Raw genomic sequence first — 112,260 nt, forward strand, 5'->3', positions numbered from 1 at the left:
ACATCTTCCACGGTCAGGTAGGTGGTCTGCAGCAACGCCTGCGCCTGGGCGATGCGCAGGCGGTGCAGGTAGTCCTGGGGGCTTTCGCCATGCACCTGGGCAAACCAGCGCAGCAAGGTGCGCGGACTGGTGGCAGCGGCGCGGGCCGTGGCCTGCAGGCTGTAGGGTTCGTTGCGGTGGGCCTGCAGCCAGCGCCGCGCCAGCTCCAGGGCGCCCGCGGCCAGCGGATGGCCGGTGGGGGTTTCCATGGCGGCGGTGGCCGTCAGCTGCCGCTCCCGGTCGAACAGCAGCGCGTGCATTGCCGCCTGCGCCAGTTCGGCGGCGGGCGTGTGGCCGAGCAGGTCCAGCACGGCTGGGAGGGTGTCCTGCAGGGATGCCGTGGTCCACAGGGCGCCATCGCGTTGCCAGGCCTGCTCCCGCTGCCACACCACTTCGGCAGGAGGCGCCCCATCGGCGGCACCTGGCCCGCTCTCGCTGGACTGCAGCACGATGGACGGCGCGAACACCCACGGCAGCGCCGCCTTGCGCCCCGCCAGCAACCCACAGTGGGCCAGCAGGCTGGAGCCGTTGAACAGCGCCAGGGCCCTGCCGCCCCCGCGCAGGTGGCTGTGCAGCATGGCGCCGAAGTGCTGGCTGTAGCGGCTGCTGACCTCGCGCAACTGGGGCCCCGTGGGCACCAGCCAGCCGGGGATGACGACCACGTGCAGAGGGCCTTGCGAGCCATCGCCCCCTGCTGGCACGGGGGGCGGGGTGGCATCGCCCTCATGCGGCATCGGCAGCCAGAACCAGCGCAGCGCGGGCTGCGCGCCACCGGGCCGCATGGCGGCCAGCATGTTCATGGCACGCAGGGCGTCCACCACCGCGGTGGCCGTGCTGGCAATGCTGTCGCGCCCCCAGAGGATGCCCACATTCACGCAGGACGAAAGGACGGTGGTGCGGGTGGGCATGGTGGCGATATTGCCACCATTCGTGGCCAGATCACCACCCCGTTGAGGTGTTACCGGGCAGTAGCATGGTTGCGCGACCACAGCACCCCGCCGGCGATGCGAACCGCCCGCGGGTCCAACACCCAGGAGACCTGAACCCATGCGACAGACCCCAGCCACCGCCGGCCAGACGACGGCATTGACCACCCTCGCCGCTGCCTGCGCCGCCCTTTTTCTGGCGGGTTGCGCCATCCAGCCCGGCGCGGCGGGCAGCGACCGCGGCGTGACCATCGAGCGCACCACCTACGGCATTCCGCACATCACCGCGCAGGACCCCGAATCGCTGGCCTACGGCGTGGCCTATGCCTATGCGCAGGACAACGTCTGCATGACGGCCGACCAGCTCGTGACCGCGCGCGGCCAGCGCAGCAGCACCTTCGGCGGCCAGGCCATCGGCCTGCTGGGGCGCCGCTACATTCCCAACGAACAGATCGACCTGTTCATGGCCGCCCACATGGACGACGCCGCGCTGGAGCGCCACTGGGCGGCCACGAGCCAGCAGGTGCAGGCCATGGCGCGCGGCTACGTGGCGGGCTACAACCGCTACCTGGCCGACAACGCCGCCGCGCTGCCCGATGCCTGCCGCGGCAAGCCCTGGGTGCAGCCCATGACGCTGGCGCAGTACCGCCGCATGGCCGAAGTGGTGGCCGTGCAGGCCGGCATCGCCGCGCTGGCCGACGGCATGCTGGGCGCCCAGCCGCCCGCCGCCAAGGCCGCGCAGGCCCCCGCCCCTGGCGTGGAGCTGGCCGACGCCGCCCAGGCCCTGCGCGAGGTGGGCCTGCTCGACTCGCCCCTGGGCTCCAACGCCTGGGCTTTTGGCAAGGACGTGACGGCCAACGGCAGCGGCATGCTGCTGGGCAATCCGCACTTTCCGTGGAGCGGCCCCAACCGCTTCTATGAAATGCACCTCACCATCCCCGGCCAGATGGATGTGATGGGCGTGGGCATCGGCACCTACCCCATGGTCTCCATCGGCTTCAACAAAGATGTCGCCTGGTCGCACACGGTGTCCACCGGCAAGCGCTTCACCTTCTACGAAGTGACGCTGGCCGAGGGCGATCCCACGACCTACCTGGTGGACGGCAAGCCGGAGAAGATGACGGCCCACAAGGTCAGCGCCCAGGTTCCCGGCCCGGACGGCAAGCTCCAGGCGCGCGAGCACACCGTGTGGTCCACCCGCTGGGGCCCGCTGGTGGTGGTGCCCCGCGCCGGCCTGACCTGGAACGCCAGGACCGCCTACGCGCTGCGCGACGCCAACACCGGCAACACCCGCATGATGGACGCGGCCCTGGCCTTTGCGCGCGCCCGCTCGGTGCAGGACCTGCACAAGGCGCACGCCAACCTGGGCCTGCCCTGGGTGAACACCCTGGCGGCCGACCGCAGCGGACAGGCCATGTACGCCGACGTGAGCGTGGTGCCGGACATGGACGCCGCGCAGCTCGCGCGCTGCGCCCCCAGCCAGCCCGCCGCCGCGCTGCGGGCCGCCGCAGGCCTGGTGGTGCTGAACGGATCGCGCGCCGACTGCGACTGGCGCCGCGACAGCGCATCGCCCGTCCCGGGCCTGATCCCCATCGGCCGCATGCCCGTGGCCTTCCGCACGGACTGGGTGCACAACAGCAACGACAGCTTTGTCTACACCCACCCGGGGCAGAAGTTCGACGGCATCTCGCCCATGGTGGGCGACGCCAGCCTCACGCGGCCCCGCACGCGCGCCGGCCTCGCGGAAATCCCCGAGATGCTCGGCCGCGGCAAGGTCACGCTGCAGGCCATCCAGGACCAGCTGTTCCAGAACCGCAACTTCATGGCCCAGGTGGTGGTGCCCGACCTGCTGGCCGCCTGCGACAAGGCGCCCTCGGCAGAGTCGCGCGGCGGCTGCGCCGCCCTGAAGGGCTGGGACCGCCGCAACAACCTGGACGCGCGCGGCGCCCATGTGTTCCGCGAGTTCTGGCGCACCGCGCGCAACATCCCCGGCGTGCACCGCGTGCCGTTCGATCCGGCACAACCCGTGGCCACGCCCGCCGGCCTGAAGATGGACGACGCCGCCACCGCCACCAAGGTGTGGGAAGCCCTGGACGGCGCCGTGAAGACCGTCCGCGCGAGCGGCTTTGCGCTGGACGCGACCCTGGGCAGCGTGCAGCGCCCGGACATCACCGAGGAGCCCATCGCGCTGCATGGCGGCGAGGAGTTCGAAGGCGTGCTCAACAACCTGGGCCGCCAGGAACCCGCGCCGCTCAATGCGCGTGGCCTGCGCATCGACTACGGCACCAGCTACGTGCAGACGGTGACCTTCGACGCCAAAGGCCCGGTGGCCCAGGCCATCCTGACCTACGGCCAGTCCACCAACCCGGCATCGCCACACGCCAACGACCAGATGTGCCTGTTCTCGGCCAAGCAGTGGCACACCCTGCCCTTCCACCGCGAGGACGTGGTGAAGGCGCGCATCGGCGAGCCGCTGCGGCTGGTGAGGCACTGAGCCTGTTCGAGGTTTTCTAGAAGTCGCGCAAGCGCCTGGCCACAATGGGATGCTAGGCGCTGCGCGCCGCCCGGATAGCCCGCAAGGAGCCCGCCGACAGCCCGGCTACGGGCAAGCGACGGAACGCCGCAACGCCGCAACGCCGCCCGGCAAGGCGCTTGCCCGAAGGCTGGAATGTCATCGGGCGATTGCACGCCAATGCGATCCCTGAAAAGACCTGGAACGGGTTCCGAGAGCCGCCGGGCTCCGAAAATGCCATTACAGTCATTGCCGGAGCCCACTGCCGGGCCTGCGCACTCTTGATTGAAAGGAATTGCATGCTGTCCATCCTCGGAACCATCATCGTCGGCTTCATCGTCGGGCTGATCGCGCGCGCCGTGAAACCCGGCGACGACAAGCTGGGCTTGATCATGACCACCGTGCTGGGCGTTGCCGGGTCGCTGGCGGCAAGCTATGTGGGCAGCGCCATGGGCTGGTACGCACCCGGCGCGCCCGCCGGATGGATCGCGTCGGTGGCCGGTGCCATCGTGCTGCTGGTGATCTACGGGCTGGTCAAGAAGAAGGCCTAGCCACCGCGCCCGCTGGCCCGCCGGCTTGAAGAAAATTGGCCTCCAGCGCCCATGGATAAAGCGCAAGCAGCTATCTAAACAGTAGCAAATTGCAGCTGCAGCGCCACATGCTGCAGCAGCATGATCGTCTTTCCGTCCTGGATGGCGCCCCCGGCGATGCCCGCCAGGGCCTCGGCCAGCGGCATCTCGATGACCTCGATGTCCTCGCCCTCGTTCACCAGGCCGCCTCCGGCCCGCACGCGGTCCTGCGGCTCGTACTCGGCAATGAAGAAGTGCAGCTTCTCGGTGACCGAACCCGGGCTCATGTACGCCTCGAACACCTTGCGCGGCTGGCGCACGCGGTAGCCGGTTTCCTCCTGCGCCTCGCGGCGGATGCAGGTCTCGGGGTCGTCCCCGTCAAGCAGCCCGGCGCAGGCCTCGACCAGCAATCCGTCCGCGCACCCATTGAGGAAGGCCGGCAGCCGGAACTGGCGCGTGAGCACCACCGTGCCCCTGCGCGGATCGAACAGCAGCAGCGCCGCGCCGTTGCCCCGGTCGTAGGCTTCGCGGCTCAGCGTCTGCCACTGGCCGTCGCGCCGGCGCAGCGAAAAACTGACCTTGCGCAGCACGTACCAGTTGTCGGACAGCAGTTGCACGTCCAGCAGCTTCACGTGCTCCGCGCGGGCATTGAGCTCGGCGATGGGCACGGCGGGCACCGGGCGGCTCATGCGGCATGCCCCCGGGCGCCAGCCTGGCGCCGGGGCAGCTCATCGACGTGGTGGAACACGGGCAGCCCGCGTGCCCGGGCCCGCGCCACGTCCATGTCCGCGCCACGCGACGCGCCGGGCAGGCGCAGCACGGCATCGCAGCGCGCCAGCAGCCGCTCTGCCACCGGGTACTGGTAGGCATGGAAGACGGCATCGCCCGGCTCGCGCCCGCCCGCCGCATGGATGATGGGCAATGCCAGCCACTCGCCCAGCAGGGGCAGATGGCCGCGCTCGTAGATCGGCAGCGCGGCCGCCTCCAGGCGGGCCCGGTTGGCGGCGATGCGGTCCGCGTCGCCGTCGGTGCCAGAGAGGTACGGGCCGGCGATCAGCACCAGCAGCGGAAAGTCAGTGTCGGAAGGGGCGGGCATGGTTTTGCAATATTCAATACGTGCAATATCATGCACAAACATGCAAATTCACGCAACCCACCCATGCTGACCACACAACGCAAGCAACTCCTGCTCGACCGCCTTCGGCGGGACGGACAGATCGTGGCCAAGGCCTTCAGCGAAGAGCTGGGCATTTCGGAAGACACCGTGCGGCGCGACCTGCGCGAACTGGCCGCCGAGGGCCTGCTGCAGCGCGTGCATGGCGGCGCCCTGCCCGCCTCGGCCGCCTTGGGCAGCCTGCGGGCCCGTGAGCAGCTGGCCCCTGAAGACAAACGCGCCCTGGGCCGTGCCGGGGCGGCCCTGGTGCGGCCCGGCCAGGTGGTGATCCTCGACGGTGGCACCACCTCGCTGCAGGTGGTGTTGCACCTGCCGCTGCACCTGCGCGCCACCGTGGTCACGCACAGCCCGGCCGTGGCCGTGGCATTGGCCGGCCACCTGCAGATCGAGGTGCTGGTGCTGGGCGGCCGGCTGTTCCGCCATTCGATGGTGAACGTGGGCGCCAGCGTGGTCGAGGCCGCCGCGCAGCTGCGTGCAGACCTGTACCTGATGGGCGTGACCGGCGTGCATGCCGAAGCGGGCCTGACCACGGGCGATTTCGAGGAGGCCGCCGTGAAACGCGCCCTGCACCAGCGCGCGGCCGAGACGGTGGTGCTGGCATCCGCCGACAAGCTGGGCGCGGCATCGCCCTTCACGATTGCGCCCCTCGGCGAACTGGCGGCCCTGGTGGTGCCCGCGTCCACGCCCGCGGCACTGCGCAAGAAGCTGCAGGCGGGCGGCGTCACGGTGACCACTGCAGCCGCCGCCTGATCTGATCAGCCCAAGGGCCCCGCGCCCAGGCGCAGGTGCGCCACCAGCGCCTGGGCAAAACCCGACAGCACCGCCCCCTTGCGCACACAGATCTGCAGGTCGCGCTGAACCCAGGGCTCGTCCATCTCGACCACCACCGGCGGCTCGCTCAGCCCCGCCACCTGCAAGGCCGCGCCGCGCGGCACCAGCCCGATGCCCACGCCCGCCCCGACCATGCGGCACACCGCCTCGAAGCTGCGCACCTGGATGCGCACGTCCAGGTGCCGGCCCAGTTCGGCGGCGGCATTCATCGTGAAGGTGTGGATGGCCGAGCCCGCGTGCAGCATGACAAACGCGTGGTCGAGCACCTCGGCGAACCCCACCTTCGCCCGCCCGGCCAGCACATGGCCCGCCGGCACGATGAGCACCAGGCGGTCCTGCCGGTACGGGGCCAGCTCCACCCCCGCGCCCGAGCCGCTGTCGGCCAGCACGCCCACCTCGATCTCGCCGCTGGCCACCGCCACCACGATGTCCGCGCTGGTGCGCTCCTCCAGGCTCACGCTCAGCTGCGGATGCCGCTTCAGGAAACCCGCCAGGTCGTCGGGCAGGAAGGTGTGCGTGGCATGCGTGTTGGCCCACAGGCTCACGTGGCCGCGGATGCCGGTGGCAAACGGCGAGAGGTTGGCATGCATCTGCTCGATGCTGGCCAGCACCTGGCGGGCATTGCGCAGCAGCGCCTCGCCCGCACGGGTGAGCACGAGGCCCCGGGTCTGGCGCTCGAAGAGGGCGGTGTTCAGCGCCTCCTCCAGGCGCCGCAGCCGGTGGCTGGCCGACGAAGGCGCCAGACAGGCGCGCGCGGCGCCGCGCGTGAGGTTGCGCTCTTCGGCAATGGCGACAAAAAGGCGCAGATCGATCAGGTCATAGGTCAATGGAGGCCCCTTGGCATTCGTCCACAACGAACGAACGGTTGCGGCAATAACAATTGTGCCCGCCGCGCCCGGCAGGCACCATCGGGCGCATCGATCTTTCTGGGCCCGCCTTTGAGCCTGCATGGCGTTCGCATTTTTTACATGCCCTGACCGCTTGCAGCGCGCCCTTTCCCCCCCCGCGCCCCCACCCTCTGCCCGCATCCCATGCCCTGGAAACACTGGTCTGCCGAACGCCTCGGCCTCATCCTCGCCATCCTGGCCGCGCTGGGCTTCTCCTTCAAAGCCATCTTCGTGAAGCTGGCCTATGCCGTGCCCCAGGCCGTCCCTGTGGATTCCGTCACCCTGCTGTGCCTGCGCATGGCGTTTTCCGTGCCCGTGTTCGCCTGGGTGGGCTGGCGCGCCAGCCGCAACCTGGCCCCGCTCACCCGGCGCGACTGGCTGCTGGTGATCGCGCTGGGCCTGCTGGGCTACTACGGCGCGAGCATCCTCGACTTCATCGGCCTGCAGTACATCACCGCCAGCCTGGAGCGGCTGATCCTGTTCACCTACCCCACGCTCACCATCCTGATCGGCGTGCTGTTCATGGGCAAGCGGGCATCGCGCCGCGAGATGGGGGCGCTGCTGCTGTCCTACGCGGGCATCGGCCTGGCCTTCGCCCACGACTTGCACATTGCGGGCGACACGCACGCCGTGCTCATCGGCGCGGGCTTCGTGTTCGGCTCGGCCGTCTCGTATGCGTTCTACCAGGCGGGCAGCGAACCCGCCATCCGGCGCCTGGGCGCGGCACGCTTCACTGCGCTGGCGATGCTGGTCTCCACGGTCGCCACGCTGGCGCATTTCATCGTGTCCCAGCCCGCGGGCTCCCTGGTGCAGCCGGCCCCGGTCTACCTGCACGCGCTGGGCATGGCCATTTTCTCGACCGTGCTGCCGGTATTCATGACCTCGGCGGCCATCCGCCGCATCGGCGCAGCCCAAACCGCGCTGGTGGGCACGCTGGGCCCCATCCTCACGATCTTCTTCGGTTGCTGGCTGCTGGACGAGCCCTTGTCGTGGCCACAGATGGCCGGCGCGGGGCTGGTGCTGGCGGGGGTGTTGTTGATCGGCCAGCGGGGCGCCCGGATGGTGCCGCTGCCACCTCAGGGCATCTCTTCACACCCGACTGCACAGCCGAGCGCCAAGTCGGTCTGAATCCATGCAGCGGTGGGCAGGTTCGGGCTACGGAATCAGCGCAGGCCCGGCCGTGTCAGCTTCTTGGGCAACCCCACCCGCGAAATCCCCAGATGCCGCGCCGCCTCGCTGCACGCCGCACGCGAGGCCATCTACGGCGTCGTCTTTGTCGGCCTGGCCTGGTTTGAATGGCGCGGCGCCTTTGCCGCCGTGCTGGCGGCCCTACTGCTGATCGAAGTGGGCATCACCCTGGCCGACTTTCTGGAAGAAGACCGCACCCGCCGCCTGCCGCCGTTCGAGCGCGTGCTGCACACCGTGCTGACCATCAGTTACGGCCTCTTCCTGGGCCTGATCGGCCCCGTGCTGTGGGCGTGGGTGCAGCAACCCACCGCCATGGTGCTGGCCCCGCACGGCTGGGTGTCGTGGCTGTTCACGGCCTACGCCGTCGGCGTGTGGGCCTGGAGCGTGCGCAACGTGCTGGCCGCCATCAAGCTCTACCGCACGGCACCGCCTGCACAGCCCAGCACCACCCTGCATGCCCGTGGCCTCCAACCCCAGCCAGCCACCCTGGTCACCGGCGCCACCGGATTCGTGGGCAGCGCATTGGTGGCCGACCTGGTGCGCGACGGCCAGCGGGTGATCGTGTTGACCCGCGACGCTCTGCAGGCCCGCGCCAGCTTTGGCCCCAGCGTGTGGGTGGTGGACACGCTGGACGCGATCCCGTCTGAAACGACCATCGACGCAGTGGTCAACCTGGCAGGCGCCCGCGTGCTGGGCATGCCGTGGACCCAGGCGCGCAGACGCCAACTGCTGGCCAGCCGCGTGGACACCACCGTGGCAGTCGTAAGCCTGATGCGGCGCCTGCACAAGGCCCCGCGCGTGCTGGTCAGCGCATCGGCCGTGGGCTTCTACGGCGCATCGCCCAACGCGTCGATGGAGCCCCTGGACGAAACCGCCCCGCCCCGCCCCGGCGAGTTCCAGTCCGACCTGTGCGCGGCCATCGAACACGAGGCGCGCCGGGCCGAAGCCCTGGGCGTGCGGGTGGTGCGCATGCGGTTTGGGGTGGTGCTGGGGCACGGGGGTGGCGCGTACCCGATGCAAGCGCTGGCCGCGCGCCTGGGCCTGGGTGCTGTGCTGGGGCATGGTCGCCAGCCTGCGCCGTGGGTTCATCTGGCTGACGCGGTGGGTTTGGTAAGGTTTGCGATGGTGAACCCAAAGCTGCAAGGCCCCGTCAATGCCGTGGCGCCTGAGGCGGTGACGCAGTCCACGGTTGCAAATGCTCTGGCCGCGTCGTTTGGGCGTCGTGTTTGGCTGGGCATGCCCACCCTGCCATTGCGTACCCTGATGGGGGAAATGGCTACGTTGTTACTGGATGGGCAGAACGTGGTGCCGAGCGCTGCGCTGACCCATGGCTACAGGTTTGTGCATGCGCAGTTGAGTGGGGCGCTGGCGGGTCTTGCGCAGGCGGCATAGGTTGATGCGGCAGGCTTACCCCGCACGGAACACTAGTAAAACTAGGCTCCAACACTTACTGGGAAATCGCTTTTAGCTATTATTTGTGTAGCAATTGCTTTGAATAAATGCGTCCTCGCTCGGCTGCGGCTTTAGCCCTGAAAACATCGACACCGCCACATCTTTCTAACAAAAGGGGGCGGTCACATTGGACCAATCCGTGTTGCGACGTGAGGCGTTGCGCTCCACATCTGCCCACACACCGTCAGCGCTACGCTGCCCCATTCGGCAAAGATGCTAACGCTGTCAGCGTTACACACGACGCTAAAGTAGCGCTTGTTGGGCAAGTGGTTGATGGTGAGACCCAAGTAAGGTTGACAAACGTGTGACCTCTAACTTACTACGGCGCCACACAGCCGTGGCGGCGCAACAACTACACCTGTTGAGTTCAGTGTTGCCATCCCAGATCGCTTACGTGCCAATGTGCAACCATCCGCTATGAACAAGTTACCAGCTCAAGCAGCTTCGTCACTCGAACGAATCTCGATGAGCTAGACTTCCACAGTTATGATCGCTGGCTATTCTAAAAAAAGAAAAGCCAGTTTTTAGCCAAATAATACTGACACATAGTATTCTCCAATACGGCGAAATAAAGGTCGAAATGATCCGCACAATTTCTGTAAAAAACTATAAATCCATTGAAGATTTAAATATTAGTCTTGGGCGACTTAATATTTTTATAGGTGAAAATGGCGCTGGAAAAAGCAACTTATTAGAATCCATTGCGCTTGCTGGGGCGGCTGCAGCCGATAAAGTTGACTCTGAATTTCTGGTATCACGAGGAATTAGAGCGACAGACACGCATCTCATGCGCTCAGCTTTTAACGAAATACAAGTAGACAAAAAGATTACAGTGAATGTGTCCATCCATGACGATTGGTCAATTCAATATTCATTAGAAAATGACGGGGAGCCATATTCAAAATGGACCTCAGTATACAACTATCTCATGAAGTCCGGCGACTCCGATTTTAGAAAAAGTTATGATGAGCTGAAGATCATGAGAAGTCTTTTCATCAGAGCTTTTTCACAACAGAAAAACGATGACAAAAAAACGTCTTCCGAAAGCATACAAAAGCGCGTAGAAAATATACTTAGCATCTTTCTAGAAGATAATTCTGATCATGCAAAAAAATCTAGTAAAGACAGAAAAAAAACAGAGCAAGTAAATCATTTAAAAAGAGCCTACGCAGAAGAAATTCAACGCACCTCAATTATAAATGAAAAACTTTCCAATTTTCTTATTTTCTCCCCAGAAAACAGTGCCTTACGCGACTTCTCGAAAGAGGGCCAAGTGCAGCCTCTTGGCATCTCAGGAGAAGGCTTATTCAAACTATTAAAAATAGAACAAAAAAATACTGAGTTCCAGAAAGAGCTAGAGAGTTTTTTGAATTATTTTGGTTGGTTTGAAAGCTTGCACATTCCCGAAGATGCATCCAACATAAGTCACATTAAAGCAATAGACAAATACATAAAATGCAATGATCATAAAATTGATTTAAGAAGCGCTAACGAAGGATTTTTATTTCTTGCTTTTTATTTTGCACTCTTCAGATCAGATCTGACCCCTGGATTTTTTGCGATAGATAATGTTGATGCATCTCTAAATCCAAAATTGTGCAAACATATTATAAAAAAAATAAATTCACTTGCGGAAGCTCACAATAAGCAAGTCATTCTAACAACGCACAATCCGGCGATTCTCGATGGGCTCGACCTAAAGGACCCTGAACAACGACTCTTTGTGATTGCACGCAACGACGAGGGAAGGACTATCGCTAGGCCTATTTCAAAGCCAGAGTCCCCAGTACCAGGAAGAACTCCGCGCCTTTCGACTATGTTTATGGATGGAGCACTTGGCGGGCTGCCTAAGGCATTCTAAAATTATGCAAAATATTGGAATTGCAATTATTGCAGAAGGAATAACTGATCAAGTAGTCGTAGAAAAAATCCTGAGAGTACACTACAAAGATGATCTATCTCCTGATGAACTATATATTCAATACATACAGCCCCATCGAGATGCAACAGACAATGAAAAGCAAGCGGATGAATCGCACGGAGGTTGGAAAAATGTTCTTGAATGCTTGCAGCAATACGATATTATTGCCGATGCATTAAGCACAAATAAGAAACTTGTGATTCAGATTGATGGTGATATCTGTTTTGATGACAGCATTTCAATTGACCCCTCCGATGATTGCGATGCAGTTTGCAATAAAATAATTGCCTTATTAAAAAGTCAAATCTCTACAGATCTCCTCAGTCATATAGAGGACAGATTATTATTCGCCATACCGCTGCATAGTACAGAATGCTGGCTTATACCGCTATACAGTGAAGATATGCGGTACTGCGCCAAAAAAAATAATTGCGAAAACCATCTCATCACCGTAACCGAGGGTAAAAAAATTGACTGCAGAAAAAATCATGCAAACTACACTCGCCTCGTTCAACCAATGAAGAAATCAAAAAACCTTGATTTAATAGGGGAAAAATCAAGAAGTTTTCAGAAATTTCGCGATTCTTTGCCAAAATTCACCGAAGACCTTGTGGCGTCAGTTAATGGCAATATTTAGTACCTGCAAACGAAATTTTGAAAGCAGCGTGCTCCAAATAAGGTTCCGGTGTAGAACGCAGAAGCCGTCTACACTAAAGTGAAAACTGGCTTTTAAAAAGAGCTTACTTCGCCACAGATTTAAGCCGTCATCGAAGCAGCCGTTTGATCGGTTGGTCTGAGCAGAACGTGTAAGTGCAAGAAGAATCATGCGCTTTCGGCCATGTGGCCCCGTGCGGGATATCTCGAACGCATTCCCATCCTAGGGCAAATTCTCCCGAAATATCACCTGACTCCGCGTCGTTTCCACCCCATTCGTCGGCTCTCGCCCATCCCGCACATTGGCAAAAATCCGCACACAGTTCATCACCGCACCTTGCGGGTTCTGCGTGATCACCGCGTCCATCGTCCCGTCGATGAGCAGCGCCCGCGTATCCGGCGTGAGGCCGTGGCCGATGAACACGATCTTGCGATCCGCCCCGGCCTCTTTCAGCGCTCGGCCGATGCCTTCTGCCCCGCCGCCAATGTTGTAGATGCCTGCCAAATCATCGTGCTGCTCCAGCAGCGCGCGGGCCTGGCGGTAGTTGCGTTCGGCGTCGTCCTGGCCTTCGCGCACGCCCACCACCTGCACCAGGGGGAACTGCTCTTCAAACAGGTGCAAAAAGCCCGCCTCGCGCTCCTCGTGGGCGCGGTAGCGCAGTGATCCCACAATCATCGCCACATGCGCCTTGCGGCTGTGGGCCAGTGGGCCCATGAAGCGGGCGATCAGGTAGGCGGCGGTGCGGCCTGCGGCGCGGTTGTCCAGGCCCACGTAGGCCACGCGGCGCGAGTTGGATAAATCCGAGATCAGCGTGACGGTGGGCACGCCCTGCTCTGCCAGCTGGGCCACGGCCTCGCGCACCACGGGGTGCTCCAGCGCCATGAAGGCGATGCCGTCGCAGCGCTTGCCGTAGTGCAGCAGCGCTTTGGCCAGCGCGTCGGGGTTGAAGCTTTCGATGTACGCCGCTTGGCAGCGCACGTTGAACGGTGCCCAGTGGTCTTGCGCGTAGCCGATCACGTCGCCCAGCATCTGCAGAAACCGGTTGCTGCCCTCGGGGATCAGCACCATCAGGCGCAGGGGCTGCGGCTGCAGCGCTGCGTGCAGCTCCGCCTGCGGCAGATAGCCCAGGGTGGCAGCGGCCTGCAGCACCCGCTGCGCGGTGGCGTTGCGCACGCCCGATCGCTGGTTCAGCACGCGGTCGACCGTGGCGGTGGAGACGCCGGACAGCTGGGCGATGTCGGGGATGCGCGGGCTGCGGGGACTGCTGGGGTTGGGCGGGTTTTGGGCCATGTAAATTCAATCAAAAACCATCATTCAGCTTGCTGGTATTTGATGGATTCTGCGGATACTATCACTCGGCGTTCGATGCTGAAAGGCATCAGAACACATCAGTACAAACCCTAGGTTGTGACGGTCGCCCACACCCGCGAAACCGATCACTCAGGAGACAAAGACATGCCTGGTATTTCCGCTCACGCTCGCCTGCGCCCACAGGGCAAGCCGCCAGTTTTTGGCCGCCGCGCCAGCACTCGCTGATTGACGCGCACCGCTGCCCACTCATGACGTACGAGTTCGACTTTGCCAGCGTGCTGGCCAACTGGCCCCAGTTTCTGGAAGGGGCGTGGATGACCATCCTGCTGTCCTTCCCGGCCACCGTGATTGGTTTTGTGGGTGGCACGCTGCTGGCCATTGGCCGGCGCAGCGACCGGCGCTGGCTGGTGAGGGCCTGTGGCGCGTATGTAGAAGTGCTGCGCAACACGCCGCTGCTGGTGCAGGTGTTTCTGGTGTTCTTTGGCCTGGCCAGCCTGGGCTTCAAGGTGTCGGCGTTTGCTGCGGCGCTGCTGACGCTGGTGATCAACGTGGCGGCCTACACCTGCGAAATCATGCGGGCGGGCATGGATTCGATCCACAAGGGCCAGATCGAGGCGGCCGAGTGCCTGGGCCTGACGCGCCGGCAGGTGTACTGGCACGTGGTGCTGCGCCCGGCGATGGAGAAGGTGTACCCCGCGCTCACCAGCCAGTTCGTGCTGCTGATGCTGGCGTCGTCCATCACCTCGCAGATCTCGGTGGAGGAACTCACCGCCGTGGCGGCACGGGTGCAGTCCGAGACCTTCCGCCCGTTCGAGGCTTACATCCTGGTGGCGGTGGCGTACCTGGCGCTGTCGCTGTTGATGCGGCTGGGGCTGTGGGTGTTCGGGCAGATCGTGTTCACGCGCCAACGCAAATTGGGGAACGCCAAATGATCGACGGTGGCCTCAACTCCTATCACCTGCAGTACCTGATGTGGGGCGCGCTGTGGACCATCGGCCTGTCGCTGATTGCCTTTGTGGGCGGCGGCCTGGCCGGGGGCGTGATTGCGCTGTGCCGCGTCAGCCCGATCAAGGCGGTGCGCTGGGCGACGATTGCGTGGATTCAGATCATCCAGGGCACGCCGCTGCTGGTGGTGCTGTTCCTGTGCTACTTCGGCCTGAGCATTGCGGGGCTGGAGCTGCCTGCCATCGTGGCGGCCAGCATTGCGATGATTGTTTACGTCAGCGCGTATCTGGGCGAGATCTGGCGCGGGTGCATCGAGTCGGTGCCGCGCACGCAGTGGGAGGCGGCCGAGTGCCTGGCCCTGTCGCGCACCCAGCGCATGCGGCTGGTGGTGCTGCCGCAGGCGGTGCGCATTGCCACGCCGCCCACGGTGGGCTTCATGGTGCAGATCGTCAAGAACACCTCGCTGGCGTCCATCGTGGGGTTTATCGAGCTGGTGCGTGCCGGGCAGCTCATCAACAACTCCATCTTTCAGCCCTTCACCGTGTACCTGCTGATCGCCGTCGTCTACTTTGCGATGTGCTACCCGCTGTCGGTGTGGAGCCGCAAGCTGGAGCAGCGCCAGCAGTTTGGAAACCGTGGCCCAGCCACAGTGCCTGTGACCACCGCATGAAACGAGAAGACACCATGAACCTCGCCCAAGACGCTGCCGCGCAACCCTTCCAGCCAGCGGCCTCGCCTGCGCAGCCCGTCGTTGAACTGAAGGACGTGCACAAGAGCTTTGGCAGCAACCAGGTGCTCAAGGGCGTGTCGTTTGCCATTCCCCGGGGCCAGGTGGTGGCCATCATCGGCAAGAGCGGCTCGGGCAAGAGCACGGCGCTGCGCTGCATTGACCGGCTGGAGATCATCGACAGCGGCACCATCAACGTCTGCGGCCACGCGGTCCACGACCCGGCCATCGACCTGCGCCAGTTGCGCCAGGACGTGGGCATCGTGTTCCAGAGCTACAACCTCTTCCCGCACCTGACGGTGGAGCAGAACATCACCCTGGCGCCCAAGGCCGTGAAGAGCCTGCCCACGGCCAAAGCGCGCGAGATTGCCGCCCGCACGCTGCAGCAGGTGGGCCTGGCGGACAAGGCGCAGGCCTACCCCGAGCAGCTCTCGGGCGGACAGCAGCAGCGCGTGGCCATTGCCCGGTCGCTCGCGATGGAGCCGCAGGTGATGCTGTTTGACGAGGTGACCTCTGCGCTGGACCCGCAACTGACCGGCGAGGTGCTGCGCGTGATCGAAGCCCTGGCCCAGGGCGGCATGACCATGGTGCTGGTCACGCACGAGATGGAGTTCGCCGCCCGGGTGGCCGACACCATCATCTACATGCACGAGGGCAAGGTCTGGGAGACGGGCCCGGGCGCGATGCTCAAGAACCCGCAGACCGCCGAGCTGCGCGATTTCCTTTCTCACGGGCTCTGAGTTTCCAGGCCTGCCCTTTTCGATTCCCTATTCAAAAACCACCAGGAGACAACACCATGACCGCTTCCCTCATCCTCCGCCGCTCCCTGCTGGCCATCAGCGCCGCCGCCCTGTGCGTGCCCGCCATGGCCGAGCTGGCCGACATCAAGTCCGCCGGCAAGCTGCGCGTGGGCATCGACTTTGGCGCGCCGTTCTACGGCTACGTGGACGAAAAGATGAAGCCCGTGGGCTCGGACGTGGAAGCGGCCGAGCTGCTGGCCAAGGACCTGGGCCTGGCGCTGGAGATCGTGAACACCACCAACTCGTCGCGCATCCCCAACCTGTTGTCGAACAAGGTGGACCTGATCATCTCGTCGCTGTCGATCACGCCCGAGCGCCAGAAGGCCGTGGACTTCTCCATCCCCTACGGCGCCATCCAGGCCGCGGTGGGCGCGCCCAAGAGCCTCAAGCTCACCAGCATCGAAGACCTGGCGGGCAAGACCGTGGCCGTAACCCGTGGCGGCCCGCAAGACAAGATCCTGACCGAACGCGCACCGCAGGCCAAAGTGGTGCGGTTTGACGACGAGTCCGCCTCCATCACTGCCGCCGCCACCGGCCAGGCCGACATCGTGGCCATCACGCCGCCGATCATCGCGGCCATCGCCAAGAAGAACCCGTCGCGCGACTTCGAGACCAAGTTCATCCTGCAGTCGTACCAGCTGGGTGTGGCCATGCGCAAGGGCCAGCCCGAGCTGATGGCCGCCGTGAACGGCTGGATCAAGACCAACCTGGCCAACGGCAAGCTCAACGACATCCATGTGAAGTACGCGGGTGTGCCGATCCCCAAAGAAATCGTCGACGGCGCCAAGTAAGTAAATAAAGCAAGCCTGCAACCTGGGCGGCGCCTGATGGGCCCCGCCCGGCTGCGCCCTGCCCTGACGCATCACCAACAAAGGAAATTTTTATGAGCCGTCATTTCGGCGCCATCCGCCAACTTGGCTATGTGGTCCACGACATCGAAGCCGCCATGGACTACTGGAGCAAGACCCTGGGCGTGGGCCCTTGGTTCTACAACACCAAGGTCCCGATCAAGAACTACGTGTACAAGGGCGAGCGCTACGAGCCGCACAACTCGGTGGCGCTGGCCAACTCGGGCTACGTGCAGGTCGAGCTGATCCAGACGCGCAACGACGTGCCATCGATGTACCGCGACTTTCTGCAGGCCGGACGCACCGGGCTGCAGCACGTGGCCTACTGGACGAGCGACTACGACGCCGACCTGGCGCGCCTGACGGCCCAGGGCTTCAAGACGGTGATGAGCGGCGAGGTGGGCGAAAAAGGCCGCTTTGTCTACTTCGACACCGAATACCACCCCGGCACGGTGATCGAGCTGTCGGAAGTGGCGGGCCCCAAGGGCCGCATGTTCGACCTGATCCGTTCGGAGTCGGAGACCTGGGACGGCACGACGGACCCGGTGCGGCCGTTTCCGGATCTCTCCAAGATCTAAAGAAGGCCTGAATTTCAAGCCAAATTGGCACCTAGCGCTTGACACATAAGCGCTAGCAGCTATCAAAACAGTAGTTCACCCACCATGTCCCCAGACCGCTTTGAAGCCACCTACCTGATCGAAACCCCGCTGGACCCGGCCCACGTGGCCGAAGTGCTGGCAGGCGAACAGTCGTGCGGCACCTTCACCCGGGTCGAGGGCGAGACCGACGCACTGCGCGAACGTGCGCGCGCCACGGTCGAGTCGGTGGAGCTGCTGGACGTGGCGCCCGCACCCTCGCTGCCCAACGGGTGGATGCAGCGGCGCGGCATGTTCGACACGCCGCAGACCTGGCAGCGGGCCCGACTGCGCGTGAGCTTTCCGTGCGACAACATCGGCCCCAACCTGCCCACGCTGGCCGCCACGGTGTCGGGCAACCTGTACGACCTGGGCGAAGTCACCGGCCTGCGCCTGGAGTCGATGAAACTGCCCAGCGCCTACCGCGCCCAGTTCGACATGCCCCGCCACGGCATCGCCGGCACCCGTGCGCTGACCGGCGTGCAGGGCCGCCCGCTCATCGGCACCATCATCAAACCCAACGTGGGCTTGTCGGCCGAAGAAACCGGCGACCTGGCCGGCCGCCTGTGCGCTGCGGGGGTGGACTTCATCAAGGACGACGAGGTCTGCGCCAACCCGGTGCACGCGCCGCTGGCCGACCGCGTCAAGGCCGTGATGCGCCGTGTGCGCGCCCACCAGGACAAGACCGGCAAGCTGGTGATGGTGGCCTTCAACATCACCGACGAGACCGACGCCATGCGCCGCCACGCCGACCTGATTGCGGCCGAAGGGGGCAGCTGTGTGATGGTCAGCCTGAACTGGTGCGGCTACTCGGCCGTGCAAACCCTGCGGCGCCACACCCCGCTGGCGCTGCACGGCCACCGCAACGGCTACGGCGCCCTGTCGCGCCACCCGCTGCTGGGCTTTTCGTTCAACGCCTGGCAGACGCTGTGGCGCCTGGCCGGTGTGGACCACATGCATGTGCATGGCCTGCAGGGCAAGTTTTCGCAGACCGACGAAGAAGTGATCGAGTCGGCCCACGACACGCTGGCCCCGCTGTGTGATGGGCTGGACGACCGCGTGTTGCCCGCCTTCTCCAACGGCCAGTGGGCCGGCACCGTGCCCGCCACGTGGGACAGCATCCAGTCCAACGACCTGCTGTTCATGTCCGGCGGCGGCATCCTGGCGCACCCGGACGGCCCCGCCGCTGGCGTGGCCAGCCTGCAGCAGGCGTGGGACGCGGTGCAAAAGGGCGAGACCCTGGCACAGCGCGCCACCCAGGCATCCGAGCTGCGCCGCGCGATCGAATTCTTCGGCAAGAAATAAACGATGACGACGACGGCCCCTCTGTACGGCTGGTACGGCGACGACTTCACAGGCGCCACCGACACGCTGGCCGTGCTGGCCCAGGCCGGGCTGCGGTCGATGCTGTTCATGGGCGTGCCCAGCGCCGAGGCCCTGGCCGCCGCCGGGCCGCTGGATGCGGTGGGCATTGCTGGTGCCGCGCGCGCCATGCCTCCAGAGGCCATGCGGGCCGAGATGTCGGCTGTAGGCCGCTTCTTCGACAAGCTGGCGCCGCCGGTGCTGCACTACAAGGTGTGCTCCACCTTCGACAGCGCCCCGCATGTCGGCAACATCGCTTGCGGCATTCAGACCCTGCACCCGTTCGTGAACAACCGCTGGGTGCCCATCGTGGGCGGGCAGCCCAGCCTGGGGCGCTATTGCGCGTTCAGCAACCTGTTCGCTGCGGCGGGCACGGGCGGCGCCGTGCACCGCATCGACCGGCATCCCACCATGCGACAGCACCCGGTCACACCCATGGGTGAGGCCGATCTCCGGCTCCATCTGGCGCGCCAGGGGCTCGATGGCATCACCGCCCTGCACTACCCGCTGTACGACGCCACCAACGACACCGACACCACCACCACTGGCGCCCTGGACGCCGCCCTGCAGGCCTTGCTGGCGCATGGCGCAGCGTCCCACGCCATGGCGCCGACCTTGCTGGACCTGACCACGCCCGGCCAGCTGGCCACCGTGGGCCGCCTGCTGTGGCAGCAGTCCCAACACGCCCGGTTGCTGGCCGTGGGCTCCAGCGCCGTGGCCCAGGCGCTGGTCGCCCACTGGGGCAAGCCGGCGTCCACGGCCGCTGCGCCGCTGGCGCCCGCCGACGGGCCGGTGTTGGCCTGGGCGGGCAGCTTGTCCCCCCTGACCGCCGCGCAGGTGCAGGCCGCCACCGCATACCACCGCATCGCAGTGGACGCCCAACGGCTGTGCAGCGACACGGCCTACGCCCAGGGTCTGCGAGACGCCATCTGCGCGGGGCTGCAGAACGGAGAGAACGTGCTGGCCTTCACCGGTCCCACGGACGGCGCGCCGCTGGCCGCTGCGGCCTCTTCCACCGATGTCGCCCAGGCCAGCGCCCATCTGATCGCCCGCGTGGTGCAAGCCCGCGCAGAACGCGGCGCGCCACTGCGCCGCATCGGCATCGCTGGCGGTGACACGTCAAGCCACGCAGTCCAGGCGCTGCAACTGTGGGGGCTGTCGTACAAAACCGCGGTATGCCCCGGGGTCACGCTGAGCAGCGCACACAGTGCAGACCCGTCGCGCCACGGGCTCGAGTTGATGCTCAAGGGCGGGCAGATGGGCGGAACGGATCTGTTCGAAAGGCTGCTAGGCACCGCCTGACGGAGACATCCAGGCGACAAAAAGCCCGCGCAAGGCGGGCTCCTTATGAAAAGGCATTGCGGCAGGCGCGCCTGCCGCAATTTCTTCACACGCGCGGAACCGGAGTGCCTGAGTTCACGCACAGCGCCAGGTTCAGCGCCTTGATGGCCGTCTTGTAGTCCTCGCGCTCGATCACGAACTGCATGTTCACCTGCCGCAGGGTCTGGGACACGCAGTTCACGTTGACCCGCGCATCGGCCAGCGCCTGCGCGGCCTTGGCCAGCACGCCAGGGATGCCGATGTTGGAGCCGATGGTGCACACGATCGCGCTGGGCTTGATCGTCACGATCTGGTAGTCCTCCTGCAGCTCCGCCACCAGTTCGGGGGTGACCTGGTTGTCCCACACCAGGTGTGCGATGGAGTTGGCGTTGGTCGCCTTCAGGATGTAGCTCACATCGTGCTTGCAGAACACGTTCATCAGGCCCGCATCAAAGCCCACCGTGCCCACCATGCTGGGGTCGTGGATCTCGATCAGCGTGACCTTGTCGGTGCCGGTCACGATCTCCACGCGCGCGCGCTCGCCCACGAAGTCCTTGGTGATCAGCGTGCCGGGGTGGTCGGGCTCGAACGTGTTCTTCAGGCGGATGGGGATGCCGGCCAGCTCCATGGGCTTGGCGGCCTTGGGGTGGATGGCTTCCATGCCCACGTCGGCCAGTTGGTCGGCCACGTCGTAGTTGGTGGCGCCCACCACGATGGCGTTTTCCAGGCCCACGAGGTTGGGGTCGGCGGACGACAGGTGAAATTCCTTGTGGATCACGGCCTCGGCGGGGCGCACTTCCACGGCGATCTTGCTGAACGTGACCTCGGAATAGCCGCGGTCAAACTCGCGCATGATGCCTTCGGTGCCCTTGGTGTAGCCGGTGGCCACCACCACCTTGTCGCTCAGATCCAGTCCCTTGAAGCTCTGCGCGATGCGCTCGTCAATGGTCCAGGCTTCGTTGTCGTCAAAACCGGCCAGGTCCATCAGGATGGCGTTGACGCCACTGGCCTTGAGGATCTCGACCGAGTTGAACGCGCTGTGCGACTCGCCAATGGAGGCCAGCACCTCGCGCGCGGCCAGCAGCACATCCTTGCGGCTCAAGTAGCCGCTGGCGAGCACGTGCTGCATGGCGTTCAGGTACTCACGCGCCTGGCCAATACGCTGGTCGATGAAGGCATCGGCCACATCCAGCGGCAGGCCCAGGTCGGCGTAGCCCGCGTTCAGCTTTTTCAGGCTGGCGGCCAGCTGGGTCAGGGCGTCCTGGTAGCCCTTGCCCTCTGCAAACAGGGCATAGATGCCGCGCTCGCCCGTCTTCTTGTGCTCCAGCAACTGGTTCGTCACGCCCGAGTAGGCGGACACCACATAGATCCGGCCATAGATGCGCTTGGGATCGTGCAGCATGATGTGGCGCAGCACATCGCCAAAGGCGGTCATGGAAGTGCCGCCGATTTTCTCGACAGAGATCTTGGAGGAGTTGACGTCTGACATGGACAAGCTCAGAGGAGCAAAAAGGATTGGGAGGCCGGGCGGATGTCCTGCCCCATGGGTAGCGGCAGAAAACTCTCTATTTTCCACGACTTTTGTCGGAACTCCTGCGCGGGGCAAGCACAGCTGCAGCCGGGGGATGCATTGGCAGGACACTGCCCGCCGAGTATGGGTGGCATGCGCAACCTGGCCGTCGCCTGCTCGGCGGCTCGCTTACCGTTGTTGGGCGGCCAGCTTTCATGCGTCCATGGCAAAGGCGTTCGCGTGGCCATGGCGGCAGTTCACGCCGTGGGCACGCGTCCTGCGCCAAACAGTGTTCGCAGGTCGTCAGCTTGAATCGCGCGGTGCGTTGCGTTCAGGAAGTACGGGGTCATGTTGTGGTGAGCGCAGCGCTGGACCAGCAGCTCAAAACGCTGTTCCATGTTGGCTTCCCCGGCCCAGTGGGCCAGCACGAGGTTAGCCTGGTACGGTTTGACGGCGATCGCCTGGCGCGGCTCGCCCAGGTCATAAACCAGAAAGTCCGCCAATGTCCGGCATTGGTCCAAGACAGGCAACACCTCGGCTATCAGCCAGTCCGCAGTCGCTGCCAGGAAATGATCCAACTGGCTTGGGTTCGAAATTTCCACCGGGTTGATGTCATAGGCGCCGGACCGCAACGGGCTGACGAACTGCTGCACCACCCCCGCATGGATGATGTGCAAATCAATCATGTGCTGCGGTTCGCACAGCGGCGCCAGCTCTGCGGGCAGCACCGGACGAAGCCCTGCTGATGTGCGAGCCTCGTACAACGCGCCGTCCGAGCGGCTCTTCCATCCGAGCGAGATTCGCTGCAATCCCAGGGGCGAATCCCGGAGCCAGTGGACTTGCATCGTGACCGACGACGACCTCGCGATCTCCAGCCTGAACCCGTGCGTGTGCAATTGCGGATGGACCAGCGCTCGCACGCGGCCTTCGATATCGGGCAGCTTTGCAGGCGCTGGCGCCGGGTTGCTCCAGGCCAAATGCTCTCGCCCTTGAGGCGACAGCCGCCAAGGGCCGGGCACAAAACATTCACCGGTGCTGTCGTCGTAGACGCTAAGTCCCAGTTCCACCGCTGCATCCACGAGCCGGGGATAGAACAGCGTCAGATCATGGATGTCCACGGCCAAGACCGCATCGTCCGGCAGCGCGGTGGGTGTGCCCAGGTCCCACGCATCGCCGTATTCGGGAAACGCGGCTTTCATGCGCTGGGCCAGCTCGACGAACTTTGGATTCAGCGCGGCCCGCTGGTCGGCGAGGCGCTTGAACGCGGCCTGCGCCTCGGCCCAGTTCGTCGGAGTGGGCTGGTCCCAGATATGGATGGCGTAACTCATGATGAACTATTTTCCATGCGCTTTGCGCCGTGCCACATGCACATTGCAAACCTGCTGTGGCAACTTCCCAAAACCAATACACGCCCGGTAAAGCGGGCAAAGTTCATGCATTTCAAAATCGGCTCCCTGATTGCTGGCGCGAGCCGCCCATGGCCCAAACCTGCTGACTACAACTGGACTGTGCGTGCACAGTTCAAGGCAGTCTGCCATGCCAACCATACGGAATCGAATTGCACGATGCTCGCCAGGTTTCCATCTAACATCCCCAGGTCCTAAAAGCCCTCAAAAATATCTGAGTCGCCAATAAGAAGGCCGCACAGCTCATAGAGCTTGTGCGGCCAACTATCAAGTCAGGAGTGATTCGAGGAGCTTGTCAAATCACTTCTTCTGCGGCGGCACATCCGTGCACGAGCCGTGTGCAATCTCCGCCGCCATGCCGATGCTCTCGCCCAGCGTGGGGTGCGGGTGGATGGTCTTGCCGATGTCCACGGCGTCGGCGCCCATCTCGATGGCCAGCGCAATCTCGCCGATCATGTCGCCAGCGTGCGTGCCGACCATTCCGCCGCCGAGGATCTTGCCGTGGCCGTGGGCCTCGGGCGAGTCGTCGAACAGCAGCTTGGTGACGCCTTCGTCGCGGCCGTTGGCGATGGCGCGGCCGGAGGCCGTCCAGGGGAACAGGCCCTTCTTGACCTTGATACCTTGCGCCTTGGCCTGGTCTTCCGTCAGGCCCACCCATGCCACCTCGGGGTCGGTGTAGGCCACGCTGGGGATCACGCGGGCGTTGAAGGCGGCGGATGCCAGCTCCTTGTTGCCCTGCAGTTCACCCGCGATGACCTCGGCCGCCACGTGTGCCTCATGCACCGCCTTGTGCGCCAGCATGGGCTGGCCCACGATGTCGCCAATGGCGAAGATGTGCGGCACGTTGGTGCGCATCTGGATGTCGACGTTGATGAAGCCACGGTCCGTGACGGCCACGCCCGCCTTCTCGGCGGCGATCTTCTTGCCGTTGGGCGTGCGGCCCACGGCCTGCAGCACCAGGTCGTACACCTGCGGCGCGGGGGCCGTACCGCCCTCTTCCGCTGCGGCAAACGTCACCTCGATGCCTTCGGGTGTGGCCTTGGCGCCCACCGTCTTGGTCTTGAGCATGATGTTGTCAAAACGCTTGGCATTCATCTTCTGCCAGATCTTGACGAGGTCGCGGTCGGCGCCCTGCATCAGGCCGTCCATCATTTCGACCACATCGAGGCGCGCGCCCAGCGTGCTGTACACGGTGCCCATTTCCAGGCCGATGATGCCGCCGCCCAGGATGAGCATGCGCTTCGGAACACCCTGGAGCGCCAGGGCTCCGGTGGAGTCGACAACGCGTGGATCGTCGGGCATGAAGGGCAGGCGCACGGCCTGGCTGCCGGCGGCGATGATGGCGTTCTTGAAGGCGATGACCTTCTTGGTGCCCGTCTTTTCTTGCGCGGTGCCGGTGGTTTCTTCCACTTCGAGGTGGTTGGCACCGACGAAGCTGCCGTAGCCGCGCACGGTGGTGACCTTGCGCATCTTGGCCATGGCGGCCAGGCCGCCGGTCAGCTTGCCGATGACTTTTTCCTTGTGGCCGCGCAGCTTGTCGATGTCGAGCGAGGGCTCGCCGAAGCTCACGCCCAGGTCAGCCATGTGGCTGACTTCGTCCATGACGGCCGCCACGTGCAGCAGCGCCTTGGAAGGGATGCAGCCCACGTTCAGGCACACGCCACCCAGGGTGGCGTAGCGCTCGACGATGATGACCTTGAGGCCCAGGTCGGCCGCGCGGAAGGCGGCACTGTAGCCGCCAGGGCCACCGCCGAGCACGAGCACGTCGCAGTCCAGGTCGGCCGTGCCAGCAAAGCTGGATGCTACTGGATTGATAGCTGCTTGCGCTTGTGGTGCGGGCGCTGGAGCCGATTTTGGTGCAGATGCTGCAGCCACGGGTGTCGCAGGTGCCGGTGCCGGTGCGGCTGCCGGGGCCGCCGCGCCAGCACCCTCCACCTCCAGCGTCAGCACCACCGAGCCTTCGGCGATCTTGTCGCCGAGCTTCACGCGCAGTTCCTTGACCACGCCAGCATGGCTGGAAGGGATCTCCATGGAGGCCTTGTCGGACTCCACGGTGATCAGGCTCTGCTCGGCCTTGATGGTGTCGCCGGGTTTGACGAGCACTTCGATGATGGCCACTTCGGCGAAGTCGCCGATGTCGGGCACCTTGATGTCGATGATTGCCATGGTGTGTCTTGCCCTTTCGTTACATCACGATGCGGCGGAAGTCCGCCAGCAGCGAGGCAAAGTACACGTTGAAGCGCGCAGCGCTGGCGCCGTCGATCACGCGGTGGTCCCAGCTCAGGCTCAAAGGCAGCATGAGGCGCGGCGCGAACTGCTTGCCGTCCCATTTGGGCTCCAGGCTGCTCTTGCACACGCCCATGATGGCGACTTCAGGCGCGTTGATGATGGGCGTGAAGTAGCGCCCGCCAATGCCGCCCAGCGAGCTGATGGAGAAGCAGCCGCCGGTCATGTCGGCCGGGCCGAGCTTGCCGTCGCGGGCCTTCTTGGCCAGGTCGCCCATCTCTTGCGAGATCTGCACGATGCCCTTCTTGTCGGCGTCGCGGATGACGGGCACGACGAGGCCGTTGGGCGTGTCGGCCGCGAAGCCGATGTGGAAGTAGTTCTTGAGCACCAGCTGGTCGCCGTCGAGCGAGCTGTTGAACTCGGGGAACTTCTTGAGCGCGGCCACGGCGGCCTTGATCATGAAGGCGAGCATGGTGACCTTGACGCCGCTCTTCTCGTTTTCCTTGTTGAACTGCACGCGGAAGGCTTCGAGGTCGGTGATGTCCGCGTCGTCGTGGTTGGTGACGTGCGGGATGACGACCCAGTTGCGGTGCAGGTTGGCACCGCTGATCTTCTTGATGCGCGAGAGGTCCTTGCGCTCCACGGGGCCGAACTTGGTGAAGTCCACCTTGGGCCAGGGCAACAGGTCCAGGCCCACGCCGGAACCGCCCGCCGCTGCAGGCGCCTTGGCAGCCTGCGCCTTGGTCTGGGCGGCACCCGCCATCACCTGCTTGGTGAAGGACTGCACATCGTCCTGCGTGATGCGGCCCTTGGGGCCGGTGCCCTTGACCTCGTCGATGGGCACGCCCAGCTCGCGGGCGAACTTGCGCACGGAAGGGCTGGCGTGGGGCAGGCCCACGGTGGGCGTGCCGGGCTGGTGGGCGGGCACGGAGGCCGTGGCGGCGACCGGTGCAGCGGCTGCAGCAACCGGTGCGGGGGCGGCAACAGGCGCAGCAGCGGGAGCCGCCGCCGGCGCTGCGGGTGCTGCAGCTGCAGCAGGCGCACTGCCCGCCACGCCTTCCAGCAGGGCCACGAGGTCGCCGATGTTGACGGTGTCGCCGATCTTGACCTTGAGCTCCTTGAGCACGCCGGCGGCGGGCGAAGGGATCTCCATGGAGGCCTTGTCGGATTCGACGGTGAACAGCGACTGCTCGACCTTGATGGTGTCACCCACCTTGACCAGCAGTTCAATGACGGCCACGTCCTTGAAGTCGCCGATGTCGGGCACGCGCACTTCCACCGGGCCCGCAGCCGCAGGGGCTGCGGCGGGCGCAGCCGGCGCAGGCGCGGCTGCGGCCACGGGGGCTGCAGCCGGGGCGGCAGCGGGTGCAGGTGCCGCCGCCGGGGCTGCGGCCGCAGCGCCCGCGTCGGCGGCTTCCACCACGGCGATCACGGAGCCCTGCTTGACCTTGTCGCCCAGGGCGATCTTGAGTTCCTTGACCACGCCTGCGTGACTGGATGGAATCTCCATGGAGGCCTTGTCGGACTCCACGGTGATGAGCGACTGCTCGGCCTTGACCGTGTCGCCCACCTTGACCAGCAGTTCGATCACGCCCACTTCGTCGAAATCCCCGATGTCCGGGACTTGAATGTCTACCAATGCCATTGTTGTCTCCGTTCGGTTTATGCGTAGAGCGGGTTGACCTTGTCGGCCTGGATGTTGTACTTGGCAATCGCCTCGGCCACCTTGGTGGCGGGCAGCACGCCGTCTTCGCTCAGTGCCTTGAGTGCAGCGACCACGATGTAGTGGCGGTTGATCTCGAAGTGCTCGCGCAGCTTGCTGCGGAAGTCACTGCGGCCAAAGCCGTCGGTGCCCAGCACCTTGTAGGTGCGGCCCTTGGGGATGAAGGGGCGGATCTGCTCGGCATAGGCCTTCATGTAGTCGGTGGACGCGACCACGGGGCCTTGCGATGCGGACAGTTGCTGCGTGACGAACGGCACCTTGGGCGCTTCGGTCGGGTGCAGCAGGCTCCAGCGCTCGGCGTTCTGGCCGTCGCGGGTCAGTTCGTTGAAGCTCGGGCAGCTCCACACCGAGGCGGCCACGCCCCAGTCCTTTTCGAGCAGCTCCTGTGCAAAGAACGATTCGCGCAGGATGGTGCCGCTGCCCAGCAGTTGCACCGTGGGCGCATCCTTGGGCAGTGCGGGCGCCTGCTTGCACAGGTACATGCCCTTGATGATCTGCTCCTCGGTGCCGGGCTGCAGGCCGGGCATGGGGTAGTTTTCGTTCAGCAGCGTCAGGTAGTAGAAGACGTTCTCCTGGCGCTCGACCATGCGCTTCATGCCGTCGTGCATGATCACCGCGACTTCGTGCGCGAAGGTCGGGTCGTAGCTCACGCAGTTGGGGATGGTGTTGGCCAGGATGTGGCTGTGGCCGTCTTCGTGCTGCAGGCCTTCGCCGTTGAGCGTGGTGCGGCCCGAGGTGCCGCCCAAGAGGAAGCCACGCGCCTGCATGTCGCCCGCCGCCCAGGCCAGGTCGCCGATGCGCTGGAAGCCGAACATGGAGTAGTACACGTAGAACGGGATCATGATCCGGTTGTTCGTGCTGTAGCTGGTGGCCGCCGCGATCCAGCTGCTCATGCCGCCGGCTTCGTTGATGCCTTCCTGCAGGATCTGGCCGGCCTTGTCTTCCTTGTAGTACATGACCTGGTCCTTGTCGACCGGGGTGTACTGCTGGCCTGCGGGGTTGTAGATGCCGATCTGGCGGAACAGGCCTTCCATGCCGAAGGTGCGGGCCTCGTCCACCAGGATGGGCACCACGCGCGGGCCCAGGGCCTGGTCGCGCAGCAGCTGGGTGAGGAAGCGCACGTAAGCCTGCGTGGTGGAGATTTCGCGGCCTTCGGGCGTGGCTTCCAGGATGGCCTTGAAGGTGTCCAGCGCGGGCACGGTGAAGCTCTCGTCGGCTTTCACGCGGCGGTGCGGCAGGTACCCGCCCAGGGCCTTGCGGCGCTCGTGCAGGTACTTCATTTCCGGGGTGTCGTCGGCCGGCTTGTAGAAAGGCAGCTCGGCGAGCTGGCTGTCCGGGACGGGGATGTTGAAGCGGTCGCGGAAGGCCTTGATGTCTTCGTCGCTGAGCTTCTTCGTCTGGTGGACGGTGTTCTTGCCCTCGCCGATCTTGCCCATGCCAAAACCCTTCACGGTCTTGACCAGCAGGACGGAGGGCTGGCCGCCGTGGTTCTGCGCGGCATGGAATGCGGCATAGACCTTTTGCGAATCATGGCCGCCGCGCTGCAGGTTCCATATCTCGTCGTCGGTCATGTGCTCGACCATCTTCAGGGTGCGCGGGTCGCGGCCGAAGAAGTTCTTGCGCACGTAGGCACCGTCGTTGGCCTTCATGGCCTGGTAGTCGCCATCGTTGGTTTCCATCATGAGCTTGCGCAGCGCGCCGTCCTTGTCGGCGGCCAGCAGCGCATCCCAGCCCTTGCCCCAGATCAGCTTGATGACGTTCCAGCCAGCACCACGGAACTCGCCTTCGAGCTCCTGGATGATCTTGCCGTTGCCACGCACGGGGCCGTCCAGGCGCTGCAGGTTGCAGTTGATGACGAACACCAGGTTGTCGAGCTTCTCGCGCGCGGCCAGGCCGATGGCGCCCAGGGATTCGACCTCGTCCATTTCGCCGTCGCCGCAGAACACCCAGACCTTGCGGTTCTCGGTGTTGGCGATGCCACGGGCGTGCAGGTACTTGAGGAAACGCGCCTGGTAGATGGCCATCAGCGGGCCCAGGCCCATGGACACGGTGGGGAACTGCCAGAACTCGGGCATGAGCTTGGGGTGCGGGTAGCTCGACAGGCCCTTGCCGTCCACTTCCTGGCGGAAATTGAGCAGCTGGTCCTCGGAGAGGCGGCCTTCGAGGTAGGCGCGGGCATAGATGCCGGGGGATACGTGGCCCTGAATGTAGAGCAGGTCACCGCCGTGGTTCTCGCTCTCGGCGTGCCAGAAATGGTTGAAGCCGGCGCCGAACATGCTGGCCAGCGAGGCAAAGGAGCCGATGTGGCCGCCCAGGTCGCCGCCTTCGGGCGGATGGTGGCGGTTGGCCTTGACGACCATGGCCATGGCGTTCCAGCGCATGTAGGCGCGCAGGCGCTGTTCGATTTCGAGGTTGCCGGGGCTGCGTGCCTCCTGGCCGGGCTCGATGGTGTTCACGTAGCCGGTGTTGGCCGAGAACGGCAGGTCCACGCTGTTCTGGCGGGCATGTTCCAGCAATTGCTCCAGCAGGTAGTGGGCGCGCTCGGCCCCCTCCTTGTCGATGACGGCGGACAGCGCATCCATCCACTCACGGGTTTCCTGCTGGTCGGTGTCGGTGGCGGGCGCGGCGCCGTTTCCGGCCTGGGGGTCGGGCTGAGCTGACATGCTTTGTCTCCTGTAGGTGTGGCAGCAATTTAGTACGTTGGCTCTAGTTTCGCATATTTTTTGATAATTTCAAATGGTGCTTATGCATTTCACATTACAAGAAAATGCTGCAAACGCACATTGACCCGCCGTCCCGACACCGGGCATCGCCTCCCCTACACTTGGAACATGGACTCCCTGCCCCCCACGTCTTCCCCCACCGCCATGGTCGTGGCCGCGCCCGCCCGCTGGTGGCGCAAGTGGTGGCGCGGGTTGTCGCCCACACGGCAGGACCGGTTCGCGGCCCTGGCGCCGCTGGCCGCCGTGCTGATGTTTCTCGCGGCCATCGTGGCCGCGTTCTGGTATTTGCGCGCCGAGGAGGCCGAGCGCGAGCAGGAAGCCCTGCGGCGCGATGTGGAATATGCGCAACAGCGCGTGCGGCTGCGGCTGCTGGAGCGGCAGGAACAGCTCATGCGCATTGCACGCGACCTGTCCAACCAGGAGCTGGAGCGCACGGAATTCGTGAGCCGCGCCGAAACCCTGATCAGCCAGTACCCCGAGCTGCAGGCCATCACCTGGATCGACGAGCGCCGCCGCATCCGCGCCAGCCACGCGGCCCCCACGCTGGCGAGCAGCGAACTGCGCATCGCGGGCGAAGTGCTCAAGCCGGGCGACACCGCCGACACCTTCGGGCTGGCGCGCGACCTGCAGCAGCCGGTGTACGCCCAGCCGGCCGCCACCTCGGGCGACTCGACGCCGCTGCTGCAGCTGCAGGTGCCCTTGAACAACCAGGGCAAGTTCAGCGGCGTGGTGCTGGGCGAATACTCCATCGACAGCCTGCTGCGCTATGGCACGCCCACCGAAGTGCTGGCGCGCTATGCCGTCACGCTGCTGGACGGCAAGAACCAGGTTCTGGCGGGCACCCCCCTGGGCCCGCGCAACACCGCCACCCAGCTCCTGCCCTGGACGCCCCGCGCCAATGAATACGAGGTGCCCGTGTCGCCCGTGGGCAACGGGCTGGTGCTCAAGGCCCAGGCCTACCGCACCTCGCTGGGCGTGGTCGGCAGCGGGCTTTTCTGGCTGGTGGGCACGCTCTCCGCCATGACGGCATGGATGCTGATCGCCACCTGGCGCCACACCCGCCGCCGCATGCAGGCACAGCAGGCCCTGGTGGCCGAGACGAATTTCCGCCGCGCGATGGAGAACTCCATCCTCACCGGCATGCGTGCGCTGGACATGGAAGGCCGCATCACCTATGTGAACGCCGCCTTCTGCCAGATGACCGGCTGGAGCGAGGCGGAACTCGTGGGCCTGAAGGCGCCCTTCCCTTACTGGCCCGACTCCGACCACGAAGCCCTGCACGCCAAGCTGCGCGACGAGCTGTCCGGCAAGACCATCGTGGGCGGCTTTCAGGTGCGGGTGCGGCGCAAGAGCGGCACCTTGTTCGATGCCCGCCTGTATGTCTCGCCCCTGATCGATGCGCACGGCCAGCAAACGGGCTGGATGACGTCGATGACCGACATCACCGAGCCCAACCGCATCCGCGAGCAGCTCTCGGCATCGCACGAACGCTTCACCATCGTGCTCGAATCGCTGGACGCGTCGGTGTCGGTGGCCCCGCTGGGCAGCGAAGAGCTGCTGTTCGCCAACAAGCTCTACCGCCAATGGTTCGGCTCGCAGACCGGCGGGCACCTGCAGCTGGTCGCCCAGGCCGGCGTGGTGCCCGTGGCGGGCACCGACCACCGGGGCATGGACGACGAGGACGGCCTCATGGGCCTGCCGACCGACCCGCTGACCAGCGCCCGCACCGAGAACGCCGAGATTTACCTGCCCGACCTGGGCAAGTGGCTGGAAGTGCGCTCGCGCTACCTCAACTGGGTGGACGGGCGCCTGGCCCAGATGGTGATCGCCACCGACATCACCCCCCGCCGCCAGGCCGAGGAGCAGGCGGCGCGCCAGGCCGAGCGCGCGCAGTCGGTGAGCCGCCTCATCACCATGGGCGAAATGGCCTCCAGCGTGGCGCACGAGCTCAACCAGCCGCTCACGGCCATCAACAACTACTGCAGCGGCATGGTCTCGCGCATCCAGAGCGGCCAGCTCACCGAGGAGGCGCTCCTCACGGCGCTGCAGAAGACGGCCCACCAGGCGCAGCGCGCGGGCCAGATCATCCAGCGCATCCGCGCCTTCGTGAAGAAGAGCGAGCCCAACCGTACCCTGGCCGACGTGCACTCGATGGTCAACGAAGCCGTGGAGCTGGCCGACATCGAGCTGCGCCGCCACAACGTGCGCCTCACGCATTACGTAGCCGCCCGCCTGCCGCCCGTGATGGCCGACACCATCCTGATCGAACAGGTGCTGGTCAACCTCATGAAGAACGGCGCCGAGGCCATCCAGCACGCCAGCCGCCCCCCGTCCGGGCGCAGCGTGGAGCTGCGCGTCGTGCCCAAGCACATCGAGGACCGCGAGGTGGTGGAGTTCTCCGTGCAGGACACCGGCAAGGGCCTGGCGCCCGAGGTGCTCGAACGGCTGTTCGAAGCCTTCTTCTCCACCAAGGAAGAAGGCATGGGCATGGGCCTCAATCTGTGCCGCAGCATCGTCGAGTCGCACCAGGGCCGGATGCAGGCGGAGAACCTCTACAATGGATCGGAGGTCACAGGCTGCAGGTTCTCCTTCTGGCTGCCGCTTGCCAAGCCTGCTGATGCCACTACAAATTCTGTAGCACACGTACGAAACCCAAGGACAATTGCATGAGCTTGATTCCGAAAAAAGGCACTGTTTACGTTGTAGACGACGACGAAGCAGTTCGCGATTCCCTGCAGTGGCTGCTGGAAGGCAAGGACTACCGGGTGCGTTGCTTTGATTCGGCCGAAACGTTTCTGTCGCGCTACGACCCGCGCGAGGTGGCCTGCCTGATCGTGGACATCCGCATGGGCGGCATGACGGGCCTGGAGCTGCAGGACCGCCTCATCGAGCGCAAGTCGCCCCTGCCCATCGTGTTCATCACCGGCCACGGCGACGTGCCGATGGCGGTGAACACCATGAAGAAGGGCGCGCTCGACTTCATCCAGAAGCCCTTTGACGAGGAAGAACTGGTCGGATTGGTTGAGCGCATGCTGGACCACGCCCGCGAGGCCTTCGCGGGCTACCAGCAGGCCGCCAGCCGCGATGCCCTGCTGTCCAAGCTCACCAGCCGCGAAGCGCAGGTTCTGGAGCGCATCGTCGCCGGCCGCCTGAACAAGCAGATCGCGGACGACCTGGGCATCAGCATCAAGACGGTGGAGGCGCACCGCGCCAACATCATGGAAAAGCTCAACGCCAACACCGTGGCCGACCTGCTCAAGATCGCGCTGGGCCAGAACGCGCCCAAGGCGTAATACTATTTTTTTGATAGCTGCTCGCGCTTTCCAATAAAGCGCCAGAGCCCGATTTGACGGATATTTTTTGACATGACCGCCCAACTCATCGACGGCAACGCCCTTTCCCGCCAACTGCGCGCCGACGTGGCGCAACGCGCCGCCGCCCTGAAGGCCCGGGGCACCACGCCCGGGCTGGCGGTGGTCCTGGTGGGCGACAACCCCGCCAGCCAGGTGTACGTGCGCAACAAGGTCAAGGCCTGCGAAGACGGCGGCCTGCATTCCGTCCTTGAAAAATACGAGGCCGACATGACCGAGGCCGCCCTGCTGGCCCGCGTGGAAGCCCTCAACAACGACCCCGCCATCCACGGCATCCTGGTGCAACTGCCCCTGCCCCGGCACATTGACGCGCAGAAGGTGATCGAGGCCATCTCGTCCGCCAAGGACGTGGACGGCTTCCACATCGCCAGCGCCGGGGCCCTGATGACCGGCATGCCCGGCTTCTGGCCCTGCACGCCCTACGGCTGCATGAAGATGCTGGAGAGCATCGGCTACGACCTCAAGGGCAAACACGCCGTGGTCATCGGTCGCAGCAACATCGTGGGCAAGCCGATGGCGCTGATGCTGCTGGGCCAGAACGCCACCGTCACCATCTGCCACAGCGCCACGCAGGACCTCAAGGCGCAAACCCTGCAGGCCGACGTGATCGTGGCGGCGGTCGGCAAACGCAATGTGCTGACCGCCGACATGGTCAAGCCCGGCGCCGTGGTGATCGACGTGGGCATGAACCGCAACGACGAAGGCAAGCTCTGCGGCGACGTGGACTTCGACGGCGTCAAGGAAGTGGCCGGCTGGATCACCCCCGTGCCTGGCGGGGTCGGCCCCATGACCATTACCATGCTGCTGGTGAATACCATCGAAGCCGCCGAGCGCACCGCAGCGCACTGACCTGGGTCAGTGCCGTCGATGCCGGCCGCTTTGCAACTTGAACCCGCGCCATCTGGCGCCATCTGATTTCGCATGAGCAACGCCCTCCTCGACTTCTCGGACCTTCCCCATTTCGACCGCATCGCACCGCAGGACGTGGCCCCCGCCGTCGACGTCCTGCTGGAGCGCGCCAACGCGGCGCTGGAAACAGTCACCGCACCGGACTTTCCGGCGCGCTGGGACGCGATCGCCAAGGTACTGGACGTGGCGACCGAGCAGCTGGGAACCGCTTGGGGCAGCGTCAGCCACCTCAACAGCGTGGCCGACACGCCGGAACTGCGCGCGGCCTACAACGCCGCCCTGCCACGGGTGACGGAGTTCTGGACCCGCCTGGGTGCCGATGAACGCCTGTATGCCAAGTACAAGGCCATCGACCCTGCCACCCTGACGGGCGAGCAGCGGCAGGCCCACCGCAATGCCGTGCGCAATTTCGTGCTCAGCGGCGCGGAGCTGACGGGTTCCGCCAAGGAGCGCTTCGCGCAGATCCAGGAACGCCAGGCCGAGCTGAGCCAGAAGTTCAGCGAGAACGCCCTTGATGCCACGGATGCATACGCCTACTACGCGAGCGCCGAGGAACTCGACGGCATTCCCGCCGATGTGCAGCAGGCCGCGCGGGCGGCGGCGCAGGCCGACGGCAAGGACGGCTACAAGCTCACGCTCAAGATGCCCTGCTACCTGCCGGTGATGCAATTCGCCACCCGCAGCGATCTGCGCGAGAAGCTCTACCGCGCCTACGTCACCCGCGCTTCCGACCAGGCCGAGGGCGATGCGCGCAAATTCGACAACACGGCACTGATCAGCGAGATCCTGGCACTGCGCCGCGAAGAAGCCCAATTGCTGGGCTATGCGAACTTTGGCGAAGTCTCCGTCGTGCCCAAGATGGCCCAGTCGCCGGACCAGGTGATCGGGTTCCTGCGCGACCTGGCGCGCCGCGCCCGCCCTTATGCCGAGAAGGACGTCGCCGACCTGCGTGCGTTCGCGGCCGAGAAGCTGTCGTTGACCGACCCGCAGGCCTGGGACTGGCCCTACGTCTCCGAGAAGCTCAAGGAGGCGCGCTATGCCTTCAGCGAGCAGGAAGTCAAGAAGTACTTCACGGCGCCCAAAGTGCTGGCGGGCCTGTTCAAGATCATCGAAACCTTGTTCGAGGTGTCCATCCGCCGCGACAGCGCGCCGGTGTGGAACCCCGCCGTGGAGTTTTACCGCATCGAGCGCGGCAATACGCTGGTGGGCCAGTTCTATCTGGACCAGCCCGCCCGCACGGGCAAGCGCGGCGGCGCCTGGATGGACGACGTGCGCACCCGCTGGCTGCGCCCCGACACCGGCGTGCTGCAGACCCCCGTGGCGCACCTGGTGTGCAACTTCGCCAGCGGCGTGGACGGCAAGCCGCCGCTGCTCACGCACGACGACGTGATCACCCTTTTCCATGAGTTCGGCCACGGCCTGCACCACATGCTGACCCAGGTGAACGAGCGCGACGTCTCGGGCATCGGCGGCGTGGAATGGGATGCGGTCGAGCTGCCCAGCCAGTTCATGGAGAACTTCTGCTGGGAGTGGGACGTGCTCAAGCACATGACGGCCCACGTGGACACGGGCGAACCCCTGCCCCGCGCGCTGTTCGACAAGATGATCGCCGCCAAGAACTTCCAGAGCGGCATGCAGACGCTGCGCCAGATCGAGTTCTCGCTGTTCGACATGCTGCTGCACACCGAGCACGACCCGGCACAGGACATCATGCCGCTGCTCGACCAGGTGCGCCGCGAGGTGGCCGTGCTGCAGCCGCCGGCCTTCAGCCGCACGGCCCACACCTTCAGCCATATCTTCGCGGGCGGCTACGCCGCCGGCTACTACAGCTACAAGTGGGCCGAGGTGCTGAGCGCCGATGCCTATGCGGCCTTCGAAGAAACGGCCGGCAGCGATGGGCTGCCCAGCACCGAAACGGGCCGCCGCTACCGCGAGGCCATCCTGGAGGCCGGCGGCAGCCGCCCCGCGATGGAGTCCTTCAAGGCCTTCCGGGGCCGCGAGCCCAGCCTGGATGCCCTGCTGCGCCACCAGGGCATGGCCGAAGAGTCGACGGCCTGACCGAATCCATGGCACCCAGGGCAGTTTGCACTGCGCCCGGGGCCGACGATCGATCCTGCATGGAGTGAGAAAAATGAAGATGCACAATCCGCTGACCGCCCCCCTGCTGGCATCCTTGCTGATGGTGCTGGCCAGCGCCAGCGTCCAGGCGCAAGGCGTCTACCGGATCGTTGGCCCGGATGGCAAGGTGACGTTTTCGGACCGCCCGCCGGCCGACGCCAGCGCCCAGCCCGCGCGGGCAGCCACTGCGCCGCCCGCAGCGGCCAACGCCGCGCTGCCGTACGATCTGCGCCAGACCGCCAGCCGCTTTCCCGTCACGCTCTATACGGGCAACGATTGCCCGCCGTGCACCTCCGCGCGCAATCTGCTCACGTCGCGCGGCATACCGTTCACCGAGCGCACCGTGTCCAGCAACGAGGACATCGCAGCACTGCAGCGCCTGAGCGGCAACTCCAGCCTGCCCTTTGGCACCATCGGCGGCCAGCAGCTCGCGGGTTTTTCTGAAGGGGAATGGACGCAGTACCTGGATGCTGCAGGCTATCCCAAGCAATCGCAGCTGCCCGGCAACTACCGCCAGCCTGCCCCCACCCCTCTGGTGGCCATCAAGGCCGTGGAGCCTGCAACAGCAGCGGCTGCAGCGTCGGCCCCGGCGTCCGCAGTACCCAGGGTGCGCCCCCCGGCTCCGGCCAATGAGGGGCCGTCGCCCAGCAATCCGGCGGGCATCAGATTCTGAGCGTCCCTCTCCCTGGGAACGGGCGGCCGGCGGCCGCCAGGACAAAGGGGCCTTTTCAGGCCCCTTTGTCCATTCCGGCGGACATGCGCCCGTGCCCGCCGCCAGGCCCCGGGCTCAATAAGTGAGCGTCTTCACCCCTTGTGCCGTGCCCAGCAGGCAGACCGACGCCTTCTGGTGGGCAAAGACACCCACCGTCACCACGCCCGGCCACTGGTTGATGTCGGACTCGAACGCCAGCGGGTCCGTGATCGAGAGCCCCCGGACGTCCAGGATGTGTTGGCCGTTGTCGGTCACCAGGGGCTGGCCATCCCGCAGCCGCAGCTGCGCCTGGCCGCCCATCGCCGCAAAACGCCGCGCTATGTGGTTGGCGGCCATCGGAATCACCTCGGCGGGCAAAGGAAACTGCCCCAGTGCCTGAACCAGCTTGGATTCGTCGGCGATGCACACGAAACGGCTGGCCAGCGCTGCGACGATCTTCTCGCGCGTCAGCGCCGCGCCGCCTCCCTTGACCATGTGGCCCTTGCCGTCGATTTCGTCGGCACCATCGATATAGACCGAAAGGGCCTGGACTTCGTTGGCATCGAACACCGCAATGCCCAGCGCCTTCAGGCGCTCGGTGCTGGCCACGGAGCTCGATACCGCCCCCTTGATCTGGTCCTTGATGGTGGCCAGCGCGTCGATGAACTTGTTGACGGTGGAGCCGGTACCCACCCCCACAATCTCGCCGGGCACCACATATTGCAGCGCGGCCTGGCCTACCAGGGTCTTGAGTTCATCTTGGGTCAGGGAGGTGGAGGTCGTCATGGGAGAAAATCAGGGGGAAACCTTGAATTATCCCCTCATGTCCCTGATCCCCTACGCCCTCACCCGCCCCTTTCTCTTCGGCCTGGATGCCGAGACCGCCCACGAGCTCACCATGGACATGCTGGCGCGCGGACAGCGCACGCCATTGCAATGGGCCTGGTGCAATGAAACCGTGGACGACCCTGTCGAATTGGCGGGCCTGACGTTTCCCAACCGCGTCGGCATGGCGGCGGGGCTGGACAAGAACGCCCGCTGCATCGACGCACTGGGCGCCATGGGCTTCGGCTTCGTGGAAGTGGGCACCGTGACACCCAAGGCGCAGCCCGGCAACCCCAAGCCACGCATGTTCCGCCTGCCCGAAGCACGCGCGCTCATCAATCGCCTGGGTTTCAACAACGAAGGGCTGGATGCGTTCCTGCACAACGTGCAGCAGGCCCGCTTTCGCTCGCAGAGCCGCAAACACCCCCTGCTGCTGGGCCTGAATATCGGCAAGAACGCCACGACCCCGATCGAGAACGCCACCAGCGACTACCTGGCCTGCCTGGACGGCGTGTACCCGCACGCGGACTACGTCACGGTCAACATCAGCTCGCCCAACACCCAGAACCTGCGCGCGCTGCAGAGCGATGCGGCGCTGGACGCGCTGCTGGGCGCGATCGCCGAGCGCCGAGCAGCCCTGGCGGCCCGGCACGCGCGGCGCGTACCGGTGTTCGTGAAGATTGCCCCGGATCTCGATGAAGCCCAGGTGTCCGTGATCGCCTCCACGCTGCAGCGCCATGGCATGGACGGCGTGATCGCCACCAACACCACCATCAGCCGCGCGGCCGTGCAGGGTTTGCGCCACGCGCAGGAAACCGGCGGGCTCAGCGGCGCCCCGGTGCTGGAAGCCAGCAACCAGGTGATACGCCAGCTGCGTGCGGCCCTGGGCAGCCGTTTTCCCATCATTGGCGTGGGTGGCATCATGAGCGCCGAGGATGCGGTGGGCAAGGTCCGCGCCGGCGCCGATGTGGTGCAGATCTACACCGGGCTGATCTACGAAGGCCCCGCGCTGGTGGCGAAGGCCGCGAAGGCCATCAAGGCCATGGGCTGAGCCACGGCACGCCACCCGCGCGCTAGGCCCCCAAAAAAAGAGCCGCCCATCTGGGCGGCTCTTTTGCCGTGGGACAGAACGCAGGCTCCTGCCGGCCGCCCGGCAAGGTGCCGGCAAGGCCGGTCAGCGCCGCAACCGCATCAGCATGGGCAGCAGCACGCCGGCCCAGCGAATCAGCCGGCGCGGCCCCGCCACGACGGCGACGCCGGCCATGGCCGCCACCGCCAGGGGGTGTTCCCGGGCGAATCCCGCGGCGCGCAGCACCAGGGACTCGTCCAGGCCGCCGTCACCCTGGTCCCGCTGCGCCAATGCCAGCGACTGTGCCCGGGCCGCCCTGCGGGCGCGCAAGCGTTCGCGCTGCATGGCGATCCGGTCCAGCACACGCTGCTGGGCCATGGTGGGCTCGGGAACCACGGCTTGCGGGGCAGTGGTCGATGGGTTCGTCGCAGCCATTACAAACGCTCCTTGATGTCACGCCAGTCCTGCGCCAGCTCGCGCCGCGTAAGGGCAAAGCCCTGGCCCGCCTTCTGCACGACGGAAACCAGCGACATGAGCGTGGCGGCCCAGCCGACAGTCCAGACGGCTGCCACGAGCCAAGCCACCAGGGTGCGCTGGGGGGTGTCCCAGAAATGCACCAGCACCGCCAGCGAGAGCATGATCAAGGCCACCACGGTGAGCCCCGCCACCACAATGGTCAGCACCAGCATCTGCTGCAGGCGCTGCTTCTGATCCTGCCACTCCAGGCGTGCGAGGTCCATGCGGTCTTCCGCCGCGATGGCGCCTTCGATCACGTTGGCGCGCCAGCGGGCCACCAGGGCCTCCAGCCCCAGGAGGGAAAGCCAGTTCATGTGCAGCCTCTGCGTTGTGCGGCCGTGCGCGGCAGGCCGGAATCAGCGCCGCGCAAGCAGGAAGCCCACCAGGGCGCCGACAGCCAGCGCGGCCCCGGCCACGCGCCATGGTTCATCGTGCGCATAGCGGTCGGCCGCAAGGGCGGCATCCTTGGCCTGGCGGGCCGCATCCTGCGCCGCGCGCACCGCGGATTCGCGCACGTTGTGCATGCCGTCGTCCAGACGCTGGCGCAGCAGCTTGATTTCAGGGACCGCGTCGAGATCCTTGTTGGCGAGAAGCCCCCGCAGATCAGAAACCAGCTTTTCCAGTTCGCCCTGGGTGGTGGTGGTGTCGGAAGCAGTCATACAAGCCTTTCTTGAAGCAACACAAAAAAATCAATCATCCCTGCCGGAACAGGACTCGGGTTCATCTTAGCCACCAGCCCCCGCCCCGCTTCGTAGGACGGCGACGCAAGAGGTTACGGATTGCAAATGGTTTGCCGCAGATCAGACCAGCGCGGCCACATGGTCCGCAATGGCCAGGGCGCTTGTCAAGCCGGGGGATTCGATGCCAAACAGGTTCACCAGGCCCGGGACGCCGTGCACCGCGGGCCCCTGGATCATGAAGTCCGCCGCGGGTTCCCCGGGGCCATGGATCTTGGGGCGCATGCCCGCATAGCCGGGCGCCAGCGCTCCGTCGCGCAGCGTGGGCCAGTACTTGCGGACCTCGGCGTAGAACGCGTCCCCGCGTGCGGGGTCGACCAGCAGGTCGTCCGGCGAATCAACCCACTGCACGTCAGGGCCGAACTTGGCCTGCCCGCCCAGATCCAGCGTCAGGTGCACGCCCAGGCCGGCAGCCTCGGGCACGGGGTAGATCAAGCGGCTGAAGGGTGCCTTGCCAGACAGCGTGAAATAGCTGCCCTTGGCGTAGTGGGCACGTGGCACATGATCCGCTCCCAGCCCCGCAAAGCGGCGGGCCAGCCCGGGGGCGTGCAGCCCTGCGGCATTGACCACGGTACGGGCTCGCAAACGCGTGCCATCGGACGCTACCAAATCAATAGCATTCTGCGCGCATTCCGCTTGTGCCAGGGGCGAATTGAGGGCCACGAGTCCCCCCGCATGCTCCAGGTCGCCCTGCAGCGCGAGCATCAAGGCGTGGCTGTCCACGATACCGGTACTGGGAGAAAACAATGCAGCGACGCATTCCAGCGCGGGCTCCAGCGCCTGCGCTTCCTGGCGGCCGAGCCAGCGCAGATCCGGCACGCCGTTGGCTTGCGCCCGTGCCTGGATGGACTCAAGACCAGGCAGCTGCCCCGACGAGGTTGCCACCAGGAGCTTGCCGCAGCGGCGGTGGGGCACGCCACGCTCGGCGCAGTAGGCATACAGCATGTCCCGGCCTTGGACGCACAGCCGCGCTTTCAGCGACCCGGTGGGGTAGTACAGCCCGGCATGGATGACCTCGCTGTTGCGCGAACTGATGCCGGTGCCTATCGCATCCGCGGATTCCAGCACCATCACCTCGCGGCCCCGCAGCGCGAGGGCCCGGGCCACGGCCAGGCCGACCACGCCCGCCCCCACCACCACACAGTCGACTACATCCGCCATTCGCTCGCCCTCGTCCTTGCCCTTCGGTGCTCAGCCTTGCTCGAAGCCGTCGAGCACATTGACGGCATTGGTTCCCAGCTCGGCCGCCGCGTAGCCACCTTCGAGAACGAAGACAGCGGGCAGCCCCAGGCGTGCGAGGCGCGCGCCCAGCCGGGTGAAATCGGACGAGGCGAGTGCGAAGCGGGAAATGGGGTCGCCCTCGAACGCGTCGAGCCCCAGCGAGACCACAAGGGCATCGGCCCCGTGGCTGGCGATCCGCGCACAGGCACTTTCCAGCGCATCGAACCAGGCGGCGGCGCTGGTGCCGGCCGGCAGCGGCAGGTTCAGATTGAAGCCCGCGCCCTCTCCTGACCCGGTTTCGTCCGCATGGCCCAGGTAAAAGGGGTATTCCGTGCGCGGGTCGCCATGCATGCTGATGAACAGCACGTCGGAGCGGTCGTAGAAGATGCTTTGCGTGCCATTGCCATGGTGATAGTCGACATCCAGCAGGGCCACGCGCCGGGCGCCCTCGTTGCGCAATACCTGCGCCGCCACGGCGGCGTTGTTCAGGAAGCAGTAGCCCCCCATGAAGTCCGGGCCGGCATGGTGGCCTGGCGGGCGTGTGCAGCAAAACGCCGCGCCCACACCCCGCGCCACCCGGGTGGCGGCACTGGCGGCCGCATCCGCGCCTGCCTTGGCCGCCGCCCAGGTGCCGGGGGCCATGGGCGTGCCGTTGTCCATGGAGTACAGGCCAAGCCGCGCCACGAAGTTCTCCGGCTCCAGATCGCTGCGCAGGGTGCGCACGGGCCACACGGATGGAAAAGGCTGCACATCGGCGTTCGCGGGGTCCAGCGCCATCCATTGCTGCCAGGCCGTCTGCAGGAAGGCCAGATAGCGCTGCGCATGCACCTGGGACAGCACGGGCCCGCTGTCCACATCCGGCGCCGTGAGGCCGTGGCCCCGCGCGCGCAGCGCCTCTTCGACATAGTCCACGCGCGCAGGCTTCTCGAAGCAGGGAACGCGTTCGCCGCGAAAGAACTCGTGGGTGGGAGCGTGCCCCTGGTGCAGCGGGTTGTGGAAGGTGATCATGGGTCGGGCGTGTCGGCAAAGGAAGCCCGTGGCAGGCCAGGGTGGCCTTCCCGCGGGGGAGTCCCGCCATGGACTCGAGGCTGACACTGTAGCCGCTTTGCGGCGCCCTGCCGCCAAATGGGCCCTGGAGGCCCCGGCCCAGGAAAAAACCCCTGCAGACCAGAGATCTGCAGGGGTTGAATTGGTGGGTGATACATGGATCGAACATGTGACCCCTGCCGTGTGAAGGCAGTGCTCTACCGCTGAGCTAATCACCCGTCGCTGGCACCCTGAACAGGGTGTGTCGCGAGGCCGTCAACAAGCGTGGTGGGTGATACATGGATCGAACATGTGACCCCTGCCGTGTGAAGGCAGTGCTCTACCGCTGAGCTAATCACCCGTGTCGCTGTGACAGCCTTCTATTATGGCACAGCTTTTCAAGCTGCCTGGACAGTTCTCCAAATTGTTTTGCCTCCGCTGGCCTTGTCGATCTGCGCCAGCACTTCGGCATGGGCCGTCTGCTCCTGCTCGCTGGCGCGCAGCACGGGCAGGCTCAGCAGCCGCAGGTCGATGGCGGCCACCTTCAGGCCGTCGCTGCCTTCCTGCGCATCATCGGCGATGAGCAGGGCATCCTGGCCACGGGTCAGGTTGATGTAGACATCGGCCAGCAGCTCGGCGTCCAGCAGCGCCCCGTGCAGGGTGCGGCCGGAGTTGTCCACGCCCAGCCGGTCGCACAGGGCATCGAGCGAATTGCGCTTGCCCGGGTACATCTCCTTGGCCATGGCGAGCGTGTCGGTCACGCTCTCCACGTACGTGCGAAAGCCCGGGCGTCCCGTCAGTTCCAGCTCCTTGTTCAGGAAGCCCACGTCGAACGCCGCGTTGTGGATGATGATCTCGGCCCCCTGCAGGTACTGCAGGATCTCGTCCGCCACCTCGGCGAACCTGGGCTTGTCCTTCAGGAACTCGTTGCTGATGCCGTGCACCTTCAGCGCATCTTCATGGCTGTCGCGGCCCGGATTGAAGTACAGGTGCAGGTTGTTGCCGGTGAGCTTGCGGTTGAGCAGCTCCACGCAGCCCAGTTCAATGATGCGGTCCCCGCTGTCGGCCGAAAGGCCGGTGGTTTCGGTGTCGAGAACGATCTGGCGGGTCATACGCGCCCCCACGCTCGGCACTTCGTGTCCTCGCTGCCCCCCAGGGGGGCGCCAGCTTGCCTGGGGCGGCCCGGCGCTGCGTTCATCTAGTGGTTCTCCTTGGCATGGTTGATCGTGTACTTGGGAATTTCCACGGTCAGATCGGTTTGCGCCAGGATGGCCTGGCACGACAGGCGCGATTGTGGCTCCAGGCCCCAGGCGCGGTCGAGCAGGTCTTCTTCCTCTTCCTCGGCCTCGTTGAGCGAGTTCAGCCCCTGGCGCACGATGACGTGGCAGGTGGTGCAGGCACAGCTCATGTCGCAGGCGTGCTCGATGTTGATGTGGTTGTCGAGCAGGGCTTCGCAGATCGACGTGCCGGCGGGCGCGGTGATTTCGGCCCCCTGGGGACAGTATTCGGGATGGGGAAGGATCTTGATGACGGGCATGGGGTGTGTGGGCTCTTATTGCTTCTTGTCCGGGGCTTACAAGGTCTGCACGTTCTTGCCAGCCAGCGCCTGCTGGATGCCACGGTTCATGCGCTGCGCGGCGAAGGCTTCCGTGCCCTTGGCCAGTGCATCGGTGGCGGCTTCGATGACGGCGGCATCCTGCGCATCCCGCTGGTGGCGCAATGCCACCATCAGCGCATCGATCTCGGCGCGCTCCCGGGTGGAGAGGACATCGCCGTCGGCATCGAGGGCACTCTGGGTGGCGATCAGCATGCGGTCCGCGTCCACGCGGGCCTCGACCACCGCGCGGGCCTTCATGTCCTGGGCAGCCGTGGCAAAGCCGTCCTGCAGCATGCGCGCAATCTGGTCGTCCGACAGGCCATAGGAGGGCTTCACGTCGATGCGAGCCTCCACGCCACTGCCCTGCTCCCTGGCGCTCACGCTCAGCAGGCCGTCGGCATCGACGGTGAAGGTCACGCGGATGCGCGCCGCGCCCGCGGCCATGGGCGGAATGCCGCGCAGCTCGAAGCGCGCGAGGCTGCGGCAGTCCTGCACCAGGTCGCGCTCGCCCTGCACCACATGCACCGCCAGCGCTGTCTGGCCGTCCTTGTAGGTGGTGAAGTCCTGCGCCTTGGCGGTGGGAATGGTCTCGTTGCGCGCGACGATGCGCTCCACGAGGCCTCCCATGGTTTCGATGCCCAGCGACAGCGGAATCACGTCCAGCAGCAGCAGGTCGCCCGCCGTGTTGTTGCCCGCCAGCTGGTTGGCCTGGATGGCGGCACCCAGCGCAACGACTTCGTCGGGGTTGAGGTTGGTCAGCGGCTCCTTGCCAAAGAAGGCGGCCACCGCCTGCCGCACCTGCGGCATGCGGGTGGAGCCGCCCACCATCACCACGCCCTTCACCTCGTCACGCCCCAGATGGGCGTCCCGCAGCGCGCGGCGCACCGCCGCCATGGAGCGCGCGGTCAGTTCGGCCGTGATGGCCTCGAAGTCCGATTTCTTGACATCGAAATGCACGCCACCGCTTGACAGATGTGCGCTGAATGCTACCGAATCTATAGCAGTCAAGGCTTCCTTGCAGGCGCGTGCCGCCATGCGCACCGCCGACTTGTCCGCCGGGGTGACGGCCTGAAGGCCCAGTTGCTGCAGCACCCAGTCCGCCAGGGCCGCATCGTAGTCGTCGCCGCCCAGCGCGGAATCGCCGCCCGTGGCGATGACCTCGAACACGCCCTGCGTCAGGCGCAGGATGGAGATGTCGAAGGTGCCGCCGCCCAGGTCGTACACCGCGTAGACCCCCTCGCTCGCATTGTCCAGGCCGTAGGCAATGGCTGCGGCCGTCGGCTCGTTGATGAGGCGCAGCAGGTGGATGCCCGCCAGCTTGGCCGCGTCCTTGGTGGCCTGCCGCTGGGCGTCGTCGAAGTAGGCGGGCACGGTGATGACGGCACCGTAGAGGTCGTCATTGAAGGTGTCCTCGGCCCGGTAGCGCAGCGTCGCCAGGATTTCGGCACTGACCTCGACGGGCGACTTGTTGCCGTCTACCGTCGCGAGACTGACCATGCCCTGCTCCCCCGCCTCGCTGGCGGGAACAAAGTCGTAGGGCAGCTTGCCCGCCTCCGCCACGTCTTTCAGGCCCCGCCCCATGAAGCGCTTGGCCGAGGCGATGGTGTTGCGCGCATCCTGGGCCTGCGCGGCCACGGCGTCGTATCCGATCTGGCGTCCACCCTTTTCCAGGTACCGCACGACCGAGGGCAACAGCACCCTGCCCTGCGCATCGGGCAGGCATTCGGACACGCCATTGCGCACGGCGGCGACCAGGGAGTGGGTGGTGCCCAGGTCAATGCCGACGGCAATGCGCCGCTGGTGCGGATCGGGGGATTGGCCGGGTTCGGAAATCTGCAGAAGCGCCATGAAATTTCAGGTCTCAACGTGGTGGAGTCCGCCGTCATACGAACGGGGCCCCAGGGGGAAAGCAAAACCGCTCTATTGTCCCAGTTGCTCTCGGCGGCGTTCAATGTCGTCCGCAAATCGCGCAATGAACATGAGGGCTCTGACCTGCCGGGCGGCACCCGCGTAGTCCCGCTGCTGGTCGATGAGTTGCTCGCACTGCGCCAGCGCGGCACGGCGGGCCTGGGCAACGCCATCCTCGAGCGCATCGAGTTCGCTCTCGGCGCGGGCATCTTCCAGCGCCTCGCGCCACTCCATCTGCTGCATGAGGAACGCCGCCGGCATGGCCGTGTTGTCCTCGGCGCGGATCGGGGCCCCGTGCAGCTCGCACAGGTAGGCGGCGCGGCGCTGGGGATCCTTCAGGCGCTGGTAGGCCTCGTTGATGCGCACCGACCATTGCATGGCCACGCGCTGCGCGGCCGCGCCCTGCGCCGCGAACTTGTCGGGATGTGCTTCGCGCTGCAGCTCTTTCCAGCGCGCATCGATGGCGCCACGGTCCTGCGCGAAACGGCGCTCGAGGCCAAACAGTTCAAAGTCGTCGGATTGCAGGTTCATGCACAGGTCGCGAGGTGCGGGTCAACAAAAAACCGCCAGCACGGAGAGCGCGTTGGCGGTTTCACGAAAAAAGCGTCGGCAGGCGCTCAAACGCGGAAGCTCTCTCCGCAACCGCAGCGGTCCCGCTCGTTGGGGTTGTTGAACTTGAAGCCTTCATTGAGGCCTTCGCGCACGAAGTCGAGTTCGGTACCGTCGATATAGGCCAGGCTCTTGGGATCGATCAGCACCTTGACGCCGTGGTTTTCAAACACGATGTCTTCGGGCTCGGAATCGTCCACATACTCCAGCTTGTAGGCAAGCCCCGAACAGCCGGTCGTCTTGACACCCAGGCGCACCCCCAGCCCCTTGCCGCGCCGGGCAAGATAGCGGTTGACGTGCCGGGCAGCGGCTTCTGTCAGCGTAATGGCCATATCTCTCACTCAAGCAGCGGTGGCGGCTGCCGCGTGCTTGGTCTTGTAGTCGAGCACGGCGGCCTTGATGGCGTCTTCCGCCAGGATGGAGCAGTGGATCTTGACGGGCGGCAGGGCCAGCTCCTCGGCGATCTCGCTGTTTTTCAGCGCCGCTGCTTCATCCAGCGTCTTGCCCTTGACCCATTCGGTCACCAGCGACGAGGAGGCAATGGCGGAGCCGCAACCGTAGGTCTTGAAACGCGCATCTTCGATCACGCCGGTTTCGGGGTTCACCTTGATCTGCAGCTTCATCACGTCGCCGCAGGCAGGCGCACCCACCATGCCGGTGCCCACCGAATCGTCGCCCTTGTCGAACGAACCCACGTTGCGGGGGTTTTCGTAATGGTCAACCACTTTGTCTGAGTAAGCCATGATGTGTACCTCTTCAATTCTTCGAAATTCCGGGATTCAGTGCGCAGCCCACTGGATGGTGCTGATGTCGATGCCATCCTGGTACATCTCCCACAGCGGGCTCAGCTCACGCAGGCGGGCCACGTTCTCGCGGATGGTGGAGATCGCGTAATCGATCTCTTCCTCGGTCGTGAAGCGGCCAATGGTCATGCGCAGGCTGCTGTGCGCCAGTTCGTCGCTGCGGCCCAGGGCGCGCAGCACATAGCTGGGCTCCAGGCTGGCGGACGTGCAGGCCGAACCCGACGACACGGCCAGGCCTTTGATGCCCATGATGAGCGATTCACCTTCCACGAAGTTGAAGCTCATGTTCAGGTTCTGCGGCACGCGGCGCTCCATGCTGCCGTTGATGAACACCTGCTCGATGTCCTTCAGGCCATCGAGCAGGCGCTGCTGCAGCGCGTGCGCCTTGGCGTTGGACTCGGCCATTTCTTCCTTGGCGATGCGGAAGGCCTCGCCCATGCCCACGATCTGGTGCGTGGGCAAGGTGCCCGAGCGCATGCCGCGCTCGTGGCCGCCGCCGTGCATCTGTGCTTCCAGCCGAACGCGGGGCTTGCGGCGCACATACAGCGCGCCCACGCCCTTGGGGCCGTAGGTCTTGTGCGCGGTCATGCTCATCAGGTCGATGGGCAGGGTGTTCATGTCGATCTCGACGCGGCCCGTGGCCTGCGCGGCATCCACGTGCAGCAGGATGCCCTTTTCCCGGCACAGCGCGCCAATGGCGGGAATGTCCTGGATCACCCCGATCTCGTTGTTCACGAACAGGATGCTGATCAGCACGGTGTCGGGGCGGATGGCGGCCTTCAGGGCGTCCATATTGACCAGGCCGTCTTCCTGGACGTCCAGGTAGGTGGCCTCGAAGCCCTGGCGCTCCAGCTCGCGCATGGTGTCCAGCACGGCCTTGTGCTCGGTCTTGAGCGTGATGAGGTGCTTGCCCTTGCCCTTGTAGAACTGCGCGGCGCCCTTCAAGGCCAGGTTGATGGACTCCGTGGCGCCGCTGGTCCAGACGATTTCACGCGGATCCGCACCAATCAGATCCGCCACCTGCACGCGCGCCTTCTCGACAGCTTCCTCCGCCTCCCAGCCCCAGGCGTGGCTGCGCGATGCCGGGTTGCCGAAGTGCTCGCGCAACCAGGGAATCATGGCGTCCACCACGCGGGGGTCCACCGGGGTCGTGGCGCCGTAGTCGAGATAGATGGGGAAGTGCGGGGTCATGTCCATGGCTGGCTCAGTGATAGTTGCTGGCTGGCAAGCTGAAAATAAGAAACGAAACGATGCTTGAAAACTCGTTCAGGGCGCTGCCGACCCCAGGGCCGGCAGCGGAGCCCCGGGTATCAGGATTTCGCGAAGACGTTGCCCAGTGCGAACACCGAATTGGGCGCGTTGACGCGGATGGGCTTGACCACCGGGGTCGTCGAAATCGCCCGGCGCACCACCGGCTTGTCTTCGATCTGCACGCCCTTGGCCAGCTGTTCATCCACCAGCTTTTGCAGCGTGACGGAATCGAGGAACTCCACCATGCGCTGGTTGAGCGATGCCCACAGCTCGTGCGTCATGCAGCGGCCCGCTTCGCCCAGGCAGTTTTCCTTGCCGCCGCATTGCGTGGCATCAATGGGTTCGTCCACCGAAACGATGATGTCCGCCACCGTGATATCGCCTGCCTTGCGGGCCAACGTGTAGCCGCCGCCAGGACCACGGGTAGACTCGACCAGTTCGTGACGGCGCAGCTTGCCAAAAAGCTGCTCCAGGTACGACAGCGAAATCTGCTGGCGCTGGCTGATCGCGGCCAGCGTGACGGGACCATTGTTCTGGCGCAGGGCCAGGTCAATCATGGCGGTGACCGCAAACCGGCCTTTGGTTGTGAGACGCATCGCAAGCTCCTTGTGCTAAGGCTTGTTCGTTGTAGAAACCGCCTTCGCTGGCTGATGGCCAGCAAGGCACCGTCTCCGCCCCTTACTCCGCACAGTTGCCTGGCACGGAGCCCTTCATCGCTGGGCTTTTTTCTTGAGTATTTTGTGCAAGTATAACACAAATCCCTATCGAATTTGTCGGGTTAAAAAACCAACCGGTCGTCATTTGACCTGTGGTGTATTCGCCCGGTCTTCGACATGCCCTCACAGGGCCACCGAATCGCTGCCATGCGCGCCAAATGCCTGGTCCTTGAGACGCGTGAGCTGGTCGCGCACCCGGGCAGCCTGCTCGAATTCCAGGTTGCGCGCATGCTCGAGCATGAGCTTTTCGAGCCGCTTGATTTCGCGCGCCACATCCTTTTCGGACATGTCCTCCACCTTGGCGCGCTGCATGGCTTCCTGCTCCAGCCGCTCGGCGTCCTTGCCGGCTTTCTCGCTGTAGACGCCGTCAATCAGGTCTCTTACCCGCTTGACAATGCTGCGCGGAGTGATTCCGTGGGCCTCGTTGTGTGCGATCTGTTTGATGCGGCGGCGTTCCGTCTCGCCCATGGCTTTTTTCATGGAATCGGTGATGCGGTCGGCATAGAGGATGGCCCGCCCGTTCAGATTCCGCGCCGCGCGGCCAATGGTCTGGATGAGGCTGCGCTCGGCCCGCAGAAAGCCCTCCTTGTCGGCATCCAGGATGGCCACGAGGGACACTTCGGGAATGTCGAGCCCCTCGCGCAGCAGGTTGATCCCCACCAGCACGTCAAACGCGCCCAGGCGCAGGTCGCGGATGATCTCCACGCGCTCGACCGTGTCCACGTCGCTGTGCAGGTAACGGACCTTCACACCGTTGTCCGTCAGGTAGTCGGTGAGCTGCTCCGCCATGCGCTTGGTCAACGTAGTAATGAGTACACGTTCGCGCTTTTCCACACGAATGCGTATTTCCTGCAGCACATCATCCACCTGATGGGTGGCGGGCCGCACCTCCACTTCGGGGTCCACCAGGCCGGTGGGCCGCACCACCTGGTCGACGATCTGGCCGGAGTGGGTGCGCTCGTAGTCTGCCGGCGTGGCGGTGACAAAGATCACCTGCCGCATGCGCTGCTCGAACTCCTCGAACTTGAGCGGGCGGTTGTCCAGCGCCGACGGCAGGCGAAAGCCGTATTCGACCAGCGTGGTCTTGCGCGAGCGGTCGCCGCTGTACATGGCATTGAGCTGGCCGATCATCTGGTGGCTCTCGTCCAGGAACATCAGCGCGTCCTTGGGCATGTAGTCGGTCAGCGTGCTGGGTGGATCGCCCGGCGCGGCGCCCGACAGGTGGCGCGTGTAGTTCTCGATGCCCTTGCAGTGCCCTACTTCGCTGAGCATCTCCAGGTCGAAGCGCGTGCGCTGCTCCAGGCGCTGCGCCTCCACCAGCTTGCCGTCGGCCAGCAACTGCTTGAGGCGCTCGGCCAGTTCGAGCTTGATGGTCTCCACGGCGGCCAGCACCTTGTCGCGCGGCGTCACGTAGTGGCTGCTCGGGTAGACCGTGAAGCGCGGGATCTTCTGCTTGACGCGGCCCGTGAGCGGATCGAACAGCTGCAGGCTCTCCACTTCGTCATCGAACAGCTCGATGCGGATGGCCAGCTCCGAATGCTCGGCCGGGAACACGTCGATGGTGTCGCCCCGCACGCGGAACTTGCCGCGTGAAAAGTCCGCCTCGTTGCGCTGGTACTGCATGCGGATCAGCTGGGCGATCACGTCGCGCTGGCCCAGCTTGTCGCCGGTGCGCAGCGTCATCACCATGCGGTGGTAGCTCTCGGGTTCGCCGATGCCATAGATGGCCGACACCGTGGCCACGATGACCACGTCGGTTCGCTCCATCAGGCTCTTGGTGCACGACAGCCGCATCTGCTCGATGTGCTCGTTGATGGCGCTGTCCTTCTCGATGAACAGGTCGCGCTGGGGCACATAGGCCTCGGGCTGGTAGTAGTCGTAGTAGCTCACGAAGTACTCCACGGCGTTCTTGGGGAAGAACTCGCGGAACTCGCTGTACAGCTGCGCGGCCAGGGTCTTGTTGGGCGCGAACACGATGGCCGGGCGCCCCATTCGGGCGATGACGTTGGCCATGGTGAAGGTCTTGCCCGAGCCCGTCACCCCGAGCAGGGTCTGGAAGGCCTCGCCATCGCGCAGTCCTTCCACCAGCTTGTTGATGGCCTCCGGCTGGTCTCCCGCCGGCGGATAGGGCTGGAACAATTCAAAGGGGGAATCGGGAAAACGGACGAATTCGCCGTCTTGCTTTTCCGTTATGACCTGTGTGATATCCGGCATGGGTGCAGTCAACGAGTGGGAGGGGCAGGCCGTTAAAATCGGCGGAACCCGGCACAGTACACCACGCCCGGATTCTTCGCTACTGACAACCTTTCAAGGATTTTCATGTCTCTTTTCACCGACGTCGAAATGGCCCCCCGCGACCCCATCCTGGGCCTCAACGAGCAATTCAACGCCGACACCAACCCCAACAAGGTCAACCTGGGCGTGGGCGTGTACTTCGACGACAACGGCAAGCTGCCCCTGCTGCAGTGCGTGCAGGCCGCGGAAAAGACCATGATGTCCACCCCTACGGCCCGTGGCTACCTGCCCATCGACGGCATCGTGGCCTATGACAACGCCGTCAAGAGCCTGGTGTTCGGTGCCGACAGCGAACCCGTGACCTCCGGCCGCGTGGCCACCGTGCAGGCCATCGGCGGCACCGGTGGCCTCAAGATCGGCGCCGACTTCCTGAAGAAGGTCAGCCCCAATGCCAAGGTGCTGATCTCGGACCCCAGCTGGGAAAACCACCGCGCCCTGTTCACCAACGCCGGCTTCGAAGTCGATACCTACGCCTACTACGACGCTGCCAAGCGCGGCGTGAACTTCGAAGGTTTCCTCGCCAGCCTGAACGCAGCCGCACCCGGCACCATCGTCGTGCTGCACGCCTGCTGCCACAACCCCACCGGCTACGACATCACGGCCGCCCAGTGGGACCAGGTGATCGCCGCCGTCAAGGCCAGGGGCCTGACGCCTTTCCTCGACATGGCCTACCAGGGCTTTGGCCACGGCATCGCCGAAGACGGCGCCGTGATCGGCAAGTTCGTGGCCGCCGGCCTGACCTTCTTCGTTTCCACCTCGTTCTCCAAGAGCTTCAGCCTGTACGGCGAGCGCGTGGGTGGCCTGTCCGTGCTGTGCACCGACAAGGAAGAAGCCTCCCGCGTGCTGAGCCAGCTCAAGATCGTCATCCGCACCAACTACTCCAACCCACCCATCCACGGTGGCGCGGTGGTGGCCGCGGTGCTGAACAACCCCGAGCTGCGCGCGATGTGGGAAAAGGAACTGGCCGAAATGCGCGTGCGCATCAAGGCCATGCGCCAGAAGCTGGTCGATGGCCTCAAGGCCGCCGGTGTGAAGCAGGACATGAGCTTCATCACCACCCAGATCGGCATGTTCAGCTACTCGGGCCTGACCAAGGACCAGATGGTGCGCCTGCGCAATGAGTTCGGCGTGTACGGCACCGACACCGGCCGCATGTGCGTCGCAGCCCTGAACAGCAAGAACATCGACTACGTCTGCCAGGCCATTGCAAAGGTTGTCTGAGCACGATGAGGAAGTGGCGCTCGCGCGCCGCTTTGTGAGCGAAGCGCTCCAGAACCCGTACAACGCGGTCCTTCTGGAGCGTTTGCCGCTTCTGGGCCTGCCGGATGCCTGGCTGGTGGCGGGCTGCCTGTTCCAGACGGTGTGGAACCTGCGCTCCGGCCTGGAGCCCACGGCGCGCATCAAGGACTACGACCTGTTCTATTTCGATGCGCCGGACCTGTCCGAGGCCGCCGAACAGGCCGTGCAGGCCCGCGTCACCGCCCTCTTCGCCGACCTGCCGATCACCGTGGAGGCCAAGAACCAGGCCCGGGTGCACCTCTGGTACGAACGCTGGTTCGGCTACCCGTATGCGCCGCTGCAATCGGCGTGCAACGGGATCGAGCGCTTTCTGGTGCCCTGCACCTGCGTGGGCTTGCAGCCTGCATCCGGCCCTGGCATGGAGGAGCCCACGCTGTACGCGCCCTATGGGCTTGAAGAGCTGTATGCCGGACTGATGCGCCCCAACCCGGCGTGCCCGCACTTGCCGCTGTTCCAGGCCAAGGCCGAAAGCTACCGCGAACGCTGGCCGTGGCTGACAGTCCGGGCGGATGACCTGCCGAGCTGATCGGCGCCGCACAGGGTTTTCAAGTCATTTTGGCCTCTGGCGCTTGATCCATAAGCGCTACCAGCTATAAAAATAGAAGCAGACCACCACAGGCGGGGCGCCCATCACCCCCACAGCACCGACCGCATCGAGATCGACGCCGACTGGTAGCCCGTGTTGAAGAAACGGGGCATCTCGCTGGGCAACACGGCCCCCGCCGCATACAGCAGCGGCAGATAGTGCTCGTGCGTGGGGTGCGCCTGTTTGGCCACGGCGCCCAGTTTCTGGAAGTCCTGCAGGGCACCCAGCTGGCCCTTCTTGATCTGCTCCTGCACCACGGTGTCGAACTCGGTGGCCCAGTCGTACGCCTCGTTGGCGGCCGTGCCACGGCGCGTGAGACGCAGGTTGTGCACCACATTGCCGCTGCCCACGATCAACACGCCCCGCTCGCGCAGCGCCTTCAATTGCTGGCCCAGCGCGTAATGCTCGGCCGGGGCGCGGCTGTAGTCCATGCTCAGCTGCAGCACGGGGATCTGCGCCTTGGGAAACATGGGCTTGAGCACCGACCAGGTGCCGTGGTCCAGGCCCCATTCACCTTCATCCACGCCCAATGCGCCGCCCGTCGCGGGCGACTTCAGTTCGGCCGCCAGGCTGCGCGCCACCTGCGGCGCACCGGGCGCGGGGTATTGCTGGTCGAACAGCGCCTGGGGAAAACCGCCGAAGTCGTGGATGGTCTTGGGATGGGCCATGCCAGTCAGCTGCCAGCCGCCGCGCGTGAGCCAATGGGCCGACACACACAGGATGAGCTGCGGCTGCACGGCGCGCGCCGTCAACTCCGTGCCCATGGCCTGCCAGCTGCGGCGCCAGGCGTTGTCCTCGATGGCGTTCATGGGGCTGCCGTGGCCCACGAACAGCACCGGCATGCGGGGCGAGGGCTTGAGCGCCTGCAGCGCCGGCGCGGTGGCGGCGCTGCTCAGGGACGTGGTCATGAATGCTCCCGGAAAGGCGGCCAGGCCCGTGAGGGCAGCCAAAGAGGTTCTGCGTTGCATGGGTCAGGGAGCGTAACAAATTATGTATAACGCAGGGAGTGAGCCCGCGCGCGCCCTGAAGTTCCGCCGCCGCGCCTTCCGTTCAAGACCACGACACCGAGACAACCCCCAACCCATGACAACCGCCCTGCCCCAGCCCCTGCGCAACGTCCGCGTCCTGAGCCTCGCGCTCAACCTGCCCGGCCCCGCCGCCCTGATGCGCTGCGCGCGCATGGGGGCCGAATGCACCAAGCTCGAACCCCCGCCCGCCCCCGGCCATCCCAGCGCCGACCCCATGGGCATCTACAGCCCGGCGGCCTATGCCACGCTGCACGGCGGCGTGCGCGTGGTGCATGCCCACCTCAAGACCGCCGAAGGCCAGGCGACGCTGCATGCGGAACTGGCCCGCACCGATGTGCTGATCACCTCCTTCCGCCCCTCGGCCCTGGCCAAGCTGGGCCTGGGCTGGGAGGCGCTGCAGTCGAAATACCCGCGCCTGTCGCTGGTGCGCATCGTGGGCGCGGCCGCCGAGCGGGCCGAGGAGCCCGGCCACGACCTCACCTACCTGGCCGACGCCGGGCTGGTGACCGGCACCGAGATGCCGCCCACGCTGTACGCCGACATGGGCGGCGCCCTGATGGCCAGCGAGGCCGTGCTGCAGGCCCTGCTGGAGCGCGCCCACACCGGCAGCGGCGTGTGCATCGAAGTGGCGCTGGCCGATGCCGCCGCCTGGCTGGCCCAGCCGCGCGACTGGGGCCTCACCACGCCCGAGGGCGACGTGGGCGGCAACCACGCGGGCTACCGCATCTACCCCTGCGCCGACGGCCGCGTGGCGGTGGCCGCGCTGGAACCCCACTTCGCCGCGCGCCTGTGCGCCGCTGCGGGGCTGCCAGCCTCCGGCGACCCGGGCCAGCTGCGCGCGCCCGCCACGCACCAGGCCGTGGGGAACTTCCTGCACGGCCAGACCCGCGCGCAGCTGGACGCGCTCGCCACCGCCCAGGACATTCCCCTGCACACCCTCGCCTGAGAACCCGTTTTCACCGATGCACAAGCAAGGCACCGTCATCCGCTGGGATGCCACACGCGCCTTCGGTTTCATCCGCAGCCCGGACACCTCGGCCGATGTGTTCTTTCATGTGCGGGACTACCAAGGCAGCGCCGCGCCCCGCGAGGGCCTGGCCGTGGTGTATGAAGAAATCCATGTGGGCGGCAAGGGGCCCAGGGCGATGGCCGTGCAGCCTGCGGCGCACCCGGGTGCCACCGCCCAGCCCCGCCCATCGGTCACGGCGCCGCCGACAGCCGCTGCGCGCCCGGCACGGCGCACACCGGCGCAGCGGGCCGCCCGGCCCCAGGTTCGACGCCATCGGCGCACCGCGGATGCCAGCGGCCCGCCCACCCCGGCGGGCCCGGCCTTGGTGCTGATGCTGGGCTGGGCGGCCCTGCTGGCCTGGGGCTTCTGGGCCGGCCGGCTCCCCTGGTGGGTGCTGGGCGCTGCCATGGCCGTCAACCTCCTGACCTTCCTGGTCTACGCCATCGACAAGAGCGCCGCGCAAAACGGCCAGTGGCGCACCAGAGAGAGCCACCTGCACCTGCTGGGCCTGGCGGGCGGCTGGCCGGGCGCATGGTTCGCCCAGCAGTGGCTGCGGCACAAGTCCCGCAAGCTGGAGTTTCGCGCGGTCTACTGGGCCACCGTGGTGCTCCACTGCGCGGCGCTCGGGGCCTGGCTGGGCGGATGGCTGCGCTAGGCAGGGCTGCAAAGAACCGTCAATTTTGATAGCTGCTTGCGCTGAATGGATCTGCGCCAGAGGCTATTTTTCCCCATATTTCCTGCTGCGTCCCAAAGGGTGCTGACGCGCAGAGTGCCCGCTGGCCTACACCACGCACCCGGGGGGAGGGGTTTCAATCGAAAAGGTCTGAAACACCTCGGGAGATGCCCATGAAACCCCTCGTTCTTGATTCCACCATGACCAACATGGGCGGCGTTTTCTACCCCACGGGCCATGTGTTCGCCCTCTTCCCCGACGAAGACTGCGTGCGCCAGGCCGCCACGGCCCTGCAGGGCGCTGGCCACGCGGGCGAGATCGCCTACGCCAGCCCCGAGGTCATCCTGCAGGAGATCGTGCACACCCTGGGCACGGCCGACGCACCCCTGCCGTCGGTGGGCGCCGAGGGCGACATGGTGCGCCGCATCGCCGACCTGGCCGGCACGGGACACCACGGCATGCTGGTGCACATGGCCGACAAGGACAACACCGAGCGGCTGGTGGGCGCCATCGCACCGGAAGGCGCGGTAGCGGCTTTCTACTACCGCACGTTCATCATCGAGGATCTCATCACGCCCCCGGCCAAGGACGACGCCCCACAATCGGTACTGGTGGGCACCCACGCGGCCCCCTGACAGGGCCCGGGCCTTTCCAGGGACCCGGGCGCCGCGAAGCGGCCCGGCGCGCAGACCAGCGCGCCGGGCCGCTGTCTTTTGGGAACGCGCCTTCGCAGTTCCCGCCGCCAGCCCGGGCTGCGCGCCGCAATGCCATGCTTTACATGCAGGGGCGACCTGATCGCTATATAGTGCAAAGCACCGCACCGGCGGGCTGTCCGACGCCTTGCCGAAGCCTGTGCCAGCGCCACCGGGATGCATGCCCCGCCCTGTGCCGCCGGCGCTGACGCAGCCCCCAGGAAGCGGCCCGGCAACCAACTTGGCGAACAGGCGGGAGAACAGTCCATGGATGTTGTGTTGCAGCCAGACGAGCGAAGACCCGTGCAGCTGACATTGCGGCTCACCTGGCCCTTCATCGTGATGGTGCTGCTGCTGGCCGCCTGCGCCACCGCCAGCCTGTACGTGCTGTCCACCGTGCGCGGTTTCGTCGCCGGCGAAAGCCTGTGGACGAAGGGGCAAAAGGATGCCATCTATTACCTGGGCCAGTACGCGGCCAATGGCTCGCCCCAGGCATTCGCGCTGTTCACGCAGGCCATCGATATTCCGCTGGGAGACCGGGCGGCCCGCCTGGCCCTGCAACCCGGGCAGGTGCAGGTCGATCTGGCACGCGAGGGTTTCCTGCGCGGGGGCAACCATCCGCAGGACATCGACGGACTCATCTGGCTGCTGCGCTACCTCCACCATTTCGACATCGTTCAAAAGCCGATCCAGCATTGGCTGGTGGGAGACGAATACATCAATGCGCTGCGCGACCTGTCCCACGAGATCCGCCACGATACCGAGCTGGGTTCGGTGGACGACGATACCCGCGCGCAGTGGCAAACCGCCATCCGCGACATCAATGCGGGAGTCACCCCCGCCGCCCGCGCCTTCAGCGAGGCCCTGGGAGACAGCTCGCGCCGCATCGTGGCGTTGCTGATGTGGACCAACATGGGCATCGCGGCCACCCTGATCCTGCTGACCCTGTGGCACACCCACACCCTGCTGGCGCAGCGCCGGCGCGTGGAGCAGGCGCTCAGCGCGGAGCGCGAGCAGGCACGCACCACGCTCACCGCCATCGGCGACGGGGTGGTGACGACCAACATCCATGGCGAAGTGATGTACATGAACCCGGCGGCGGAGCAGCTGCTGGCCTGCAGCGCCCAGCAGGCCGTGGGAAAACCGCTGGACGAGGCCCTGAAGTTCGATGGCGAAGACCCCCGGCCCCAGGCCGCCGGGACGCTCATCGAGCAGATACTGCGGCAGGGCAGCCACGGCGCCGCGAACGCGGGCGGCGCAAGGAGCGCCAAGGGAACGCAGGACGACATCAACCGCACCATCGTGCGCCCCGGCCAGACCGTCGTGCCGGTGAAGCTGGTGGGTTCGCCCATCCAGCACCAGGGCACCGTGACCGGCGCGGTGCTGGTACTGCACGACGTCACGCGCGAACAGCACTACGTGGAGCAGCTCTCCTGGCAGGCCAGCCACGACGCGCTGACGGGCCTGGTCAACCGGCGCGAGTTCGAGCACCGGCTCGAGGCCTTGCTCAGCCGCCCGCGCCAGCCGGGCCGCGAGGGCTCCTTGCTCTACGTGGACATGGACCAGTTCAAGCTCATCAACGACACCTGCGGCCACCAGGCGGGCGACGAGATGCTGCGCGAGGTCTGCCGCATGCTGCAAAGCCACCTGCGCGAGGGCGACACGCTGGCGCGGCTGGGCGGGGACGAGTTCGGCATCCTCCTCAAGGACTGCCCCGCCGGGCCCTCGGCGCGCATCGCCGAGCAGCTGCGCCAGGCTGGCCAGGACCTGCGGCTGGCATGGGAGGGCCAGCACCTCACGACCGGCCTCTCCATCGGCATGGTGCAGCTCATCCCCGCGCTCACGTCCATACAGGAAGCGATGCGCGTGGCCGACATGGCCTGCTACCGCGCCAAGGAGGGCGGCCGCAACCGGGTGTTCATCTACCAGCCCGAGGACATCGAGATGACCCGGCGCGAAGGCGACATGGACTGGGTGCGGCGCCTGCGCCTGGCGCTGGAGCACGACCGCTTCCAGCTGCACGCGCAGGCCATCGGCGCGCTGCAGGTCCACGCCGAAGAGGGTTTGCACATGGAGGTGCTGCTGCGGCTGCGCGAGGAGGACGGCCAGCTCGTGGCGCCCGGCACCTTCATCCCGGCCGCCGAGCATTACGGAATGATGCCCTCCATCGACCGCTGGGTGATCCGGCACACGCTGCAGGCGCTGGCGCTGCACCAGCGCACGCCGGGCGCCCCGCCGCTGCACACCTGCGCCATCAACCTGTCGGGCACCAGCCTGGGCGACGACAGCCTGCTCAAGTACATCCGCACCACCCTCACCGAATCCGGCCTGGACCCCGCACTGCTGTGCTTCGAGATCACCGAGACCAGCGCCATCTCGCACCTGCCCAACGCCGTGCGCCTGATGAAAGAGCTGCAGCAGCTGGGCTGCCGGTTCGCGCTGGACGACTTCGGCGCGGGCATGTCGTCCTTCACCTATCTCAAGCACCTGCCGGTCAACTACCTCAAGATCGACGGCGCCTTCGTGAAGGACATGCTGCAGGACCCCACCAGCCGCGCCATGGTGGAAATGATCCACCGCATCGGCCATGTGATGGGCAAGCAGACCATCGCCGAGTTCGCCGAGAGCGCCGCCATCGTGGACGCGCTGCGGCTCATCGGCGTGGACTATGCCCAGGGCTACGCGGTGGCGCGGCCCCTTCCGCTGGGCGAGTGCCTGGGCCAGGCGGTACCGCCGGCGGGTGGCGCCGCGCTCCCCGACGCGCGGCACGCCGCCTGAGGTCCGCTGCCAGGCGCCCCGGCACGATGGCGCCGCTGGCCAGCACCACGCCGGGGACCACCAGCGCCAGTGCCGCCCAGGCACTGCGCTGCGGCACCTCTCCCAGCAGCCAGGCCGCGCCCAGCGCCGTGAGCACGGGCACCAGCGCGGCGGACAGCGCCGCGCGGGCGGCACCCAGCCGTGCAATGGCCACCGTGTAGGCCACCAGCCCCAGCACACCGGCCATCACACCCTGCCCCAGCGCCTGGAAGGCCACGTCGGTCCAGGGTGCCGTCACCAGGCGCGGGGCGCCCCAGACAATCACCACGGGCACCAGCAGCACCGCAGATCCCAGGTTCACCAGGGCGGCCCCCTGCCATGGCGACAGGCTACAGCCCCGAAACGCCAGCGTGTAGGCGGCCCACAGCACGGCCGCCAGCACAAACAGCAGATCCCCGCGCCAGGACGCCAGGCCATCGCGCCACACCCCCAGGCCCAGCGCCGCCACGCCCAGCGCCATCAGCACCAGGCCCAGCACGCGCAGGCGCCCCAGCCTGTCGCCCTGCACCAGCCGCCCGCCCAGCGCCACGAACAGCGGCATGCAGCCGGCCATGAAGATGCCCATGTGCGCCGCCGGCGCCCAGCGCGCCCCCGCCAGCACCAGCAGGCCAAAGGGCAGCCCGCCCCCCAGCACCAGCAGGGCCAGCCGTCCCAGGGACATCGCGGCGGGCCATCCGGTGCGCCGGCACCACAGCGGGGCCAGCACCAGCGCGGGAACGCCATAGCGCAGCACGGCCAGCTCCACCGGCCCGAGCGACGTGGTGACGCCGTGGCGCGTGACGATCTGCCAGCCGCTGCCCACAAGGGCCGCTGCCAGCGCGGCCAGCACCCCGATGGCCAGGTTCCGGGCCGGCGATGCAGGCCGCGCGTGAAAAATGCGAGAGATGGAAAACGCAGAAGAGGACATGGCGCCAGTCTCGCGCCCATGGCCCCGGCGGGATATCAGAATCCTGCGTTTCGCGCGGCCGCGGGCTTGGCAGGCTTTCGCGGGGTCTACCCGCCCCGCCCCTGCAGCGCGGACCGCGCCTGCGCCAGCGTCACGCCCACCTCGGCGCGAAAGACAGCGCCCAGGTGGCTCTGGCTGCAGTACCCCAGGTCGTGCGCCAGCGCGGCCAGGTCCGATTCACCCGCCTCCAGCCGCTGCAGCGCGGCCGCCATCCGCAGGCGCTGGCGGTAGCCGTGCAGGCCCAGGCCCAGATGCCGCCGAAACAGGTGGGCGAGGTGAAACGCCGAGCAGCCGGCCGCGTCCGCCGCATCCTGCAGGGACCACCGCTCGCCATCGGCCAGGGCCACCCGTTGGGCCATGAAGCGCCGCGCGCGCCCTACCGTCCGCGGCGCCGAATGCGGCGGCGTGCCCTGCAGCACATCGAACGCCGCGCCCCCGGCGGGCAGCGGGCGCCCATCGGCCAGCGCCCGCCAGTGCATGCGCAGGCGCCACAGCAGGCGCGGCGTGAGCATGCGCACGCGCGGCGACAGGTTGTTCTGGTTGCCCGGGGCGCCCACCGGCCCATTCCCCTGCGTGCTCACCACGATGCTGGTCTGCGGCGTGGGCTGCAGGGGCCGCATCTGGTAGGGCAGCCCCTGCGGCAAACCCAGGGCCGTCAGGCCGTCGAGCAGGACCACCTGCCCTGCCATCTGGAACTCGGACAGCCCGTCCATGGGCAGCACCCAGCGCCCGGAGGCTGCTTCATAGGTCGCGCTCCACCGCACGGGCGCGGCATGCTTGAGAACCCGCTCGACCTTCCATGCGGCGCCGGCGTGCAGCAGGGTGCGTTGCTGGGGCATGGCGGGTGTGGCGCGCGTGGCGGCCCGCCTAGCGGGCCTTCTTGAATGCCTTGCCGCTCTTGCCGCCGCCGGGCGCGGTGGTGGCGCCCCCTGTCACGCGCGGTGGCAGGCCCGTGTGTTGTGTCAGGATGCGGCCCTTGGTGGGCTGCTGCACGCTGCGCGATGCGGGCACCACGGCAGCCTTGGCACCGGTGGGGGTGGAATTCTTGCGCCGGGCGCTCTGGTAGCCGCCGTCGGTCAGCGGCTGGAAGGTCGGGATCAGGTGGTGCTTGCCGTTGCCAATGAGGTCAGCCCGGCCCATGGCCTTGAGCGCATCGCGCAGCAGCGGCCAGTTGTTCGGGTCGTGGTAGCGCAGGAAGGCCTTGTGCAGGCGGCGGCGCTTTTCGCCACGCACGATGTCCACAGTCTCGCTCTCGCGCGTGATCTTGCGCAGCGGGTTCTTGTTGCTGTGGTACATGGCCGTGGCCGTGGCCATGGGGCTCGGGTAGAAGGTCTGCACCTGGTCGGCGCGAAAACCGTTCTTCTTGAGCCAGATGGCGAGGTTCATCATGTCCTCGTCGCTGGTGCCCGGGTGCGCGGCGATGAAATACGGGATCAGGAACTGCTTCTTGCCCGCCTCTTCGCTGAACTTCTCGAACATCTGCTTGAACTTGTCATAGCTGCCGATGCCCGGCTTCATCATCTTGGTCAGCGGGCCCTGCTCGGTGTGCTCGGGCGCGATCTTGAGGTAGCCGCCCACGTGGTGCTGCACGAGTTCCTTCACGTACTCGGGCGACTTCACGGCCAGGTCGTAGCGCAGGCCCGAGCCGATGAGGATCTTCTTGATGCCCTTGAGCGCGCGGCCCCGGCGGTAGATCTTGATCAGCGGGTCGTGGTTGGTGCCCAGGTTGGAACAGATGCCCGGGTACACGCAGCTGGGCTTGCGGCAGGCGGCCTCGATTTCGGGGCTCTTGCAGCCCAGGCGGTACATGTTGGCCGTGGGGCCGCCCAGGTCGCTGATGGTGCCGGTGAAGCCCTTGACCTTGTCGCGGATGTCCTCGATCTCCTGGATGATGGAATCCTCGGAACGGCTCTGGATGATGCGGCCCTCGTGCTCGGTGATCGAGCAGAAGGTGCAGCCGCCAAAGCAGCCGCGCATGATGTTGATCGAGAACCGGATCATCTCCCACGCGGGGATCTTGGTCGCGCCGTCGTGGCTGCCGTTCTCGTCGGCATAGCTCGGGTGCGGGCCGCGCGCGTAGTGCAGGTCGAACACGTGGTCCATCTCGGCCGTGGTCAGCGGGATGGGCGGCGGGTTGATCCATACGTCGCGGGCGGTGGCACCCTCGCCGTGCGCCTGCACCAGCGCGCGGGCGTTTCCGGGGTTGGTCTCCAGGTGCAGCACGCGGTTGGCATGGGCGTACAGCACCGGGTCGCTCTTGACCTGCTCGTAGCTGGGCAGGCGGATCACGCTCCTGTCGCGCGGCGGCACCTTGAGCTTCGCCTTGAGCGCCGGGTTGGCCACGAACAGCATGGGCTGGATGGCGGGGTTGGGTTCAGCCGTTTGAAGGTCTTTTTGGCCTCCAGCGCTTGATGGATCTGCGCCAACAGCTACAGAATCAGGAGCATCCTCCTTGCTGCAGGTGGTGCCCTGCGCCGCCGCCTGCTCGCTGGTCGTCATGTAGGGGTTGACGTGGGCCTCCACGCGCCCGGGCTCGTCCACGCTGGTGGAATCGATCTCGAACCAGCCCTTGCCGCTCTCGTCGTCGGGCCGGCGCACGAAGGCCGTGCCACGCACATCGGTGATCTGCTCGACCGGCTCGCGCGCGGCGATGCGGTGCGCCACCTCGACCAGGGCGCGCTCGGCGTTGCCGTACAGCAGCAGGTCGCACTTGCTGTCCACCACGATGGAGCGGCGCACCTTGTCGCTCCAGTAGTCGTAGTGCGCGATGCGGCGCAGGCTGCCTTCGATGCCGCCCAGGATGATGGGCACGTCCTTGAACGCCTCGCGGCAGCGCTGGCTGTAAACGATGGCCGCGCGGTCGGGGCGCTTGCCGCCAATGTCGCCGGGCGTGTAGGCGTCGTCGCTGCGGATCTTCCGGTCGGCCGTGTACCGGTTGATCATCGAGTCCATGTTGCCCGCCGTCACGCCCCAGAACAGGTTGGGCTTGCCCAGCACCTTGAAGGGCTCGGCGCTTTGCCAGTCGGGCTGGGCGATGATGCCCACGCGAAAGCCCTGGGCCTCCAGCGTGCGGCCGATCACGGCCATGCCGAAGCTCGGGTGGTCCACATACGCATCGCCCGTCACCAGGATGATGTCGCAGCTGTCCCAGCCCAGCTTGTCCATCTCGGCGCGGCTCATCGGCAAGAACGGGGCCGTGCCAAAGCGCTTGGCCCAGTACGGGCGGTAGCTGGTCAATGGCTTTGCGGCACGCGCAAAAAAGGAGACGTCGACGGGGGCGTTCATTCAGATGGGGAGCGCGGCCAGCCCATGTGCGGATGGGGCCTCGTGGGGCGCGGCTGTGGTGGATAACCCGTGATTTTACGTTGGCAGGCGTGTTTTGTCGCCCCGAACGCACTTGCCCTTCACTCCCCAAGGTTTGATGGAGATCAGGCATATACTTGCTTTTGTCAACCAACCACATGACAAAGGCATATATGAGCACGAATCCATCCTCCCAGGCCAGCGCAGCCGCAGGCAGCGCGCCCGTCGCCGCCGACGCCGTGAAGGCCGTGCGCAGGTTCAATCGCTTCTTCACCCGCCGCGTGGGCGTGCTGGACCCGTACCTGGGCAGCGATCTCTCGCTGACCGACGTGCGCGTGCTGTACGAGCTGGCCCACCGCGACGCGCCGGTCGCCAGCGAGCTGGCCCGGGACCTGGGCCTGGACGGCGGGTACCTGAGCCGGATCCTGCGGCGTTTTGAAGGCGCGGGCTGGATCCTGCGCAGCGCCAGCGCCCGTGATGCGCGCCAGAGCGTGCTCACGCTCACCCCTGCCGGGCGCGCTGCGTTCGAACCGCTGCAGCAGCGCTCGCGCGACGAAGCCGCCGCGCTGCTTGCCCCGTTGCCGCCGGCCCGGCGGCACGAACTGGTGGACGCCATGCAACGCATCGAGGCCTTGCTGGAGCCCGCCAGCGGCGCCGTGGCGGCGCCCAAGGTGGCCGTGCTGCGCGACCCCGTGCCCGGCGACATCGGCTGGGTGGTGCAGCAGCATGGCGAAATCTACTGGCGCGAGTACGGCTGGGACAACCGCTTCGAGGCACTGGTGGCGGACATCGCCGCGCAGTTCGTGCGCAAGTTCCAGCCGGGCTGGGAACGGTGCTGGATCGCCGAACTGGAGGGCGAACGCGTGGGCGCCGTGTTCGTGGTGCGCAAGTCCGCCAGCACGGCCCAGTTGCGGATGCTCATCCTGTCGCCCCGGGCGCGCGGCCTGGGGCTGGGCGCCCGCCTGACCGACGAGTGCATCGCGTTCGCACGGGCCAAGGGCTACCGGAAAATGGTGCTGTGGACCAATAGCTGCCTGACGGCCGCGCGTGGCATCTACGCCAAACGCGGGTTCAAGCTGGTCAAGTCGGAACCCTACGAGGGCTTCGGCCAGCAGGCCGTGGGCGAAACCTGGGAGCTCAGGCTGTAGAAAAGCGCCGGCGATCCGGCCGCCTCGCCGGCTTCACACCACCCGGATGCCCAGCTCGCTGACCAGCACCCCCGCCTGGTCGGCCGAGATGATGGCGCCCTTGAAAGACTGCGCCAGGTGCGCGATGCGCAGCCCGCCCAGGTCGACCGACCGCAGGTCCGCGCCATCAAAGCGCGCGTTCTTCAGGTGCGCATCGCGCAGGCTTCCGCCTTCGAACACAGCATCCCGAAAATCGCACCCGGCCAGATCGGCATCCGACAGGTCCAGCTGCTCCACCGTCTGCTTGCGAAACGAGACGCCGCGCAGGTCGGCCCCCACCAGCAGCGAATCGTGAAAACCCAGCCCCAGCGTGCCGGCCTCGCGAAAATGCGCGCCGGTGAGCTTGACTTCGGCGAACCGTGCCGAGGCCAGGTTGGCGCGGTCCCAGGAGGTGTTGTTCAGGTCGCAGCGGTGAAAGCGCGCCTCGGTGAGGTCCGCCAGGCGGAACTGCGCCTGCCCTGCCCGGCAGTCCAGCCAGCGTGTGCCGCCAAGATCCGCCTTGTCCAGGGAGGTCCCGAGGAACGAACAGCCAATGAACTGGGCGCCGCGCAGCGGCAGGCCCGCCAGGTCCAGCCCGTCGAAGTCGCATTGCTCAAAGTGCAAGGCAGGATGTCCTGCCGCCAGCAGCGCTTGCAGCTGCGCTCTCGAAGGTGTCTGGCCAGTGACGCAGAAAGGCCCGGCGGACGGGGAAGGTCGCAGGTTCATGGGAAACAGGTACAAAAACGGGAATCGGTGGATAGGACATGCCGCGAGGCCGCAAGCCGGGCCGCCTTGGCGGCTGCTTAGTGGCCCACGCTGTGGGAAAACAGGTTCACCACCAGGACACCCGCCACGATCAGGCCCAACCCGATCACGGCCGGCAGATCCAGGCGCTGGCCGTAGTACACCCAGCCCACGGTGGAGATCAGCACGATGCCCACACCGGACCAGACCGCATAGGCAATGCCCATCGGCAGCGTCTTGAGCGCCAGCGAGAGCAGGTAGAACGACGCCATGTAGGCCACCGCGGTGACCGTGCTCGGCACCAGCCGGGTGAATCCCTCGGAGGCCTTCAGTGCCGTGGTGCCCAGCACTTCCAGCAAGATGGCGGCGCCCAGGATCAGATAGGTGCCCGCGGACGTGCTCCAGGTCATGGCCGGCCTCCTTGGCACAGGGACAGGAGGATGTCCAGGATGGCGGCCTTGCGCGGCTGGTCGAGTGCATAGACATCGAGCATCTGCGCGAACCAGAACCCGTCTCCCGCCAGGCGGCAGGCCAGCAGCACATTGGCCATGTGGGGATCGTCGCCGTCGGCCTTCAGTGCCGCCGCCATCGCGGCATGCCACCGCTGGCGGCACGGCGCGGACGTCAGGGCCAGCAGGCCGATCGCCCGCTGCGTCTCCACCTGGCGGCTGTCCGAGCCGCTGTCAAAACAGGTCCTGATGTAGGCACGCGCATGGCGCCCGGGCGTGTCCTCTTCCTGGTCCAGCGCTTTCGCAAAACACTGTTCAAACTCCTCGAAGAGCTGGTCCGACAGCGCATCCAGCAGGGCCTGCTTGCTGCGGTAATGGTGCTGGAGCCCGCCCTTGGTCACGTGGGCCCGCTGGGCCACGGCATCGAGCGTGACGGCGTGGGGGCCCTCCCGCACCAGGAGTTCCCGGACCACGGCCAGCAATTGGCTGCGGATCAGTTCAGGCTGTTTTTGGCGGCGATGTGCTTCGGTCATTCAACAAACCATCCAGATGGATTGTTTATTGTACCGAGGAGCCAGACCGATATCGACGAAAGCCCGCAGGGAACCGTGGGGACTTTCCGTGGCCATGCACGGCCCTGCATTGCCGCTACCCAGGAAGAAGGAAGGCGCCCGGGTGCTGGACAGGGCGGGGCCGCCCGTCGAGCGCCGTCGCCCTGGCTACCATTCCCCGACTTCACGCACCCGCTGCGCCAGATCCGGGAACGCGTCCTCCGCCACCGCGGCTTCGGCCTCGGCAGGCATGGCCTGCGCAACCGCCACGCCAGCAGCGGGCGGTGCCGAGCGCGACAGGAACCTGCCAAAAAGATGGTGGCCCCAGGCGGCATGCGACGGGGCGGTGAACGGGATGGCGAACATGGCGGTTCCTTTTTATAAGGCTTCGGCGCTGCAAAAAACTGAGCGCCAGCGTAAGTCAGGGCTTCAATGCGCAGTGTAGGAATCCGCGCCGCACTCCTGTGTGACAGAACACACGGTCGCGGGCGTTTCACGCGGGCGTACCCCTTCCCGCGGCCCTGGGCTGTGACTTTTTTCACACACGGGCCGCCCCCTTACACTCTGCGCCCCATGCCCCACACTCTGGCCGCGCCCGCGCACAGCGAACTTGTCATCAAGAAAAGCCGGTTCATCGGCTGCGTGCAGCCCATGGCCGACCGCGCCAGCGCGCAGGCCGCGGTGGATGCGCTGTGGAAGCAGCACCCTGGTGCCGCGCACATCTGCTGGGCCGTGCTGGCGGGCGGCCAGTCGGCGGCGGTGGATGACGGCGAACCCGGGGGCACGGCCGGGCGGCCCATGCTCGACGTGCTGCGCCACCAGGACCTGGAGGGGGTGCTGGCCACGGTGGTGCGCTACTTTGGCGGCGTGAAGCTGGGAGCGGGCGGCCTCGTGCGCGCCTACACCGACACGGTGGCCCAGGCACTGCTCACCGCCCCCAAGGTCACGCTGCAGCGCATGACAACCCTGCAGTGCCTGGTGCCCTACGCCCTGGAAGGCCTGCTGCGCCGCGAAATCGACCTGGCCGGGGCCGAACTGTCAGAGGTGCGGCATGGCAGCCTGGTCACCGTGCAGCTGCGCCTGCCCGAAGCGCGGGCCGCGGCCTTCGTGCAGCGCATCAACGACTGCGGCCAGGGCCGCGTGGGCTGGACCGAGCCGGCGGCCTGAACGACGGCACCTTTCGGGGCGGCCGCGAGGGCAAGGGCTTCGCCGGCCACGCCGCGCTGCCCGGGCAGGGGGAACCAACAAAGGCCTTTGCGCCTACAAGCGCCGCGCGGCCGGGCCGCGACACTCAGGGTTTGCAGGGCTCCCAAGGAACCACCCATGAGCCAACCGCTCGACACCATCATCATTGGCGCAGGCACAGCCGGCCTGGCCGCCCTGCGCGAGGTGCGCAAACGCACGGACCGCTACCTGATCGTCAACGAAGGGCCCTGGGGCACCACCTGCGCGCGGGTAGGCTGCATGCCCTCCAAGGCACTGATCGAGGCGGCCAACGCCTTTCACCGCCGCCACGCATTCGAGGAATTCGGCCTGCGGGGCGCACAGGCCCTGACCGCCGACATACCGGCCGTGCTGCGGCGCGTGCGCGCCCTGCGCGATGATTTCGTGGCGGGCGTTCTGAAGGCCACCAGCGGGCTGGGCAGCGCCCAGGTATCCGGGCGCGCGTCGCTGGCCGGCCCGCACGCGGTGGACATCGACGGCACCCGCCATGCCACGCGCAGCATCATCATCGCCACCGGCTCGCGCCCGAGCGTGCCGGACGAATGGCTGGCGTTTGGCGACCGCATGCTCACCACCGACACCCTGTTCGAGCAGCCCAGCCTCGGCCCCCGCATCGCCGTGATTGGCATGGGCCCCATCGGCGTGGAGATCTCCCAGGCGCTGGCCCGGCTCGGGCTGCAGGTGGCCGCCTTCACCACCGGCGACACACTGGCGGGCCTGAGCGACCCGGCGCTCAACGCCGAACTGACAGCGCTGCTCAAGAAGGACATGGTGCTGCACGCCGGGGCCCCGGCCGAACTGCGGGAAGTGCCCGGCGGCATCGAAGTGCGCAGCGGCTCCCACCGCGTGGTGGTGGACCAGGTCGTCGCTGCCATGGGCCGCGTACCCAATATCGAGCACCTGGGCCTGGACACCCTGGATGTGCCGCTGGACAAGCATGGCATGCCCACGGTGGATGCACGGACCCAGCAGATCGGCAGCCTGCCCGTGTTCCTGGCCGGGGACGCGAACGCCCACGTGCCGCTGCTGCACGAGGCGGCCGACGAAGGCCATATCGCCGGGATGAATGCCCTGGCGGAGACACCTGCGCGCTTTCAGCGCCGCACCCCGCTGGCCATCGTGTTCTGCGATCCCAACGTCGCGATGGTGGGCCAGCGCCTTGCCGACATGGACCCTGTCCACACCATCACGGGCACGGCCAGCTTCGACGACCAGGGCCGGGCCCGGGCAGCCCAGCACAACCATGGGCGCATCTGCCTGCACGCCGACCGGGCCACCGGCCGTCTGCAGGGCGCCGAGATGTGCGCGCCCCAGGGCGAACACATGGCCCACCTGCTTGCATTGGCCATTCAGCAGAAACTGACGGTGCACGACCTGCTGGGCATGCCGTTCTACCACCCCACGCTGGAGGAAGGCTTGCGCACGGCGCTTCGGGACGCAGCACGGCAGTTGCCCGGGGTTCGCGCGTCCGACCTGGCGGCGTGCGGAGCCATTGGGGCGGCGGCGCTGGAGTGAGAATGGCAACCCCAGGCGGGCCCGGATATGTAAAAACCCTCAAGCCTGCCGCACGCATGCCGATATGAATCCATCACCCCAAGGAATCACCATGGACGTCGCCCTCACCAACAGCATCGTCAACACCGCCACCGCGCTGGCCAGTGCCAAGACGTCCGATGCGCTGAACATGGTGGTGCTGAAGAAGGCGCTGGACATGCAGGCCACGTCAGCGGCCACGCTGCTGGATGCCATGCAGCAATCCATGCCCCAGCCAGGGCTGGCCACGTCCGGCACGCTGGGTACCCAGGTCAACACGTTCGCCTGAGGCCCCCTTCGGCCAAAAAGCAGACGCGCAGCTATCGCAGCCGTGCAGGCGACAGCCCTTGCGGCGCCACCCCCTCGCGCACCAGTTCTTCCGCCAGTGGCTCGCCGCGCAGCAGCTGCCGCGCCAGCAACGAGGCGCCCGCCGCGCTCTGAATCCCATACCCACCCTGCCCCGCCAGCCAGAAAAAGCCGGGCACATGGTTGTCCCAGCCTATCACCATGTCGCCGTCGGGCACGAATGAGCGCAGGCCTGCCCAGGTGTGGGAGGGGCGGCGGATCTGGAAGATCGTTTTTTCCTCGATGTGATAAATCCCCGTGGCCACGTCCAGTTCTTCGGGCACCACGTCGTGGGGATGTGTCGGGTCGGCGTTGGCGGGGGAGCCCAGCAACTGGCCTGCGTCGGGCTTGAAGTAGAAGCTCTCGTCGATGCCGATCACGGCGGGCCAGTGGGTCGCGTCCATGCCTTCGGGCACGGCGAAGGTGAAGGCGGTGCGGCGGCGCGGCTCCAGGCCAATGGGCGGCACGCCTGCCAGGCCCGCTACCACGTCAGCCCAGGCGCCTGCGGCGTTCACAATGGTTTTGGCCTGCAGCACCCGGCCATCGGCCAGGGTCACCTTCCAGCTATCGCCAACGCGCTGCAGGGCCGTGACCTCGGCATTCGTCAGCACCTGGCCGCCGCGCTGGCGCAGGCCACGCAGGTAGCCCTGGTGCAGCGCGTGCACATCGATGTCGGCCGCCTCGGGCTCGCTCATGCCGGCGGCCACGGCTTCGGGCTTCAGGCATGGCAGCTGGGCCAGCAGTGCGGCCTGGTCCACCCATTCCACATTGGGCGAGATGGTGTGGGCTTCGTCGTAGGCCTGTTTCAGCATGTCGATCTGGTCCGGCCCCGCCACGTAGACCACGCCACGGGGCGAGAGGATGGGGTCAGTTCCAAACTCGGGCGGCGGCGCGTCGTAAAACGCGCGGCTCGCCCGGGTCAGCGCCTGGATGTTGGGCGTGCCGTAGGTGGCCATGTACAGGGCCGCCGAGCGGCCGGTGGTGTGGTAGCCGGGCTGCGATTCGCGCTCGAGCAGCAGCACGCTGGCGCCCTGCCCCCCGACGCGCTCCTGTACAAGCTGCCACGCCACCGAGGCGCCCGCGATGCCCGCGCCAATGACGATGGTGTCCGCTGATTGCATGGTTTTGTCTCCTGGCTCGAATTACACCGCTGACACCTGAGCCGCCGAGGCGGTGCGGTCATCACGCGGCAGGCTGCGGGCGTCGCGCGGATCGGGCGCGCCAGTCACGATGGAGGTCAGCGCGGGCTCCGCGTGTGTTTGCATCAGCTTGGCGATGTCAGGCCGTGGGCGGGCAAGCCCGGCGATGCCCTTGAAGGCTTGCTCCAGCGCGTGGCCCACGCCCAGCGTGTGGCGGTCGGCGCGAAAGCGCCCGACGATCTGCAGGCCAAACGGCATCCCCACGTCATCCAGCCCGCACGGCAAACTGAGCGCTGGGTGCGTGGTCAACGTGGTCACATAGGTCAGCGCCAGCCATCGGTAGTAGTTGGCCTGCGGCTCGCCGTTGATGTGGCTGGCGAACAGCTGCGTCCACGCAAAAGGCGACACGGGCGTGGTGGGCGCCAGGATCACGTCGTACTGCTCATACAACTTCTGGAACCGCGCCAGGATGCGCGTCTGCTCGGCCTGCGCCCAGGCGCTGTCCAGCAACGTCATCGCCGCGCCCATCTCGTAGTTGGCGCGGGTGTTGGGGCCCAGGCTGGTGGGGTCGCGCTCATAGGCCTCGCGCGTGCTGGCCACAAAGGCTTCGGCGCGCAGCACGTCAAAGCAGCGGTGCACGTCACCCAGGTCGATGTCGATGGCATCGCAGCTGGCAAACAGGTGCTTCATGGCCTGCACCTTCTGGCGGAACACGGCGCGGATGCCGTTGTCCACGGCGCAGGCGCCAAGATCTTCGGTGTACGCCACGCGCAGGCGGCTCAGGTCCACCGCTTCGGGCAACAAAAAACTCATCGGGTCCAGCGGGTAGCTCAGCGGGTCGCCCGCCGACATACCCGCCGTGGCGGCCAGTTGCAGGCAGGCCTCTTCTACCGTACGGCCCATGGGGCCCACCACCGAAATCGGCGTCCAGCCCAGCAGCTTGCGCGAGCTGGGCACCACGCCGGGCGACGGCCGGAAGCCCACCACGCCACAGATAGAAGCTGGAATGCGCAGCGAGCCGCCCGTGTCCGACCCCGTGCACACCGGCAGCATGTCGCACGCCAGCGCAGCGGCAGAGCCGCCCGACGAGCCTCCGGCGTTCAGGTTGGGGTTGAACGGATTGCCGGTGGCGCCCCACACGGTGTTGCGCGAGTTGGCACCGGCGCCCATCTCGGGGATGTTGGTCTTGCCGGTGACGATGGCGCCCGCCGCGCGCAGGCGCGCCACCAGCACGTTGTCCTCCGCCGGGATATTGCCGCGGTAGATCTCCGAGCCATAGGTGGTCAGCAGCCCGGCCGTGGCTTCCAGGTCCTTCACGCCCAGCGGCAGGCCGTGCAGCAGGCCCAGCGGCTCGCCGCGCAGCACCGCCTGCTCGGCGGCCTGGGCCTCGGCGCGGGCGCGGTCGTAGCAGGTGGCGGTGATGGCATTCACATGCGGGTTGACGGCCTCGATGCGCGCCATGCAGGCGTCGAGCAGCTCGACGGGCGAGACCTCGCGCGTGCCGATGCGGTGGCGCAGTTCATTGGCGGTCAGCTCGACCAGGGCGTTGTGTGGAGTGGTCATGGCGTTGGTGTCCCTTTCGTCGTTCTGTGGTTTTTCCGCTGGCGCGGCTGGCGGCGGTGTTGGCCGGGGGGTGAAACGGCGCGAACCCACGGCCGCCATCTTGGCATGGTGGGGACGCCCTCGCCCGTTGCTTCAGAACCCGGGCAATGCCCTCATCACAGCCGCCACCAGATTCTGGACAGGAGCGTCCGAGCTCAGTTCGATATGGGGACCGCGCCGTGCCGCGAGCCAGTTCCGCTGCCTCTGCAGGCTTCTGCCTGGCAACACCCCGTCATCGTATTGAGCCGCCCATTCCAGGAAAGCAGGATTCGCCTGGCCAAAGCGCTGCGCCTCCCGGTGGCGAAGGCGCGCGAGGCGCGCGGGGGCATCCAGGTAGAGAAACACGATCAGGTCAAAGCAGTCCTCCAGCTCCTGCCCCCACCCGGCCACGGAACCGGCCAGCACCGCCACCTTGCTGGCGCGCAAGTCGCCGAGGAGCAGGGCCAGGCGCTGTGTAGGGTCCCGCCTGCTGGTGAACGGCGGCGTGGTGGGCAGCCAGTAGTAGTCGTCAGCGTCGAGGTGGGCCCCGTTCAACGCTGCGGCCAGGGCCGCGCTCAGCGTGGACGTGCCAGAGCCTGAAGCACCGGTGACATGGATTCGCAGCAGCTGGGTCAATGGTGGGTTCCTTGAACTGTATTTTTGCCAAGACCAATGGCGATAATGATACCTATGTTTATCTTTTTCAAATAAAAGAGTATAAATATAATCATGAACAACGATCTCATTCAGAGCCTGGCCATCGCCCGCAAAGCCGGCAAGCTCACCCAGGCCGAACTCGCCGACCGCGCGGGCCTCTCCCGCATGACCGTCCAGCGCACCGAAGGTGGCGACCTGGACCCGCGCTACTCCACCCTGGCCGAGATGGCCCGCGTGCTGGGCATGGACATCATTGCCGTGCCCAGCAGCCTGCGGCCCAGCCTGGAGGCGTTCATCCAGTCGGGCGGCAAGTTCCTGGGCCAGCCCGCGGGAGTGGACGCGCCGCCGTCGGTGGTGGACAGCCTGAGCCGCGCCGGCTGAGGCCGCCAGCGCCCACACCCGCACGCGCCTGCGCATACCCGGCCCCATGAGCACCTCCATCCGCTACCTGCGCCTGTACCTGCACCGCCCCGCCCTGGCAGACGGCGCGGCGGGCGGGCGCGAGGCGATTGGCTACCTTTCGCAGTACGGCGACATCCTGCGCGTGTCGTTTGACGAGAGCTACATCCGCAACCCGCAGCGCCCCACCCTGTCGCTCAGCTTTCAAGGTGCCGACGAGGCGGCCACGCAGCAGATCCTGGCGTCGGCGCGGGATGCACGGCTGGTGCGCACCGACGGGCGCTGGCCCGTGTATTTTCAGAACCTGCTGCCCGAGGGCCACAACCGCGAGCGGCTGGCGCGCGAGCGCGGCTGCAGCCCCGACGACGAGTTCGAACTGCTGGCCGCCGCGGGCCACGACCTGATGGGCGCGCTGGAGGTGGAGCCCGTGCCCGCGCAAGACGGCATCCCCGACGTGGTGCGGCACTGGCACACCACGCAAGGGCTGGACGTGCTGGAGCCGGGCTTTGTCGAGTTCCCGGTGGAAGACGCCGCATCGCTGCCCGGCGTGGTCACCAAGTTCAGCGCGGTGCTGGACGGCCGCCGCTACACCGTGCGCCGCCAGGGCGCGGCCGGCAGCGTGATCCTCAAGCTGCCCACCACCGCGCACCCCGACCTGGTGGCCAACGAGTTCGCCGGCTACCAGCTGTGCAAGGCGCTGGGCCTGCACTGCGCCGATGCACGCGTCATCACCCGCGCCGAGGCCGACCTGCCGGGCACCGTGCCCTTCAACGAGATATTGGCCGTGCAGCGCTTTGACCACCTGCCCGGCGGCGCCCGCGTGCACATGGAGGAGTTCAACCAGGTGCTGGGCTACACCCCGCGGCAAAAGTACGGCAAGGGCATCCTGCAGGACTGGGCCACCATGCTGCGCGTGCTCAACCGCCTGAGTCGCCAGCCGGTGCAAGACACACGCGAGTTCCTGGCGCGCATGGTGGCGTTCATCCTCATGGGCAACACCGATGCGCACCTGAAGAACTGGGCGCTGGTCTACCCCGACGGGCGCGTGCCGCAACTGGCGCCGGTGTACGACCCGGTGTGCGTGGCCGCGTTCTTCGAGGGCGTGCCCGAGGGCCAGTACGCGATGAACCGCTCCATCGACCGCGCGCTGCGCGCGTTCAGCTGGGACGACATGGAAGGCCTCATGAAGTCGGCCGGACTGCTGCGCGTACCGCGCCACCTGGCGCTCCTGCGCGACACGGTGGCGCGGGCCCGGGAGCAATGGCCCCGCCTGATCGCGGATGCGCCCGATTCCCTGCGGGCCGCCGTCACCCAGCGGCTTGCCGGGGGCGTGGCCCTGGCACGTTGACAGCAGGCGACGTTGCAAAATGGGAGGGCGCCCACGGGCACGCGTGTCCCCGATCGGCCGTGCCCTCGTTCCATTCTCCTGTTGCCCCTGCCCCTGCCCCTCCATGTCCGCCGCTGCCGCCCCCACGCCCCTGCCCCACCCGCTGCCGCCAGACACGGAGACGGGCGCCTTGCGGGTCCCCCACCTCAAGCGCTGCTGGGCCCGCTGGATGGCCGCGCGCAGGGGCCTGGCGCAGGGCTCCCACGGGGAAGGCCACCGCACGCAGATCGTGCTGGCCGCGCTGGGGGTGGGGCTGGAGCAGACCATGCAGTACGTGCTGCGCGAGGCCCCGGAGTTCGCCGCCTTCGAGGACTGGATCGTGCGCACGGCGGGCGCGCCCGATGCAACCACCGTGGCGCGGATTCAAGCCCTTGTGGATGGCGGCCCGGCGCCCGAAGCGGCCTTGCAGCTGCATGCCCGGATCGACGCGATGGAGCCCGTGCTGAATGCGGAGGACCTGGCGCATTGGGACGAGCATGGCTACGTGGTGGTGCGCGCTGCCGTGCCGCCGCACGACAGCGCCGCCGCGGCGCACGCCGTGTGGGACGCGGTGCGCGCCGATCCCGCCGATACGGCGTCGTGGTATGCCCACGCCCCGCGCAACACCATGGTCCAGCTGTTCCAGCACCCCGCCTTCGAGGCCAACCGGCGCTCCCTGCGCATCCACAAGGCCTTTGCCCAGCTGTGGGGCACGGCGGACCTGTGGCGCAGCACGGACCGCTGCGGGTTCAATCCACCCGAACGCGCGGGCTACCCCTATGGCGGCCAGGGCATGCATTGGGATGTGAGCCTGCACCAGCCCATCCCCTTCGCCACCCAGGGCATCCTGTACCTGACCGACACGCCCCCCGAACAGGGCGCCCTCACCCTGGTGCCGGGTTTTCACCGCCGGGTGGGCGGCTGGCTGGAGCACCTGCCCGCCGGCGCCGACCCGCGCCAGCAGGACCTGCACGCGCTGGGCGCCACGCCCATCGGCGCCCACGCGGGCGACCTGGTGATCTGGCACCAGGCCCTGCCCCATGGCCCCAGCCCGAACCGGGGCGCGCGGCCCCGCCTGGTGCAGTACATCAACATGGCCCCCGCCCACGTCCCCAGCCACGCCACCTGGATCTGACGCCGCCCGCCCCTTCGCCCCGCGCGTCCCGGCAAGGCGCCGCTCCATCCGGCGGCATCGGGTGGCATCCACCGTGGCCGGCGGCCGGCGCCCTTCAGTCCTCGGCCACCCGCCTGGCCTCCTTGCGCTTCTCGTAGCGCCGCATCAGCGGCGTGACCGAGATGCCGTGCAGCAGCACCGAGGCCACCACCACCGCCAGCGTGATCGCCAGCAGGCGCTGCGCGATCACCGGGTGCAGGCCGTGCGTGATGGCGTACATGAGGTAGTACACGGAGCCGATGCCGCGGATGCCAAACCACGCGATGAGGCGGCGCTGGGAGCGCTTCACCCGGGTCCCCACCAAACCGGCGTAGACCGCCAAGGGGCGGATGGCGAATAGCAGCAGGGGGACGAACCACAGCACCTCGGCATCAAAGTTCACCACGGTGAGCAAGGCGCCCACCACCAGCACCACGGCGACTTCGGCGATGCGCTCGAGCTGGGCGTTGAAGCGCTCGACCGCCTGCATCATGTGGCCCGGCGCCTGCGCGGGCTCCATGTGCCCGACTTCCGTGGCGCCCTCCACCTCCGCCAACGTCGGCGCAGGGCCGGCGGGCTGCGCCGCCACGCGCCGCAGCGCCAGCCCGGCGGCGAAGACGGCCAGAAACCCGTAGGCATGGCACAGCAGGGCCGTGCCATAGGCCAGCGCGATGAGGCCCAGCACCATGAACTCGTCCGGCCCCAGCATCTCGCGGTGGCGCATGCGCAGGTACAGGATGGCCCGGCCCACTGCCGCGCCCAGCGCGAAGCCGATGCCCACACCCCCCGCCACGGCCCAGAGCACGTCCACCGCCCACCAGCGCCATCCCCCCTCGCCCAGGTCATGCAGGGACATCAGCCCGAGGCCGAGCATCACCAGGGGAAACGCGGTGCCGTCATTGAGCCCGCCCTCGCCCGTCAGGCCAAAGCGCAGGCGGTCGCGGTCCTGGGGGTCGGCCACCTGCACGTCCGACGCGAGCACGGGGTCGGTCGGGGCGAGGATGGCCCCCAGCAGCACCGACACCCCCAGCGGCAGCCGCAGCAGCCACACGCCCACGGCCGCGATGGCCCCCACCGTCAGCAGCATGGAGACCGTGGCCAGCTGCAGCGGGATGCGCCAGCGCGCATCGCGCAGCGGCAGCTCCAGCTTCAGGCCCACGGTGAAGAGCGAAATCAGCACGGCGATCTCGGTGAGCCGCTCCAGCAGCGCCGCATCGCCCAGCGGGTCCAGCACCAGCAGGCCCAGCCCCCAGGGGCCGATGCCCACGCCCACGGCCAGGTAAAGGATGGCCGAGCTGAGCGGTACGCGCGAGATCAGCGAACTCGTCAGTGTCATCACCACCAGGAGCAGGCCCACCAGCAGGAAGCCCAGCGGGACAAGCAGGGCTTCGCTCATGGAGACACCGCGCCACACCCCCGGCGCACGGCCAGGGCGCCCCTGGCGCGCGGGGGCAGGGGCCGGGCTGGGTGGCGAAAAGATGGCACGCTCATCACGCCACTGTATGGCCGTGCCCCGGCAAGGCTGTGCCGGGGCACGGCCCCTGCGGCTGTCAGCGGATGCCGCCAGTACCGAAACCTGTTCACAATCGCGCAAACCCTTCTTCGGCCCGCGCATGAACCTGTCAACGCTCCTCAAGATCGCCATCGCGCTGGCGGTGGCCTTTTTCGCCATCGAGAAGCTGCGGGTGCACCGGACCGACCAGCGGCTGCAGAGCCTGGGGCCCGCCGCCGTGACGCAGCAGCAGCAGTTCGCGGACAGCCCGGTGCAGGCCGCCACCAGCGAGGCGCCTTTCGAGTTCCGGGGCTACCAGGTCAAGCCGCTGGCGGCATTCGCGGTGCGCGCACGGGTGCTGGCACGCGAGGACTACCACGCGGGCAAGGAAGCCGAGCTCTCCCCCGTGGACCTGGCGCTGGGGTGGAAGCGCATGGCGGAGCCGGCCGTGTACGAGCCCCTGGGCATCACCCAGGGCAACCGCTGGTACCGCTACTCCTGGCGCGACCAGCCGCCCATCCCGCTGCAGGAGATCATCGAATCGTCCGCCAACATGCACATGATCGCGGCCACGCCCACGGTGGAACGGGCGCTCAAGAAGGCACGCAAGGGAGGGTACATCCGCATCACGGGCAAGCTGGTCGAGGTCTCCCACCCCAGCGGCTGGCGCTGGACCAGCTCGCTCACGCGGTCGGACTCGGGCGCGCATTCGTGCGAGCTGGTGTTCGTGGAATCCGCGCAGGTGGAAGACTGAGCGGCGGGCCAGGCCCGGGGGCATTTCCACGACAACCTCCAAAAATGATAGCGTCGCACGCTGACCCAACCAGCGCTCAGGGCGGTTTCGGCCCAAAAATACGACAGACCCGCAGGGCACGCACCGCAGCGCCCCCAAAGCCCGGATACTCGGGTGGCGGGGCCGGTGGTTGCGCGGCGCGGCGGCTTCCCTTGCGCACAGCCACCTTCACCGCCTGACCGCCAGAAAGGATGCCCATGGCCAAGATCCTGGAAGTGAAGTACGAGCACCAGGCCGATGCGCGCGTGTGCGAGGTCGCCCACGAAAGCCTGGCCGACCTGTGCTGGCACGAGGTGGCCTATGCCACGCAGGCCAGCGGCGATGCGATCTGGTTCTTCGTGGCCTACGCGAACCAGGCCAGCTTCAAGGTCCTGCGGGTCAGGCACGCCAGCCAGGCGGACCTGAAGCTGTTCAAGGTGGGCACTCCCGAACAGGCAGGCTGGCGCAACAAGGACCATCTGCTGCGCGGCAAGCTGGGCTGAGCCCCGGCGCGCGGCCAGGGCGCAGCCCCAACGCCACCCTGCCATGGTGCTGGCGACGCGAATCGCAGGCCCAGCCTTGCCGCAACGCGAGGCCTGCCCCCCGCGCGCGCGGCGTGGCGCGCGTAACATGGCGCCTGGGCGCCGCGCGCCGGGCCGCGCACCCCGAATACTCCTGATTTGATAGCTGCCAGCGCTTGCTGCAAAAGCGCTAGTAGCCATTTTGACCAAATTTTCCCCATGGCCACAGCCACCGATCTGCCGTCCCCGCCCCCCGAACCCGCGCCCCGGCCACAGCCGCGCAACCCTGCCGACCTGTTCTGGTCCTTCACCTGGCTGGCCCTGCAGGGATTTGGCGGCGTACTGGCCGTGGTGCAGCGCGAACTGGTGGAGAAAAAACGCTGGATGACGAACGAGGAATTCGTCGAGGACTGGGCGGTGGCGCAGATCATGCCGGGCCCCAACGTGGTCAACCTCAGCATCATGATCGGCGACCGCTACTTCGGCCTGCGCGGCGCGCTCGCGGCGCTAGCGGGCATGCTGACCTTTCCGCTGATCCTGGTGCTGGCCCTGGCCGTGGTCTATGCCGAGTTCTCCAGCCACCCGGCCGTGGCGGGCGCGCTGCGCGGCATGGGCGCCGTGGCGGCGGGGCTGATCGCCGGGGTGGGCATCAAGCTCTTCGCCTCCATCCAGAAACACCCCCTGGGCCGCCCGCTGTGCGTGGCCTTCGTGGCGCTCACCATCGTGGCCATGGTGGTGCTGCGCTGGCCACTGCTGTGGATCCTGCCGGTGGTCGGCGGCGCGGCATGCCTGCTCACCTGGAGGAAGCTCGCGCCATGAACACGTCCGCCTCCACCGCATTGACCGCCCCGCTGCTCGCGCTCGGCCCCGCCGACTGGTTCAACCTCTTCCTGTACTACATGTCGCTGTCGCTGCTGGCCGTGGGCGGCGCCATCGCCACCGCGCCCGACATGCACCGCTTCCTGGTCGAGCGCCAGGCTTGGCTGACCGACCCGCAGTTCAACGCCTCCATCGCCATCGCCCAGGCCGCACCCGGCCCCAACGTGCTGTTCATCGCGCTGCTGGGATGGAACGTGGGCATCAACGCCGGAGGCCCCGGCATGGCCGGCTGGCTGCTGGGCGCGCTGGGCATGGCGGTGTGCATGCTGGGCGTGATGCTGCCCAGCAGCCTGCTCACCTGGCTGGCCACGCGCTGGGGGCACCGCAACCGCGAGCGCCGGGGCGTGCGCGCCTTCAAGCAAGGCATGGCGCCGGTGGTCATCGGCCTGCTGCTGGCCACCTCCTGGGTGCTGGCGCGCGCCCATGGCGGCCCGGCCACGGCCTGGCCCCTGTGGCTGCTGAGCGCCGTCACCGTGGTGCTGGTGTGGCGCACCAGGCTGCACCTGCTGTGGATGCTGGCCGCGGGCGCCGTGCTGGGGGCCGTGGGCTGGGTCTAGGGTCTAGCGCGCCGGCCGGGCACGGGGCCGGCGGCGGCGCGGGCCCCGCGAGGCCGCTGGCCCAGCGGGGGCTGGGCCGCTGCTGGTCGCCTAGCTGATGCGGCGTCCGTTCTCCGCGTACACCGCCAGGTAGATCGCGTCCGAACCGATGTAGGGCGCCTTGTTGCCAAAGCCCACGTTGAAGTCGCCGAACGACAGCGAGCGGATGCTGGCCAGGCCCGAGCGCAGGCGTTCACGCGTGACGTCCTTGCCGGCATTCTTCAGGCCCTCGATCATGATCTGGCCGTTGAGCCAGCCTTCCAGCGCGCTGCCGCTGTTCAGGAACGCCGCATCGCCGCCCGTGGCCTTCATGCTGCTCTGGAACTTGCGCACCACCACCGACTTTTGCGAGTTGGCATCCGGGAACACCTGCACCAGCGCCAGGCCGCGCGTGGAAGCGGCGAGCTTGGGCAGCTCGGAGGAGATCACCGTGACCGACAGGCCCGCCAGCGGCACGCCCTGCGCCTTGGCGCGAAAGGCCTGCACGAACGCGGTGTTGGCCGTGCCGGTGGTGGCCAGCAGCACGGCGCCCGGGCGCTCGGCGGCCACCTTGTCGGCCAGCTCGGCGCCGTTCTTGCCATCCACGGCCAGGGCAAACTCGCCCGCGCGCTCGACCTTGATCTCGTCGAGCACCTTGGACATGTCCTTGAGCACTTCCTTGCCAAAGGGGTTGTCCAGGTAGACCACGGCAATGCGCTTGAGGCCCATGTCCACGATCTGCTTGACCAGGCGCTGCGTCTCTTCGCGGTACGTGGGGCGCAGGAAGAACACATGGCGGTTTTCGGGCATGCGCAGCGAAGTGGCGCCCGTGACGGGCCCCACGGTGGGAATGCCCTTGGATTCGATGAGCGGAAGAATGGACGCGGTATTGGCCGTGCCCAGCGGCGAGATCAGCGCGAACACCGACTGCGCCTCGACCATGCCGGTCACGTTCTGCAGGGTGCGGCTGGCCACATAGCCGTCGTCCTTGATCTCCATGCGGATCTCGCGGCCGTGCACGCCGCCGGCGCTGTTCACTTCGGCAAACGCCGCCTTCATGCCCGCCACCTGCTCGATGCCTGCCTGGCCCAGCGGGCCGGTCAGCGCGATGGAGCAGCCCAGGTTGACGCTCCGGGCGGTCAGGGCTTCTTCTGCGGCCATGGCGGTCTGGGCCCATGCGGGCAAGCCGGTGGCAGCCACGGCCTGGGTGGCGCGCAAAAGAAAGTGTCTACGGCTCATGTCGATACGCCCCAAAGTAGTGCAAAGGTGGCGCAGGCTACAGGCAGATGCGGGTTTCACTTGTCAGCTTCGCGACAGCTGTGCGCATCACGTCACACCACGGCCGCCGGCCCGCAGCAAAGAACCTGCCTGCGCTCTAGCCGCGGGCCAGCAGCAGTTGCGGCAGGAGCGTGGCGGCGGTGCCACGCAGCACCGCATGCGCGGCGCCATCCAGCTCGCTGGGCGCGGGGTTGAGCACCGCCACCCGGGCACCGGCCGCGCGCGCCTGGTGCGCCAGGCCGGCCGCCGGGTAGACCGCACCGGCCGTGCCCACGACCAGCATCAGGTCGCAACGCCCGGCTGCGTGCTGCGCGGCCTCGAGCGTTGCATACGGCAGGGCCTCCCCGAACCACACCACCCCGGGGCGCAGCAGGTTGCCGCAGCGGTCGCAATATGGCGGACGGCCCGCCACGGCGTGGTCGACATGGCAGCAGTTGCGCGGCATATCCAGCCAGCGGTCCTGGAAGATGTCGCCGTGCAGGCACAGCACTCCGGCGCTGCCGGCACGCTGGTGCAGGCCATCGACGTTCTGGGTGATGAGCGTGAGGCGGCCAGGATCGCCACGCTGAAAATCGGCCAGCGCAAAATGCCCCGCATTGGGCGCCACCCCCTGCAGCAGATCGCGCCGGTACTGGTACCAGTCCCACACGCGCTGGGGGTGGGCGCGAAAGCCTTCCTCGGTCGCCATGTCCTCGGGGCGGAACTGGGCCCAGTAGCCCGTCCGGGCGTCACGGAAGGTGGGCACCCCCGATTCCGCGCTCACGCCCGCCCCGGTCAGCACGGCGATGTGGCGGGCCTGCCGCACCCAGTCCTTCACGGTGTCCAGCAAGGCCCCTCCTGCGTCGTCCGGGCCGGCGCAGGAATCAGGAGCGTTGACGGAGCGCCTCATACAGGCACACGCCGCTGGCCACCGACACGTTCAGGCTCTCGACCGCGCCCTTCATGGGAATGCTCACCAGTTCGTCGCAGGTCTTGCGCGTGAGCTGGCGCATGCCATCGCCCTCGGCGCCCAGCACCAGGGCCACGGGGCCTTTCAGGTCCACCTGGTAGACCGTCTTGGGCGCATCGTCGCTGGTGCCGATGCACCAGATGTTGCGCTCCTTGAGCTCGCCCAGCGTGCGCGCCAGATTGGTGACCATGAAGTACGGCATGGTCTCGGCCGCGCCGCTGGCCACCTTGGCCACCGTGGCGTTGATGCCCACGGCATGGTCCTTGGGGGCGATGACGGCATGCGCGCCCGCGCCATCGGCGACGCGCAGGCAGGCGCCCAGGTTGTGCGGGTCGGTCACGCCGTCGAGCACCAGCAGCAAAGGCTGCTCGATGCCGGCGGCTTCCAGGTTCTCCAGCAGTTCGTCCAGCGAAGTGACCTGGGCCACGGGCTCCACCCGCGCGGCCACGCCCTGGTGGCCGTGGCTGCCGGCCAGCTTGGCGATGCGCACGCTGTCGGCCTCGATCAGGCGGGCACCGGCCTCGCGGGCACGGTCGAGAAACTGGCGCATGCGGGCGTCGCGCCGCGTGGCTTCGTAGTAAATCTCGATGATGGATTTCGGCGCGGTCTTCAGACGCACGCCCACGGCGTGAAAGCCGAAGAGAACTTTGGGGCTGGACATGGCGTGATTATCCGTTGCACGTCATAGCTATCATTTTTATAGCTGCAGGCGTTTGCACTGCTTGCGCTTTAGTGCAAACAGCACTTGAACTCAAACGACCCGCCCGGCCTCGATGGTGATGCGCCGCTCGCACTGGTCGGCGATGGCCCGGTCGTGCGTGACCAGCACCAGGGTCGTGCCCTGTTCGCGGTTGAGGTCGAACATGAGCTTCATGATCGTCTCGCCGGTGGCGAAGTCCAGGCTGCCCGTGGGCTCGTCGGCCAGCAGCACCGCCGGCTGCACCACGAAGGCACGCGCCAGCGCCACGCGCTGCTGCTCGCCGCCCGACAGCACCTTGGGGTAGTGCGCGAGGCGCTGCCCCAGGCCCACGCGGGCCAGCATGTCGGCGGCGGCCTTGCGCGCATCGCGCCGGTTGGCCAGCTCCAGCGGCAGCATCACGTTCTCCAGCGCGGTGAGGTTGCCCATGAGCTGAAAGCTCTGGAACACGAAGCCCACCTTCTGGGCGCGCAGCGCGGCGCGCGCATCCTCGTCGATGGCAAAGAGGTCGTGCCCGTCCAGGCGCACGGTGCCCCGCGTGGGGGTGTCCAGCCCCGCGATGATGGACAGCAAGGTGCTCTTGCCCGATCCCGAAGCCCCCACGATGGCCGCAGTTTCCCTGGAGGCCAGGCGGAAATCGATATCCCGCAGAATGTCGAGCGTTCCGGTGGAATCCGTCACCGACTTGAAGACATGCTCCACGGCAATAATGGGTGCCGCGGACGGCGCCGTGGCCGATGCCACGGGCGATGAGAGGGATTCGGACATGAAAGGCTCTTTACTTTGATTCGAGATCTGCATCGACGCCACTTTATCCTGAGCGCCGCCACCGGCGCCGTGGTGGGGGCTTGCGCCCCCACCGCCTGGGCCCAGGCCAGCGCGAAAGCCGCGGCCACGCCGCCTCGCCCTCCCCTCATCCTCGTACTGGGAGACTCCCTGAGCGCCGAGTACGGGCTGGCGCGCGGCACGGGCTGGGTGGCCCTGCTGGAAAAGCAGCTCGCCCAGGACAAGCTGGCGGCCACCGTGGTCAACGCCAGCGTGAGCGGGGAGACCACCGCGGGCGGGCGCTCGCGTCTGGCAGCGCTGCTGGCGCAGCACAAGCCCAGCCATGTGGTGATTGAACTGGGCGGCAACGATGCCCTGCGCGGGCTGCCGCTCAAGAATACCGAAGAGAACCTGACGTGGATGACGCAGGCGGCGCAAAAGGCCGGCGCCAGGGTGCTGCTGGTGGGGATGCAGGTGCCGCCCAACTATGGCACCGACTACGCGAACCGGTTTGCGGGCCTGTTCGCCACGGTCGCGCAGGCCCAGAAGGCCGCCGTGGTCCCCTTCTTCCTGAAGGGCGTGGCGGACGGGGCGGACCCGACCCGCCTGTTCCAGCCGGACCGCATCCACCCACGCGCCGAGGCGCATCCGCAGATGCTGGCCAACGTATGGCCGGAACTCAGGAAATTGCTGCGCTGAAATGGGCCCGGCGCCTCAGGCGCCGGTGGAATCCGCGGGCTGACCGGCAGGGGCATCCGCGCCCTCGGCTGGCTGACCGTCCGAGGGCTGGTCCCCCTGCGGGTCATCGGGCCGGCGCTGTGTTTTGGCCCTCAGCTTCTCTTCCTTTTTTTTCTTTTTGGCGAGTTCGCGCTGGCGTTTTTCGTATCCGTAGTTGGGTGTTGCCAAGGTAGTTGCTTCCTGAAGTAGAGGCTCACTGTAACAGCATGGTCTTTTTTCAGGCACATGCCGCAGCGGGCCGCAGTGGGGTTACTGATGCACGGTACGCATGCCAGCTGGCATGGCCCAGGACAGGGCCCGCCAGAAGCAGCCCAATGCCCCAGAACCAGAGCGAAACGGCCACCGCGGCGGTAATGATCGCCCCCCAGAGCAGCATCACGGCAGTGTTTTCCACCACCACGCGCATGCTCGTGATGCCGGCCGTGAGGGCGTCGGTGTCGCGGTCGAGGATCATGGGGATGGACACGACGGATGTGGAGAACACCAGTGCCGCGAACACGCCCCCGACCACGGCATAGACCGCGACGAAGCTCCAGTTCTGCGGGTTGAAGACCGCCTGCAGCACGCCCGTGGTCGATGGCATGCCGGTGTTGAAGAACACGGCGAACACCACCAGCGAGGCACGGCCCCACAGCAGCTCGAGCACCACGAGGACCAGCACCAGCATGCCCATGCTGCCCATGTGGCCGTCCCAGCAGGTGAGCGACTCGCTCAATGCCGGCGCCAGCCCCGCCTCGCGCCGCCGGCTGGTGTCATACAGCCCCATGGCCAGGAAAGGGCCCAGCAGCAGGCAGCCGCTGGCCAGGGACATCGTGTACTCCGGCCGGGTGCGAAAGACCCAGCCCAGCACCAGCGCCATGGCCCAGAAGCACGTGCCGTAGAACACGGCGATGCCGGGCGCGGCGCGCACGTCCCGCAGGCCCCTGGCGAGCCAGCGCAACGGGTCGGCCAGGCGAAGGCGCTGCAGGGTGACCTGCTGCGCGGCGCCGGTGTCGGCGGCCATGGAGCCCGCGGGGCCTGCCGCGTCGGGGGCGGGCTTGGAAGAGGTGGCAGTCATGCCGCCACACTAAGCCCCCCGGCACTTGCACGCCACTGCGGAAACTACCACCCCCTGGCACGTCCGGCCGGTGTCAGGCCTCCGGGAAGGCCCGCTCCAGGGCCTGCTGCAGGTCCTGCCGAAGATCCTCCTCCGCTTCCAGCCCGATGGAAAACCGCACGAGCGTGCCGGGCTGGAGATGCGCCGTGGGACGGCTGCGCATGCTGGCAAGTTGGTAAGGCACCACCAGGCTCATCGGCCCGCCCCAGCTGTAGCCGAGCTTGAACAGGCGCAGGCTGTCGCAGAACACGTCCACCTGCTGCTGGGTGTGGCGCGCGTGGATCATCACGCTGAACAACCCGGCGGCCGCGCCCTCGCCGCCGTCGGCCGCACCACACAGCGCCTTCCAGTGGCCGTGGCCAGGCGCCCCCGCCAGCGCCGGGTGCAGGACCTGGGCCACGGCAGGCTGCTGCTGCATCCACTGCGCCAGGCCGCGGGCCGCCCTGTCATGGGCGCGGTAGCGCAAGCCAATGCTGGGCAAGGCACGCAGCACGGCCTCGGCATCGTTGCCGCCCACCCCCAGGCCCAGCCGCATGTGGGTCAGCTTGATCTTCATGTGCAGGCCCGGGTCGCGCGTGATCACGCTGCCCATGAGCACGTCACCGCCGCCACTGGGGTATTTGGTGAGGGCATGGGCCGAGATGTCCACACCCAGGCCGCCGTCTCCGCTGAGATCGAAGGGCGCAAACGCCAGGCCCGCCCCCCAGGTGTTGTCCAGGGCGGTGATCACGCCACGGGCACGGCAGATGCGCACCTGCTCGCAGAGATCCGGAAACTCCATGGTGACCGAGCCCGGGGCCTCCAGCCAGACCAGCCGCGTGGCCGGCGTGATGCGGGCCGCCAAGTCGGCGGGGTCCAGCGGGTCGTACAGCCCATGGGAAACGCCGAAACGCGCGAGTTCGCCGTGGGCGAAATCCTTGCCGGGACCGTAGGCGTTGTCGGGTATCAGCACCTCATCGCCCGGTTTGAGCAAGGCCAGCCCCACGTTGGCGATGGCCGCCAGGCCGCTGGGCACCAGCACGCACTGCAGGCCCCCTTCCAGCGTGCACAGGCGCTCTTCGAGGATGAAGGTGGTGGGCGTGCCGTGCAGGCCGTAGGTATAGCCGCTCTTGTCCTTCCACTCGCGCGAGCGCATGGCCGCCACGTTGGGAAAAATGACGGTGGAGGCCTTGTAGACCCCCGGCTGCGGGGCCGCGAACCCGCTGGGTGGCACGTAGCCGTGGTGGACGATGCGGGTGGCGGGATCGGTGTCGTGCTCTTTCATGCCAGCCATGGTAGCGCGCCGCCAGGGATACCCCTGGCGGCGCGTATGGCGTGCGGCGCGGCTACGGCGCGCTGGCAGGCGAATCAGCTGGCGGTCACGACCAGCTGGTTGTTGACCTCCGTGACGCCCGTAACGCCCTTGGCAATCGTTTCAGCACGGTCGCGGGCGACGGTGGAAGGTGCGGGGCCGTTCAAAGTCACCTTACCGTTCACCGTATCTACATTGATTTTCACCGCGCTCAAATCAGGGTCCTTGGCCAAGCTTGCGTTGACTTGGGCAGTGATAGTGGCGTCATCGATCGCGCCCGCAGCCGAATTGGTAGCCTTCTTGGCAGAAGATTCCGCATTTTGCATGGCGCTTTCAGCTTTCATGCGGGCATCCGCGGCAGCCTGTTCAGTCTTCTCGACCGCGGAGTCCAAGCGTTGGCCCACGGTAGGCTCGTCCTTCTTGCCGCATGCCGACAGGCCCAAGGCCAGGGCGCTCACAGCCAGGATACTGGCAATACGGTGTGCGGGACGCTGGGAAATCATCTGGGTATTCATGCGAAAACTCCTTGCGGTTGAAACATGGGCTCGACTCTAGGCAACCTTGCGCTGGCCCCGGGTCGGACGCCACCGAAGCGCCTGTAGGACGGTGCCGCCAGGCGGCCGCGCAGATGCCAGGGCCACCTCAGGACAGGGGCGACAATGTATGCATGCTTGCTTTCCCCTCCTCGCTGACCCGCTGGCTTCCCTTTCTCTCCTGGCCCCGGCCCGACCGCGCCCTGCTCAAGGGGGAGTTCTGGGCCGGCATGACGGTGGGCCTGATGCTGGTGCCGCAGGGGGTCGCCTATGCGGCCCTGGCCGGCATGCCGCTCGTGACAGGCATTTATGCCTCGCTGATTCCCGCCCTGGTGGCGGTGCTGTTCAGTGCGTCCACCCGTCTGGGCGTGGGTCCCACGGCGCTCACCAGCCTGCTGATCGGCGCTTCGCTCACGGGCCTGGCCGAGCCGGGCAGCGCGCAATGGGTGGCCATGGCGGCATGGATCGCCCTGATGTCCGGACTGCTGCAGCTGGTGATGGGCATCGCGCGTTTTGGCTGGCTTCTGAACCTGGTGACATCCCCCGTGCTCAGTGGCTTCACGCAGGCGGCGGCCCTGTTGATCCTGGGCTCTCAGCTCGCGGCGCTCACGGGCCTGCGGTCGGACTGGGGCGCGCTGCTGTCCACGCCCTCGCCCGGCCTGTTTGACCTCGCCGCGGCCGCTTTTGGCCTGGGAAGCCTGGCATTGCTGACCCTGGCACGCCGCTGGCGGCCCAATTTCCCCGCCGCCATCGTCGTCGTGGGCGCTGCGGGCGCGCTGAGCTGGGCGCTGGGCTATGCGGACGCTGGTGGCGCCGTGGTGGGGGCGCTGCCTTCGGGGCTGCCCGCCCCCTACTGGCCCGGCGCCCTCCCCTGGTCGGGATTCGCCGCCCTGGTGATGCCGGTGCTGGTGGTCACGCTGGTGAGCTTTCTCGAAACCGCGTCCAGCGCCAAGGTGGAAAGCCAGCGCTCGGGCGAGCGCTGGAACGAAAACCAGGATCTGATTGGCCAGGGCCTGGCCAAGATCAGCAGCGGGCTGTGCGGCAGCTTTGCCACCAGCGCCTCGTTCTCGCGGTCGGCCATCAACCTGTACGCGGGCGCAAAAAGCGGCTGGGCCACCGTTTTTGCGATCGCGCTGGTGCTGGTGGTGCTGCTCTGGCTCACGCCGGCGCTCTACCACGTGCCGCAATCGGTGCTCGCGGCCGTGGTGGTGACCGCGGTGACCAGCCTCATCAAGCCTGGCACGCTGCTGCGGCTGTGGCGGGTATCGCGGGTGGAGGCGGTGATCGGCGGCGTCACCTTCGCACTGACGCTCGCCACGGCACCCAGGATGTACTGGGGAGTGCTGGTGGGATTGCTGATGAACCTGAGCCACTTCCTGTACCAGCGGCTGCATCCCCGCATCATCGAGGTGGGCCTGCACCCTGACGGCAGTCTGCGCGACCGGCACTTGTGGCATCTTCCCGCGCTCGCCCCTCGGCTGCTGGCGCTGCGCATGGATGCGGAACTCGATTTCGCCTCCGCCAGCGCGCTGGAGCGCCGCGTCACCGAACACCTGGCGGCCCACCCGGAGGTGGTGCACCTGTGCCTGCTGGCCCAGCCCATCAACCGCATCGACGTGACGGGCGTGGAGACCTTCGCCCACCTGCTGGCCCTGCTGCGGTCCCGCGGCGGCACGCTGCACCTGAGCGGCCTCAAGCTGCCCGTGGAGCGGGTACTGCGCCAGGCGGGCCTGCTGGACGCCGGCGCCGGCCTGGCGATGTACCGCACCGATGCCGACGCCTTGATGGCGCTGCAGCTGCTGCCACCCTCGCCATTGCCCCCTTCTACGGCCCCCGTCCAGGGATAGCTTTGCGGGTTTCACCTAGACACAGGGCTGGCCCTCTTTTTGCTGACGCACTGGTACACTTCATAAACTCTCTTTGCTCCATTTGTGTCTGACTCTGCGGCCTCTTACCTTGTAGATCTGCGCGACCTTCGCCTGGATACTGCACACGCGCTGGTGGCTCAGGCCAGCGGCAGCGAAGCTGCATTGCACCGCGAGGTGCCTTCGCGCTACCTGCAGGGCCTGATCGACGGCCTGTGCGAGCTGTCCCTCAAGGACCCGCTCACCGGCCTGGCCAATCGCCGGCATTTCCGGGCGGTGCTCGAGCGCGAAATCGACCGCGTCACGCGCTCCGGCGAGGCCGCGCTGCTGCTCATGCTCGATATCGACCACTTCAAGAAAGTGAACGACACGCATGGCCATCTGGCCGGCGACATCGTGCTGCAGTCGGTGGCCCGCACGCTCAATGCCTGTGTGCGCCCCATGGACACGCTGGCACGCTATGGCGGCGAAGAGTTCGCGGTGGTGCTGCCCGCATGCCAGGCAGGGTTTGGCCGCGTGGTGGCCGAGCGCATCCGGCGCGCAGTGGCCAACACGCCCATCCGGGTTTCCAGCACGGTGGAGCTCAACGTGTCGGTGAGCATAGGCGGCGCCTTCGCCATGCAGTGGATCCGTTCGACCACGCTGCTGTGGACGGACCGTGCCGACCACCAGCTCTACCAGGCCAAGGCCGAAGGTCGCAACCGCGTCAGCATCGAGGAGCAGCCCGACAGCACGGTCAGTGCCGAAGAGAAAAGCCTGTTGTTCGGACCGCTCTACACCCCCTCGGGCTGGGGCGATCTGCCCCCGCTGGACCCAACAGGCAGCGCCTACTGAAAGTTAGAAGATGAGCGACGCGCTGTCCCCCTCCCCACCCACATCGCCAGCAGTTCCTGCCGGCCCGGCCACGCCCCACGCCCCCGCCCCCGGGGGCGCCCGCATCATTGCGGTCACGAGCGGCAAGGGCGGGGTGGGCAAGACCTTTGTTTCTGCCAACCTGGCCGCCGCCCTGACCCGCCGCGGCCAGCGTGTGCTGGTGCTCGATGCCGACCTGGGCCTGGCCAACCTCGACGTGGTGCTGAACCTGCACCCGAAAATCACGCTGCACGATGTCTTCACCGGCAAGGCCACGCTGGACGAAGCCGTGATCCAGGCGCCCGGCGGCTTCAACGTTCTGCTGGCGGGATCGGGGATGGTCGAGTATTCGCGCCTGACGCCCGAGGTGCGCAACCAGTTCCTGAGCGTGATCCAGGCGCTCACGCCCCAGTACGACGTGGTGCTGCTCGACACCGGCGCCGGGATCTCCGACGTGGTGCTGTTCTCCATTTCGCTCGCCTCCGAGGTGCTGATCGTGGCAACGCCCGAACCCACCTCGCTGACCGACGCCTATGCGGCCATCAAGGTGCTGGCCATGCAGCAAAAGCGCCAGCACGTGCGCATGGTCATCAACCAGGCCGCGCGCCCGGGCGATGGCCGTGCCATCACCAGCCAGCTGCAACAGGTGCTGGACCGCTTTGTGAGCACCGAGTCGGGCCGCCCCATGCGCCTCATCCACATGGGCGACATCCCGGCCGACCCTTCCGTGCGCGACGCCGTGATGCGCCGCCAGCTGCTGTTGCTGCAGACCCCGGGCTGCCCCGCGGCCCTGGCCATTGCCCAGCTGGCCAACAAGATCGAAACCACGCTGCTGACGCCCGCCCCCTGAGCACCCCGCGGGCTGCTGCGGGCCCCGGGCTGCACGGCGGCGGCCCGCGCGGAAGGCGAAGCACAGCGGCCCCATTGCGCTGCCTTGCCGTGAATCCCATGGACAACATCCTCAATATCTCCTGCTACAAGTTCGTGCCCCTGCCCGACGCGGCGGCGCTGCGCGACCTGCTGCAAGCGCGCGCCACCGCGGCGGACCTCAAGGGCACCATCCTGCTGGCAGGCGAAGGCATCAACTTCTTCCTGGCGGGGCCCGCGGACGCGGTGCGCGGGTTCGTGGATGCGCTGCGCACCGATGCGCGCTTCGCCGACCTCGACCCCAAGGAAAGCTGGTCGGCCACGGTGCCGTTTCGCAAGATGCTGGTGAAAGTCAAGCGCGAGATCATCCGCATGGACCATCCCGCCATCCATCCCGCGGAGGGCCGCGCGCCCTCCGTGGCCCCGGCCACGCTGCGCCGCTGGCTGGAGCAGGGACACGACGACGAGGGCCGCGAAGTGGTCACGCTCGACACGCGCAATGCCTTCGAGGTGGACCACGGCACCTTCGACAACGCGATTGACTGGCGCATCGGCAAGTTCACCGAATTTCCCCCCGCCCTGCGCGCGCACAAGGATGCGCTGCAGGACAAGACCGTGGTGAGCTTCTGCACGGGCGGCATCCGCTGCGAGAAGGCAGCCATCCTCATGCGCGAGGAAGGCCTCTCCCATGTCTATCAGCTCGAAGGCGGCATCCTCAAGTATTTCGAGTTGACCGATGGCGCCCACTACCGCGGTGGCTGCTTTGTGTTCGACGAACGCGCGGTGCTGGCCAGCGACCTGTCGGCGGCCGAAGAATCAAAAAAGTGAGCAACCAGCGCTTGCTGGACAAGCGCGGGCACCCTGTTTGACTTGAAAATTCAGCAAGCAGCCATGCGGGGCCACCGCCTCGCATGAACGGGCAGGGGCCTTCGCCAAGGTGGCTGCCTACTTGATGAAGCGGCGCTCGGGCAGCGGTATCCACTCCACCTCGCCGGGCACCTGGCCCAGGGCCTGCGCATCCCAGTCGTCCGCCGCCTGCACGATGCGCTCCTTGCGGCTGGAGACGAAGTTCCACCACATGTGGCGCGGCGCATCGAGGGCATCGCCGCCGATCACCATGAGGCGCGCAGCGGCCTCGCCGGGCACGGACAGGCGCATGCCCTGGCCCGGCTCCACCACGGCGAGCAGTTGCGCACCCAGGGCTTCGCCATCGAGCTGCACGGGGTTGTCCACCGTGTACACCGCCATCTCCTGGGCCAGCGCCGGGATTTCCAGCGTGGCGCCCCCGGGCAGCTGCACGTCGAGATACAGCGTGGGGGAATAGGTCGCCACCGGGGAGGTCTGCCCAAACGCGGTGCCGATGAGCACGCGCACCGTCGCGTCCCCCACGCGCACCTCGGGGATGGTGGCCGCCGGCGTGTGCACGAACGACGGCTCCGCCTCCTCGTGCGCCGTGGGCAGGGCCGCCCACAACTGGATGCCGTGGTTCACGTAGGCCGTGTCCGCCAGGCTTTCCGGGCGCCGCTCGGAATGCACGATGCCCCGGCCGGCCGTCATCCAGTTGATGGCGCCAGGCTCGATCTGCTGCACGTATCCCAGGCTGTCGCGGTGCATGATGGCGCCGGAAAACAGATAGGTCACGGTGGCCAGCCCGATGTGCGGATGGGGACGCACGTCGTGGCTGTCTCCCGGCACCACGGTCACGGGGCCGAAGTGGTCGAAGAACAGGAACGGCCCGACCGCCTGGCGCTGCACGGCGGGCAGCAGGCGGCGCACGGTGAAGCCGCCGCCCAGGTCCTTGGCGTGGCCCTTGAGTTGCAGGATCGGCCCGCTCATGGCATGCGCTCCGCCGAGGTGCTGATCTCCGTCGTCACGGTGGTCATGAGCTTGTGCACCGGGCATTTCTGCGCAACGGTTTCCAGCTCGCTGATCTGTGCGTCGGTCAGGTCGCCGCTGATCTGCAGCCGTGCCGAAAGGCGGTAGGTGCCGGCACGCTCGGCCGAGGCGTCGCGTTCGATCACGGTGTGCACGTCCTGCACGGGCAAGCCCTTGCGGCGCGCGTACCACAGCACGGTGAGCGCCTTGCAGGCGCCCAGCGCCGCGTCGTACAGGTCATGCGGGTTCGGGCCGCTGTCGGCGCCGCCCTCCTGCACGGTGCCGTCGGCCACGAATTCGTGGCCGCGGATGTGCACGGCCTGGGCCATCGGCGCACCGGGGATGCGCCGCAGTTCGATGGTCATGGGAGCTTCTCCTTTGTTCTCGTGCGGGCCACTGTAGCGTGAAGCGCGCGCTCAGCGGGCCCAGCGCAGGGCCGCGGCCGCCACGCGTTCGCCGAACTGGCGGCCGGTCGCCAGGTCGCCCGGGAACATCTCGGCGGCCGAGGCGTCCGATGGCGACTGCGCCATGGCGCCGCTGAAGGAGCCGATCCAGTTCACGTCCTGGCGCGTGGCGGCCTTGGAGTTGGCAGGCATCATGCCGTTGCCCACCCACAGGCCGCCATGCTGCATGGCCAGGTGGAACAGGTAGTCCAGCGTGACCTGCTTGTCGCCGTTGGTGCTGGCGCTGTTGGTGAAGCCGGCGAAGAGCTTGTCCTTCCACGCCTGGCTGAACCAGGGCTTGGACGAGGCATCGGCGAATTTCTTGAACTGCCAGCTCGGCCCCGCCATGTAGGTGGGCGAACCGAAAATGATGGCGCTGGCGCCGGCCAGCGTGTCCCAGCCTCCCTCGGGCAGGTTGCCGTCCGCATCGATCGCGACAAGCTCGGCGCCCGCGCCTTCGGCCACGGCCTGGGCCAGGCGCTGGGTGTGGCCGTAGCCCGAATGGTAAACAACGGCGATGTGTGCCATGAAGAAACTCCTGATGGGGAAGCAAGCAGTGAATGAAAACAGGTGGAGATCAGAAAAACAGGCGCGGCGCAAGGGCGTGCATGGGCTGCGCTGCCCGCGCACGCCGCCACCGTAGCGGCCCGGCCCCGTCAGCGCAGTTCAGCGCGCACCGCGCCGGGCGTCCAGGCTCCAGCCGCCCGCGCCAAACGCGACGAGGGCCAGCAGGCCGCCGCTGATGGCGACGTTCTTGAAGAACATGAGCTGCTGCATCATCTGCTTGTCGGCGGGCAGGCTCCAGTACGCGTGGAAGAAAAAGCTGGCCACCAGCGTGAAGAGCGCCAGCGCGAGGGCCGCAAAGCGCGTGCCAAGGCCGAAGATGAGCGCCAGGCTGCCCAGCACCTCGACGGCCGCGGCCACGGCGGCAGCGACGGTCGGCATGGGCAGCCCCACCGAACCGATGTAGCCCACGGTACCGGCAAAGCCGGTGATCTTGCCGATGCCCGCGGGCAGGAACAGGGCCGCCAGCAGCAGGCGGGACGCCAGGGCCAGGGGATTTTGCAGGGATGTGAACATGGTGAACTCCTGGAGAAGTGGTTGCGAAAAGAACGTCAGGTAACTATCAGGCGGCCAGATCAAACACCAGCACCTCGGCATCGTGGCCATGGGTCAACGACAAGGCGGTTTCGTTCTCGATCAGCGCGGCGTCGCCGCCCGACAGAGCATTTCCATTCACCGTGAGCCCGCCACGCACAAGGTGCACGTAGGCCTTGCGCGCCGGGTTCAGGGCCAGTGTGACGGCCTCGCCGGCATTGAGCAAGCCGGCGTACAGGGACGCGTCGGCGTGGATCGTGACCGAGCCGTGCGCGCCGTCGGGCGAGGCCACCAGGCACAACGCGCCCCGCTTGCTCGCCTCGGCAAAGGTCTTTTGCTCATAGCTTGGCGGGATGCCGCGCACGTTCGGCTCGATCCATATCTGCAGGAAGTGCGTCGTCTGTCCCGGCGCATGGTTGAACTCGCTGTGCATCACGCCCGAACCCGCGCTCATGCGCTGCACGTCGCCCGGCGGAATGCCCAGGATGTTGCCCATGCTGTCCTTGTGGGCCAGTTCGCCCGACAGCACGTAGCTGATGATTTCCATGTCCCGGTGGCCGTGCGTGCCGAACCCCGTGCCCGGCGCAATGCGGTCTTCGTTGATGACACGCAGGTTGCCAAAGCCCATGTGGGCCGGATCGTAGTAGCCGGCGAACGAGAAGCTGTGAAACGAATGGAGCCACCCATGGTCGGCATGGCCCCGGTCTTGTGATTTGCGAACAGTCAGCATGGCGCGTGCTCCTTTCAAGCCCCCACTGTAGAACCCGGGTCCAGCACGCAGGGGCTGCCAGATTGATGGAACCGTTCAAATAATCTGAATTAACATGGCGCCACCATGCAAAATGCCCGTGATGTCCTGACCCCTGACGCATTGACCATGCTGCAGGTGATCGCCGAGGCGGGCAGTTTCGCCGCCGCCGCCCGGCAGCTCGGCCTGGTGCCCAGCGCCCTCACCTACCGCGTGCGCCAGATCGAGGACGCGCTGGATGTGCTGCTGTTCGACCGCAGCGCCCGGCAGGCCAAGCCCACAGAGGCGGGCGTCGAACTGCTGCGCGAAGGCGCACGCCTGCTGCAGGACATCGATGCCGTGGCCCACCGGGTGCGCCGCGTGGCCACCGGCTGGGAGCCGCAGCTCACCATTTCGGTCGATGGCGCGATCTCGCCGCACACCATGCTGGAGCTGGTGGATGCGTTCTACGCCATGGCCCCGCCCACCCGGCTGAAACTGCGCGACGGCATCATGACCGGCACCCTGGAGGCCCTGACCTCGGGCCGGGCCGACCTGGCCATCGGCGTGTCGGTCGCCGGCGCCAACGTGGCCGGCCTGCAGCAGGCGCCCCTGGGGGACCTGCTGTTCATCTACGTGGTGGCGCCGCACCACCCGCTGGCCTCCGCGCCCGAGCCCATCACCGACGCCATGCTGCTGCAGCACCGCGCCGTGGCGGTGGCCGATTCGGCCACGCGCGGCGGCGCCACCATGGGCCTGCTGGGCGGGCAGGACGTGCTCACCGTGGACACCATGCAGGCCAAGGTGCGCGTGCAGCTGCGCGGCCTGGGCGGCGGCTTCCTGCCCGAACCCATGGTGCGCCCGTACCTCGAGGCCGGCAGGCTGGTGGCGCGCCGCGTGGCGCGCCCCGAACGCAACGTCCGCGTGCACTACGCCTGGGGCGGCCCGGGCTTCACGGCCCCCGGCCGCGCGCTCCAATGGTGGCTCCATCAGCTGCAAAGCCCCGCCACCCGCCGCGCTCTGCTGGAAAACCACCATCATTTCTGATCCGGCGCACACGCCCACGCGCCGCAGCGCGTGTAGAGTGGTTCCTGTTGCATGGCATTTGCGCTGACGCGCGCAGGGCCGTGTATTTCACCTGCCGACCGTCATCGAAAGGCCTTCCATGAGCAACCCCGTTCCACGCCCCGCCAAACGGCACCGACGCACCGCAGCCTTCGGGCCATCCGCCTCCGTGCCGGCCACGGACGCGGCGCCCACCACGTATTCGGGGGCCGCGCAGCGGCACTTCGCCATCATCGGCGCCGGCATGGCGGGCATTGCCTGCGCCCGCACGCTGGTGCAGGCAGGGCACCGCGTGACGGTGTTCGAGAAATCGGCGCAGGCCGGTGGCCGCACCGCCACCATCGACAGCCCGTTCGGCAACTTTGACGCGGGCGCGCAGTACTTCACCGTGCGCGATCCGCGCTTCGCGCGCGCCATCGACACCGTGCCCGGCATCTGCAAGCGCTGGAGCGCCAATTCCGTGCAGGTGCTCGACGCCACCGGCCGCGTGGCCGCCGCCGGCCTGCCCCATCGCGAGGCGCACTGGGTGGCCAGCCCGGGCATGCAGTCGCTGGTGGCCACCTGGGCCGAGCCGCTGCGCCAGGCAGGCCAGCTGGTCACCGGCACGCGCGTGGTCCGCATCGAACGCGACTCCGTGAATGCCCCCGGCTGGCAGCTTCGCACCGAAGGCCCGGGCGGCACCCAGCGCGTCTACGCGGGTTTTGACGCCGTGCTGCTCGCGCAGCCGTCGGTGCCCGCCCAGGCGCTCCTGGCCAGCTCGGCGCTGGACACGCCGCTCACCGAAGCGCTTTCCACCGTCGCCATCGCCCCCTGCTGGACGCTCATGCTGGCCTACCCCCAGGCCGTGCGCCCCGGGCTCACCACGCTGGGCCCGCAATGGAACGCAGCGCGCAGCACCCACCACCGGATTGCCTGGCTGGCGCGCGAATCGTCCAAGCCCGGCCGCAACGTGATCGAGCGCTGGACGGTCCAGGCCAGCCCGGCCTGGTCCGCCGAGCACCTGGAAGACGACGAAGGCCGCGTGCAAGCCAAGCTCATCAAGGCGTTCGCCGAGGTCACCGGCATCCGGGCCGAACCCGCCCATGCCGACACGCGCCGCTGGCGCTACGCGCAAACCACGCACCCGCTGGGCCGCAGCCACCTGTGGGACGCGGGCATGGGCCTGGGCGCCTGCGGCGACTGGTGCCTGGGCCACCGGGTGGAGGATGCCTTCGTGTCGGGCCTGGAGCTGGCACTCGCGGTGGCATGACGGCGGGCGTGGCCGCGGGGCCCCGCTACACCGGCCGGTTCGCGCCCTCTCCCACGGGCCCGCTGCACGCGGGCTCGCTGGTGGCCGCACTGGCCAGCTGGCTCGACGCCCAGGCCCACGAGGGGCGCTGGCTGGTGCGCATCGAGGACGTGGACACGCCACGCTGCGTGGACGGCGCCGGTGAGTTCATCCTGCGGCAGCTGGCCACCTGCGGCCTGGTGCCCGATGCGCCGCCAGTCTGGCAATCCACCCGCGGCGCGCTGTACCAGCGGGCGCTGGACCAGTTGATCGCGCAGCACCATGCCTACCCCTGCGCCTGCTCGCGCAAGGACATCGAAGAAGCCCAGGCGGCCCTGGGCCATGCACGCGAGCGGCATGCGGCACTCCCCTACCCCGGCACCTGCCGCCACGGCCTGCACGGGCGCACCGGCCGCTCCTGGCGCTTCAATGCCACAGAGTTTCAGCCAGATCAGGCCCTGGCGCATACGGATCAATCGCGAGCAGCTACATATTCGATAGCATCGGGCATCCTCGACTGGCAGGACCGCCGCCTGGGCACACAGCGGCAGGACGTTGCCCATGCCGTGGGCGACTTCGTGCTGCGCCGGGCCGACGGGCTCTGGGCCTACCAGCTCGCGGTCGTCGTGGACGATGCGGACCAGGGCATGACCCATGTCGTGCGCGGCGAGGACCTGGCCGACAACACGCCCCGGCAGATCCTGCTGCAGCAGGCCCTGGGCGTGCCCACGCCCCGCTACCTGCACACGCCGCTGGTGTGCGGCGAGAACGGCGAAAAGCTGTCCAAGCAGAACGGGGCCCGGGCGCTGGAGCTGGCCGCCCCCCTGCAGGCACTGGCCGGGGCCGCGCAGGTGCTGGGCCTGCCGCCGCTGACAGATCCGAACACCCGTTGCATCTCGGATGCGCTGACCCTCTGGGTGGCAGCGTGGCGACGAAACTACAATGTCGCACCGTGACCGAACTGACCCACAACGCCTCCACCCCCGCCGCCGCGCCAGCCGCGCCCTCTGCGGCCTCCACGACAACTGGTGGAGCCCCCGCCGGCGTGAGCCATCCCAAGACCATCAAGAGCTTCGTGCGCCGCGCCGGCCGCACCACGACGGGCCAGGCCAAGGCCTTTGAAGACCTGGGGCCCCGCTTCATCCTGCCCTATGCGCCCGCGCCGCTGGATGCCCCCGCGGCCTTTGGCCGCACGGCCCCGCTGGTGCTGGAGATCGGATTCGGCATGGGCGAGGCCACGGCCCATATCGCCGGGGTCCGCCCGGACGACAACTTCCTGTGCTGCGAAGTGCACGAACCCGGCGTGGGCGCCCTGCTCAAGCGCATCGGCGAGCAGGGGCTGACCAACATCCGCATCCTGCAGCACGATGCCGTGGAGGTGATCGACCACATGCTGCCCGAAGGCAGCCTGGATGGCGTGCACATCTTCTTCCCCGACCCCTGGCACAAGAAGAAACACAACAAGCGCCGCCTGATCCAGGCGCCCCTGGTGGCCAAGCTGGCCGCGCGGCTGAAGCCCGGCGGCTACCTGCATTGCGCCACGGACTGGCAGCCCTATGCCGAGCAGATGCTGCAGGTACTGGCCGCCGAGCCCCGGCTCCAGAACACCGCCCCGGGCTTCGCCCCGCAACCCGGCTACCGGCCCCTCACCAAGTTCGAGAACCGCGGCCTGCGGCTGGGGCACGGTGTGTGGGATGTTGTGTTCGTGCGACGCCATTGACAACATGACCGCGCCGGCCCACCGTACACCACCCATGAAGCCCATTCTTCAGAACCTGGTTGAGATGACCGGCCACCGCGACCACCTGCGGCTGGAGGTGTCGGTGCTGTCCACGCTGCAAAAGCTCAGCGGCATCGTTGAAGTCAGGGCCCTGGAGCTGTTCACGCATGCCGGCGTGCCCCACGTGCGTCCACGCACCTGGGTGGAAGAGGGGCACCTGGTGTCCACCGACTCGGAAGCCGCCGCAGACCCCCGGCGGGAAACGCTGGACCAGTATCCCGCCCTGCGCGAATGCGTCGCGAGCCACGGCGACAGCGCGCTGGCCTCGCCGCGCAAGGGCCGCCATGTGCTCTGGCTGCCGGTGTGGATGCACGACAAGGTCAACACCTGCCTGGAAATCACGCACTCCCGCCCGTTCTCGGCGCACAAGCTCGAAGTGCTCAAGGGCGTGTTCCAGGTCTACCAGAACTACCAGAGCCTGCTCGACTACAGCGAACGCGACGCGCTCACGGGCCTGTTCAACCGCAAGACCTTCGACGAACAGTTCTCGCGCCACGCCGTGAGCGGGCTGGCCAGCAGCCGTTCGGGGCCCCTGACCGAATCGTTCCCGCCTGAAGAAGGCTCATTGCCCGGCGAACCGGTGCAGCAGTGGCTGGCCGTGGTGGACATCGACCATTTCAAGCTGGTGAACGACCGCTTCGGCCACCTGTATGGCGACGAGGTGCTGATCCTCATTGCCAACATCCTGCGCAGCTCGTTCCGCAGCCATGACCGCATCTTCCGTTTTGGTGGCGAAGAGTTCGTGGTGCTGCTGCGCTCCACCACATTGAGCACGGCCCACCGGGTCTTCAACCGCTTTCGCCTGGCGGTGCAGGAGTACCCTTTTCCCCAGGTGGGCCAGGTCACCGTGAGCCTGGGCTTCGTGAGCACGGCCCGGGGCTCGCCGGTGGAAATACTGGGCCAGGCCGACCAGGCGCTTTACTACGCCAAGGAACATGGCCGCAACCAGGTCTGCTTCTACGATGAACTGGTGGCCACCGGCCATCTGTCCGCCAAGGTCGCCAACGACGACGTCGAGCTGTTCTAGCAAGCGGCCGGCTGTCTCGCGCGGCGTTCCCCGGCGGCAGCCATCGCGCCGCAGCCGCTCGAAGGAGGCAGCGCCCGTACCCGGCGCGCGCCGTCAGTCCAGCGACGCCACGAGGGCCGGCACATCCACCGCATCGCGCTGCGCGGCAGGCAGGAAGCGCTCGGCGTAGTCCAGCCACACCCCGCTGGACAGGAAGAAGCGGAACACCTCGGCATCGATATGGCGGTCACGCACCATGTGGGCCATGATCCGGAGCGATTCGGACAAGGTCTTGGGGGCCTTATAGGGACGGTCCGCCGCCGTCAGCGCCTCGAAGATGTCGGCCAGCGTCATCACGCGGTCCGCCAGTGTCAGCTGCGCCGCCTTGAGGCGCCGCGGGTACCCGGTGCCATCGAGCTTTTCATGGTGCGAGCCCGCGATGGACGGCACACGCGCCAGGTGCGGCGGAAACGGCAGGCCGCTGAGCATGACGATGGTCTGCACGATATGGTCGTTGATCTTGAAGCGGTCTTCCGCGGTCAGGGTTCCGCGCCGTATCGACAGGTTGTGCAACTCGCCCAGATGCGCCTCCTGGGACGGCAGCGCCATGTCGAAGCCCCATTTGTTGGCCGGGTTGCCCGCCTCCACCGGCGGGCGCCGGGAACCCCAGGGCACGATGTGCTCGGCCCGGTCGGCCAGCAGGGGCTCGTTGGCGGGCAGGGGGCGCACCGGCACGTCCGCCAGGCGCCCCATCTCCGCCATCGACAGGCCCAGCCGGTCGTCGAAATGCCGCTGCCACACCTGGCGGGCAATCCCGGCGAGCCGCTGCACGTCCGCATCGGGCATGAATTCGCCCCCTACGTTGCATCGCGCCACGAAGGCGAACTCTTCCTGCAGCCGGTCGCGCCGCTGCAGCAGCTCGCGCTGCAGGCGCACCGGGTCCACGCCGGAGACATGCTGCTTCCAGTAGTCCAGCTCGGCATCGCGCCACAGCACCTCGAAGCGCATGCGCACCTCGTGGATGCGGTTGTACAGCGCCTCCAGCTTGGTGGCCTTGTCGATGATGTGCTCGGGGCTGGTGACCTTGCCGCAGTCGTGCAGCCAGGCGCCCAGACGGAACTCGTAGCGTTCGGCATCGGTCATCGCCACCTGCGCGAAAGGCCCCTCCTTCGCCTCGCACATGCGCTGCATGAGGGATTCGGCCAATTGCGGCACACGCTCGCAGTGGCCCCCCGTGTAGGGGCTTTTCGCATCGATGGCATCGGCCAGCAGGCGGATGACGGCGTCGAACAGCTTCTTTTGCCCCTCGATCAGGCCGCGCGTTTCAATCGCCACCGACAAGGTGCCGGACAGCTTCTCGACAAACGCCCGGAAATGGACATCCTCCTGCCGCGGGTCCGACAGGTAGCGCAGCACCAGCAGGCCCAGGGGTTGCCCATCGCGCGTGCGCAACTGCACGCGCAGCACGCGCTGGGGCATGGCGTCCCCATCGCCCTCCTCCTGGTCGCCGGGCTGCGGCTCGGCATGGTTGATGAAATGCACCATGGGCAGGTGCTCCGGGTACCGTGGCTGGTGCTCGGGGTCTTCGCAGTACCGCGCCGTGCGCAGCAGCCCCGCCCGCTGCTCCTCCACCAGGTACACCGCCCCGCCCGTGCAGCTGGTCGCACGCACCAGTTCGTAGAGCACGCTGGACAGCATGAGCTCCATGCGTGACTCGGCACTGATGTGGTGGGTGATGTGCAGAAACTCCTGGATGGTGTCCGACATGCGGTCCATCACCTGGCCCAGTTCGCGCACCTCGCGCACGGGCGACAGGCGGTGCGCCGGCCGCCGGAAATCGAACCGCGCCAGCGCCTGCGCCTGGGTGGCCAGCCCCGAAAGGCTGCGCCCCACGCGCCGCCCGGCCATCCATCCCACGGGCAGCATCAGCACGATGAGCCCCAGGGACAGCCATACCTGGCGCCACAGGTTCTGATTCACATCCGCAAGCAGTTCGGCGGTGGGGATCGCCATCAGGATGTGCAGCCCCTGCCAGCGCTGCGATTTCAGGGGCAGCACCGTGGCGAGCCACTCCTCGCCATCGGCCATGAAGCGGCGCGACGGCCCCTTCGCCGCCCCCCCGCCGCCCAGGGCCTGCAGGCTGGGCACACCCAGCTCCTTCAGCGTGCGCAGCTTGAGGCTGGTCTCCCCACCCTCGCGCAGCAGCACGCGCGACATGTCCGGATACGCCAGCACGCGCTGGGCCGGGTCCACCACGGCGATCTCGGTGCGGGGCATCAGCCGCAGGCTGCCAATCTCCCGCCCGAGGTCGGTGAGCGCCACGTCCAGGCCGATCACGGCGCGCCCGTCCTCGCTGGGCTGGCTCAGCGTGACCCCCACCTCCTGCGTGGTGAAGAACACATAGGGCGCGGTCAGTATCTGCGTGTTCTTGTCTGCCGCTTCGGCGTACCAGGGGCGCGAGCGGGGATCGTAGAGGTAGCCAGGGCGCACGGAGGATTCGAGCAGGCGCAGCTGCGCGTCGTAGTAGCTCCAGCGCCCCACCAGGCCTGTGGTGCCGCGCTCGCGGGCCATCGACTGGAGCAGGAACGCGGCCTGCGCTGGCGCGTCCAGCCGCGTGCGCAGTTGCGCATCGCGCAGCGGCCGCACCAGCAGGAACTGCCCGTCGGCATATCCGATGAAAACCGCCGACAGCAAGGGATTTTGCTCCAGCAGGCGTGCAAACACCGGCAGGCGGCGCAGCCGGGCCTGCAGGCTGGTCGCCGAGGCAATGGGATCGAACGCGAGCAGCCGGATCGTGGCATCGGCGGGGTCCACGATGTGGTGCACCCTTTCGCTGATCAGCTGGCTGATGTGCCGGGCGCTGTCGTCCGAGGCCGCGATGATCGCCTCCCGCGCGCTGGTACCCACCTGGTAGACCAGCACCACCGTGAGCAGCAGCATGGCGGACACCACCACCGAGGCGATCACCACCTCGAACGGAACGGTGATGCGCCGCCACCAGGGCAGTCCGTCAGCCCCCGGGGCTGAGGAGGGGCTGGAGCGGGCGCCATGGCCTGGCACGGGCTCTGGCGGGCTTTCGCGCAGGGTGTCCATGCGCACCAATGTAGGGGGAAAGGCGGTGGCCCGTCATCCCCTATTTCGCCGCTCGGCGGTGGCCGCCCGGACCACCGCTCCGCAGGGCGTCCAGGTCCTCAGATTTTCTGGGCCACCCAGCCGGCCACCGACGCGAGCGCCGCGGGCAGGCTGGAGGCATCGGTGCCGCCCGCCATGGCCATGTCGGGCTTGCCGCCGCCCTTGCCGCCCACTTGCTGGGCCACGAAGTTGACCAGCTCGCCCGCCTTCAGGCGGCCCACGCTGTCGGCCGTGACGCCGGCGGCGATCTGCACCTTGTCGCCATCGACGGCGGCCAGCACGATCGCGGCGGTCTTGAGCTTGTCCTTGAGCTTGTCCATGGTGTCGCGCAGGGTCTTGGCGTCGGCGCCGGGCAAGGCAGCGGCCAGTACCTTGAGGCCCTTCACATCGACGGCCTGGTTCACCAGCTCGTCGCCTTGGCTGGACGCCAGCTTGCCCTTGAGCGCCGCCACTTCCTTCTCCAGCGCGCGCGCGTTGTCGAGTGCCTGGGCGATCCGGCCATTGAGTTCGCTCACGGGGGCCTTCAGCGTACCGGCGGCCTGGGTCACGGTGTCTTCAAGCTGCTGCAGGTAGGCGAGCGCGTTGGCGCCGGTCACGGCTTCGATACGGCGCACGCCCGCTGCCACGCCGCCTTCGGCGACCACCTTGAACAGGCCGATGTCGCCGGTGCGCTGCACGTGCGTGCCGCCGCACAGTTCGCGGCTGGTGCCGATGTCCAGCACGCGCACGGTTTCACCGTATTTCTCGCCGAACAGCATCACGGCACCGGTCTTCTGGGCCGACTCGATGTCCATCACGCGGGCCTGCGTGGGCTGGTTGGCCAGGATTTCCTCGTTCACGCGGCGCTCCACCTCGCGGATTTCCGCTGCGGTGACGGCGCCGTTGTGCGTGAAGTCGAAGCGGGTGCGGTCGGCATTGACCAGGCTGCCCTTTTGCTGCACGTGGCCGCCCAGCACTTCGCGCAGGGCCTTGTGCATGATGTGCGTCACCGAGTGGTTGCGCACCGTGGCCGCACGCACGGCCGTGTTCACCTGGGCCTGCACGGTGTCGCCCACGTTCAGGGTGCCCTCTTCGAGCGTGCCGTGGTGGCCATACACGTCGGCCTTGATCTTGAGCGTGTCGCCCACCGCGAAGCGGGCCGAGCCACTGGTGATGACGCCTTCGTCGCCCACCTGGCCGCCGCTTTCGGCATAGAACGGGGTAGTGTCGAGCACCACCACGCCGTTTTGACCACTCTTCAGGGCGGCAGCGCTTGTCCCGTCCACGTAGATAGCTACGATCTTTGCAGTTTCCGCCAGGTGTTCGTAGCCGGTGAACTGGTTGGCCGCGCCGGTGTACTCCAGCGCCTTGTCCATCTTGAACTTGCCAGCGGCGCGGGCCTGGGCCTTCTGTTTTTCCATGGCGACCTTGAAGCCGGCCTCGTCCACCTCGACGTCGCGCTCGCGGCACACGTCGTTGGTCAGGTCCAGCGGGAAGCCGTAGGTGTCGTGCAGCTTGAAGGCCACGTCGCCGGGCAGCACCTTGGCGCCACCGCCCAGGGCTGCGTCCAGAATCTCCATGCCATTGGCCAGGGTCTCGAAGAAGCGCTCTTCCTCGGCCTTGAGCACGTCGGTGATGCGCTGCTCCTGCTCGCGCAGCTTGGGGTAGGCGTCGCCCATCAGGCGCACCAGCTCGCCCACCAGCTTGTGGAAAAACGGCGTCTTCTTGCCCAGCTTGTAGCCGTGGCGGATGGCGCGGCGCACGATGCGGCGCTGCACGTAGCCGCGGCCTTCGTTGCTGGGGATCACGCCGTCGCTCACCAGGAAGGCGGTGGCGCGGATGTGGTCGGCGATCACGCGCAGGCTCTTGTTGTTCAGGTCGGCCACGCCGGTCTCGCGGCCGGCGGCCTTGATCAGCGCGTCGAACAGGTCGATCTCGTAGTTGCTGTGCACGTGCTGCAGGATCGCGGCCAGGCGCTCCAGGCCCATGCCCGTGTCCACGCAGGGCGCGGGCAGCGGCGTGACCGAGCCGTCTTCGGCCATGTCGAACTGCATGAACACGTTGTTCCAGATCTCGATGAAACGGTCGCCGTCTTCATCGGGGCTGCCGGGGGGGCCGCCGGGAATGTGGTCGCCGTGGTCGTAGAAAATCTCGCTGCAGGGGCCGCAGGGGCCGGTGTCGGCCATCATCCAGAAGTTGTCGGACTTGTAGCGGCCGCCCTTGTTGTCGCCGATGCGGATCACGCGCTCTGGCGGCAGGCCGATTTCCTTGGTCCAGATGTCGTAGGCTTCGTCGTCCTCTTCGTACACGGTGGCCAGCAGGCGCTCGGGCGGCAGCTTGTACACGGTGGTGAGAAGTTCCCAGGCCCATTTCAGCGACTCGCGCTTGAAGTAGTCGCCAAAGCTCCAGTTGCCCAGCATCTCGAAGAAGGTGTGGTGGCGCGCGGTGTAGCCCACGTTCTCCAGGTCATTGTGCTTGCCGCCGGCGCGCAGGCAGGCCTGCACCGACACGGCGCGGTTGTAGGGGCGCTTGTCGGTGCCCAGGAACACGTCCTTGAACTGCACCATGCCGGAGTTGGTGAACATCAGCGTGGGGTCGTTGCCCGGCACCAGCGAGCTCGAGGCCACGATGGTGTGGCCCTTGGAGGCAAAGAAATCCAGGAAGGACTTGCGGATGTCGGCAACCGAGAACGAAGGCGTGGTGTTGTGGGTCATGTGCGAAAAGGGGCAACAGGCCTGGATCAGTGAGGGGCCTCGCGCACGCGGCGCGGCCACCCGGTTTATGGGGAGAACCACGGATTCTATCGAGACGGCGGCCTGAACCGGCCTCCGGCCCTGGAGGCCCCTTCATTCAATGCCGCCCGGGCACGGGCGGCCTGCCGATAGGTCAACCGGGCAACCGGGTGCGGGGACACCTCGGCCAGGCCCGGGCCCTGGGCGCACCTGCGCCGGGCATGCATCCACCCCGCGCACTGCGCTGGGGCCGCCCGCGCCCCGCTGCGGGGCATGCCGGCGCCCGGGACACCCGCTTTGGGACCATCCAAGCGCAAATCCGGCTGGCACGCAAGATGCTAAATACCCTGACAAGATATTTTAAATATCTTCTTAATATATTTACAGCAACGCTACTTCATCGTCACCACCCACCCCCGCCCTTTTCCCATCCTTCTTTTTCCTCAGGAGTCCATCCATGAACCATCCCCGCTGGCAAGGCATCTTCCCCGCCATCACCACCAAGTTCCACGCCGACGAGAGCATCGATGCCGAAGGCACGGCGCGCCACATCGACTTCCAGATCCGCAACGGCATCCACGGCCTGGTGACCTGCGGCTCGCTGGGTGAAGCCAGCACCCTCTCGCTGGAAGAAAAGCTGCAGGTCGCCAAGATCGCACTGGAAGCCGCCGACGGCCGCATCCCCGTGCTGGCGAATGTCTCGGAGACCAGCACCCGGGAAGCCCTGCGCTACATCGACGGCGGCAACAAGCTCGGAGTGGCTGGCTACATGGTCATGCCCTCGGTGATCTACGTCGCCGACGCGCGCGAAGCCATGCTGAACGTGCGCACCATGGCCGAGGCCGCGCAGAAGCCGGTGATGGTCTACAACAACCCGGTGGCCTACCGCGTGGACCTCAAGCCCGAGCACTTCGCCGAGCTGGCGGACTGCAAGTGGATCGAAGCCATCAAGGAAAGCACCGACAACATCCGCCGCGTGACCGACCTGCGCATCGCGCTGGGCGACCGCTACCAGATCTTCCTGGGCGTGGACGACCTGGCCTACGAGGGCCTGGCGCTGGGCTGCGACGGCCTGCTGGCCGGCGTGGGCTGCGCCTTCCCGCGCGAGACCGTGGCGCTGTACGACCTGATGAAGGCCGGCCGCTTTGCCGAGGCACTCAAGCTCTACCAATGGATGACGCCCATGCTGCACCTCGACGTCTCCACCAAGCTCGTGCAGAACCTCAAGCTGATCGACCTGCTGGTGGGTGTGGGCACCGAGCACATGCGCCGCCCGCGCCTGCCCCTGATTGGCGAGGAGCGCGCCTTCATCGAGCGCATCGTCAGGAAGGCGCTGGAAACACGCCCCGCCGAGTACCAGTCCGTGGCCTGAGACGGTACCGACCGACAGGCTGCCCCCCCGGGCCGCAGGAGACAACAGCGGCCCTTCCCCTTCGCACACACAAGAGGTTTCCCATGACACGTGCATCTTTCGGATTTCGGACCCTGACGCCCGCCGCCATCGCGGCGCTGATGCTGGCCACACATGCCGGCGCCCAGGAACAGCTGGTCAAGATCGGCCACAGCGGCCCGCTCTCCGGCCCCAATGCCTTCGCGGGCAAGGACAACGAAAACGGCGTGCGCCTGGCCGTCGAGGAGCTCAACGCGAAGAAGATCGTGGTGGGGGGCAAGACCCTGAAGTTCGACCTCGTGTCCGAGGACGACCAGTGCGACGCCCGCACCGGGGTGAGCGTGGCGCAGAAGCTGGTGGACAGCGGCGTGAAGTTCGTCATGGGGCCGTACTGCTCGGGCGTGGCCATTCCCGCCTCACGCGTCTACAGCGAAGGCGGGGCCATGGTCTCCACCGTGGGCACCAACCCCAAGGTCACCGAGAACGGCTACAAGAACCTGTTCCGCATCATCGCCAGCGACACCCAGATCGGCTCGAACATGGCCGTGTATGCCGCCCAGGTGCTCAAGGTCAAGCAGGTGGCGGTGATCGACGACCGCACCGCCTTCGGCCAGGGCGTGGCCGACCAGTTCACCAAGGAGGCGAAGAAGCAGGGCCTGACCGTGGTGGGCCAGGAGTTCACGACCGACAAGTCCACCGATTTCCTGTCCATCCTCACCAGCCTCAAGGGCAAGCAGCCGCAGGCCATCTTCTTTGGCGGCTACGCCCCGCAGGCCGCGCCCATGGCCCGCCAGATGAAGCAGCTGGGCCTCACGGCCAAGCTGCTGGGCGGCGACACGCTGTGCAGCCCCGAGGTCGGCAAGCTCGGTGGCGAAGCGGTGAACGACACCGTGTTCTGCGCCCAGGGCGGCACCATGCTCGACAAGGCCGCGAGCGGCCCGGCCTTCAAGGCGAAATACAAGGCGCGCTTCAAGCTGGATGCCGATGCCTATGCGGCGTCCTACTACGACCAGGTGATGTTCATGGCCGATGCCATGCAGAAAGCCCAGTCCGTGGAACCCGCCAAGGTCGGCGCGCAGATGCTCCAGGGCAGCCACCAGGGCGTGGCGGGCACCTATGCCTACGACGACAAGGGCAACCTCAAGCAGGCTCCCATCACGGTGCTCACGTTCAAGAACGCCGCCCCCGTGCCGCTGGCCAGCTATTGAAACTCCGCCGCGAAATCGTGGCGGCCCGCCGCTACGATGCCTGCACCTTTCTGCCATGTGACCGACCATGACCCACGACACCCGCATGCAACGCATACAGATCCTCGACTCCCACACCGGGGGTGAACCCACGCGGCTCGTGGTGGGCGGCTTTCCCGACCTGGGCACCGGCAGCATGGCAGAGCGCCGCGCCCTGCTGGCCAGCCAGCACGATGCCTGGCGCGCGGCCACGGTGCTCGAGCCGCGCGGCAACGACGTGATCGTGGGCGCGCTGCTGTGCGCGCCGCAGAACCCGGCCAATGCGGCGGGCGTGATCTTCTTCAACAACACCGGCTACCTCGGCATGTGCGGCCACGGCACCATCGGCCTGGTGGCCTCGCTGGCCTACCTGGGCCGCATCGAGCCCGGGGTGCACGGCATCGAGACGCCCGTGGGCACGGTGACCACCACGCTGCACGAGGATGGCTCGGTCAGCGTGCGCAACGTGCCGGCCTACCGGCTGCACCAGGGCCTGTCGCTCCAGGTGCCGGGCATCGGCACCGTCACGGGCGACGTGGCCTGGGGCGGCAACTGGTTCTTCCTGATGAGCGGGCACGGCCAGCGCGTGGCCAGCGACAACCTGCAGGCGCTGACCGACTACACCAGCGCCATCCAGCAGGCCCTGAAGGACCAGGGCGTCCGCGGCGACAACGGCGGCGAGATCGACCACATCGAGCTCTTTGCCGACGACGACGTGGCCGACAGCCGCAACTTCGTGCTCTGCCCGGGCGGTGCCTACGACCGCTCGCCCTGCGGCACCGGCACCAGCGCCAAGCTGGCCTGCCTGGCGGCCGACGGCACGCTGCAGCCCGGCCAGGCGTGGCGCCAGGCCAGCATCATCGGCAGCAGCTTCGAGGCACGCTACGAACCCGACACCCAGGCCGGCAGGATCATCCCCACGCTGCGCGGCACGGCCCACATGAGCGCCGAGGCCACGCTGCTGATCGAGGCCAGCGACCCCTTCGGCTGGGGCATCCGGCTCTAAGCCCCCCTTTTCAGGCACACCCACCCGGCAGGCACCATGCGACACGCGGACGTCATCGTCATCGGAGCAGGCATCGTCGGCGCGGCCTGCGCCCATGTCCTCGCAGGCCGGGGCCTGCATGTGCTGGTGCTGGACGCCCGGCTGGGCGGCGCCACGGCGGCCGGCATGGGCCACCTGGTGGTGATGGACGACAACCCCGCCGAGCTGGCGCTGAGCCAGGCATCCCTGGCGCTCTGGCATGCGTGGGGACCACGGATGACGGCCGACCAGCCCGGCTGCGCCTACACCAACTGCGGCACGCTCTGGCTGGCCGCCAACGACGCCGAGATGGCCGGCGCCGAAGAAAAAGCCCAGCGCCTGCAGCGCCACGGCCTGCCCTGTGACCTGCTGGACGCCGCCACCCTGCGGCGCCTGGAACCCGCCCTGCGCCCCGGACTGCGGGGCGCACTGAAGGTGCCCGGCGACAGCGTGGTGTATGCCCCCAATGCCGCCCAGTGGCTGCTGCAGCAGGCACCGCGCCAGATCCGCTTCGAGCAGGCCGAGGCATGCCGCATCGAGGGCGGCCGGGTGCAGCTGGTGGACGGCAGCTGGCGCGAAGCCCAGGCCGTGGTGCTGGCCGCCGGCATCCATGCCACGCGCTTGTGCCCCGAGCTCCCCATCCGGCCCAAGAAGGGCCACCTGCTCATCACCGACCGCTACCCCGGCGTGGTGCGGCACCAGTTGGTGGAGCTGGGCTACATCAGCAACGCCCACCAGACCGACGGCACCTCCGTGGCGTTCAACCTGCAGCCCCGGCCCACCGGGCAACTGCTGCTGGGCTCATCGCGCCAGTTCGACACCACCGACCCGGCCATCGACCAGGACGTGCTGGCCCGGATGCTGCGCCGCGCCTTGGACTACATGCCCGGCCTGGCCGGGCTGAACGCCATCCGCACCTGGACGGGATTTCGCGCCACCACGCCCGACAGCCTGCCCATCATCGGGCGCCACCCCACCCGCGACCAGCTCTGGCTGGCCGTGGGCCACGAAGGCCTGGGCGTGACCACCGCCCCCGCCACCGCCGAGTTACTGGCGGCGCAGCTGACCGGTGGCCCCCTGCCCCTGGACCCCGCCCCCTTCGCGGCGCAGCGCTTCAGCCTGGAAGGCCTGGCGGCATGAGCACATCCACTCCTCTGGTACACGCCGTCATCGACGGCACCACCATCGAGCTGGCACCGGGCCACAGCGTCGCGGCGGCCCTGGCCCTGCAGCCTCCGGGCTGCGCCCGCACGTCGGTCACCGGCGAGCGCCGTGCGCCTTTCTGCGGCATGGGCATCTGCCACGAGTGCCGGGTGCTTGTGGACGGCCGCCAGCGCCTGGCCTGCCAGACCCTGTGCACCGACGGCATGGTGATCGACACACGCGGCCAGCCGCAGGGAGGCATGCCATGACCCCCCACCAGCGCTGCGATCTGCTGATCATCGGCGCCGGTCCCGCCGGCATGGCGGCCGCCCTGGCGGCGGCGCCCCGGGGCCTTGCCATCACCCTCGTGGACGACAACATCCATCCCGGCGGACAGATCTGGCGCGACGGCCCCGGCAGCACCCTGCCCCCGCTCGCTCGCCAGCACCGCGAGGCGCTGGAGCGCTACCCGAACATCCGCCTGCTGTGCGGCACGCGCGTGGTGGGGCTGGGTGGCCCCTCGGCGCCGCAAGATGCCCCCGCCTTGCTGCTGGAAGACGCCGAACAGGGCTGGATCCAGCACAGCCACCGCCTGGTGCTGTGCAACGGAGCACGGGAGCTGCTGCTGCCCTTTCCCGGCTGGACGCTGCCCGGCGTGACCGGCGCCGGCGGACTGCAGGCGCTGATCAAGGCCGGCTTGCCGGTGCAGGGCCAGCGCATCGTGGTGGCCGGCACCGGTCCCCTGCTGCTGGCCTGCGCCGACACCGCCCGCAAGGCCGGCGCCCAGGTCATCCGCATTGCCGAACAGGCTTCCTGGCGGGCCCTGGCCGCCTTCGCGCTGCAGCTGCCGCGCTGGCCCGCCAAGGCGCTGCAGGCAACGACCCTGTTCAACCACCACTGGCGCGCCTCCAGCCACGTGCTGCATGCACAGGGCCAGGGCCGGCTGGAGGCCGTGCGGATCCAGCGCGGCACGCGCCAGGAAACCCTGGCCTGCGACCGGCTTGCCTGCGGCTTTGGGCTGGTGCCCAACACCCAGATGGGCCAACTGCTGGGCTGCGCGCTCAACGATCGCCAAGGCGTGCAGGTGGATGGCCTCATGGCCACCAGCGTGCCCCATGTGTACGCCGCAGGGGAATGCACCGGCTTTGGCGGCAGCGAACGCGCGCTGGCACAGGGCGCCATCGCGGGGCA

General features: G+C 67.2%; 105 protein-coding genes, 2 tRNA genes and 1 pseudogene (2 of these 108 only partly in view). 53 read left to right on the forward strand and 55 right to left on the reverse strand.

What is annotated here, in order from left to right; genetic code table 11:
- Nucleotides 1-947, reverse strand: the 5' portion of a protein-coding gene (locus AC07PV_RS02920; protein ID WP_494629327.1) for a helix-turn-helix domain-containing protein. It extends 169 nt beyond the left edge of the window; 947 of the gene's 1,116 nt are visible here — the first part of the coding sequence; its start codon is at nt 945-947; its stop codon lies beyond the left edge, outside the window.
- A 139-nt stretch (nt 948-1,086) separates the two neighbouring features.
- Here AC07PV_RS02920 and AC07PV_RS02925 point away from each other — a divergent pair, with 139 nt between their 5' ends.
- Both AC07PV_RS02925 and AC07PV_RS02930 read left to right on the forward strand, forming a co-directional pair.
- Complete coding sequence (locus AC07PV_RS02925) at nt 1,087-3,459, forward strand: penicillin acylase family protein (RefSeq protein ID WP_494629329.1); 2,373 nt, start codon at nt 1,087-1,089, stop codon at nt 3,457-3,459.
- A 317-nt stretch (nt 3,460-3,776) separates the two neighbouring features.
- On the forward strand, nt 3,777-4,028 hold the full coding sequence (locus tag AC07PV_RS02930) for a GlsB/YeaQ/YmgE family stress response membrane protein (protein ID WP_218338630.1): 252 nt from the start codon (nt 3,777-3,779) through the stop codon (nt 4,026-4,028).
- 74 nt (nt 4,029-4,102) lie between these two features.
- On the opposite strand, the gene AC07PV_RS02935 is transcribed toward AC07PV_RS02930, so the two are convergent.
- Both AC07PV_RS02935 and AC07PV_RS02940 read right to left on the reverse strand, forming a co-directional pair.
- Entirely contained in the window at nt 4,103-4,735 is a 633-nt protein-coding gene (locus tag AC07PV_RS02935) for an NUDIX domain-containing protein (protein ID WP_494629331.1), read from the reverse strand.
- Nucleotides 4,732-5,142 carry a DUF4406 domain-containing protein gene (locus tag AC07PV_RS02940; protein WP_218295083.1) on the reverse strand — a complete coding sequence of 137 codons (411 nt, stop codon included), beginning with the start codon at nt 5,140-5,142 and terminating at the stop codon, nt 4,732-4,734. Before AC07PV_RS02940 ends, AC07PV_RS02935 begins: the two co-directional genes overlap by 4 nt.
- A gap of 63 nt (nt 5,143-5,205) precedes the next feature.
- Here AC07PV_RS02940 and AC07PV_RS02945 point away from each other — a divergent pair, with 63 nt between their 5' ends.
- Complete coding sequence (locus AC07PV_RS02945; protein ID WP_494629333.1) at nt 5,206-5,970, forward strand: DeoR/GlpR family DNA-binding transcription regulator; 765 nt, start codon at nt 5,206-5,208, stop codon at nt 5,968-5,970.
- A gap of 5 nt (nt 5,971-5,975) precedes the next feature.
- On the opposite strand, the gene AC07PV_RS02950 is transcribed toward AC07PV_RS02945, so the two are convergent.
- Nucleotides 5,976-6,878 (reverse strand): LysR family transcriptional regulator, encoded by a 903-nt coding sequence (locus AC07PV_RS02950; protein ID WP_494629335.1) that lies wholly within the window; start codon nt 6,876-6,878, stop codon nt 5,976-5,978.
- Nucleotides 6,879-7,082: 204 nt separating this feature from the next.
- Between AC07PV_RS02950 and AC07PV_RS02955 the strand changes: the two genes are divergently transcribed.
- On the forward strand, nt 7,083-8,066 hold the full coding sequence (locus tag AC07PV_RS02955) for a DMT family transporter (RefSeq protein ID WP_494629336.1): 984 nt from the start codon (nt 7,083-7,085) through the stop codon (nt 8,064-8,066).
- Nucleotides 8,067-8,101: 35 nt separating this feature from the next.
- Here the strand turns inward: AC07PV_RS02955 and AC07PV_RS02960 are convergent, their stop codons facing one another.
- Nucleotides 8,102-8,152, reverse strand: coding sequence for a hypothetical protein (locus tag AC07PV_RS02960; RefSeq protein ID WP_494629478.1), 51 nt, complete (start codon nt 8,150-8,152; stop codon nt 8,102-8,104).
- Between AC07PV_RS02960 and AC07PV_RS02965 the strand changes: the two genes are divergently transcribed.
- The 3 genes from AC07PV_RS02965 (at nt 8,130) to AC07PV_RS02975 (ending at nt 12,136) form a co-directional block, all read left to right on the forward strand.
- A complete protein-coding gene (locus tag AC07PV_RS02965; protein ID WP_494629337.1) occupies nt 8,130-9,518 on the forward strand; it encodes a TIGR01777 family oxidoreductase in 1,389 nt (462 codons plus the stop codon). The two genes, AC07PV_RS02960 and AC07PV_RS02965, sit on opposite strands and share 23 nt — an antisense overlap.
- A gap of 640 nt (nt 9,519-10,158) precedes the next feature.
- The gene (locus AC07PV_RS02970; RefSeq protein WP_494629338.1) at nt 10,159-11,439 is read left to right on the forward strand and encodes an AAA family ATPase; all 1,281 of its coding nucleotides are present in this window, start codon (nt 10,159-10,161) and stop codon (nt 11,437-11,439) included.
- 4 nt (nt 11,440-11,443) lie between these two features.
- Nucleotides 11,444-12,136 (forward strand): hypothetical protein, encoded by a 693-nt coding sequence (locus tag AC07PV_RS02975; RefSeq protein ID WP_494629339.1) that lies wholly within the window; start codon nt 11,444-11,446, stop codon nt 12,134-12,136.
- 240 nt (nt 12,137-12,376) lie between these two features.
- Here the strand turns inward: AC07PV_RS02975 and AC07PV_RS02980 are convergent, their stop codons facing one another.
- The gene (locus AC07PV_RS02980; protein WP_494629340.1) at nt 12,377-13,444 is read right to left on the reverse strand and encodes a LacI family DNA-binding transcriptional regulator; all 1,068 of its coding nucleotides are present in this window, start codon (nt 13,442-13,444) and stop codon (nt 12,377-12,379) included.
- 269 nt (nt 13,445-13,713) lie between these two features.
- On the opposite strand from AC07PV_RS02980, the gene AC07PV_RS02985 reads away from it, so the two are divergent.
- The 7 genes from AC07PV_RS02985 (at nt 13,714) to AC07PV_RS03015 (ending at nt 20,084) form a co-directional block, all read left to right on the forward strand.
- A complete protein-coding gene (locus AC07PV_RS02985; protein WP_494629341.1) occupies nt 13,714-14,397 on the forward strand; it encodes an amino acid ABC transporter permease in 684 nt (227 codons plus the stop codon).
- Nucleotides 14,394-15,080, forward strand: coding sequence for an amino acid ABC transporter permease (locus AC07PV_RS02990; protein WP_494629343.1), 687 nt, complete (start codon nt 14,394-14,396; stop codon nt 15,078-15,080). The genes AC07PV_RS02985 and AC07PV_RS02990 overlap by 4 nt, the downstream gene beginning before the upstream one ends.
- Nucleotides 15,081-15,094: 14 nt before the next feature.
- Nucleotides 15,095-15,877 (forward strand): amino acid ABC transporter ATP-binding protein, encoded by a 783-nt coding sequence (locus AC07PV_RS02995; RefSeq protein ID WP_494629345.1) that lies wholly within the window; start codon nt 15,095-15,097, stop codon nt 15,875-15,877.
- 56 nt (nt 15,878-15,933) lie between these two features.
- On the forward strand, nt 15,934-16,728 hold the full coding sequence (locus tag AC07PV_RS03000) for a transporter substrate-binding domain-containing protein (protein ID WP_494629346.1): 795 nt from the start codon (nt 15,934-15,936) through the stop codon (nt 16,726-16,728).
- Nucleotides 16,729-16,820: 92 nt separating this feature from the next.
- Complete coding sequence (locus AC07PV_RS03005; protein ID WP_494629348.1) at nt 16,821-17,363, forward strand: VOC family protein; 543 nt, start codon at nt 16,821-16,823, stop codon at nt 17,361-17,363.
- 84 nt (nt 17,364-17,447) lie between these two features.
- Nucleotides 17,448-18,725, forward strand: a complete 1,278-nt coding sequence (locus tag AC07PV_RS03010; protein ID WP_492244952.1) for a ribulose-bisphosphate carboxylase large subunit family protein — start codon at nt 17,448-17,450, stop codon at nt 18,723-18,725.
- A gap of 3 nt (nt 18,726-18,728) precedes the next feature.
- Nucleotides 18,729-20,084 (forward strand): four-carbon acid sugar kinase family protein, encoded by a 1,356-nt coding sequence (locus tag AC07PV_RS03015; RefSeq protein WP_492244953.1) that lies wholly within the window; start codon nt 18,729-18,731, stop codon nt 20,082-20,084.
- Between the two features lie 85 nt (nt 20,085-20,169).
- Here the strand turns inward: AC07PV_RS03015 and AC07PV_RS03020 are convergent, their stop codons facing one another.
- From AC07PV_RS03020 to aceE, 5 genes are all read right to left on the reverse strand, one after another.
- A complete protein-coding gene (locus AC07PV_RS03020) occupies nt 20,170-21,591 on the reverse strand; it encodes an aspartate kinase (protein ID WP_369642409.1) in 1,422 nt (473 codons plus the stop codon).
- A 278-nt stretch (nt 21,592-21,869) separates the two neighbouring features.
- On the reverse strand, nt 21,870-22,940 hold the full coding sequence (locus tag AC07PV_RS03025) for a hypothetical protein (protein WP_218295100.1): 1,071 nt from the start codon (nt 22,938-22,940) through the stop codon (nt 21,870-21,872).
- Between the two features lie 378 nt (nt 22,941-23,318).
- A complete protein-coding gene (lpdA, locus tag AC07PV_RS03030) occupies nt 23,319-25,184 on the reverse strand; it encodes a dihydrolipoyl dehydrogenase (RefSeq protein ID WP_494629350.1) in 1,866 nt (621 codons plus the stop codon).
- Between the two features lie 19 nt (nt 25,185-25,203).
- Nucleotides 25,204-26,889: a dihydrolipoyllysine-residue acetyltransferase gene (aceF, locus tag AC07PV_RS03035; RefSeq protein WP_494629352.1), complete on the reverse strand. Its 1,686-nt coding sequence runs from the start codon at nt 26,887-26,889 to the stop codon at nt 25,204-25,206.
- 17 nt (nt 26,890-26,906) lie between these two features.
- Entirely contained in the window at nt 26,907-29,630 is a 2,724-nt protein-coding gene (gene aceE / locus AC07PV_RS03040; RefSeq protein WP_218338646.1) for a pyruvate dehydrogenase (acetyl-transferring), homodimeric type, read from the reverse strand.
- Nucleotides 29,631-29,798: 168 nt separating this feature from the next.
- Here aceE and AC07PV_RS03045 point away from each other — a divergent pair, with 168 nt between their 5' ends.
- The 5 genes from AC07PV_RS03045 to AC07PV_RS03065 all read left to right on the forward strand — a co-directional run bounded on the left by AC07PV_RS03045 (nt 29,799) and on the right by AC07PV_RS03065 (nt 36,761).
- Nucleotides 29,799-32,360: a PAS domain-containing sensor histidine kinase gene (locus tag AC07PV_RS03045; protein WP_218295104.1), complete on the forward strand. Its 2,562-nt coding sequence runs from the start codon at nt 29,799-29,801 to the stop codon at nt 32,358-32,360.
- Nucleotides 32,357-32,983 (forward strand): response regulator transcription factor, encoded by a 627-nt coding sequence (locus AC07PV_RS03050; RefSeq protein WP_218295105.1) that lies wholly within the window; start codon nt 32,357-32,359, stop codon nt 32,981-32,983. Before AC07PV_RS03045 ends, AC07PV_RS03050 begins: the two co-directional genes overlap by 4 nt.
- 72 nt (nt 32,984-33,055) lie before the next feature.
- Complete coding sequence (folD, locus tag AC07PV_RS03055; protein ID WP_494629354.1) at nt 33,056-33,910, forward strand: bifunctional methylenetetrahydrofolate dehydrogenase/methenyltetrahydrofolate cyclohydrolase FolD; 855 nt, start codon at nt 33,056-33,058, stop codon at nt 33,908-33,910.
- Nucleotides 33,911-33,982: 72 nt separating this feature from the next.
- The gene (locus tag AC07PV_RS03060; RefSeq protein ID WP_218295107.1) at nt 33,983-36,028 is read left to right on the forward strand and encodes a M3 family metallopeptidase; all 2,046 of its coding nucleotides are present in this window, start codon (nt 33,983-33,985) and stop codon (nt 36,026-36,028) included.
- Between the two features lie 73 nt (nt 36,029-36,101).
- Nucleotides 36,102-36,761, forward strand: a complete 660-nt coding sequence (locus AC07PV_RS03065; RefSeq protein ID WP_494629355.1) for a glutaredoxin domain-containing protein — start codon at nt 36,102-36,104, stop codon at nt 36,759-36,761.
- 114 nt (nt 36,762-36,875) lie between these two features.
- Here AC07PV_RS03065 and rpiA read toward each other — a convergent pair whose 3' ends face one another.
- Nucleotides 36,876-37,565 (reverse strand): ribose-5-phosphate isomerase RpiA, encoded by a 690-nt coding sequence (gene rpiA, locus AC07PV_RS03070; RefSeq protein WP_494629356.1) that lies wholly within the window; start codon nt 37,563-37,565, stop codon nt 36,876-36,878.
- 37 nt (nt 37,566-37,602) lie between these two features.
- Here rpiA and AC07PV_RS03075 point away from each other — a divergent pair, with 37 nt between their 5' ends.
- Nucleotides 37,603-38,655, forward strand: a complete 1,053-nt coding sequence (locus AC07PV_RS03075; protein ID WP_492244961.1) for a quinone-dependent dihydroorotate dehydrogenase — start codon at nt 37,603-37,605, stop codon at nt 38,653-38,655.
- A 123-nt stretch (nt 38,656-38,778) separates the two neighbouring features.
- Here AC07PV_RS03075 and AC07PV_RS03080 read toward each other — a convergent pair whose 3' ends face one another.
- The 16 genes from AC07PV_RS03080 to uvrB form a co-directional block, all read right to left on the reverse strand.
- Complete coding sequence (locus tag AC07PV_RS03080) at nt 38,779-39,108, reverse strand: hypothetical protein (RefSeq protein WP_218338652.1); 330 nt, start codon at nt 39,106-39,108, stop codon at nt 38,779-38,781.
- Nucleotides 39,108-39,503 carry a phage holin family protein gene (locus AC07PV_RS03085; protein ID WP_218295112.1) on the reverse strand — a complete coding sequence of 132 codons (396 nt, stop codon included), beginning with the start codon at nt 39,501-39,503 and terminating at the stop codon, nt 39,108-39,110. Before AC07PV_RS03085 ends, AC07PV_RS03080 begins: the two co-directional genes overlap by 1 nt.
- A gap of 42 nt (nt 39,504-39,545) precedes the next feature.
- Nucleotides 39,546-39,848 carry a DUF883 family protein gene (locus AC07PV_RS03090; protein ID WP_010458410.1) on the reverse strand — a complete coding sequence of 101 codons (303 nt, stop codon included), beginning with the start codon at nt 39,846-39,848 and terminating at the stop codon, nt 39,546-39,548.
- Nucleotides 39,849-39,989: 141 nt separating this feature from the next.
- A complete protein-coding gene (locus tag AC07PV_RS03095; protein WP_494629358.1) occupies nt 39,990-41,087 on the reverse strand; it encodes an NAD(P)/FAD-dependent oxidoreductase in 1,098 nt (365 codons plus the stop codon).
- A gap of 30 nt (nt 41,088-41,117) precedes the next feature.
- Complete coding sequence (locus AC07PV_RS03100) at nt 41,118-42,155, reverse strand: histone deacetylase family protein (protein WP_218295114.1); 1,038 nt, start codon at nt 42,153-42,155, stop codon at nt 41,118-41,120.
- A 182-nt stretch (nt 42,156-42,337) separates the two neighbouring features.
- Nucleotides 42,338-42,412, reverse strand: a tRNA-Val gene (locus tag AC07PV_RS03105).
- 47 nt (nt 42,413-42,459) lie between these two features.
- Nucleotides 42,460-42,534, reverse strand: a tRNA-Val gene (locus AC07PV_RS03110).
- Nucleotides 42,535-42,571: 37 nt separating this feature from the next.
- Nucleotides 42,572-43,285, reverse strand: coding sequence for a DNA polymerase III subunit epsilon (gene dnaQ / locus AC07PV_RS03115; RefSeq protein ID WP_218295115.1), 714 nt, complete (start codon nt 43,283-43,285; stop codon nt 42,572-42,574).
- Between the two features lie 86 nt (nt 43,286-43,371).
- Nucleotides 43,372-43,710: an ISC system 2Fe-2S type ferredoxin gene (gene fdx, locus AC07PV_RS03120; RefSeq protein WP_218295116.1), complete on the reverse strand. Its 339-nt coding sequence runs from the start codon at nt 43,708-43,710 to the stop codon at nt 43,372-43,374.
- Between the two features lie 36 nt (nt 43,711-43,746).
- Nucleotides 43,747-45,618, reverse strand: coding sequence for a Fe-S protein assembly chaperone HscA (hscA, locus tag AC07PV_RS03125; protein ID WP_369642398.1), 1,872 nt, complete (start codon nt 45,616-45,618; stop codon nt 43,747-43,749).
- Nucleotides 45,619-45,690: 72 nt separating this feature from the next.
- Nucleotides 45,691-46,209: a Fe-S protein assembly co-chaperone HscB gene (gene hscB, locus AC07PV_RS03130; RefSeq protein WP_218338657.1), complete on the reverse strand. Its 519-nt coding sequence runs from the start codon at nt 46,207-46,209 to the stop codon at nt 45,691-45,693.
- 86 nt (nt 46,210-46,295) lie between these two features.
- Nucleotides 46,296-46,619 (reverse strand): iron-sulfur cluster assembly protein IscA, encoded by a 324-nt coding sequence (gene iscA, locus AC07PV_RS03135; protein WP_063459049.1) that lies wholly within the window; start codon nt 46,617-46,619, stop codon nt 46,296-46,298.
- Between the two features lie 9 nt (nt 46,620-46,628).
- Entirely contained in the window at nt 46,629-47,030 is a 402-nt protein-coding gene (gene iscU, locus AC07PV_RS03140; RefSeq protein WP_218295119.1) for a Fe-S cluster assembly scaffold IscU, read from the reverse strand.
- Between the two features lie 36 nt (nt 47,031-47,066).
- A complete protein-coding gene (locus tag AC07PV_RS03145) occupies nt 47,067-48,287 on the reverse strand; it encodes an IscS subfamily cysteine desulfurase (protein WP_492805286.1) in 1,221 nt (406 codons plus the stop codon).
- A 113-nt stretch (nt 48,288-48,400) separates the two neighbouring features.
- Entirely contained in the window at nt 48,401-48,937 is a 537-nt protein-coding gene (iscR, locus tag AC07PV_RS03150; protein ID WP_015013980.1) for a Fe-S cluster assembly transcriptional regulator IscR, read from the reverse strand.
- A gap of 243 nt (nt 48,938-49,180) precedes the next feature.
- Nucleotides 49,181-51,271 carry an excinuclease ABC subunit UvrB gene (gene uvrB / locus AC07PV_RS03155; protein WP_255594660.1) on the reverse strand — a complete coding sequence of 697 codons (2,091 nt, stop codon included), beginning with the start codon at nt 51,269-51,271 and terminating at the stop codon, nt 49,181-49,183.
- A gap of 105 nt (nt 51,272-51,376) precedes the next feature.
- Here uvrB and AC07PV_RS03160 point away from each other — a divergent pair, with 105 nt between their 5' ends.
- Both AC07PV_RS03160 and AC07PV_RS03165 read left to right on the forward strand, forming a co-directional pair.
- Nucleotides 51,377-52,573 (forward strand): amino acid aminotransferase, encoded by a 1,197-nt coding sequence (locus tag AC07PV_RS03160; protein WP_494629360.1) that lies wholly within the window; start codon nt 51,377-51,379, stop codon nt 52,571-52,573.
- Nucleotides 52,566-53,177 carry a nucleotidyltransferase family protein gene (locus AC07PV_RS03165; protein ID WP_494629362.1) on the forward strand — a complete coding sequence of 204 codons (612 nt, stop codon included), beginning with the start codon at nt 52,566-52,568 and terminating at the stop codon, nt 53,175-53,177. Before AC07PV_RS03160 ends, AC07PV_RS03165 begins: the two co-directional genes overlap by 8 nt.
- A gap of 104 nt (nt 53,178-53,281) precedes the next feature.
- Here AC07PV_RS03165 and ygiD read toward each other — a convergent pair whose 3' ends face one another.
- A complete protein-coding gene (ygiD, locus tag AC07PV_RS03170; RefSeq protein WP_494600418.1) occupies nt 53,282-54,145 on the reverse strand; it encodes a 4,5-DOPA-extradiol-dioxygenase in 864 nt (287 codons plus the stop codon).
- Between the two features lie 175 nt (nt 54,146-54,320).
- On the opposite strand from ygiD, the gene AC07PV_RS03175 reads away from it, so the two are divergent.
- From AC07PV_RS03175 to AC07PV_RS03190, 4 genes and pseudogenes are all read left to right on the forward strand, one after another.
- Nucleotides 54,321-55,211: a CoA transferase gene (locus AC07PV_RS03175; RefSeq protein WP_369642394.1), complete on the forward strand. Its 891-nt coding sequence runs from the start codon at nt 54,321-54,323 to the stop codon at nt 55,209-55,211.
- A gap of 16 nt (nt 55,212-55,227) precedes the next feature.
- Nucleotides 55,228-55,929, forward strand: a complete 702-nt coding sequence (locus AC07PV_RS03180) for a DUF1294 domain-containing protein (protein WP_492244968.1) — start codon at nt 55,228-55,230, stop codon at nt 55,927-55,929.
- A gap of 191 nt (nt 55,930-56,120) precedes the next feature.
- On the forward strand, nt 56,121-56,582 hold the full coding sequence (locus AC07PV_RS03185; RefSeq protein ID WP_218295125.1) for a hypothetical protein: 462 nt from the start codon (nt 56,121-56,123) through the stop codon (nt 56,580-56,582).
- A 969-nt stretch (nt 56,583-57,551) separates the two neighbouring features.
- A pseudogene (locus tag AC07PV_RS03190) lies at nt 57,552-59,276 on the forward strand (EAL domain-containing protein); the annotation flags it as partial.
- A gap of 16 nt (nt 59,277-59,292) precedes the next feature.
- Here AC07PV_RS03190 and AC07PV_RS03195 read toward each other — a convergent pair.
- The 3 genes from AC07PV_RS03195 to AC07PV_RS03205 form a co-directional block, all read right to left on the reverse strand.
- Entirely contained in the window at nt 59,293-60,363 is a 1,071-nt protein-coding gene (locus tag AC07PV_RS03195) for a DMT family transporter (RefSeq protein WP_494629363.1), read from the reverse strand.
- An 86-nt stretch (nt 60,364-60,449) separates the two neighbouring features.
- Complete coding sequence (locus AC07PV_RS03200) at nt 60,450-61,241, reverse strand: helix-turn-helix transcriptional regulator (protein ID WP_218295126.1); 792 nt, start codon at nt 61,239-61,241, stop codon at nt 60,450-60,452.
- A gap of 28 nt (nt 61,242-61,269) precedes the next feature.
- The gene (locus tag AC07PV_RS03205; RefSeq protein WP_218295127.1) at nt 61,270-63,687 is read right to left on the reverse strand and encodes a YgiQ family radical SAM protein; all 2,418 of its coding nucleotides are present in this window, start codon (nt 63,685-63,687) and stop codon (nt 61,270-61,272) included.
- Between the two features lie 191 nt (nt 63,688-63,878).
- On the opposite strand from AC07PV_RS03205, the gene AC07PV_RS03210 reads away from it, so the two are divergent.
- The gene (locus AC07PV_RS03210; RefSeq protein ID WP_494629364.1) at nt 63,879-64,853 is read left to right on the forward strand and encodes a bifunctional helix-turn-helix transcriptional regulator/GNAT family N-acetyltransferase; all 975 of its coding nucleotides are present in this window, start codon (nt 63,879-63,881) and stop codon (nt 64,851-64,853) included.
- A gap of 33 nt (nt 64,854-64,886) precedes the next feature.
- On the opposite strand, the gene AC07PV_RS03215 is transcribed toward AC07PV_RS03210, so the two are convergent.
- The 4 genes from AC07PV_RS03215 to AC07PV_RS03230 all read right to left on the reverse strand — a co-directional run bounded on the left by AC07PV_RS03215 (nt 64,887) and on the right by AC07PV_RS03230 (nt 66,981).
- The gene (locus AC07PV_RS03215; protein WP_255590805.1) at nt 64,887-65,495 is read right to left on the reverse strand and encodes a pentapeptide repeat-containing protein; all 609 of its coding nucleotides are present in this window, start codon (nt 65,493-65,495) and stop codon (nt 64,887-64,889) included.
- 179 nt (nt 65,496-65,674) lie between these two features.
- A complete protein-coding gene (locus tag AC07PV_RS03220) occupies nt 65,675-66,025 on the reverse strand; it encodes an SMR family transporter (protein ID WP_218295130.1) in 351 nt (116 codons plus the stop codon).
- The gene (locus AC07PV_RS03225) at nt 66,022-66,597 is read right to left on the reverse strand and encodes a TetR/AcrR family transcriptional regulator (protein WP_494598133.1); all 576 of its coding nucleotides are present in this window, start codon (nt 66,595-66,597) and stop codon (nt 66,022-66,024) included. The genes AC07PV_RS03220 and AC07PV_RS03225 overlap by 4 nt, the downstream gene beginning before the upstream one ends.
- Nucleotides 66,598-66,783: 186 nt before the next feature.
- Entirely contained in the window at nt 66,784-66,981 is a 198-nt protein-coding gene (locus AC07PV_RS03230; RefSeq protein ID WP_218295132.1) for a hypothetical protein, read from the reverse strand.
- Nucleotides 66,982-67,188: 207 nt separating this feature from the next.
- Here AC07PV_RS03230 and AC07PV_RS03235 point away from each other — a divergent pair, with 207 nt between their 5' ends.
- The 3 genes from AC07PV_RS03235 to AC07PV_RS03245 all read left to right on the forward strand — a co-directional run bounded on the left by AC07PV_RS03235 (nt 67,189) and on the right by AC07PV_RS03245 (nt 69,661).
- Complete coding sequence (locus tag AC07PV_RS03235; protein ID WP_494629366.1) at nt 67,189-67,782, forward strand: IMPACT family protein; 594 nt, start codon at nt 67,189-67,191, stop codon at nt 67,780-67,782.
- 156 nt (nt 67,783-67,938) lie between these two features.
- On the forward strand, nt 67,939-69,354 hold the full coding sequence (locus AC07PV_RS03240; protein WP_494629367.1) for a dihydrolipoyl dehydrogenase: 1,416 nt from the start codon (nt 67,939-67,941) through the stop codon (nt 69,352-69,354).
- A gap of 91 nt (nt 69,355-69,445) precedes the next feature.
- On the forward strand, nt 69,446-69,661 hold the full coding sequence (locus AC07PV_RS03245) for a YjfB family protein (protein WP_218295135.1): 216 nt from the start codon (nt 69,446-69,448) through the stop codon (nt 69,659-69,661).
- A 31-nt stretch (nt 69,662-69,692) separates the two neighbouring features.
- Here AC07PV_RS03245 and AC07PV_RS03250 read toward each other — a convergent pair whose 3' ends face one another.
- The 3 genes from AC07PV_RS03250 to AC07PV_RS03260 all read right to left on the reverse strand — a co-directional run bounded on the left by AC07PV_RS03250 (nt 69,693) and on the right by AC07PV_RS03260 (nt 73,073).
- A complete protein-coding gene (locus AC07PV_RS03250; protein WP_494629368.1) occupies nt 69,693-70,838 on the reverse strand; it encodes an NAD(P)/FAD-dependent oxidoreductase in 1,146 nt (381 codons plus the stop codon).
- 21 nt (nt 70,839-70,859) lie between these two features.
- Complete coding sequence (locus tag AC07PV_RS03255; protein ID WP_494629370.1) at nt 70,860-72,419, reverse strand: amidase; 1,560 nt, start codon at nt 72,417-72,419, stop codon at nt 70,860-70,862.
- Between the two features lie 132 nt (nt 72,420-72,551).
- On the reverse strand, nt 72,552-73,073 hold the full coding sequence (locus tag AC07PV_RS03260) for a P-loop NTPase family protein (RefSeq protein ID WP_494629371.1): 522 nt from the start codon (nt 73,071-73,073) through the stop codon (nt 72,552-72,554).
- 93 nt (nt 73,074-73,166) lie between these two features.
- Here AC07PV_RS03260 and AC07PV_RS03265 point away from each other — a divergent pair, with 93 nt between their 5' ends.
- The 3 genes from AC07PV_RS03265 (at nt 73,167) to AC07PV_RS03275 (ending at nt 75,994) form a co-directional block, all read left to right on the forward strand.
- A complete protein-coding gene (locus AC07PV_RS03265) occupies nt 73,167-73,475 on the forward strand; it encodes a helix-turn-helix domain-containing protein (protein ID WP_492244922.1) in 309 nt (102 codons plus the stop codon).
- Nucleotides 73,476-73,521: 46 nt separating this feature from the next.
- Nucleotides 73,522-74,841, forward strand: coding sequence for a type II toxin-antitoxin system HipA family toxin (locus tag AC07PV_RS03270; protein ID WP_494629374.1), 1,320 nt, complete (start codon nt 73,522-73,524; stop codon nt 74,839-74,841).
- A 103-nt stretch (nt 74,842-74,944) separates the two neighbouring features.
- The gene (locus AC07PV_RS03275) at nt 74,945-75,994 is read left to right on the forward strand and encodes a phytanoyl-CoA dioxygenase family protein (protein WP_494629376.1); all 1,050 of its coding nucleotides are present in this window, start codon (nt 74,945-74,947) and stop codon (nt 75,992-75,994) included.
- A 94-nt stretch (nt 75,995-76,088) separates the two neighbouring features.
- On the opposite strand, the gene AC07PV_RS03280 is transcribed toward AC07PV_RS03275, so the two are convergent.
- Nucleotides 76,089-77,408 carry a cation:proton antiporter gene (locus AC07PV_RS03280; RefSeq protein ID WP_494629378.1) on the reverse strand — a complete coding sequence of 440 codons (1,320 nt, stop codon included), beginning with the start codon at nt 77,406-77,408 and terminating at the stop codon, nt 76,089-76,091.
- A 217-nt stretch (nt 77,409-77,625) separates the two neighbouring features.
- Between AC07PV_RS03280 and AC07PV_RS03285 the strand changes: the two genes are divergently transcribed.
- From AC07PV_RS03285 to AC07PV_RS03300, 4 genes are all read left to right on the forward strand, one after another.
- Nucleotides 77,626-78,258, forward strand: a complete 633-nt coding sequence (locus AC07PV_RS03285; protein ID WP_494629380.1) for a hypothetical protein — start codon at nt 77,626-77,628, stop codon at nt 78,256-78,258.
- Between the two features lie 236 nt (nt 78,259-78,494).
- Nucleotides 78,495-78,779: a 7(1) septoil knot domain-containing protein gene (locus AC07PV_RS03290; protein WP_218295142.1), complete on the forward strand. Its 285-nt coding sequence runs from the start codon at nt 78,495-78,497 to the stop codon at nt 78,777-78,779.
- A 237-nt stretch (nt 78,780-79,016) separates the two neighbouring features.
- Nucleotides 79,017-79,616, forward strand: coding sequence for a chromate transporter (locus AC07PV_RS03295; RefSeq protein ID WP_218295143.1), 600 nt, complete (start codon nt 79,017-79,019; stop codon nt 79,614-79,616).
- Nucleotides 79,613-80,233, forward strand: a complete 621-nt coding sequence (locus AC07PV_RS03300; RefSeq protein ID WP_218338674.1) for a chromate transporter — start codon at nt 79,613-79,615, stop codon at nt 80,231-80,233. Before AC07PV_RS03295 ends, AC07PV_RS03300 begins: the two co-directional genes overlap by 4 nt.
- Before the next feature lie 90 nt (nt 80,234-80,323).
- Here the strand turns inward: AC07PV_RS03300 and AC07PV_RS03305 are convergent, their stop codons facing one another.
- From AC07PV_RS03305 to AC07PV_RS03320, 4 genes are all read right to left on the reverse strand, one after another.
- On the reverse strand, nt 80,324-81,490 hold the full coding sequence (locus AC07PV_RS03305; protein WP_369642382.1) for an ABC transporter substrate-binding protein: 1,167 nt from the start codon (nt 81,488-81,490) through the stop codon (nt 80,324-80,326).
- Between the two features lie 136 nt (nt 81,491-81,626).
- Nucleotides 81,627-82,358 carry an SIR2 family NAD-dependent protein deacylase gene (locus AC07PV_RS03310; RefSeq protein ID WP_255590812.1) on the reverse strand — a complete coding sequence of 244 codons (732 nt, stop codon included), beginning with the start codon at nt 82,356-82,358 and terminating at the stop codon, nt 81,627-81,629.
- A gap of 34 nt (nt 82,359-82,392) precedes the next feature.
- Nucleotides 82,393-83,139, reverse strand: a complete 747-nt coding sequence (rlmB, locus tag AC07PV_RS03315) for a 23S rRNA (guanosine(2251)-2'-O)-methyltransferase RlmB (RefSeq protein WP_218295147.1) — start codon at nt 83,137-83,139, stop codon at nt 82,393-82,395.
- A gap of 90 nt (nt 83,140-83,229) precedes the next feature.
- On the reverse strand, nt 83,230-83,943 hold the full coding sequence (locus AC07PV_RS03320; RefSeq protein ID WP_218295148.1) for an ABC transporter ATP-binding protein: 714 nt from the start codon (nt 83,941-83,943) through the stop codon (nt 83,230-83,232).
- Between the two features lie 15 nt (nt 83,944-83,958).
- Between AC07PV_RS03320 and AC07PV_RS03325 the strand changes: the two genes are divergently transcribed.
- On the forward strand, nt 83,959-84,639 hold the full coding sequence (locus AC07PV_RS03325; protein WP_369642381.1) for an arylesterase: 681 nt from the start codon (nt 83,959-83,961) through the stop codon (nt 84,637-84,639).
- 15 nt (nt 84,640-84,654) lie between these two features.
- Here the strand turns inward: AC07PV_RS03325 and AC07PV_RS03330 are convergent, their stop codons facing one another.
- The 4 genes from AC07PV_RS03330 to AC07PV_RS03345 all read right to left on the reverse strand — a co-directional run bounded on the left by AC07PV_RS03330 (nt 84,655) and on the right by AC07PV_RS03345 (nt 87,580).
- Nucleotides 84,655-84,846 (reverse strand): hypothetical protein, encoded by a 192-nt coding sequence (locus AC07PV_RS03330; RefSeq protein WP_218295150.1) that lies wholly within the window; start codon nt 84,844-84,846, stop codon nt 84,655-84,657.
- Between the two features lie 49 nt (nt 84,847-84,895).
- Complete coding sequence (locus AC07PV_RS03335) at nt 84,896-85,681, reverse strand: DUF2189 domain-containing protein (protein WP_255590892.1); 786 nt, start codon at nt 85,679-85,681, stop codon at nt 84,896-84,898.
- A gap of 127 nt (nt 85,682-85,808) precedes the next feature.
- Nucleotides 85,809-87,047, reverse strand: coding sequence for a PLP-dependent transferase (locus AC07PV_RS03340; RefSeq protein WP_494629382.1), 1,239 nt, complete (start codon nt 87,045-87,047; stop codon nt 85,809-85,811).
- Nucleotides 87,048-87,121: 74 nt separating this feature from the next.
- Entirely contained in the window at nt 87,122-87,580 is a 459-nt protein-coding gene (locus AC07PV_RS03345; RefSeq protein WP_218295153.1) for a BON domain-containing protein, read from the reverse strand.
- 152 nt (nt 87,581-87,732) lie between these two features.
- On the opposite strand from AC07PV_RS03345, the gene AC07PV_RS03350 reads away from it, so the two are divergent.
- From AC07PV_RS03350 to AC07PV_RS03365, 4 genes are all read left to right on the forward strand, one after another.
- Nucleotides 87,733-89,445 (forward strand): SulP family inorganic anion transporter, encoded by a 1,713-nt coding sequence (locus AC07PV_RS03350; protein WP_494629384.1) that lies wholly within the window; start codon nt 87,733-87,735, stop codon nt 89,443-89,445.
- 84 nt (nt 89,446-89,529) lie between these two features.
- Nucleotides 89,530-90,297, forward strand: a complete 768-nt coding sequence (locus AC07PV_RS03355) for a GGDEF domain-containing protein (RefSeq protein WP_218295155.1) — start codon at nt 89,530-89,532, stop codon at nt 90,295-90,297.
- A 10-nt stretch (nt 90,298-90,307) separates the two neighbouring features.
- Nucleotides 90,308-91,165: a MinD/ParA family protein gene (locus AC07PV_RS03360; protein ID WP_218295156.1), complete on the forward strand. Its 858-nt coding sequence runs from the start codon at nt 90,308-90,310 to the stop codon at nt 91,163-91,165.
- 98 nt (nt 91,166-91,263) lie between these two features.
- Nucleotides 91,264-92,010, forward strand: coding sequence for a sulfurtransferase (locus AC07PV_RS03365; RefSeq protein ID WP_494629386.1), 747 nt, complete (start codon nt 91,264-91,266; stop codon nt 92,008-92,010).
- Between the two features lie 117 nt (nt 92,011-92,127).
- Here AC07PV_RS03365 and AC07PV_RS03370 read toward each other — a convergent pair whose 3' ends face one another.
- From AC07PV_RS03370 to AC07PV_RS03390, 5 genes are all read right to left on the reverse strand, one after another.
- Entirely contained in the window at nt 92,128-93,018 is an 891-nt protein-coding gene (locus AC07PV_RS03370) for a pirin family protein (protein WP_218338683.1), read from the reverse strand.
- Nucleotides 93,015-93,422 carry an OsmC family protein gene (locus AC07PV_RS03375; protein ID WP_369642375.1) on the reverse strand — a complete coding sequence of 136 codons (408 nt, stop codon included), beginning with the start codon at nt 93,420-93,422 and terminating at the stop codon, nt 93,015-93,017. The genes AC07PV_RS03370 and AC07PV_RS03375 overlap by 4 nt, the downstream gene beginning before the upstream one ends.
- 51 nt (nt 93,423-93,473) lie before the next feature.
- On the reverse strand, nt 93,474-94,028 hold the full coding sequence (locus AC07PV_RS03380; protein WP_218295160.1) for a flavodoxin family protein: 555 nt from the start codon (nt 94,026-94,028) through the stop codon (nt 93,474-93,476).
- Between the two features lie 138 nt (nt 94,029-94,166).
- Nucleotides 94,167-94,580 carry a DoxX family protein gene (locus tag AC07PV_RS03385; protein WP_218295161.1) on the reverse strand — a complete coding sequence of 138 codons (414 nt, stop codon included), beginning with the start codon at nt 94,578-94,580 and terminating at the stop codon, nt 94,167-94,169.
- Between the two features lie 46 nt (nt 94,581-94,626).
- Entirely contained in the window at nt 94,627-95,328 is a 702-nt protein-coding gene (locus AC07PV_RS03390; RefSeq protein WP_218338685.1) for a pirin family protein, read from the reverse strand.
- A gap of 105 nt (nt 95,329-95,433) precedes the next feature.
- Between AC07PV_RS03390 and AC07PV_RS03395 the strand changes: the two genes are divergently transcribed.
- The 5 genes from AC07PV_RS03395 (at nt 95,434) to AC07PV_RS03415 (ending at nt 100,464) form a co-directional block, all read left to right on the forward strand.
- Nucleotides 95,434-96,372: a LysR family transcriptional regulator gene (locus AC07PV_RS03395; RefSeq protein ID WP_218295163.1), complete on the forward strand. Its 939-nt coding sequence runs from the start codon at nt 95,434-95,436 to the stop codon at nt 96,370-96,372.
- Nucleotides 96,373-96,490: 118 nt separating this feature from the next.
- Nucleotides 96,491-97,639, forward strand: coding sequence for an NAD(P)/FAD-dependent oxidoreductase (locus tag AC07PV_RS03400; protein WP_494629388.1), 1,149 nt, complete (start codon nt 96,491-96,493; stop codon nt 97,637-97,639).
- The gene (gene gluQRS, locus AC07PV_RS03405; RefSeq protein ID WP_494629389.1) at nt 97,636-98,613 is read left to right on the forward strand and encodes a tRNA glutamyl-Q(34) synthetase GluQRS; all 978 of its coding nucleotides are present in this window, start codon (nt 97,636-97,638) and stop codon (nt 98,611-98,613) included. Before AC07PV_RS03400 ends, gluQRS begins: the two co-directional genes overlap by 4 nt.
- Complete coding sequence (gene trmB / locus AC07PV_RS03410) at nt 98,610-99,377, forward strand: tRNA (guanosine(46)-N7)-methyltransferase TrmB (protein ID WP_494629391.1); 768 nt, start codon at nt 98,610-98,612, stop codon at nt 99,375-99,377. The genes gluQRS and trmB overlap by 4 nt, the downstream gene beginning before the upstream one ends.
- A gap of 34 nt (nt 99,378-99,411) precedes the next feature.
- Nucleotides 99,412-100,464: a GGDEF domain-containing protein gene (locus AC07PV_RS03415; protein WP_218295166.1), complete on the forward strand. Its 1,053-nt coding sequence runs from the start codon at nt 99,412-99,414 to the stop codon at nt 100,462-100,464.
- A gap of 93 nt (nt 100,465-100,557) precedes the next feature.
- On the opposite strand, the gene AC07PV_RS03420 is transcribed toward AC07PV_RS03415, so the two are convergent.
- Nucleotides 100,558-103,536: an HD domain-containing phosphohydrolase gene (locus tag AC07PV_RS03420; protein WP_494629393.1), complete on the reverse strand. Its 2,979-nt coding sequence runs from the start codon at nt 103,534-103,536 to the stop codon at nt 100,558-100,560.
- A 98-nt stretch (nt 103,537-103,634) separates the two neighbouring features.
- Entirely contained in the window at nt 103,635-106,268 is a 2,634-nt protein-coding gene (alaS, locus tag AC07PV_RS03425; RefSeq protein WP_494629394.1) for an alanine--tRNA ligase, read from the reverse strand.
- A 475-nt stretch (nt 106,269-106,743) separates the two neighbouring features.
- On the opposite strand from alaS, the gene AC07PV_RS03430 reads away from it, so the two are divergent.
- The 6 genes from AC07PV_RS03430 to AC07PV_RS03455 all read left to right on the forward strand — a co-directional run.
- Complete coding sequence (locus AC07PV_RS03430) at nt 106,744-107,658, forward strand: dihydrodipicolinate synthase family protein (RefSeq protein WP_218295169.1); 915 nt, start codon at nt 106,744-106,746, stop codon at nt 107,656-107,658.
- Between the two features lie 83 nt (nt 107,659-107,741).
- A complete protein-coding gene (locus AC07PV_RS03435) occupies nt 107,742-108,884 on the forward strand; it encodes a branched-chain amino acid ABC transporter substrate-binding protein (RefSeq protein WP_492805331.1) in 1,143 nt (380 codons plus the stop codon).
- Between the two features lie 85 nt (nt 108,885-108,969).
- The gene (locus tag AC07PV_RS03440) at nt 108,970-109,908 is read left to right on the forward strand and encodes a 4-hydroxyproline epimerase (protein WP_218295332.1); all 939 of its coding nucleotides are present in this window, start codon (nt 108,970-108,972) and stop codon (nt 109,906-109,908) included.
- Between the two features lie 36 nt (nt 109,909-109,944).
- Nucleotides 109,945-111,066, forward strand: coding sequence for an NAD(P)/FAD-dependent oxidoreductase (locus AC07PV_RS03445; protein ID WP_492245321.1), 1,122 nt, complete (start codon nt 109,945-109,947; stop codon nt 111,064-111,066).
- A complete protein-coding gene (locus tag AC07PV_RS03450) occupies nt 111,063-111,338 on the forward strand; it encodes a 2Fe-2S iron-sulfur cluster-binding protein (protein WP_494629396.1) in 276 nt (91 codons plus the stop codon). Before AC07PV_RS03445 ends, AC07PV_RS03450 begins: the two co-directional genes overlap by 4 nt.
- Nucleotides 111,335-112,260 carry the 5' portion of an FAD-dependent oxidoreductase gene (locus AC07PV_RS03455; protein WP_494629398.1) on the forward strand. The gene runs 376 nt beyond the window's last position, so only the first 926 of its 1,302 coding nucleotides appear in the window; the start codon lies at nt 111,335-111,337; its stop codon lies off the right edge, out of view. The genes AC07PV_RS03450 and AC07PV_RS03455 overlap by 4 nt, the downstream gene beginning before the upstream one ends.

The sequence above is a fragment of the Acidovorax sp. GW821-FHT09A11 genome, from assembly GCF_059418365.1.

Bases quoted from the DNA above. Each gene is read 5' to 3' on its own strand.
- AC07PV_RS03390 (WP_218338685.1), bottom strand. From the start codon at position 95,328: ATGCTGACTGTTCGCAAATCACAAGACCGGGGCCATGCCGACCATGGG.
- AC07PV_RS03175 (WP_369642394.1), top strand. From the start codon at position 54,321: ATGACAACCGCCCTGCCCCAGCCCCTGCGCAACGTCCGCGTCCTGAGC.
- AC07PV_RS03185 (WP_218295125.1), top strand. From the start codon at position 56,121: ATGAAACCCCTCGTTCTTGATTCCACCATGACCAACATGGGCGGCGTT.
- AC07PV_RS03015 (WP_492244953.1), top strand. From the start codon at position 18,729: ATGACGACGACGGCCCCTCTGTACGGCTGGTACGGCGACGACTTCACA.
- AC07PV_RS03180 (WP_492244968.1), top strand. From the start codon at position 55,228: ATGCACAAGCAAGGCACCGTCATCCGCTGGGATGCCACACGCGCCTTC.
- AC07PV_RS03010 (WP_492244952.1), top strand. From the start codon at position 17,448: ATGTCCCCAGACCGCTTTGAAGCCACCTACCTGATCGAAACCCCGCTG.
- AC07PV_RS03020 (WP_369642409.1), bottom strand. From the start codon at position 21,591: ATGTCAGACGTCAACTCCTCCAAGATCTCTGTCGAGAAAATCGGCGGC.
- aceF (WP_494629352.1), bottom strand. From the start codon at position 26,889: ATGGCATTGGTAGACATTCAAGTCCCGGACATCGGGGATTTCGACGAA.
- AC07PV_RS03230 (WP_218295132.1), bottom strand. From the start codon at position 66,981: ATGTTCGCCATCCCGTTCACCGCCCCGTCGCATGCCGCCTGGGGCCAC.
- fdx (WP_218295116.1), bottom strand. From the start codon at position 43,710: ATGCCCGTCATCAAGATCCTTCCCCATCCCGAATACTGTCCCCAGGGG.
- AC07PV_RS03340 (WP_494629382.1), bottom strand. From the start codon at position 87,047: ATGGCTGGCATGAAAGAGCACGACACCGATCCCGCCACCCGCATCGTC.
- AC07PV_RS03265 (WP_492244922.1), top strand. From the start codon at position 73,167: ATGAACAACGATCTCATTCAGAGCCTGGCCATCGCCCGCAAAGCCGGC.
- AC07PV_RS03415 (WP_218295166.1), top strand. From the start codon at position 99,412: ATGAAGCCCATTCTTCAGAACCTGGTTGAGATGACCGGCCACCGCGAC.
- AC07PV_RS02985 (WP_494629341.1), top strand. From the start codon at position 13,714: ATGACGTACGAGTTCGACTTTGCCAGCGTGCTGGCCAACTGGCCCCAG.
- AC07PV_RS03095 (WP_494629358.1), bottom strand. From the start codon at position 41,087: ATGGCGGATGTAGTCGACTGTGTGGTGGTGGGGGCGGGCGTGGTCGGC.
- AC07PV_RS03290 (WP_218295142.1), top strand. From the start codon at position 78,495: ATGGCCAAGATCCTGGAAGTGAAGTACGAGCACCAGGCCGATGCGCGC.
- AC07PV_RS03440 (WP_218295332.1), top strand. From the start codon at position 108,970: ATGCAACGCATACAGATCCTCGACTCCCACACCGGGGGTGAACCCACG.
- rpiA (WP_494629356.1), bottom strand. From the start codon at position 37,565: ATGACGACCTCCACCTCCCTGACCCAAGATGAACTCAAGACCCTGGTA.
- AC07PV_RS03370 (WP_218338683.1), bottom strand. From the start codon at position 93,018: ATGAGCGGGCCGATCCTGCAACTCAAGGGCCACGCCAAGGACCTGGGC.
- AC07PV_RS02935 (WP_494629331.1), bottom strand. From the start codon at position 4,735: ATGAGCCGCCCGGTGCCCGCCGTGCCCATCGCCGAGCTCAATGCCCGC.
- lpdA (WP_494629350.1), bottom strand. From the start codon at position 25,184: ATGGCAATCATCGACATCAAGGTGCCCGACATCGGCGACTTCGCCGAA.
- AC07PV_RS03350 (WP_494629384.1), top strand. From the start codon at position 87,733: ATGCTTGCTTTCCCCTCCTCGCTGACCCGCTGGCTTCCCTTTCTCTCC.
- dnaQ (WP_218295115.1), bottom strand. From the start codon at position 43,285: ATGACCCGCCAGATCGTTCTCGACACCGAAACCACCGGCCTTTCGGCC.
- AC07PV_RS03160 (WP_494629360.1), top strand. From the start codon at position 51,377: ATGTCTCTTTTCACCGACGTCGAAATGGCCCCCCGCGACCCCATCCTG.
- AC07PV_RS03275 (WP_494629376.1), top strand. From the start codon at position 74,945: ATGTCCGCCGCTGCCGCCCCCACGCCCCTGCCCCACCCGCTGCCGCCA.
- AC07PV_RS02990 (WP_494629343.1), top strand. From the start codon at position 14,394: ATGATCGACGGTGGCCTCAACTCCTATCACCTGCAGTACCTGATGTGG.
- ygiD (WP_494600418.1), bottom strand. From the start codon at position 54,145: ATGACCACGTCCCTGAGCAGCGCCGCCACCGCGCCGGCGCTGCAGGCG.
- AC07PV_RS03195 (WP_494629363.1), bottom strand. From the start codon at position 60,363: ATGTCCTCTTCTGCGTTTTCCATCTCTCGCATTTTTCACGCGCGGCCT.
- rlmB (WP_218295147.1), bottom strand. From the start codon at position 83,139: ATGTCCAGCCCCAAAGTTCTCTTCGGCTTTCACGCCGTGGGCGTGCGT.
- AC07PV_RS03205 (WP_218295127.1), bottom strand. From the start codon at position 63,687: ATGAACGCCCCCGTCGACGTCTCCTTTTTTGCGCGTGCCGCAAAGCCA.
- AC07PV_RS03430 (WP_218295169.1), top strand. From the start codon at position 106,744: ATGAACCATCCCCGCTGGCAAGGCATCTTCCCCGCCATCACCACCAAG.
- AC07PV_RS03445 (WP_492245321.1), top strand. From the start codon at position 109,945: ATGCGACACGCGGACGTCATCGTCATCGGAGCAGGCATCGTCGGCGCG.
- AC07PV_RS03200 (WP_218295126.1), bottom strand. From the start codon at position 61,241: ATGCCCCAGCAACGCACCCTGCTGCACGCCGGCGCCGCATGGAAGGTC.
- AC07PV_RS03345 (WP_218295153.1), bottom strand. From the start codon at position 87,580: ATGAATACCCAGATGATTTCCCAGCGTCCCGCACACCGTATTGCCAGT.
- AC07PV_RS03045 (WP_218295104.1), top strand. From the start codon at position 29,799: ATGGACTCCCTGCCCCCCACGTCTTCCCCCACCGCCATGGTCGTGGCC.
- AC07PV_RS03400 (WP_494629388.1), top strand. From the start codon at position 96,491: ATGAGCAACCCCGTTCCACGCCCCGCCAAACGGCACCGACGCACCGCA.
- AC07PV_RS02925 (WP_494629329.1), top strand. From the start codon at position 1,087: ATGCGACAGACCCCAGCCACCGCCGGCCAGACGACGGCATTGACCACC.
- AC07PV_RS02945 (WP_494629333.1), top strand. From the start codon at position 5,206: ATGCTGACCACACAACGCAAGCAACTCCTGCTCGACCGCCTTCGGCGG.
- AC07PV_RS03360 (WP_218295156.1), top strand. From the start codon at position 90,308: ATGAGCGACGCGCTGTCCCCCTCCCCACCCACATCGCCAGCAGTTCCT.
- alaS (WP_494629394.1), bottom strand. From the start codon at position 106,268: ATGACCCACAACACCACGCCTTCGTTCTCGGTTGCCGACATCCGCAAG.
- AC07PV_RS03255 (WP_494629370.1), bottom strand. From the start codon at position 72,419: ATGACCACTCCACACAACGCCCTGGTCGAGCTGACCGCCAATGAACTG.
- AC07PV_RS03050 (WP_218295105.1), top strand. From the start codon at position 32,357: ATGAGCTTGATTCCGAAAAAAGGCACTGTTTACGTTGTAGACGACGAC.
- AC07PV_RS02975 (WP_494629339.1), top strand. From the start codon at position 11,444: ATGCAAAATATTGGAATTGCAATTATTGCAGAAGGAATAACTGATCAA.
- AC07PV_RS03295 (WP_218295143.1), top strand. From the start codon at position 79,017: ATGGCCACAGCCACCGATCTGCCGTCCCCGCCCCCCGAACCCGCGCCC.
- AC07PV_RS03335 (WP_255590892.1), bottom strand. From the start codon at position 85,681: ATGGCCGCCGACACCGGCGCCGCGCAGCAGGTCACCCTGCAGCGCCTT.
- folD (WP_494629354.1), top strand. From the start codon at position 33,056: ATGACCGCCCAACTCATCGACGGCAACGCCCTTTCCCGCCAACTGCGC.
- AC07PV_RS02970 (WP_494629338.1), top strand. From the start codon at position 10,159: ATGATCCGCACAATTTCTGTAAAAAACTATAAATCCATTGAAGATTTA.
- AC07PV_RS03305 (WP_369642382.1), bottom strand. From the start codon at position 81,490: ATGAGCCGTAGACACTTTCTTTTGCGCGCCACCCAGGCCGTGGCTGCC.
- AC07PV_RS03395 (WP_218295163.1), top strand. From the start codon at position 95,434: ATGCAAAATGCCCGTGATGTCCTGACCCCTGACGCATTGACCATGCTG.
- AC07PV_RS03080 (WP_218338652.1), bottom strand. From the start codon at position 39,108: ATGGCTGCGACGAACCCATCGACCACTGCCCCGCAAGCCGTGGTTCCC.
- AC07PV_RS03385 (WP_218295161.1), bottom strand. From the start codon at position 94,580: ATGTTCACATCCCTGCAAAATCCCCTGGCCCTGGCGTCCCGCCTGCTG.
- AC07PV_RS03060 (WP_218295107.1), top strand. From the start codon at position 33,983: ATGAGCAACGCCCTCCTCGACTTCTCGGACCTTCCCCATTTCGACCGC.
- gluQRS (WP_494629389.1), top strand. From the start codon at position 97,636: ATGACGGCGGGCGTGGCCGCGGGGCCCCGCTACACCGGCCGGTTCGCG.
- iscU (WP_218295119.1), bottom strand. From the start codon at position 47,030: ATGGCTTACTCAGACAAAGTGGTTGACCATTACGAAAACCCCCGCAAC.
- AC07PV_RS03235 (WP_494629366.1), top strand. From the start codon at position 67,189: ATGCCCCACACTCTGGCCGCGCCCGCGCACAGCGAACTTGTCATCAAG.
- AC07PV_RS03225 (WP_494598133.1), bottom strand. From the start codon at position 66,597: ATGACCGAAGCACATCGCCGCCAAAAACAGCCTGAACTGATCCGCAGC.
- AC07PV_RS03375 (WP_369642375.1), bottom strand. From the start codon at position 93,422: ATGACCATCGAACTGCGGCGCATCCCCGGTGCGCCGATGGCCCAGGCC.
- AC07PV_RS02930 (WP_218338630.1), top strand. From the start codon at position 3,777: ATGCTGTCCATCCTCGGAACCATCATCGTCGGCTTCATCGTCGGGCTG.
- AC07PV_RS03285 (WP_494629380.1), top strand. From the start codon at position 77,626: ATGAACCTGTCAACGCTCCTCAAGATCGCCATCGCGCTGGCGGTGGCC.
- AC07PV_RS03420 (WP_494629393.1), bottom strand. From the start codon at position 103,536: ATGGACACCCTGCGCGAAAGCCCGCCAGAGCCCGTGCCAGGCCATGGC.
- AC07PV_RS03090 (WP_010458410.1), bottom strand. From the start codon at position 39,848: ATGACTGCTTCCGACACCACCACCACCCAGGGCGAACTGGAAAAGCTG.
- AC07PV_RS03240 (WP_494629367.1), top strand. From the start codon at position 67,939: ATGAGCCAACCGCTCGACACCATCATCATTGGCGCAGGCACAGCCGGC.
- AC07PV_RS03435 (WP_492805331.1), top strand. From the start codon at position 107,742: ATGACACGTGCATCTTTCGGATTTCGGACCCTGACGCCCGCCGCCATC.
- AC07PV_RS03210 (WP_494629364.1), top strand. From the start codon at position 63,879: ATGAGCACGAATCCATCCTCCCAGGCCAGCGCAGCCGCAGGCAGCGCG.
- AC07PV_RS03085 (WP_218295112.1), bottom strand. From the start codon at position 39,503: ATGAACTGGCTTTCCCTCCTGGGGCTGGAGGCCCTGGTGGCCCGCTGG.
- hscB (WP_218338657.1), bottom strand. From the start codon at position 46,209: ATGAACCTGCAATCCGACGACTTTGAACTGTTTGGCCTCGAGCGCCGT.
- AC07PV_RS03320 (WP_218295148.1), bottom strand. From the start codon at position 83,943: ATGTCCGAATCCCTCTCATCGCCCGTGGCATCGGCCACGGCGCCGTCC.
- iscA (WP_063459049.1), bottom strand. From the start codon at position 46,619: ATGGCCATTACGCTGACAGAAGCCGCTGCCCGGCACGTCAACCGCTAT.
- AC07PV_RS03220 (WP_218295130.1), bottom strand. From the start codon at position 66,025: ATGACCTGGAGCACGTCCGCGGGCACCTATCTGATCCTGGGCGCCGCC.
- AC07PV_RS03380 (WP_218295160.1), bottom strand. From the start codon at position 94,028: ATGGCACACATCGCCGTTGTTTACCATTCGGGCTACGGCCACACCCAG.
- AC07PV_RS03005 (WP_494629348.1), top strand. From the start codon at position 16,821: ATGAGCCGTCATTTCGGCGCCATCCGCCAACTTGGCTATGTGGTCCAC.
- AC07PV_RS02995 (WP_494629345.1), top strand. From the start codon at position 15,095: ATGAACCTCGCCCAAGACGCTGCCGCGCAACCCTTCCAGCCAGCGGCC.
- AC07PV_RS03250 (WP_494629368.1), bottom strand. From the start codon at position 70,838: ATGCAATCAGCGGACACCATCGTCATTGGCGCGGGCATCGCGGGCGCC.
- AC07PV_RS03145 (WP_492805286.1), bottom strand. From the start codon at position 48,287: ATGGACATGACCCCGCACTTCCCCATCTATCTCGACTACGGCGCCACG.
- AC07PV_RS03100 (WP_218295114.1), bottom strand. From the start codon at position 42,155: ATGATCACCTTCCACAACCCGCTGCACCAGGGGCACGCTCCCACCCAC.
- AC07PV_RS03025 (WP_218295100.1), bottom strand. From the start codon at position 22,940: ATGAGTTACGCCATCCATATCTGGGACCAGCCCACTCCGACGAACTGG.
- iscR (WP_015013980.1), bottom strand. From the start codon at position 48,937: ATGCGTCTCACAACCAAAGGCCGGTTTGCGGTCACCGCCATGATTGAC.
- hscA (WP_369642398.1), bottom strand. From the start codon at position 45,618: ATGGCGCTTCTGCAGATTTCCGAACCCGGCCAATCCCCCGATCCGCAC.
- AC07PV_RS03300 (WP_218338674.1), top strand. From the start codon at position 79,613: ATGAACACGTCCGCCTCCACCGCATTGACCGCCCCGCTGCTCGCGCTC.
- AC07PV_RS03365 (WP_494629386.1), top strand. From the start codon at position 91,264: ATGGACAACATCCTCAATATCTCCTGCTACAAGTTCGTGCCCCTGCCC.
- AC07PV_RS02955 (WP_494629336.1), top strand. From the start codon at position 7,083: ATGCCCTGGAAACACTGGTCTGCCGAACGCCTCGGCCTCATCCTCGCC.
- AC07PV_RS03245 (WP_218295135.1), top strand. From the start codon at position 69,446: ATGGACGTCGCCCTCACCAACAGCATCGTCAACACCGCCACCGCGCTG.
- AC07PV_RS03450 (WP_494629396.1), top strand. From the start codon at position 111,063: ATGAGCACATCCACTCCTCTGGTACACGCCGTCATCGACGGCACCACC.
- AC07PV_RS03270 (WP_494629374.1), top strand. From the start codon at position 73,522: ATGAGCACCTCCATCCGCTACCTGCGCCTGTACCTGCACCGCCCCGCC.
- aceE (WP_218338646.1), bottom strand. From the start codon at position 29,630: ATGTCAGCTCAGCCCGACCCCCAGGCCGGAAACGGCGCCGCGCCCGCC.
- AC07PV_RS03280 (WP_494629378.1), bottom strand. From the start codon at position 77,408: ATGAGCGAAGCCCTGCTTGTCCCGCTGGGCTTCCTGCTGGTGGGCCTG.
- AC07PV_RS02940 (WP_218295083.1), bottom strand. From the start codon at position 5,142: ATGCCCGCCCCTTCCGACACTGACTTTCCGCTGCTGGTGCTGATCGCC.
- AC07PV_RS02980 (WP_494629340.1), bottom strand. From the start codon at position 13,444: ATGGCCCAAAACCCGCCCAACCCCAGCAGTCCCCGCAGCCCGCGCATC.
- uvrB (WP_255594660.1), bottom strand. From the start codon at position 51,271: ATGCCGGATATCACACAGGTCATAACGGAAAAGCAAGACGGCGAATTC.
- AC07PV_RS03075 (WP_492244961.1), top strand. From the start codon at position 37,603: ATGTCCCTGATCCCCTACGCCCTCACCCGCCCCTTTCTCTTCGGCCTG.
- AC07PV_RS03000 (WP_494629346.1), top strand. From the start codon at position 15,934: ATGACCGCTTCCCTCATCCTCCGCCGCTCCCTGCTGGCCATCAGCGCC.
- AC07PV_RS03065 (WP_494629355.1), top strand. From the start codon at position 36,102: ATGAAGATGCACAATCCGCTGACCGCCCCCCTGCTGGCATCCTTGCTG.